General features: G+C 70.3%; 90 protein-coding genes, 4 tRNA genes and 1 pseudogene. 49 read left to right on the plus strand and 46 right to left on the minus strand.

Features of this window, described 5'->3' with window-relative positions:
- Positions 1-148: 148 nt before the first annotated feature.
- Positions 149-949 carry a hypothetical protein gene (locus tag ACFYPM_RS15030; protein ID WP_387196126.1) on the minus strand — a complete coding sequence of 267 codons (801 nt, stop codon included), beginning with the start codon at positions 947-949 and terminating at the stop codon, positions 149-151.
- An 84-nt stretch (positions 950-1,033) separates the two neighbouring features.
- Between ACFYPM_RS15030 and ACFYPM_RS15035 the strand changes: the two genes are divergently transcribed.
- Together ACFYPM_RS15035 and ACFYPM_RS15040 are read left to right on the plus strand one after the other, a co-directional pair.
- A complete protein-coding gene (locus ACFYPM_RS15035) occupies positions 1,034-1,564 on the plus strand; it encodes a peptidylprolyl isomerase (RefSeq protein WP_387196128.1) in 531 nt (176 codons plus the stop codon).
- 100 nt (positions 1,565-1,664) lie between these two features.
- Entirely contained in the window at positions 1,665-2,576 is a 912-nt protein-coding gene (locus tag ACFYPM_RS15040) for a rhomboid family intramembrane serine protease (RefSeq protein ID WP_387196131.1), read from the plus strand.
- Positions 2,577-2,644: 68 nt separating this feature from the next.
- Here ACFYPM_RS15040 and ACFYPM_RS15045 read toward each other — a convergent pair whose 3' ends face one another.
- Positions 2,645-3,070 carry a PH domain-containing protein gene (locus ACFYPM_RS15045; protein ID WP_387196134.1) on the minus strand — a complete coding sequence of 142 codons (426 nt, stop codon included), beginning with the start codon at positions 3,068-3,070 and terminating at the stop codon, positions 2,645-2,647.
- A gap of 198 nt (positions 3,071-3,268) precedes the next feature.
- Here ACFYPM_RS15045 and ACFYPM_RS15050 point away from each other — a divergent pair, with 198 nt between their 5' ends.
- The 6 genes from ACFYPM_RS15050 (at position 3,269) to ACFYPM_RS15075 (ending at position 9,055) form a co-directional block, all read left to right on the plus strand.
- Complete coding sequence (locus tag ACFYPM_RS15050) at positions 3,269-4,441, plus strand: thiolase family protein (protein WP_387196137.1); 1,173 nt, start codon at positions 3,269-3,271, stop codon at positions 4,439-4,441.
- 95 nt (positions 4,442-4,536) lie between these two features.
- Positions 4,537-5,544, plus strand: a complete 1,008-nt coding sequence (locus tag ACFYPM_RS15055) for an aminoglycoside phosphotransferase family protein (protein ID WP_387196141.1) — start codon at positions 4,537-4,539, stop codon at positions 5,542-5,544.
- 111 nt (positions 5,545-5,655) lie between these two features.
- On the plus strand, positions 5,656-6,162 hold the full coding sequence (locus ACFYPM_RS15060) for a hypothetical protein (RefSeq protein WP_387196144.1): 507 nt from the start codon (positions 5,656-5,658) through the stop codon (positions 6,160-6,162).
- A gap of 85 nt (positions 6,163-6,247) precedes the next feature.
- A complete protein-coding gene (locus tag ACFYPM_RS15065; RefSeq protein ID WP_387196147.1) occupies positions 6,248-6,940 on the plus strand; it encodes a response regulator transcription factor in 693 nt (230 codons plus the stop codon).
- Positions 6,933-8,399, plus strand: a complete 1,467-nt coding sequence (locus ACFYPM_RS15070) for a histidine kinase dimerization/phospho-acceptor domain-containing protein (RefSeq protein ID WP_387196150.1) — start codon at positions 6,933-6,935, stop codon at positions 8,397-8,399. Before ACFYPM_RS15065 ends, ACFYPM_RS15070 begins: the two co-directional genes overlap by 8 nt.
- Positions 8,400-8,455: 56 nt before the next feature.
- Positions 8,456-9,055 carry a hypothetical protein gene (locus ACFYPM_RS15075; protein WP_387196152.1) on the plus strand — a complete coding sequence of 200 codons (600 nt, stop codon included), beginning with the start codon at positions 8,456-8,458 and terminating at the stop codon, positions 9,053-9,055.
- A 31-nt stretch (positions 9,056-9,086) separates the two neighbouring features.
- Here the strand turns inward: ACFYPM_RS15075 and ACFYPM_RS15080 are convergent, their stop codons facing one another.
- Together ACFYPM_RS15080 and ACFYPM_RS15085 are read right to left on the minus strand one after the other, a co-directional pair.
- The gene (locus ACFYPM_RS15080; protein ID WP_387196155.1) at positions 9,087-10,688 is read right to left on the minus strand and encodes a ricin-type beta-trefoil lectin domain protein; all 1,602 of its coding nucleotides are present in this window, start codon (positions 10,686-10,688) and stop codon (positions 9,087-9,089) included.
- Between the two features lie 172 nt (positions 10,689-10,860).
- On the minus strand, positions 10,861-13,149 hold the full coding sequence (locus ACFYPM_RS15085; protein ID WP_387196158.1) for a glycosyltransferase family 39 protein: 2,289 nt from the start codon (positions 13,147-13,149) through the stop codon (positions 10,861-10,863).
- Between the two features lie 123 nt (positions 13,150-13,272).
- Here ACFYPM_RS15085 and ACFYPM_RS15090 point away from each other — a divergent pair, with 123 nt between their 5' ends.
- On the plus strand, positions 13,273-13,980 hold the full coding sequence (locus ACFYPM_RS15090; RefSeq protein ID WP_387196162.1) for a glycosyltransferase family 2 protein: 708 nt from the start codon (positions 13,273-13,275) through the stop codon (positions 13,978-13,980).
- Here the strand turns inward: ACFYPM_RS15090 and ACFYPM_RS15095 are convergent.
- Positions 13,966-14,859 (minus strand): transketolase family protein, encoded by an 894-nt coding sequence (locus ACFYPM_RS15095; RefSeq protein ID WP_387196165.1) that lies wholly within the window; start codon positions 14,857-14,859, stop codon positions 13,966-13,968. The genes ACFYPM_RS15090 and ACFYPM_RS15095 overlap by 15 nt on opposite strands.
- 5 nt (positions 14,860-14,864) lie before the next feature.
- Positions 14,865-15,560, minus strand: a complete 696-nt coding sequence (locus ACFYPM_RS15100; protein WP_387196168.1) for a transketolase — start codon at positions 15,558-15,560, stop codon at positions 14,865-14,867.
- Between the two features lie 47 nt (positions 15,561-15,607).
- Between ACFYPM_RS15100 and soxR the strand changes: the two genes are divergently transcribed.
- A complete protein-coding gene (soxR, locus tag ACFYPM_RS15105) occupies positions 15,608-16,066 on the plus strand; it encodes a redox-sensitive transcriptional activator SoxR (protein WP_387196171.1) in 459 nt (152 codons plus the stop codon).
- Positions 16,067-16,072: 6 nt separating this feature from the next.
- Here the strand turns inward: soxR and ACFYPM_RS15110 are convergent, their stop codons facing one another.
- Positions 16,073-17,047, minus strand: coding sequence for an NAD(P)H-quinone oxidoreductase (locus ACFYPM_RS15110; RefSeq protein WP_387196174.1), 975 nt, complete (start codon positions 17,045-17,047; stop codon positions 16,073-16,075).
- 162 nt (positions 17,048-17,209) lie between these two features.
- On the opposite strand from ACFYPM_RS15110, the gene ACFYPM_RS15115 reads away from it, so the two are divergent.
- A tRNA-Ser gene (locus tag ACFYPM_RS15115) sits at positions 17,210-17,296 on the plus strand.
- Positions 17,297-17,404: 108 nt separating this feature from the next.
- Here ACFYPM_RS15115 and ACFYPM_RS15120 read toward each other — a convergent pair.
- The 16 genes and pseudogenes from ACFYPM_RS15120 to ACFYPM_RS15195 all read right to left on the minus strand — a co-directional run bounded on the left by ACFYPM_RS15120 (position 17,405) and on the right by ACFYPM_RS15195 (position 28,228).
- Positions 17,405-18,835: a tyrosine-type recombinase/integrase gene (locus tag ACFYPM_RS15120; RefSeq protein ID WP_387196177.1), complete on the minus strand. Its 1,431-nt coding sequence runs from the start codon at positions 18,833-18,835 to the stop codon at positions 17,405-17,407.
- The gene (locus ACFYPM_RS15125; RefSeq protein ID WP_387196180.1) at positions 18,832-19,038 is read right to left on the minus strand and encodes a helix-turn-helix transcriptional regulator; all 207 of its coding nucleotides are present in this window, start codon (positions 19,036-19,038) and stop codon (positions 18,832-18,834) included. The genes ACFYPM_RS15120 and ACFYPM_RS15125 overlap by 4 nt, the downstream gene beginning before the upstream one ends.
- Positions 19,035-19,202, minus strand: coding sequence for a hypothetical protein (locus ACFYPM_RS15130; protein ID WP_387196183.1), 168 nt, complete (start codon positions 19,200-19,202; stop codon positions 19,035-19,037). The genes ACFYPM_RS15125 and ACFYPM_RS15130 overlap by 4 nt, the downstream gene beginning before the upstream one ends.
- 368 nt (positions 19,203-19,570) lie before the next feature.
- Entirely contained in the window at positions 19,571-21,172 is a 1,602-nt protein-coding gene (locus ACFYPM_RS15135; RefSeq protein ID WP_387196186.1) for a YfjI family protein, read from the minus strand.
- The gene (locus ACFYPM_RS15140) at positions 21,169-21,942 is read right to left on the minus strand and encodes a DUF6884 domain-containing protein (protein WP_387196189.1); all 774 of its coding nucleotides are present in this window, start codon (positions 21,940-21,942) and stop codon (positions 21,169-21,171) included. Before ACFYPM_RS15140 ends, ACFYPM_RS15135 begins: the two co-directional genes overlap by 4 nt.
- Positions 21,939-22,841 (minus strand): bifunctional DNA primase/polymerase, encoded by a 903-nt coding sequence (locus tag ACFYPM_RS15145; RefSeq protein WP_387196192.1) that lies wholly within the window; start codon positions 22,839-22,841, stop codon positions 21,939-21,941. Before ACFYPM_RS15145 ends, ACFYPM_RS15140 begins: the two co-directional genes overlap by 4 nt.
- Positions 22,842-22,854: 13 nt before the next feature.
- The gene (locus tag ACFYPM_RS15150; RefSeq protein WP_387196195.1) at positions 22,855-23,118 is read right to left on the minus strand and encodes a hypothetical protein; all 264 of its coding nucleotides are present in this window, start codon (positions 23,116-23,118) and stop codon (positions 22,855-22,857) included.
- Positions 23,115-23,411: a hypothetical protein gene (locus ACFYPM_RS15155; protein WP_387196199.1), complete on the minus strand. Its 297-nt coding sequence runs from the start codon at positions 23,409-23,411 to the stop codon at positions 23,115-23,117. Before ACFYPM_RS15155 ends, ACFYPM_RS15150 begins: the two co-directional genes overlap by 4 nt.
- Entirely contained in the window at positions 23,408-23,650 is a 243-nt protein-coding gene (locus ACFYPM_RS15160; protein WP_387196202.1) for a hypothetical protein, read from the minus strand. Before ACFYPM_RS15160 ends, ACFYPM_RS15155 begins: the two co-directional genes overlap by 4 nt.
- A 142-nt stretch (positions 23,651-23,792) precedes the next feature.
- Complete coding sequence (locus tag ACFYPM_RS15165; RefSeq protein WP_387196205.1) at positions 23,793-26,027, minus strand: cell division protein FtsK; 2,235 nt, start codon at positions 26,025-26,027, stop codon at positions 23,793-23,795.
- 89 nt (positions 26,028-26,116) lie between these two features.
- On the minus strand, positions 26,117-26,266 hold the full coding sequence (locus ACFYPM_RS15170) for a hypothetical protein (RefSeq protein WP_387196208.1): 150 nt from the start codon (positions 26,264-26,266) through the stop codon (positions 26,117-26,119).
- A gap of 34 nt (positions 26,267-26,300) precedes the next feature.
- Positions 26,301-26,435 (minus strand): hypothetical protein, encoded by a 135-nt coding sequence (locus ACFYPM_RS15175; protein WP_387196211.1) that lies wholly within the window; start codon positions 26,433-26,435, stop codon positions 26,301-26,303.
- Positions 26,436-26,529: 94 nt separating this feature from the next.
- Entirely contained in the window at positions 26,530-27,321 is a 792-nt protein-coding gene (locus tag ACFYPM_RS15180) for an ABC transporter permease (RefSeq protein ID WP_387196214.1), read from the minus strand.
- A 13-nt stretch (positions 27,322-27,334) separates the two neighbouring features.
- Positions 27,335-27,691: pseudogene (locus ACFYPM_RS15185) on the minus strand (RRQRL motif-containing zinc-binding protein); the annotation flags it as partial.
- Entirely contained in the window at positions 27,691-27,969 is a 279-nt protein-coding gene (locus ACFYPM_RS15190; RefSeq protein WP_387196217.1) for a hypothetical protein, read from the minus strand. The gene ACFYPM_RS15190 and the pseudogene ACFYPM_RS15185, both read right to left, overlap by 1 nt.
- Before the next feature lie 13 nt (positions 27,970-27,982).
- The gene (locus ACFYPM_RS15195; protein ID WP_387196220.1) at positions 27,983-28,228 is read right to left on the minus strand and encodes a DUF6284 family protein; all 246 of its coding nucleotides are present in this window, start codon (positions 28,226-28,228) and stop codon (positions 27,983-27,985) included.
- Between the two features lie 498 nt (positions 28,229-28,726).
- On the opposite strand from ACFYPM_RS15195, the gene ACFYPM_RS15200 reads away from it, so the two are divergent.
- From ACFYPM_RS15200 to ACFYPM_RS15215, 4 genes are all read left to right on the plus strand, one after another.
- Positions 28,727-29,521 (plus strand): GntR family transcriptional regulator, encoded by a 795-nt coding sequence (locus ACFYPM_RS15200; RefSeq protein ID WP_387196223.1) that lies wholly within the window; start codon positions 28,727-28,729, stop codon positions 29,519-29,521.
- The gene (locus tag ACFYPM_RS15205) at positions 29,521-30,261 is read left to right on the plus strand and encodes a glycosyltransferase family 2 protein (protein WP_387196225.1); all 741 of its coding nucleotides are present in this window, start codon (positions 29,521-29,523) and stop codon (positions 30,259-30,261) included. The genes ACFYPM_RS15200 and ACFYPM_RS15205 overlap by 1 nt, the downstream gene beginning before the upstream one ends.
- Positions 30,262-30,469: 208 nt before the next feature.
- Positions 30,470-30,546 (plus strand) — tRNA-Ser (locus tag ACFYPM_RS15210).
- A 203-nt stretch (positions 30,547-30,749) separates the two neighbouring features.
- Positions 30,750-31,469: a helix-turn-helix domain-containing protein gene (locus tag ACFYPM_RS15215; RefSeq protein ID WP_387196436.1), complete on the plus strand. Its 720-nt coding sequence runs from the start codon at positions 30,750-30,752 to the stop codon at positions 31,467-31,469.
- A 23-nt stretch (positions 31,470-31,492) separates the two neighbouring features.
- Here ACFYPM_RS15215 and ACFYPM_RS15220 read toward each other — a convergent pair whose 3' ends face one another.
- On the minus strand, positions 31,493-32,677 hold the full coding sequence (locus tag ACFYPM_RS15220) for a low temperature requirement protein A (protein WP_387196228.1): 1,185 nt from the start codon (positions 32,675-32,677) through the stop codon (positions 31,493-31,495).
- A gap of 51 nt (positions 32,678-32,728) precedes the next feature.
- A complete protein-coding gene (locus tag ACFYPM_RS15225) occupies positions 32,729-32,881 on the minus strand; it encodes a hypothetical protein (protein ID WP_387196231.1) in 153 nt (50 codons plus the stop codon).
- 136 nt (positions 32,882-33,017) lie between these two features.
- Between ACFYPM_RS15225 and ACFYPM_RS15230 the strand changes: the two genes are divergently transcribed.
- The gene (locus tag ACFYPM_RS15230; protein ID WP_387196234.1) at positions 33,018-33,560 is read left to right on the plus strand and encodes a YbhB/YbcL family Raf kinase inhibitor-like protein; all 543 of its coding nucleotides are present in this window, start codon (positions 33,018-33,020) and stop codon (positions 33,558-33,560) included.
- 115 nt (positions 33,561-33,675) lie between these two features.
- On the opposite strand, the gene ACFYPM_RS15235 is transcribed toward ACFYPM_RS15230, so the two are convergent.
- Entirely contained in the window at positions 33,676-34,386 is a 711-nt protein-coding gene (locus tag ACFYPM_RS15235) for a class I SAM-dependent methyltransferase (RefSeq protein WP_387196237.1), read from the minus strand.
- A gap of 212 nt (positions 34,387-34,598) precedes the next feature.
- On the opposite strand from ACFYPM_RS15235, the gene ACFYPM_RS15240 reads away from it, so the two are divergent.
- Positions 34,599-36,434, plus strand: a complete 1,836-nt coding sequence (locus ACFYPM_RS15240; protein WP_387196240.1) for a hypothetical protein — start codon at positions 34,599-34,601, stop codon at positions 36,432-36,434.
- A 30-nt stretch (positions 36,435-36,464) separates the two neighbouring features.
- Here the strand turns inward: ACFYPM_RS15240 and ACFYPM_RS15245 are convergent, their stop codons facing one another.
- On the minus strand, positions 36,465-37,241 hold the full coding sequence (locus ACFYPM_RS15245; protein ID WP_387196242.1) for a hypothetical protein: 777 nt from the start codon (positions 37,239-37,241) through the stop codon (positions 36,465-36,467).
- A 326-nt stretch (positions 37,242-37,567) separates the two neighbouring features.
- Here ACFYPM_RS15245 and ACFYPM_RS15250 point away from each other — a divergent pair, with 326 nt between their 5' ends.
- On the plus strand, positions 37,568-39,097 hold the full coding sequence (locus ACFYPM_RS15250) for a peptide deformylase (protein ID WP_387196245.1): 1,530 nt from the start codon (positions 37,568-37,570) through the stop codon (positions 39,095-39,097).
- Positions 39,098-39,166: 69 nt separating this feature from the next.
- On the opposite strand, the gene ACFYPM_RS15255 is transcribed toward ACFYPM_RS15250, so the two are convergent.
- The gene (locus ACFYPM_RS15255; RefSeq protein WP_387196247.1) at positions 39,167-40,282 is read right to left on the minus strand and encodes a globin domain-containing protein; all 1,116 of its coding nucleotides are present in this window, start codon (positions 40,280-40,282) and stop codon (positions 39,167-39,169) included.
- A gap of 144 nt (positions 40,283-40,426) precedes the next feature.
- Between ACFYPM_RS15255 and ACFYPM_RS15260 the strand changes: the two genes are divergently transcribed.
- Complete coding sequence (locus tag ACFYPM_RS15260; protein WP_387196250.1) at positions 40,427-41,197, plus strand: CPBP family intramembrane glutamic endopeptidase; 771 nt, start codon at positions 40,427-40,429, stop codon at positions 41,195-41,197.
- On the opposite strand, the gene ACFYPM_RS15265 is transcribed toward ACFYPM_RS15260, so the two are convergent.
- Complete coding sequence (locus ACFYPM_RS15265; RefSeq protein WP_387196253.1) at positions 41,198-41,842, minus strand: hypothetical protein; 645 nt, start codon at positions 41,840-41,842, stop codon at positions 41,198-41,200.
- A gap of 46 nt (positions 41,843-41,888) precedes the next feature.
- Here ACFYPM_RS15265 and ACFYPM_RS15270 point away from each other — a divergent pair, with 46 nt between their 5' ends.
- The 3 genes from ACFYPM_RS15270 (at position 41,889) to ACFYPM_RS15280 (ending at position 43,039) form a co-directional block, all read left to right on the plus strand.
- A complete protein-coding gene (locus ACFYPM_RS15270) occupies positions 41,889-42,410 on the plus strand; it encodes a hypothetical protein (protein ID WP_387196256.1) in 522 nt (173 codons plus the stop codon).
- Positions 42,411-42,840: 430 nt separating this feature from the next.
- Positions 42,841-42,931 (plus strand) — tRNA-Ser (locus ACFYPM_RS15275).
- Between the two features lie 35 nt (positions 42,932-42,966).
- A tRNA-Arg gene (locus ACFYPM_RS15280) sits at positions 42,967-43,039 on the plus strand.
- Between the two features lie 247 nt (positions 43,040-43,286).
- On the opposite strand, the gene ACFYPM_RS15285 is transcribed toward ACFYPM_RS15280, so the two are convergent.
- Positions 43,287-43,556: a hypothetical protein gene (locus ACFYPM_RS15285; protein ID WP_387196259.1), complete on the minus strand. Its 270-nt coding sequence runs from the start codon at positions 43,554-43,556 to the stop codon at positions 43,287-43,289.
- Between ACFYPM_RS15285 and ACFYPM_RS15290 the strand changes: the two genes are divergently transcribed.
- From ACFYPM_RS15290 to ACFYPM_RS15300, 3 genes are all read left to right on the plus strand, one after another.
- Positions 43,555-43,695: a hypothetical protein gene (locus tag ACFYPM_RS15290; protein ID WP_387196262.1), complete on the plus strand. Its 141-nt coding sequence runs from the start codon at positions 43,555-43,557 to the stop codon at positions 43,693-43,695. The genes ACFYPM_RS15285 and ACFYPM_RS15290 overlap by 2 nt on opposite strands.
- 207 nt (positions 43,696-43,902) lie before the next feature.
- Positions 43,903-45,420, plus strand: a complete 1,518-nt coding sequence (locus tag ACFYPM_RS15295; protein WP_387196265.1) for an MFS transporter — start codon at positions 43,903-43,905, stop codon at positions 45,418-45,420.
- A 37-nt stretch (positions 45,421-45,457) separates the two neighbouring features.
- Positions 45,458-46,480, plus strand: coding sequence for a 3-oxoacyl-ACP synthase III family protein (locus ACFYPM_RS15300; RefSeq protein ID WP_387196268.1), 1,023 nt, complete (start codon positions 45,458-45,460; stop codon positions 46,478-46,480).
- A gap of 10 nt (positions 46,481-46,490) precedes the next feature.
- On the opposite strand, the gene ACFYPM_RS15305 is transcribed toward ACFYPM_RS15300, so the two are convergent.
- The 5 genes from ACFYPM_RS15305 to ACFYPM_RS15325 all read right to left on the minus strand — a co-directional run bounded on the left by ACFYPM_RS15305 (position 46,491) and on the right by ACFYPM_RS15325 (position 51,259).
- Positions 46,491-47,363 (minus strand): hypothetical protein, encoded by an 873-nt coding sequence (locus ACFYPM_RS15305; protein ID WP_387196271.1) that lies wholly within the window; start codon positions 47,361-47,363, stop codon positions 46,491-46,493.
- Positions 47,364-47,564: 201 nt separating this feature from the next.
- Positions 47,565-47,687 (minus strand): hypothetical protein, encoded by a 123-nt coding sequence (locus ACFYPM_RS15310; RefSeq protein WP_387196274.1) that lies wholly within the window; start codon positions 47,685-47,687, stop codon positions 47,565-47,567.
- A gap of 78 nt (positions 47,688-47,765) precedes the next feature.
- Positions 47,766-48,953, minus strand: coding sequence for a methionine adenosyltransferase (gene metK, locus ACFYPM_RS15315; RefSeq protein WP_387196277.1), 1,188 nt, complete (start codon positions 48,951-48,953; stop codon positions 47,766-47,768).
- A gap of 63 nt (positions 48,954-49,016) precedes the next feature.
- Positions 49,017-50,750, minus strand: a complete 1,734-nt coding sequence (locus tag ACFYPM_RS15320; protein WP_387196280.1) for a thiamine pyrophosphate-binding protein — start codon at positions 50,748-50,750, stop codon at positions 49,017-49,019.
- 20 nt (positions 50,751-50,770) lie between these two features.
- Positions 50,771-51,259 carry a nuclear transport factor 2 family protein gene (locus tag ACFYPM_RS15325; RefSeq protein WP_387196283.1) on the minus strand — a complete coding sequence of 163 codons (489 nt, stop codon included), beginning with the start codon at positions 51,257-51,259 and terminating at the stop codon, positions 50,771-50,773.
- A gap of 549 nt (positions 51,260-51,808) precedes the next feature.
- On the opposite strand from ACFYPM_RS15325, the gene ACFYPM_RS15330 reads away from it, so the two are divergent.
- The 15 genes from ACFYPM_RS15330 to ACFYPM_RS15400 all read left to right on the plus strand — a co-directional run bounded on the left by ACFYPM_RS15330 (position 51,809) and on the right by ACFYPM_RS15400 (position 67,964).
- A complete protein-coding gene (locus ACFYPM_RS15330; RefSeq protein ID WP_387196286.1) occupies positions 51,809-52,504 on the plus strand; it encodes a class I SAM-dependent methyltransferase in 696 nt (231 codons plus the stop codon).
- Between the two features lie 13 nt (positions 52,505-52,517).
- Positions 52,518-53,567: a saccharopine dehydrogenase gene (locus ACFYPM_RS15335; protein ID WP_387196288.1), complete on the plus strand. Its 1,050-nt coding sequence runs from the start codon at positions 52,518-52,520 to the stop codon at positions 53,565-53,567.
- The gene (locus tag ACFYPM_RS15340) at positions 53,564-54,715 is read left to right on the plus strand and encodes a saccharopine dehydrogenase family protein (RefSeq protein WP_387196291.1); all 1,152 of its coding nucleotides are present in this window, start codon (positions 53,564-53,566) and stop codon (positions 54,713-54,715) included. Before ACFYPM_RS15335 ends, ACFYPM_RS15340 begins: the two co-directional genes overlap by 4 nt.
- A gap of 160 nt (positions 54,716-54,875) precedes the next feature.
- Positions 54,876-55,814 carry an EamA family transporter gene (locus ACFYPM_RS15345; protein WP_387196294.1) on the plus strand — a complete coding sequence of 313 codons (939 nt, stop codon included), beginning with the start codon at positions 54,876-54,878 and terminating at the stop codon, positions 55,812-55,814.
- An 11-nt stretch (positions 55,815-55,825) separates the two neighbouring features.
- Positions 55,826-57,049 (plus strand): ATP-grasp domain-containing protein, encoded by a 1,224-nt coding sequence (locus tag ACFYPM_RS15350; RefSeq protein ID WP_387196297.1) that lies wholly within the window; start codon positions 55,826-55,828, stop codon positions 57,047-57,049.
- Between the two features lie 107 nt (positions 57,050-57,156).
- Entirely contained in the window at positions 57,157-57,429 is a 273-nt protein-coding gene (locus ACFYPM_RS15355; RefSeq protein ID WP_387196300.1) for an acyl carrier protein, read from the plus strand.
- Positions 57,426-58,532 (plus strand): acyl carrier protein, encoded by a 1,107-nt coding sequence (locus ACFYPM_RS15360; RefSeq protein WP_387196303.1) that lies wholly within the window; start codon positions 57,426-57,428, stop codon positions 58,530-58,532. Before ACFYPM_RS15355 ends, ACFYPM_RS15360 begins: the two co-directional genes overlap by 4 nt.
- The gene (locus ACFYPM_RS15365; RefSeq protein ID WP_387196306.1) at positions 58,529-60,004 is read left to right on the plus strand and encodes a class I adenylate-forming enzyme family protein; all 1,476 of its coding nucleotides are present in this window, start codon (positions 58,529-58,531) and stop codon (positions 60,002-60,004) included. The genes ACFYPM_RS15360 and ACFYPM_RS15365 overlap by 4 nt, the downstream gene beginning before the upstream one ends.
- Entirely contained in the window at positions 59,997-61,271 is a 1,275-nt protein-coding gene (locus tag ACFYPM_RS15370; protein WP_387196309.1) for an alanine racemase, read from the plus strand. The genes ACFYPM_RS15365 and ACFYPM_RS15370 overlap by 8 nt, the downstream gene beginning before the upstream one ends.
- Complete coding sequence (locus tag ACFYPM_RS15375; RefSeq protein ID WP_357242539.1) at positions 61,268-61,510, plus strand: phosphopantetheine-binding protein; 243 nt, start codon at positions 61,268-61,270, stop codon at positions 61,508-61,510. Before ACFYPM_RS15370 ends, ACFYPM_RS15375 begins: the two co-directional genes overlap by 4 nt.
- Positions 61,507-62,682, plus strand: coding sequence for an acyl-CoA dehydrogenase family protein (locus ACFYPM_RS15380; protein WP_387196313.1), 1,176 nt, complete (start codon positions 61,507-61,509; stop codon positions 62,680-62,682). Before ACFYPM_RS15375 ends, ACFYPM_RS15380 begins: the two co-directional genes overlap by 4 nt.
- A complete protein-coding gene (locus ACFYPM_RS15385; RefSeq protein WP_387196316.1) occupies positions 62,669-63,754 on the plus strand; it encodes an acyl-CoA dehydrogenase family protein in 1,086 nt (361 codons plus the stop codon). Before ACFYPM_RS15380 ends, ACFYPM_RS15385 begins: the two co-directional genes overlap by 14 nt.
- Positions 63,755-63,873: 119 nt before the next feature.
- Positions 63,874-64,743: a hypothetical protein gene (locus ACFYPM_RS15390; RefSeq protein WP_387196319.1), complete on the plus strand. Its 870-nt coding sequence runs from the start codon at positions 63,874-63,876 to the stop codon at positions 64,741-64,743.
- On the plus strand, positions 64,740-66,260 hold the full coding sequence (locus ACFYPM_RS15395; protein ID WP_387196322.1) for an amino acid adenylation domain-containing protein: 1,521 nt from the start codon (positions 64,740-64,742) through the stop codon (positions 66,258-66,260). The genes ACFYPM_RS15390 and ACFYPM_RS15395 overlap by 4 nt, the downstream gene beginning before the upstream one ends.
- Before the next feature lie 267 nt (positions 66,261-66,527).
- Positions 66,528-67,964 carry an APC family permease gene (locus tag ACFYPM_RS15400; protein ID WP_387196325.1) on the plus strand — a complete coding sequence of 479 codons (1,437 nt, stop codon included), beginning with the start codon at positions 66,528-66,530 and terminating at the stop codon, positions 67,962-67,964.
- Positions 67,965-68,029: 65 nt separating this feature from the next.
- On the opposite strand, the gene ACFYPM_RS15405 is transcribed toward ACFYPM_RS15400, so the two are convergent.
- Complete coding sequence (locus ACFYPM_RS15405; RefSeq protein ID WP_387196328.1) at positions 68,030-68,653, minus strand: hypothetical protein; 624 nt, start codon at positions 68,651-68,653, stop codon at positions 68,030-68,032.
- 613 nt (positions 68,654-69,266) lie between these two features.
- On the opposite strand from ACFYPM_RS15405, the gene ACFYPM_RS15410 reads away from it, so the two are divergent.
- Positions 69,267-70,478 (plus strand): histidine decarboxylase, encoded by a 1,212-nt coding sequence (locus ACFYPM_RS15410; RefSeq protein WP_387196331.1) that lies wholly within the window; start codon positions 69,267-69,269, stop codon positions 70,476-70,478.
- 5 nt (positions 70,479-70,483) lie between these two features.
- Here ACFYPM_RS15410 and ACFYPM_RS15415 read toward each other — a convergent pair whose 3' ends face one another.
- Positions 70,484-71,638, minus strand: coding sequence for a methyltransferase (locus ACFYPM_RS15415; RefSeq protein ID WP_387196334.1), 1,155 nt, complete (start codon positions 71,636-71,638; stop codon positions 70,484-70,486).
- Between the two features lie 672 nt (positions 71,639-72,310).
- Between ACFYPM_RS15415 and ACFYPM_RS15420 the strand changes: the two genes are divergently transcribed.
- The gene (locus ACFYPM_RS15420) at positions 72,311-73,915 is read left to right on the plus strand and encodes a serine/threonine protein kinase (protein WP_387196337.1); all 1,605 of its coding nucleotides are present in this window, start codon (positions 72,311-72,313) and stop codon (positions 73,913-73,915) included.
- A gap of 536 nt (positions 73,916-74,451) precedes the next feature.
- Positions 74,452-75,996 (plus strand): non-reducing end alpha-L-arabinofuranosidase family hydrolase, encoded by a 1,545-nt coding sequence (locus ACFYPM_RS15425; protein ID WP_387196340.1) that lies wholly within the window; start codon positions 74,452-74,454, stop codon positions 75,994-75,996.
- A gap of 169 nt (positions 75,997-76,165) precedes the next feature.
- Here ACFYPM_RS15425 and ACFYPM_RS15430 read toward each other — a convergent pair whose 3' ends face one another.
- Both ACFYPM_RS15430 and ACFYPM_RS15435 read right to left on the minus strand, forming a co-directional pair.
- On the minus strand, positions 76,166-76,801 hold the full coding sequence (locus tag ACFYPM_RS15430; protein ID WP_387196343.1) for a class I SAM-dependent methyltransferase: 636 nt from the start codon (positions 76,799-76,801) through the stop codon (positions 76,166-76,168).
- Positions 76,802-77,140: 339 nt separating this feature from the next.
- Entirely contained in the window at positions 77,141-77,803 is a 663-nt protein-coding gene (locus tag ACFYPM_RS15435) for a hypothetical protein (protein ID WP_387196346.1), read from the minus strand.
- A 122-nt stretch (positions 77,804-77,925) separates the two neighbouring features.
- On the opposite strand from ACFYPM_RS15435, the gene ACFYPM_RS15440 reads away from it, so the two are divergent.
- The 4 genes from ACFYPM_RS15440 (at position 77,926) to ACFYPM_RS15455 (ending at position 83,637) form a co-directional block, all read left to right on the plus strand.
- Entirely contained in the window at positions 77,926-79,191 is a 1,266-nt protein-coding gene (locus ACFYPM_RS15440) for a HupE/UreJ family protein (RefSeq protein ID WP_387196349.1), read from the plus strand.
- A 143-nt stretch (positions 79,192-79,334) separates the two neighbouring features.
- Positions 79,335-81,308, plus strand: coding sequence for a fibronectin type III domain-containing protein (locus tag ACFYPM_RS15445; RefSeq protein ID WP_387196352.1), 1,974 nt, complete (start codon positions 79,335-79,337; stop codon positions 81,306-81,308).
- A 91-nt stretch (positions 81,309-81,399) separates the two neighbouring features.
- A complete protein-coding gene (locus ACFYPM_RS15450; RefSeq protein WP_387196355.1) occupies positions 81,400-82,467 on the plus strand; it encodes a WxL protein peptidoglycan domain-containing protein in 1,068 nt (355 codons plus the stop codon).
- Between the two features lie 198 nt (positions 82,468-82,665).
- Positions 82,666-83,637 carry an NADP-dependent oxidoreductase gene (locus ACFYPM_RS15455; protein ID WP_387196358.1) on the plus strand — a complete coding sequence of 324 codons (972 nt, stop codon included), beginning with the start codon at positions 82,666-82,668 and terminating at the stop codon, positions 83,635-83,637.
- Between the two features lie 4 nt (positions 83,638-83,641).
- Here ACFYPM_RS15455 and ACFYPM_RS15460 read toward each other — a convergent pair whose 3' ends face one another.
- From ACFYPM_RS15460 to ACFYPM_RS15480, 5 genes are all read right to left on the minus strand, one after another.
- Positions 83,642-84,235 (minus strand): HAD family hydrolase, encoded by a 594-nt coding sequence (locus ACFYPM_RS15460; RefSeq protein ID WP_387196361.1) that lies wholly within the window; start codon positions 84,233-84,235, stop codon positions 83,642-83,644.
- 19 nt (positions 84,236-84,254) lie between these two features.
- Positions 84,255-85,511, minus strand: a complete 1,257-nt coding sequence (locus ACFYPM_RS15465; protein WP_387196364.1) for an RNA polymerase sigma factor — start codon at positions 85,509-85,511, stop codon at positions 84,255-84,257.
- 2 nt (positions 85,512-85,513) lie between these two features.
- Entirely contained in the window at positions 85,514-85,861 is a 348-nt protein-coding gene (locus ACFYPM_RS15470; protein WP_357377155.1) for a YciI family protein, read from the minus strand.
- Between the two features lie 108 nt (positions 85,862-85,969).
- A complete protein-coding gene (locus tag ACFYPM_RS15475) occupies positions 85,970-87,175 on the minus strand; it encodes a low temperature requirement protein A (RefSeq protein WP_387196367.1) in 1,206 nt (401 codons plus the stop codon).
- Between the two features lie 40 nt (positions 87,176-87,215).
- On the minus strand, positions 87,216-87,866 hold the full coding sequence (locus ACFYPM_RS15480) for a winged helix-turn-helix transcriptional regulator (protein WP_387196370.1): 651 nt from the start codon (positions 87,864-87,866) through the stop codon (positions 87,216-87,218).
- A gap of 72 nt (positions 87,867-87,938) precedes the next feature.
- Between ACFYPM_RS15480 and ACFYPM_RS15485 the strand changes: the two genes are divergently transcribed.
- Entirely contained in the window at positions 87,939-88,661 is a 723-nt protein-coding gene (locus ACFYPM_RS15485; RefSeq protein WP_387196373.1) for a hypothetical protein, read from the plus strand.
- Positions 88,662-88,718: 57 nt separating this feature from the next.
- Here ACFYPM_RS15485 and trpS read toward each other — a convergent pair whose 3' ends face one another.
- The gene (gene trpS, locus ACFYPM_RS15490; RefSeq protein ID WP_387196376.1) at positions 88,719-89,777 is read right to left on the minus strand and encodes a tryptophan--tRNA ligase; all 1,059 of its coding nucleotides are present in this window, start codon (positions 89,775-89,777) and stop codon (positions 88,719-88,721) included.
- A 266-nt stretch (positions 89,778-90,043) separates the two neighbouring features.
- Positions 90,044-90,355 carry a hypothetical protein gene (locus tag ACFYPM_RS15495; protein ID WP_387196379.1) on the minus strand — a complete coding sequence of 104 codons (312 nt, stop codon included), beginning with the start codon at positions 90,353-90,355 and terminating at the stop codon, positions 90,044-90,046.
- 125 nt (positions 90,356-90,480) lie between these two features.
- Here ACFYPM_RS15495 and ACFYPM_RS15500 point away from each other — a divergent pair, with 125 nt between their 5' ends.
- A complete protein-coding gene (locus ACFYPM_RS15500; RefSeq protein WP_387196382.1) occupies positions 90,481-90,735 on the plus strand; it encodes an SCO4848 family membrane protein in 255 nt (84 codons plus the stop codon).
- Positions 90,736-91,362 lie beyond the last annotated feature (627 nt).

Raw genomic sequence — 91,362 nt, forward strand, 5'->3', positions numbered from 1 at the left:
CGCGAGCGCCGCGTCCGCGCGAGCCCGCCGTCCGCCGCGAGGTGCGGTCGCTCGACGCGGGGCGAGCCGCACGCCGTACCGCTCGACGCGGAAGCGCCGGCGAGCGGGGGCTGCCCGCTCGTCGGCGCTCGATGCGCTGTCGCTGTTGTCAGCGGCGGCCGTTGGTGCGGGCGGTGTCCTTGTCCTTGCCCAGTGCCTTGGTGAGGTCGTCGGTCGGCCGACCGGTGACGTCCGTGGCGCCCTCGGCGACCGAGGGGACCTTGTCGGTCGGGCGGATCCCGGTCTGCTTGGCCGGGGCGGTGGTGCTGGCGCTGCTGCCGCCGGCCACCGCCGAGCTGCCCGCGCCGGTCATCCCCGCCGCGCCGGTCATGGCCGCCCCGTCGGTCATGGCCGCCCCGTCGGTGCCCTTGGCGGCGGACGGCGTGCGCACCTCGATCGAGTCGACCTCGTCGCGCATCGGTTCGAGGTTGCGAGTCGGGTCGTACTCGGCCCACTCCTGCTGCTCCCGGCGGCGGCGCATCGCCACTGCGCCGGCCAGGCCGGCGACGACACCTGCGGCCAGCAGGCCGGTCATCATCGAGCCGCGACGGCGCGGCTGCTTCTTCTTACCGGTGATCCGCATGGTCTTCGACTTGGCCTTCCTGGTCAGCGGCCCTGCCTGCGCGGCGCCGTCACGGGCCGCCGCCGCCAGCGGTGCCAGCGTGGTGAGTGTCGTCCCCCAGCCGGTCGACGCCTGGTCGCGAACCCTCGCCGCAGCCGGCCCGACGTAACCCCGGGCCACCTGGACCCGCGGACCGACGGTCGCGCCGGCACCCTTCGCGGCGTGGTTGGCTGCCTGCATCAGGTGGCTGATGCTCTGGTTCAGCTCGGCCTTGGCCAACTGCCCCTGGGACTTACGCCGCCCGAATCCAAACACGGTCCTACCTCCTGGGAGTTGTTCCTTCGTCATCCTCCACCAACGGATGCCTCCGCGATGCCAGATCGGGCACATGGGAGGATCCGCATGGAACTGACCAACGAGTGAGGAGTACCCGTGGCCGAGGCTGTCTACGCCACCCTGCACACCAACGCTGGCCCGATCCGGCTGGAGCTCTTCGAAAACCACGCGCCGAAGACCGTCCGCAACTTCGTCGACCTGGCCGAGGGCAACCGTGAGTACACCGACCCGCGCACCGGTCAGCCGGGCAGTGGGCCGTACTACGACGGCACCATCTCGCACCGGGTGATCAGCGGTTTCATGGTCCAGATGGGCGACCCGACCGGCACCGGTCGGGGCGGACCGGGCTACAAGTTCGCCGACGAGTTCCACCCGGAGCTGCGGTTCGACCGTCCCTACCTGGTGGCGATGGCGAACGCCGGACCGGGCACCAACGGTTCGCAGTTCTTCATCACCGTGTCCCCGACGCCGCACCTCAACAACCGGCACACGATCTTCGGCCAGGTTGCCGACGAGCAGTCGGTGAAGGTCGTGGACTCGATCGCCAGCACCCCGACCGGCCCGAGCGACCGTCCGCTCCAGGACGTCGTCATCGAGCGGGTCGAGATCGAGCGGTCTGCTTCCTGACCGATTCGCGAGGTACCTTTGCTCGCATGATTGAGCGCTCCGGAGCACCGCACCGGCCGGCGTCGGTGGATCGCGCGGCGGTGGACGGAAGGTCGGCCCGGTGAGCGAGTCTCCGCCGACCACCCCGGTCTGCTACCGGCACCCCGGCCGGGAGACCTACGTCCGGTGCACCCGCTGCGACCGGCCGATCTGCCCGGACTGCATGCGGGAGGCGTCCGTCGGGCACCAGTGCCCGGAGTGCGTCAACGAGGGACGTCGCAGTGTCCGGCCGGCGCGTACCGCCTTCGGTGGCGGTGCCGCCGGCCGGCACGGCTATGTCACCAAGGCGCTCATCGCGCTGAACGTGCTGCTCATGCTGCTCTCCATCGCCTCCGACCGGGGTGGGGACGCGGCGGTGGGCGGTTCCGGCTTCGGCGGTCTGATGGGCGGCGGCACGCCGCTGACCAACTGGGGGTCGGTGCTCGGGCTGGCGGTCCTGCCCGACGGCACGCTCGGCGGGATCGCCGAGGGCCAGTGGTACCGGCTGGTCACCGCGATGTTCCTGCACTACGGCGTGGTCCATCTGCTGCTCAACATGTGGGCCCTGTGGGTGCTCGGCCGATCCCTGGAGGCCAGCCTCGGCCGGGTGCGGTTCGCCGCGCTCTACCTGATCGCGGGCCTCGGCGGCAACGTGGCCGCCTACCTGTTCAGCGAGCCGAGAGCGGCCACCGTCGGGGCATCGACCTCGATCTTCGGGCTCTTCGCCGCACTGCTCATCATCGAGCGCAAGATGGGTCGGGATATCTCCCAGATCATCCCGATCCTGGTGATCAACCTGGTGTTCACGCTCGCCGTTCCGGGCATCTCGATCCCCGGGCACCTGGGTGGCCTGGTGGTCGGCGCGCTGCTGGCGCTGGTGCTCGCGTACGCGCCGCGTGGTCGACGCACATTGGTGCAGGTCGTCGGCGGGGCGATCATCCTGCTGATCCTGCTCGGCCTGGTGCTCTTCCGCACCGCCGCCCTGCTCGGTTGACAACTCGATCGAGATCTTGGAAGGGCTGTGCCCCGGGAGGGGCCGTTTACTTCCAAGACCTCCGGGTGTCAGGAGCGGCGGGCTGCGCGTAGCGCGGCGGCGACCTCTTCCGGGGCGGCGCCCAGGTCGTATCGGCCGAAGAGGTGCAGTGACTCGCCCGCGTCGATCTCCAGGACCTCGGACGTGAGCCCCAGTCGCGGTCGCCGGTCCACGGTGATCGCCTCGATCGACGGCCAGGGCAACAGTCGGCGACCAGCGAACCCGCGAATGACTGTGACTCCTGCCGGATCCACCGCCAGTCGGACCGGTGCGATCAGGTCGCGTAGCGCCCAAGCGGCCAGCACGGCGGCGGCCAGGACGGCCAGCACCAACCGCACCGGGTCGCCGTCGGCGAAGAGCAGCCCGAGCGCGACCAGCAGGACCGCACCGGCCAGCTTCGCCGCCGGTAGGCTCGCCGGCACTCGCCACTGCCGGACCGGGGAGATCTCATCCACGCGCTCAGCATGCCAGCGGCTGCCGACTCCCGGCAGTGCCCGCCCGGTCCGCGAGCGCCCGCCCGGTCCGCGAGCGCCCCGCACCACCGGGGCGGGCGCGCACCGGCGTGGCCGGTGGAGGGAGAGCAAACCCGGGAGCAGCCAGCCGCTCCAGGGAGGACGTAGGATCGGGGCAGCCCAGGTTACCGGGGAGTAAACATGAGTGACGCGGTCATCGTCGGCGCGGTGCGCACCCCGGTCGGACGGCGGCGGGGCAGCCTCGCCGACGTCCACCCGGTAGATCTTTCGGCGCACGTGCTGCGCGCCCTCGCCGAGCGCACCGGGATCGACCCGGAGCAGGTCGACGACGTCCTCTGGGGCTGCGTGTCCCAGGTCGGCGAGCAATCGTGGAACATCGCCCGCAACGGCGTGCTCGCCGCCGGCTGGCCCGAGACGGTGCCCGGCACGACCCTGGACCGGCAGTGCGGCTCCAGTCAGCAGGCCCTGCACTTCGCCGCCGCGACTGTGCTGTCCGACCAGGCCGACCTGGTGGTGGCCGGCGGTGTCGAGTCGATGACCCGGGTGCCGATGGGCTCCAGCGTGGCCGGCGGGATGCCGTTCAGCGACCAGTTGCGCGCCCGCTATCGCGGCGTCGAGGGCTTCGCCGACGACGCGCCGCTGCCGTTCAACCAGGGGGTCGGGGCCGAGCTGATCGCCCAGCGGTGGCGCCTCTCGCGCACCCAACTGGACGAGTTCGCGTTGGCCAGCCACGAGAAGGCGGCCGCCGCACAGGACGCCGGGGCGTTCGATCCGGAGCTGACCCCGGTGCCGCTGGGCGATGGGGGCAAGTTCACCGCCGACGAGGGCATCCGCCGGGAGACCTCGCTGGAGAAGCTGGGCGAGCTGGCCACCCCGTTCCGCGCCGACGGTGTGGTGACCGCCGGTTCGGCGTCCCAGATCTCCGACGGCGCGGCGGCGCTCGCCGTGACCACCTCCGACTGGGCCAGCCGGCACGGCCTGCGCCCGCTCGCTCGGATCCACACCGCCGTGGTCGCCGCCGACGACCCGGTCACCATGCTCACCGCACCCATCCCGGCCACCGCGAAGGCGCTGCGCCGCGCGGGGCTGGGCATCGAGGAGATCGGGGTGTACGAGGTGAACGAGGCGTTCGCCCCGGTCCCGCTGGCGTGGCTGGCGGAGACCGAGGCCGATCCGGAGCGGCTCAACCCGCGCGGCGGGGCCATCGCCCTCGGTCACCCGCTGGGTGGCTCCGGCGCCCGGATCATGACCACCATGCTCCAGCACATGCGGGACAACGGGATCCGCTACGGCCTGCAGACCATGTGCGAGGGCGGCGGCATGGCCAACGTCACGATCGTCGAGCTGATCTGAGGACACCGCCGCCCACCCGTCCGGGCGGTGCTCACCTTCGCCGGCGCCGGAAAAAGCGGTCCCCAACTCCCGGACGGCGGCCTAGGGTGCCCAGCGTGACGACGATCGAGCGTGCCCAGGACTGGTCCGGAGAGCAGTGGCGGACGCAGGCCCGGTCCTGGGTCGACGAACAGTTGACCCGCGCGGGTCGGCGGGTGACCGGGTCGGTGGAGCCGCGGGTCCGTCCGTGGTCGCTGGTGTGGCGGGTGCCCACCGACGGTGGTCCGGTCTGGTTCAAGGCCAACAATCCGGGCACGGCGCACGAGGCCGCCCTGATCGCGACGCTGACCCGACTCACGCCGGAACGGGTGCTCACCCCGATCGCGGTGGACCCGGAGCGGGGCTGGTCGTTGCTGCCCGACGGCGGCGAGTCACTGCGCGGCCTGCTCAGCCGCGACCCGGACCTGAGGCACTGGGAGCGGGCGCTGCCCGGGTACGCCGCCCTCCAACTGGCCACCGCGGCGCAGGCCGACGAGCTGGTCGCCTCCGGCGTTCCGGACCATCGGCCCGAGGTGCTCGCCGACCTCTTCGTCGAGCTGCTCGACGACCGCGCGTCGCTGTTGCTCGGTGCGCAGGAGGGGCTCGACCCCGAGATGTACGACCGGCTGCGGGCGGAGGTGCCGTCGTACGCCGAGCGGTGCCGTCGGCTCGCCGAGTTCGGCATCCCGGCCACGGTGCAGCACGACGACCTGCACGACGACAATGTCTTCGCCGGCCCGGACGGGTACCGCTACTTCGACTGGGGGGACGCCTCGGTGGCGCACCCGTTCGGCACGCTGCTGGTGACCCTGCGTTCCGTCCGGTACGCCGACGAGCTGGCTGTCGACGACGCCGGGCTGGCCCGGTTGCGGGACGCCTACCTGGAGGCGTGGACCGACCGGTACGACCGGCGGACCCTCCTGGAGGCCGCCGACCTGGCGATCACCCTGGGGCCGGTGAGCCGGTCGCTCTCCTGGCGTCGAGCCCTGGACACCACCGAGGAGTCGCGGTCCGAGTACGCCGCCGCGGTCCCCGGTTGGTTGCCGGAGCTGTTCGCCGCCAGCCCGATTCGGCCCAACTCCTGACCATGATCCGTCCGAGTCGGAAGTCGGACAGGCAGTGCGACGCGCGGCGTGGAACTTCCAAAAAAGCGGCGTGACCCACGTCACCCCGCTGGTGGCGTCGTTGGGCAGGTCATGGACGTCTTCTCCCGAACGTTCCTCCCGGCCGCCGCCGAGGCTGGCCTGGCCGTGCAGACGGTGAGCCGGCACATGCCGGTCTTCCGACGCTGCGTCGGCTCCGGTGACGCCACCATCCTGGTCACCCGTTGCAGCCGCCCCGACCGCCCGGTCACCGGCGACTACCTCCTACTGCTCACGCACCGTCGGCTGGTGGTGACCCAGCAGACCCGTCTCCTGCACCGGCTGCGCCTGCACCTCAACACCGAGCTGCGCGAGCTGAGCAACGTGACCTGGAGCCCGGACCCCCGACTGCACTCGGTCGAGATGGCGGCCACCGCGATCGACGGGATCCGTGAGCGGTTCCTGATCCGCACCAGCCACCCGAAGCAGGTCTGGCAGCTCGACGCGCTGCTCAACCAGGCGTTCCGGACCCGCCTGCGGCCGCCCGGCGCCCGGGTCGTCGCCAGCATCGGTGACGCCCCGGCCGACGCGCGGCCCGGCATGTTCGCTCCGTCCTGGTGAGCTGACACCCGACCTTCGCGACGCCTTTACCGAACTCGAACACGCGCCGATCGCGCCGAGCCTCGCCGTCGGCAATCATGGGCCGGTGACCGTCGAACCGCCGCACCGCGGGCTCGTCCTCGTGGTCGAGGACGAGCCGGCCATCGCCGACCTGGTCCGGCTCTACCTCGCCCGGGACGGATTCGGCGTCCACCTGGAACGCGACGGCGAGGCCGGTCTGTACGCGGCTCGCCGGTTACGCCCGGTGGCCTGCGTCCTGGACATCGCGTTGCCGGGCCTCCCCGGCACCGAGATCTGCCGCCGGCTACGCGAGGCGGGCGACTGGACCCCGGTCATCTTCCTCACCGCCCGGGACGACGAGGTGGACCGGATCGTCGGCCTGGAGTTGGGCGCCGACGACTACGTCACCAAGCCGTTCAGCCCTCGGGAGTTGGTCGCCCGGGTGCGCGCGGTGCTGCGCCGGGCCGCCGGCGGCCCGGCGGGCGCGGACCGGCCGCGCGTCGTCGGCCCGGTGACGCTCGACCCGGGCCGCCGCACGGTCACCGTCGCGGGCGCGCCGGTGCAGCTCACCTCCACCGAGTTCGATCTGCTGGCGCACCTGATGGCCCGGCCCGGTCGGGTCTTCACCCGGGAGGAGCTGCTGGCCGGGGTCTGGGGTTACGCGGCGCACGCCGGCACCCGCACTGTCGACGTGCACGTCGCCCAGGTGCGGGCGAAACTCGGCCCGGCCAGCGTCATCAAGACCCACCGTGGCGTCGGGTACGCGGTCGATGCCTGACCACTCCGGGCGCGTCGGGTCGCCCACCATGACCCTGCCGGTGGTCGGCGCCGGCCCGCCCGCCGCACCTCGGCGAGGCCGACTCGGCCGTACGCTGACCGCCCGCGCGGTGCTCGTCACGTGCGCGGTGGCGCTGGTGTCGGTGCTGGTCACCGCCATCGTCGCGGTGCCGTTGGCGATCCGTGGCGCGGAGCGACGCGATCAGGACGCGCTCGCCGCCCAGGCCCGGCTGGCTGCCGAGGTGCTGCGGACCCGCCTGGACCGGGGTCGCAGCGCCGACGAGGAGCGGCTCATCCAGCAGCTCCGCAACCAGGGCATCGACGCGTACCTGATCCGGCGCGGGGCGGTCGACCGGCCGGGCCTGCCACCCAGGGTGGTGCAGCGGATCGAACAGGGCCGCAACGTGTCGGTGCGGCGCGTCGTCAACGGGGAGCGTGCCCTGGTCGAGGGCCGGGCGCTGCCCAACGGCAACGGGGTGGTGCTCTCCCGTGGCGCGTCCCACGGGTTGTGGGCACAGGTGCTGCTGAGCCTCTGGTTGCCGCTGCTGGCCGGGTTGGCCGCCGGTGTGGTCGCCGGGCTGCTGCTGGCCCGCCGGTTGGCTCGGCCGATCCGCGTGGCGGCCACCGCCGCCGCCCGGCTGCGCGCCGGCGACCGCGCCGTCCGGATACCTGTCGAGTCACCGGACGAGGTCGCCGACCTGGCCGAGGCGTTGAACGGTCTGGCCGGCGCGTTGGCCACCAGCGAGGGCCGGCAGCGGGAGTTCCTGCTGTCCGTCTCGCACGAGCTGCGCACCCCGCTGACCGCGATCCGGGGGTACGCCGAGGCGCTCGCCGACGGGGTGCTCGGCGCGGACGACATGGTGGACACCGGTCGGACGATGCTGACCGAGGCCCAACACCTGGACCGACTGATCGGGGACCTGCTGGCGCTGGCCCGACTGGAGGCCGCCGACTTCCCGCTGGAACCGGTGCCGGTGGACCTGACCGAGCTGGCCGTGCACGCGGAGCCGACCTGGGCCGGCCGGTGCGCGGCGGTGGGCGTGTCGTTCCGGCTGGAGACGCCCGGTCGGCCGGTGCCCGCGTACACCGATCCGGGGCGGATCCGGCAGGTGCTGGACGGGTTGTTGGAGAACGCGCTGCGGGTCGTACCCCCGGGGTCGCCGGTGGTGCTCGCGGTCCGGCCGGCCGGCGCGGACCCGGCCTCCGGCGGTGAGCTGGAGGTTCGGGACGGCGGACCCGGCTTCACCGACGACGACCTGGCGGTGGCGTTCGAACGGGGTGCGCTGCACGAGCGGTACCGGGGGGTGCGCAAGGTGGGCAGCGGGCTGGGGTTGGCGCTGGCCGCCGGCCTGGTCCGTCGGCTGGGCGGGGAGATCGCCGCGGGGCACGCGCCGGAGGGCGGCGCGGCCTTCACGGTCCGGCTGCCCGGTGATCCTTACCTGACTCGAACATCGGCCTGACGCTCCGCTCGTCCTCGGCCGGAATGCTGAGGACTCCACGGACGAGAGGGAACGCCATGCCACGTTGGGGATTCGCCACCGGCACCACGGCACTGCTCGCGGCGGTCGCGCTCGGGGTCACCGGCTGCGGCGCGGCCGAGGTGGCCAGCCAGCCCGCCCGGGACGCCGCCGTCGACGTCGCCGCCGCCCTCGGGGTGGAGGGTCAGGCGCTGACCGCGATGGGCTTCGACCCCGACGAGTTGGACGTGCGGACCATCGCCGCGCCGGCCACCCCGGCGCCGGGTGCCTCCCCCACGGCCAAGGACAAGGCCCGGGACAAGCGCGGCGAGGAGTGGCGCAAGCGCCACCAGGCCCGCGTGCTGTTGCGCAGGAACACTCTGCACGGCGAGGCGGTGGTGAAGGTCAAGGACAGCGGTACGCAGACCGTCGCCGTACAGCGCGGCGAGGTGACCGCGATCGACGGCGACTCGATGACCGTCAAGTCCACCGACGGCTTCACCATGACCTGGACCTTCGGCGACGACCTGCGGGTCGTCGAGCGCCGCGCCACGGTGCAGCCGAGCGAGGTCAAGGTCGGCGCGACGGTCGGCGTCGCTGGTGCCAAGGACGGCGACAAGGCAGTGGCCCGGCTGATCCTCATTCCCGGCGCCAAGTGAGCGGAAGGGGCCTCAGTCGAGGCCCCTTCCCTCAGTAGACGCGGGAGCCGATGAAGTCGTCGTGACCGTAGCCGACCGGGTTGGCGGCGGTACGGGCCTCGAACGACCACTGCTGTCGGGTGCTGCCGGAACAACTCGCCAACCGCAGGCGGGAGCTGCCCAGCAACGGGTTGTCGAACGCCACGCAGAGGTTGCTCGCCGCCGCCGGCCTGAGCTGGTTGCCGACGAAGACGAACTGCTGGGCGCCGGTGCCGTTGCAGTCGTAGATGTTGACAGCCGTGCCCGAGGTCATCGAGCTGTTCGAGACGTCCAGGCAGCGGTCGTGGGACAGCTCCGAGTGCAGTGACCGCCGGGTCGAGTCGTACCAGAAGCCCTGGTTACGCCCACCGTGACAGGCGTGTGGCTGCTGCACGGTGCCGTTGCGGGAGTCGTACCCCCTGCCGTCGACGCAGGTGCCGGTGGCCAGGTTGCGCAGTTGCTTGAACTCCAGCAGCCCGGGGTAGAGCACGCCGCCGCCGGTGCTGGCCGGGTCGACGCAGCTCGCCCGCTCCTGCCCGGAGCTCCAGAACTGGGTGATGCACTGGGCGAACATGCCGTGCCCCCGGGCGTTGGGGTGGAACGACTGCCGGGCGGCGTTCTCGTTCCAGATCCCGACCTCGATGAAGAGGCCGCGGACCGAGGTGTTGTCGGTGCACACCTCGTGGCCGTGGAAGAGTCGGCTGGCGTCCAGGTAGCGGGTGCCGGTGTTCGCGGCGGCCGACCGCAGCGCCGACTCGAACAGCGGCACGGCCTTGTTCCGGGCGAACGCCGCGTCGGCCAGGTAGAGCAGGCAGCCACCGGAGTACCAGCCGGGGAAGTTCGGGTTGTCCTCCACGTCCGGGCTACCCGGGCTCGGGTACGACATGAGCACCAGCTCGTAGTCCGAGCGCAGGTAGCCGGCGTCGGTCATGGTCTGCCGGATGTCGGTGAGCGCGTCGGTCACGGCCTGCCGGCTGCCGTCGGTGCGGATCGTCCACTGATCGGTGTAGGTGGGGTAGCAGGCCCCCTGGAAGAGGACCCGACGGACGGCGCAGTCGGTGGCGACCGGACCGAACTGGATGGTGCCGTCGCCGTTCGCGCCGACCACCACCCAGATCAGCTTCACGTGCGTGTTGCGCGCCTTGATGCCCAGGTGGTCGCCCTGGTTCAGCTCGTTGTGCTGGGTCGGTCCGCCGGCGACGAGGTTCCACGGGGTGGCGCCGGAACAGGCCAGGTTGTACTGCGCGTCCGACGGGATGCCGGTCCGGAAGACCGCCTGGTCGTACGAGCGGTCGCACCAGTTGCCGTCCTGGTGGGTGCCGGGGACGTAGTTGCCGACGCCCTCGCCGGAGATCTCACTGTCGCCCATGGTGATCAGCGCGGTGCGACGTTGTTCGATCGGACGGATCGCGGGGCTGCCGTAGAGTGCGGTGGCCTCGGCGGCCCGGACGGCTTCGAGGTTGGCGGGGAGCGGCTGGACGGCCGGTCGGTCGGCGGCGGTGGCGGGGGTGGCCGGTCCGGCGAGCATTCCTAGGACGAGAGCGGCGACGGCGACGGCGATGGTGCTGGCCCGTCGTCGGGTCGCGCGTTCGGGCCTGGCGGGGATTGCAGGCATCGACGCACTCCTTTCGGCTCAGTCGCGGGACGTCGACTGAGTTACCAGACGGTAACGTGCGGATCAATGGATGTGAATGCGCCTCGGATCCTTGCGCGCGGGCTGCCGAACCGCCCGGATCGGACGATCCGGGCGCTGGCCCGTGCTGGGCGGCCCGAGCATCCGGGCCCGGTCAGCGGCCGGGTGGCAGCGCGTAGCCGACGTAGCCGCGAAACTCCAACCGCCAACCGGCCGGAACCAGCTTGGCGCAGGCCGGCCGACTGCCGGTGCAGACGATCGCGTCCACCGAGGTGGGATCGGCCGCCGGCCGTTCCGGCAGGACCGACTGCAACGACACCAGCTCCGGCGAGCGGCCGTCCGGCTGGCGCAGCGCCAACCACCACGGGTACTCCCAGTTGTCGTTCTGCTCCACCAGCCCGATCCGCCGGGCACCGCTGTCCCGGACCGCCGCCGAGGCCCAGCGGAACTCGTCGGCCCACTGCGGGCGGCGCAGGAACCGGGTGTCCCAGTCCGAGGTCGTGAAGACCGAGCCGGCGCCGACGAGCCGGCGCGGGAAGCCGTACGACAGTGCGAGCACCCCGGCCAGCGCGGACGTGGCCAACACGACGACCACCGCCAGAGTGGCCACCGAACGCCGCCGACCGCCGGCCGTGCCTGTCGTGCGGCCGGCCCGGCGGCGCAGGAGCGCGTCCACCCACAGCCCGGCGAGCGGCACGGCGAGCACGAGCGCGTACAGCAGCAGCCGGTTGCCCCACGGCTGCCACTTGATCATCGCGGTGTGCAGCAGGACGGTGGCCAGCACCACCACCGCGTACGCGCGCAGCGGCCCGACCTGCCCACCGTCGATCCGGCGCGGCCGGGTCAGCGCGACCACCGCGCCGATCAACGCCAACGCCCCGGCGACCGGGAACGCCACCCGGTCCTCGTCCGGGTACCAGGCGGGTTCCGGAAAGTTCTCCCGGCCGAAGGTGGTCGCCCGGTCCTGGGGGTCGACGCCGATCGCCTCCGCACCGCCGATGATCGCCGCCCCGCCGAGCTGACGCAGCGGTGCCAGTGGCGTGTCGAACGCGGTGTGCCCGATCCGCAGCGCGTTGACCAGGATCGACGGCGGATCGTGTCGCTCCATCGGAATCGACTCCCGCAACCGGGGCGGGCCCAGCGGATGCCCGAACTCGGCCGTCACCCGAGCCAGGAACGGTCCGACCACCACGGCCGCCACCAGCATGATCAGCACCGAACCACAGACGACGCGCGCCACGCCAGCGACCGGGCGGGAGGCCGGTACCGCGCGAGCAGCCGGTACCGCGCGAGCAGCCGGTACCGCGCGAGCAGCCGGTACCGCGCGAGCAGCCGGTACCGCGCCAGCAGTCGAGGCCCCGGCGGCCGGTGCCCGGTTGGCCAGGGCCAGTCGGAGCTGCGCCAACCCCCAGAGCACCAGCAACGGACCCACCGCGATCAGGCCGCTGGTCTTCGTCACCGCGGTCAGCCCGGCGGCCGCACCCAACCCGAGCAGGGTGCCCCAGCCGGTCCGCCGGCGCAGTCCGTCCAACACCAGCGTCGCCGCGCACGCCACCCATACCGCACAGACCAGGTCGGTCTGGGTGCTCGTCGCCTGGAGCACCACCATCGGCGTGGTCGCCAGTACGAACACGGTGATCAACTGAGCCCGCCGGCCACCGCCGAGCTGCGCCGTGATCCGTGCGGCCACCAGCAGGCAGAGCACCCCGGCGGCCCACTGCACCAGGTTGTACAGGTGGTCCCCGCCGGTCAGCAGGCGCAGGTGCAGGAGCAGGTACTCGGCTCCGGGCGGGATGGTCACCTGCCGGTGGATGGCTGTCGGCCAGAAGTCCAGATCGCCCTGGGCCACCCAGTGCTCCACCTTCGGCAGGTGGTACGTCTGCGAGTCGAAGTTGTTCGGCTCGGCTAGCAGCGCGACGAGCAACTCCACCAGGACCAGGCCGCTGACCGTGCCGGCGAGCAGGCGTTCGCCCCGACCCGCCGTCCGCCAGGTGTCGACGGCCCTGGCGAGCAGGCCGCCGCGTACCCGATCGACCTGGACCGGCCGGTGGTCGGGCCCGACCCGGCCGCCGTCGGCGATCGGCGCGGGCAGCTCCGGGCCGACACCGGCGGACACCGCCGCCCCGACCGGTACCGGCCGGAGCGCCGCGGCGGGCTGGTGCGCGGGAATGGCCCCCCGGCGACGCCAACGCAGCCCCGCCGCCGTCGCGCAGACGAGCAGAAAAGGTAACCAGGCGGCGGCAATCGCCGGCCGGTTCAGCGCGTGCGCCGCGCCGAACAGCTCGACAACGAGCACCGCGTACGCCCCGCTGACCAGGGCGGCGCGCACCACCGCGAGCCGTAGCGGCGCCACCGCGGCGGCCCTGCGCGGCCTCGTCGCGCCGGTGAGCAGGAGCACGGCGGCGGCGGGCACCACCGCGAGCAGGGAGCCGGCAGCCGACATGGCCGGAAGTAAACACCATCGGCCTGGGATCGCCACGTCGACTGCCCGCCGGTGGGGCCCACGTCGTGCTGACCGGCCAGGCTAGGCTATCCCCGACGTGTCGTCGCCACCGTGGAGATTTCCGTGAAGCTTTCGATCCTCATGCCGGTCTTCAACGAGGAAGAGCGCATCGCGGACGCCCTCAAGCAGGCATTGGCAGTGGACTATCCGTGCGAGATCGAGCTGGTCGTCGTCGACGACGGGAGCCGGGACGGCACCGGTGAGGTCCTCGGTCGCGCCGACGACGCACGCCTGCGGGTCATCACCCACCAGCGCAACGCCGGCAAGGGTGCCGCGATCAAGACGGCCGTCGACAGCGCGGAGGGCGACTACATGGTCATCCTCGACGCCGACCTGGAGTACGACCCGCAGGACATCCCCAAGCTGCTCGCCCCGGTGCTCGACGGGCGGGCCGAGGTGGTCTACGGCAATCGCACCTTCGGCAGTCACAGCGCCTACAGCTTCTGGTACGTGATGGGCAACAAGGGCGTCACGATGGCGGCCAACGTGCTGTTCAACTCGTACATCGGTGACCTGGAGACCTGCTTCAAGCTGATGCCGGTGGCGCTCTACCGGTCGCTGGAGGTGCGCTCGCGTGGCTTCGGCATGGAGGCCGAGGTGACCGGCAAGCTGCTGCGCCAGCGGATTCGCCCGTACGAGGTGCCGATCAGCTACCGGGCACGTGGCCGGGAAGAGGGCAAGAAGATCACCTGGAAGGACGGCGTCGAGGCGATCTGGATCCTCGGTCGCGAGCGCGCACGCCGCCGCCCCGCCACCTCAGCCCCGCGTTGAGCCCAGGAACGCGCTGATCGACCGCCGCAGACCGGTGGCGTCCAGGCCGTGCCACCGGATGTGGTCGGCCGGACTTCCGTAGCGCCGCAGGTCGGTCTGACCCACCCCGAGCGCGAGCAGCCGATGCGGCACGTCCGCCATCGCCCGGCTGACGACCGCGCTCGACGTGCCCGCCAGGTACGGCTCGACAAGCACCACCTCGGTCCCGGCGAGCGCCCGCAACCCCGCGGTGTCGAACGGCCGGGGCGTGTGGGTGTACCCGACTGTCACGTCCATTCCCTGAGTCGCCGCCACCGTGGCGTCGAGCATCGGCCCCACGGCCACCACCAGCGGCGCGCCCGTCCCGCCCTGCCGCAGCACCCGCAGCCGGTCCGCGTTCGGGTGCGCCTCGGCGTTGCGCTGCTCACTGAGCCGCAGGTAGACCGGGTCGTCGCTGGCCGCGGCGTGCCGGAGCAGCGGCGCGACCTCGTCCGGGTGGCCGGGCACCCGCACCGTCCAGCCGTCGCCGAGAGAGTCGAAGAGGGCCACGTCCCCCGGTGACTGGTGGGTCCGGCCCTCGGCCGACCCGTCGTAGGACGCGCCGATGCTGACCAGGACCGCGCCCACCCCCTGGTGGTCCAGATCCAACTTGATCTGCTCGTACGCCCGGTCCACCAGGAACGTCGCGTACGAGTGCACGATCGGGCGGAGCCCGGTCAGGGCGAGCCCGCCGGCCACACCGATCATGAGTTGCTCCCGGATGCCGACGTTGAGCACCCGATCCGGGTGCCGTCGAGCGGCCGGAGCGAACTGGCTGGCCGAGATGTCGGCCACGACGAGCGCGGTACGCGGATCCTCGTCGAGGAGCGTGGCGGTGCTGTCGATGAAGGCCGCACGCATGGCGGTCACCCCTTGCTCTCGATGCGGGCGACCACCAGGTGTGGCCGTTGTGGGCGGTGCCCGGTCAGCGCCCGGTACAGGGCGGTGTGGTCCCGGCCGTCGACGGTGTCGGCGGTCCAGCCGTTGACCGTGAAACGGCTGGCGATGCCACCCGACCAGCCGTGGGTGGACGACGAGTTGTCGACCACGATCGCGGTGAGGCTCTCCAGGCCGGTCGCTCCCGCGTACGCGATCGCCTCGTGGTTGGAACCCTCGTCCAGTTCGGCGTCGCCGAGCAGCACGTACACCCGGGGGGTGTGCAGCCCCTGGGCCCGCAGTCCGAGGGCGGTGCCGACGGCCAGCCCGAGGCCGTGGCCGAGTGAGCCGGAGCCGATCTCGACCCCGGGCACCAGCAGCCGGTCCGGGTGGTGGCCGAGCCGACTGTGTGGCCCGGCGAGGTCGTCGAGCCAGGCCTCCGGGAGAAAGCCGTGCGCGGCGAGCACCGCGTAGTAGGCGGCCGGCCCGTGCCCCTTGGAGAGCAGGAACCGGTCCCGCTCCGGATCGTCGACGGTGTCCGGGCTGACCCGCAGCACCCGGTCGTAGAGCACCTGGAGCACGTCGATGGTGGAGTGCGCACTGGGTGCGTGCTTCTCGTCGCCGGTCAGTCGTCGGATGAGCCCGGGGAGCCGGGACCCGGTGTCGGTTTTCAGTGCGGTGGTCATGCCACTACCCTGTTACTTGAAGTGCACTTCACCTCAAGGACCTGGTGATGCAGGATCTACTGACGATCGGCGACCTGTCCGCCCGCTCCGGGGTGGCTCCGTCGGCGCTGCGCTACTACGAGCGGCTCGGGCTGATCCGCGCCGACCGTACCGGCGGCAACCAGCGCCGGTACGCCCGCGCCGAGCTGCGCCGGGTCGCCTTCATCCGGATCTCCCAGCAGGTCGGCGTCTCGCTCGACGAGATCCGGGCGGCGTTGGAGTCGCTCCCCGAGGCCCGCACGCCCAGCCCGCAGGACTGGGCGCGGCTCTCCGCGAGCTGGCGGGGCCGGTTGGACGAAAAGATCCGCCTGCTCACCAACCTCCGCGACGATCTGGACGGCTGCATCGGCTGTGGCTGTCTGTCCCTGCAACGCTGCACGCTCAACAACCCGGGTGACGCGCTGGCCGGCGAGGGGCCGGGCGCCCGCCTGATGCTGCCCCGACCCACTGACGACACGCTCGTCTGACGCCCCTCACCCGCGCGTGAGCAGCACCTTGCCGAAGTGGTCGTTCGACTCGACGAGCCGGTGCGCCGTCGCCGCCTCGCTCATCGGCACCCGCCGGTCCACGATCGGTCGGACCGTGCCGGCCTCGATCAACGGCCACACCTCGTCCCGTACGCCCTGGACGATCTCCGCCTTCTCGGCCGGCGGTCGGGAGCGCAGCGACGTCGCCGCAATGCTCGCCCGTTTGGTCATCAGCGCGCCGAGATCCAACTCGCCCTTGCGCCCGCCCTGCATCCCGATCACCACGAGCCGGCCGCCGCTGGCCAGCGCGGAGACGTTCCGGCCCAGGTAGGACGCGCCCATGATGTCCAGGATGACGTCCGCGCCCCGACCGTCAGTCGCCTGCCGGACCTCCTCGACGAAGTCCTGCTCCCGGTAGTCGATCGTGTGGGACGCGCCCAGCTCCCGCAGCCGGGAGTGCTTGGTCTCCCGGGCGGTGGTCAGGATCGTCGCGCCGAGGGCCGCCCCGAACTGGACCGCGAAGGTGCCGATCCCGCTGCCCCCGCCGTGCACCAGCAGCGTGTCACCCGCGCCGAGCCGACCCACCTGGATCAGGTTCGACCAGACCGTGCAGGCCACCTCCGGCAGCGCCCCGGCGTCCACCGGGTCGCAGGCCGGCACCGGCAGCAACTGCCCGGCGGGGACCGCGACCCGCTCGGCGTACCCGCCGCCGGCCAGCAGCGCGCACACCTGCTGCCCGACCGCCCACCCGGCGACCTCCGACCCCACCTCCGTGACAACCCCGGAGCATTCCAACCCGGGGTACGCGGACGCGCCCGCCGGCGGTGGGTAGTGCCCCTGCCGTTGCAGCAGGTCAGCACGGTTGACCCCGCTGGCCCGCACATCCACGATCACCTCGTCGGGGCCTGGCTCCGGGTCGGGCACCTCGGCCCAGACCAGCGCGTCGGGTCCACCGGGCTGCGGAATGGTGATGGCTCGCATGAACCCAGTCTTCCCGATCTCCGCGGGTGCCGCAGGCGCAACCACAAGGCCACAGTGGACGGCCCGGACGGGCTGGTCACCGTGTTCGGGGAGGGACGCCGGGCCGTCCGGCGGAAGCCGTGGCAGACTGTGCGTGGCCGTACGCCCGCGGGTGGCGGCCCAGGAGGGTTCGCCTAGTGGCCGATGGCGCTGGTCTTGAAAACCGGTAAGGCAGCGATGTCTTCGTGGGTTCGAATCCCACACCCTCCGCCCCTCTGGACAGCAAAAACGCCCCCTGACCAGCGCGAACGCTGGCCGGGGGGCGCTTCTGTGAATAGCGAGTCAGTCTCACTTAGTCCCGTTCGGGGCCGCCGCGTCTCACTCGTCGCGGCAAATGGGCGGCAAAGTTTCATCGGCCGGTCGGGCGCTCTCGTGCTGGTCAGGAGTGGCTAGCGCAGCCTCGATCCGCTTCCGTGCGGCCTCGTCCTGACCGTCGATGCACGAGGCGTAGACCTTGAGCAGGACGTGCACGCTGTGCCCTGCCCACTCGGCGACCTGGGTAGCCGGCACGCCGGCATTGAGCCAGAGCGACACGGCAGCATGCCGCAGGTGGTAGGGCACCCGTGCCAGGACGGAGCGTTGCTGAGCGGGGGTAAGGGCCTGTTCCCGTGCCTGCCGCCAGGCTCTCAGGTAGGTGCTCTTCGTGACGGGGCCAGGCCGTGAGCCGGGCGCGTTGAACATCCGCCCGCCCGGGTTGCCGTAGTGCTGCCGATGGTGTCGCAGGATGCGGACAAGTTCAGGGCAGGCCGGCACGTCGCGCGTCGCCTTTTTCGCTCGGTGCTTTAGCTCTCGGTCCTCGCGCATTTCGCCGCTGTCGCTCCATTCCTCGCCGACGTGTTGCGTTGACCCGCTGAGGTGAAGCCACCCCCAACCCTCTTCGGGAAGCTCGCATTCGTCGTCTCTCAGGTGCATTACCTCAGACGGTCGGAGCGCTGCGAAGTACATGCACGCGAAGAACCCCGCTAGGGCCGGATCTCGATCGCTCACGGCGGCCAGCAGTAAGCGTGCTTGCTGCGGATTCGCCACAACCTTCCGGTCGATTTTCTCTTCGTTTTTCGGTGCTCGCCACTGGACGAAATCCATCGGGTGTGCGTCGAGGTATCGCAGCTCCACCGCGTATTTGAGCGCGCTATAGAGGACGGCTCGCTTGCGGGCAACGGTGTTAGCGGCGGCCGGCCCGCCGTCGAGCCGGGTCGCCAGGGTGTCAAGCGCCTTCCGAATTGTGGCCGCGTTCGCTAGTTCGGTCAGTGCAAGCGTGTTGGCCTTAAGCCACTTGACGGCTGCTGCCAGGTCGGCCGGCGGATCGGCGTCCCGCTGCGACTTGTTGAAGATCCACGTATACAGCGCTTTCCGGATCTCGGCATCGGGGGGCGCGCCCCGCGTGCTGCTCAAGAATGCTGGCGTCACAGTCGTGAGGGCGTCGGCGATGCTCTTTCGCTGGGTCGCGGCGGCCCGGGACCATTTCATGTCGACGAACGCCACCGCGACTTCGTACCACGTTCGGCTGTTCAGTTCTCGCGCCATCGGTTCCGGCAGGCCGGTCGGCTTGTCGAACGCAATTCCCTCGCGCTGCGCTATGACGAGGCGCGATCGGAAGCTCTCGGCCATTGCTCGCGTTTGAAACGTCTTGCCGAATTCGCGCCCGGCTACCTCCCACCGGACGCGATAGCTCTTGCGATCCTTGCCGGTCTTCCGGTCGCGTCCCTGGTATTCACGGGTTGCCCAGATGCGTACCTCGTAGGTGCTCATGCTGCCTCTTCGTGGTCGTTGAGCCAGTTGTCCAGGTCGCGGCGGCGGACGTACAGGCTGCCGTTCGGGTACTTGATGGTTCGGGGCGCGCGGCCGGTGGCCTTCCAGCGGAAGAAGGTCGAGCGGGGTACGCGCAGTTCGTCCAGGACTTCGGCGAGGGTGAGCAGGTTCCCGGTCGGGGTGGTGCGCTTCGGGGTGGTCATGGGCGGGTGCCCTCCCTCGGGGTGGCGTGGAGGTAGATGCGCTGCAACAGCGGGGATCGGCGGTCGGGGTAGGGCCGGCTGACCTGCTGGATGTGCAGCACTCGGGCGATGGCGTCGAGCGCTGCGGCTGTTTCAGTGGGGGTGCCGTGCAGCCTGATTCGCACGGTGAGGGCCTTCCGGTCGGCGCGGGTCGCGTGTGGAGGGTCGGCTAGGCGATGCGGCAGGAGGGCGTAGGGCGGCCCACTGAGAGCGCCGTAGAGGCAAGATCCAGGGCTTCCGGGTGTAAGGCATAGGGCCTAGTGCTCTCGGGGGCTCTCAGCGGGTCGCTTCCGGGGGTTGTCGGCCGGCGGTCGGTGCCGGCAGGCGGCGGCGGGAGGCCGGGAAGCGCTGACACGCTGACAGCAGGGCCTGCTAGTGACGTTTCCGCAGGTGAGCGGCGGTGTAAAGCTGTCAGCGGGGTGCGCTGACAGGCGCTGACAGCGCTGACACCTCACGGGCGGCGGCGGGGATTGTCAGCACCTGTCAGCGGCTGTCAGCGCGGGCCGCTGACACCTTCTCGGGTGCTGTGAGCTGCGGAAACGTCGCCGGGCGTGGCGATTGTCAGCGTGTCAGCGTTTCCGGGGTCGTCTCCGGCAGCGCGGGGGTGCAGCTCGTAGCGGCCGTCCGGCCCGTTGCGGACCCACCCGAGGGCGATCAGCTCGTTGAGCACGGCGATCACCTCGTCGGACTTCGGCAGGCGGCGGGCGACCCGGCGGTGCGCTTCGCGGCGGGTGAAGGTGGTCATGCCCTTGGTGGTGAGCACCCCGAGCAGGTACCGGGCTTTCTCGATCGCGGTGTCACTGCCGATGGTGGTCAGCGCGGCCCGGTAGTGGGCGGCGAAGAACTCGGCGAGGCGTACCGCGTCGGCCATCCGGTCGGCGTCGATGGGTTGCCGCCACGCGTCGGCGGGGTGGTGGGCGACGTGCAGCAGCCCGGCCAGGCGCAGCGTCGCGCCGGAGAGCTTGTTGCCCCACTCGCGCATGTCGTACAGGCTCCCGCCGGGCCGTAGCTCGGCCTCCACGGCCTCGGCGGCGGCGCGGCGCACCGTGGCGGCGTCGTCGGTGAGCACGACGACGGCGGGGTCTTCCCACTCGGCGAACGTGGCGGCCAGGTCGTGCACCCGGTGCCGGTAGCCGGCGGTGACCTGCTCGGCGATCGGTGGTGTGTCCACCGCCCGATACCCGGCCAGGGAGCGCGGGAGGGCGAACAGGAACCGGGCCGGCAGGCCGCGCCCGGCGAGGTCGGCGTTACCGCCGAACTTGCGCAGCACCGAGGGTTGGGCCATCACGCAGACGGTCAGGGCCGGTTTGTCGACCGAGACACCCTCGCGGGTGATCCGTTCGTTGCTCATCGGCTGCCCCGCGTGACCCTTGAGGTACGGGTCGAGGTTCGGCGCTCCGGAGTACCGCCCCGCGAGGGTGTCGAAGATGCCGCCCTCGTCCGAGATGATCGCCATGCGTCCGCCGTTGGCGGCCATCAGGTTGATGAGGACTTCGGGGGTGGCGTCGTCCACGATCAGCCGGGGCAGGCCGGGAACGGTGATCGCCTCGGCCGCGATGGCGGCGGCCACCGCCTCGGCGGCGGCATCGTCGCGCTTGCTCGGGTCGGCGGCCTTGGCCGCTTGGGCTTTGGCCTGTTCGGCGTGCCGGTCGGCGATGTCCCGCAGCGCGGCGGCCTCCGCGATCCGAGGTCGCATCGCCTCGCCCAACGTCGACTGAGCGGCGAACAGCGGCGCGGTCATCGCCCGGTGGACAGGGCTCTTGCGTTCGCCGGGGCCGGCGATGACGGCGGCGAAGATGTTCACCGGCTCGCGCCACCCGCCGACCGGCTCGACCTCCAGGCGGCCACCCGCGCACGCGGAGAGCACGGCCACGGCGAGGGTGCCGGCCATCGCGGGATCGGTCTGGGTGAACCGGGCGACGCCGGTCACCATGTCGCCCAGCCAGCGGGGGAACACGTCGACCGGGAACGGCGGCGGCACGGTGGACGGCCCGGTCAGGGGCACTGGAACATCCCACAGCGGGCCGGCACTGCCCGGGGGTGCGTCCGTGTCGTCGAGCTGGTCGGTGACGAGGTGAAGGCGGGCGGGCGTCATGCGGCACGTCCTTCCGGTGTGGATGCGGGCAAGCGGGGATTGGTGACAACCGGGGTTGTCGCCGTGCGCGCCAGCTCGGCGAGCACGGCCATCTGCTCGGGCATCCCGCGCGTGCCGTCAAGCGGCCGGCGGGCGTGCGGCCAGACGGCGGACACCGGGTCGGCGTAGTCGCGGCCAGCGAGCACGGTCACAGTGCCGGCCACGTCGATGCCGAGGCGGCGTGCTTGCGCGTACAGGCGCGGCGCGGTGACGGCACCCGGTTGGCCCATCCGCAGCTCGTACGGCTCGATCACGGTGTCCGCAGTGAGCAGCCCGTATCGGGCGGACAGGATGACCAGCCGCCCACCGATCCGGTCAGCCGCCCTGCGGCACGCGCGGTGGTAGCTGCCGGTGTACATCTGCCCGGCCGGCGCGGGCCGGTCGAGCTTTGCGCTACCGCATCCCACGATCACCACCGCGTCATTGCGGCCCATCACGCTGCGGCGCGTCCGGGCGTTTACCGGGTCGGCGTATGCCTTGCTGGCGGCCTGCCGGGTGGTGCCGGTCGCTCGGCCGACCTCGGCGTACGACCATCCGTCGTTGAGCACGAGGTCCACCGCGATCCACTCTCGGGCTTCCCGGCACGCGGCCTCCAACGCGGCCAGCGCGGCGAGGATGCCCGAGGGCGTCCGGGCAGCGGCTAACGCGGCGGCGTGGTCGCCCACATAGCCGGCCGCTGGGTGGAGCTGGGGCGCGCGGTGACAACTGCGGTTGTCGGCGGGCCGGTTCACGCGGCGACCGTCCGGGGTCGCTTGCTGCCGGCGGTGAGGCCGGATCGGACGGTGCGGTACGCCTCGGCGGTGCGCAGCCCGGCCGTCACGCCCGCCTGTTCCAGCACGCTTTGGGCGTCGTCCTCGCCGAGCGCCCCACCGGCCGCGAGTTGGCCGAGGGCCACGGCGGCGATGTAGAGCGCCCGGTTGCGTTCCCCGCTCGCGGCGGTGGTGACGCGCTCGACCTCGCGGGTGACGGCGGCCCGCACGTACCCGCCAGCGCGGCCGGTGCCGAGGTCGACCACCACCGGCCGCTGCGGCGGCAGCGGAGCCGGGGTGAGCAGTCCGGCGAGCCATCCCGCGAGCGGCGCCGGGTCGGTGTCCAGATCGACGGTGTAGGGCCGTCCGGCGACCGTTGAGCCTGCGGCGACCACGTATCCGCCGTGGGCGCGGGTGTCGACCATCGGGCCGAGGGTTCCGGCGGTGTTGCGCAGGTCCGGGCCGGTCGTCGGGTGCTGGTAGTAGAGGTGAGTGCCGCCCCGCCCGGTGCGGACGGTGTACGTCGGGTCGATTCCGGCCAGGTGCCGCGCGGCCAGGTCGGCGAGGGTGTCCAGCCCGGTCCGGTTGGTGGTGTCGTCCTTTGACACGTCCAGATCAACCACCAGCAGGCACGACGGTCCACACGCGATGCCGATGCCGTAGGGGCGGGCGGTCCACGCTCGGCGGATGCGGTCGGGGTCGGTGGTAGCGCGGGGCTCCCATCCGAGGTGGTGACCGGCGGCGCGGCAGCGCGGGTCGCGGCCGGCGCAGTCGTCGGCGGTGTGGTCGGGGAACGCGGGTCGCTTGTCGTCGGGGCGTAGCGGGAAGACGTGCCAGCCGCGTTCGGCGTGCGCGAGCGCGGCGGTGAGTAGATCGGTCACGGGTTGCTCCTGTTCACGCGGGTCGGCGGTGGGCGCGGGCGGTGTCGAGGTCGATCAGCGCCCCACCGCCGGTGTTCGGTTCGCGGGCAGTCCGGGTAGCGGTGGTGGCGATGTTGAGTCGCAGGTAGAGGCGGTAGCGGCCGGCATCGGTGCCGGTCAGCGCGTGGCGGGTGCCGCGTTGCACGAGGTGCCCGGCGGCGGTCAGGACGGCGGTGGCGGCGTCCAGCTCGGCGCGGGTGCCGGTGAGCCACACCTCAAGCCCGTTGAGGCCGGTCACCGCCCAGCCCTGCCGGGTCGCGGTCGGGCGGTGATCGCGGCGCGGGTCACGGCCTGGCGCAGGTCGCCGAGCAGCCCGACCAACTGCCGGCGCGCGGCCAGCTCGGACGGTGCGAGCGCGACCCTGACGCGCACCTCGGCGTGTTCCCGCCCGGCGGCGGTGCGGACCCTGACGAGGACGGCGCGGGAGCGGCCGGCGACGTCGACCACGATTTCGTCGGAGCGGTGCTCGCCGAGGTTGCAGCGGTGGTCCATGCCGCACCACTCGGTGTGGCCGGTGGCGCGGCGGTTCATTGGTTGCCGGCCCGGTACTCGGTGCGGATGCGTTCGATGACGCGTCGGCCGACGCGTACGCGCTTGCCGGTGCCGGCGCAGCGGGGGCACTCGCGCTTGAGTCGGATGATCCGTCCGCGCCGTTCCCCCGCGCCTTTGCAGCGGCGGCAGGGGCCGAACGGGACGGCGTAGCACTTGATCAGGTAGAACGCTGCGTAACCGAGGATGATCAGGCTAGCTAGCGCGGCGACGGTCAGCATCAGATGCCTCCACAGGCCGTTTTGAGGGTGCGAGCAGCCGACGCCGCTAGGTGCTAGGGCGCTGGCCAGGAAATGTTTGGGTCGCTAGCGGTGCCGCTAGGTCTAGCGGTGGGTGCCGCTAGACCTAGCGGCGAATCTCGGCCTACTTGGGGCCGGCGGTACCGCCGTCGCGGTCACGTCGAGTGATCGCGTCGAGGACGTGAGCGCGGGTGATGCCCTTGCGGTTGGCGGCCTCGCCGGTGTCGGGGTCGGTGCCCCACACCTGGCCGGTCTTCACCCCGTGCGGCTTGAGCGTCTCGCGGAGCTGATCGGCGGTGAACCCGTTGTAGACGGCGGGCCGCAGGCCGGCAAGGCGCTCCACGATGACCGTGGACCACAGCTTCGGGTCCTCATCGCTCATGACCGCGATCACGTCCTCAAGGATCGTGTCCCGGCGTACCGCCTCGGTGCTGACGGTGTGCCCAGCGGCGTGGCCGGTGATGTTGCCGGCCCGCTCCCGCAGCACCCGCGCCCGCGCCACCACCGTCTTGGCGGTCGGGCCGTCGATCTCGAACGTGCGGGTGATCGTGGGGTCGTCGCCCTCACCGGCCAGGTAGCCGATGCCCTTGTCCCGCTTGGCGAACATTGTCGCCCGGATGCCGCTCTTGAACATCGACTGACCGAGAACCATGTCGTTCTCCCGGTAGCCCATCACCTTGAGGCAGAACCGCAGCACCGCGTTCGCGCTGATCCCGGTGGGCAGGCTCTTGTCGTCCGGGCGCTGGGTGGCCGGGATCAGGGTGATCCCGGTCGCCGGTCCGCGCTTGATCAGATCGGTGCAGATCTCCTCGAACTCGTCGCCGTACTTCGGGTGCTCGAACCAGATCTGGCACTCATCGATGCCGATCACGATCGGGTGCAGCCCCAGCGACTTCTTCGAGGCCAGCGCGTCAGTGACCTTGTTCTCCGGGCACAGGTCGGCCGGTAGCTCCCGGATCACCTTCGTGCGCCGCCGCATCTCGGTGCGGACCTCCCGCATCGCGGCTATGCCGTACTCGATGTCCTCTTCCTCGTCACCGGCGCGGTAGCGGTGCGCGACCGGCTCCAACGGCGACAGGTCACCGGTGCCCTTGAGGTCAAAGGCGAGGATCCACGCCCGTGCGTCGAGGCACGCCCCGAGCAGGGCCAGGCGCAACGCGAACGTCTTCCCCATGCGGGGAATCGACCCGATGATCATCGAGGCGAACATCAGGGTGAGGGTGACGGACCGGCCGCGCGGGTCGGTGCCGAACGCGAACGGCTTGAACAGGTTGACCGTGCCCGCCTTGAGCAGCGGCCAGGGGTTCTGCTTCGCGCGGGACAGGTCCTTGTCGGCGACGAACAGGACCAGCATGCCGGGGTGCACCTCGGCGTTGACCTCCGGCCATACACAGCCGAGGGGGCGGGTCAGCGCGGCGGCCAACTCTTCGCGCTTGTCGACCACCGCCGAGGCGGTCACCCCGCGCGGTAGCTCCACCTCGGCGCGCCACCCGGTGCCGTTCTCCCGCACAATGGGTGCGGTGAACCACCGCTTGCCGTTGTCGCCCCGGCGGATCGCGTCGTTGATGCCCTTGATGTTCAACGCGGCTAGGGCCGTGAACACCTCCACCGAGGTCAGCGGCGCGGCGGCGGTGCGGACCACGGCGGTGTCGAGTAGCGGCCGGTCGGTCGGCGCGCCGACGAACCCGAACACCGTCACCACCACCGCCAACGCGGCGAGCTGCGCGGCACCCGGGGCGACCAGCAGCACCCCGGCCAGGGTGAACAGCGCCAGGATGGCGGGGATCGCGGTCAGGCCGCGCCACCGCACCCGCCGGTCCCGCTGACGCGACAGGCCCTGGTACGTCTTGGCCTCTTCCGGCTTGTCGATCGCGGCGCGTACGACTGACTGGCGGACCGGCTCGCCTTCCAGGTCGAACAGCCACCGCCCGTACAGCCGCCCGACCCGGCCCACGCCGCGCGGGGCGTGCCACGCGAGTTTGGCGGTGTACTTCGGCAGGCGCAGCGCGTGGTAGCCGGCGGCGTGAGCGGCGAACCCGCCAGCCCATGCCACGTTCCCGCCGAACTCCGTGCGGGAGCGCAGCCACCCGGGCACGATCGGCACCCGCTGCGCGTCTCGGAACCCGGCGAGGGAGAAACGCGGTCGGCGCTGCGCCTCCACGCTGTCCACCAGCACCGGCCCGCCCTCGGGCGGGTCGTCGTCCAGGTTGCTTCCGTTACCGTCGTCCGGGGTGACGGAAGCCCCGCGGCGTGACCGGGCGGCGTCGAGGTCCACCACCTCGGCATCCGGGCCGTCAGGGTCGCTCAGGTCGTTCTCGGCGGCCTGCCAGTCGAAACGGTTCTCATCAGGGGCAGTCATGATGGGGCTTCCTCCAACGGTCGGGAGATCGGTAGGGGGCCGGCGGCGCGGCGCGGGTTGGTAGCCAGGTGGCCGCGCCGCCGGGCGGGTCAGGGGCGCGGCGGGCGGGTCGCGATGGCGGTCACCGCGAACGCGACCGTGCCGACCGTGTGCAGCACACGGCCCGTGGTGTCGTCGGCGGTGAACATGAGTACGAGGTTGGCCAGGGCCAGCGCGTTGAACAGGTGCCAGATGCGCATCGGGCGGGGTGTCCTTCCGGGGGTGAGGTGCGGGCTAGCGGCTGCTGGTGGGCGGGCAGTCGCCGCAGGTCGTGGGCGGGTTGGCGTTGCCCCACAACGTGGCGTAGTGCTTGCCGCAGGGCAGCAGGACGGTTCGGGAGTGCGCGGCAGCCGCGCGGCGGGGGATCATGGGTGTTCTCTCCCTGAGGTCTTCGGGCCGATGGGCAGGGGACCGGCGGCGCGGCGCAGGTTGGGAAGCCGAGTGGCCGCGCCGCCGGGCGGCGCTAGTCGTGGTTGCGGACGAGGTGCGCGAGGGCAGCGCCCATGCCGAGCACTGCGACCGGGAGGCAGGCGACAGCGGTGGTGATCCACCACGGGGCCGAGGTGACTCCGGCGGCCTCCAACAGGTGGTAGGCGACCTGGCCGAGCGCGCCGATGGCGAGGGAGCCGAGGGCGGACCACTTGGCGAACCGGCGTGCCCGCTCGGGCACCCGTCCGGACAGCCACACGTAGAGGGCGTACGCGCCGTACGTCTCCACCCCGATCGGGAGCGTGATCGCCGAGTTGATGGAGAAGCTGTCCCAGATCCCGGGTAGCGGGTGCACGATGCCGAACCCGGTGAGTCCGCCGAGGCCAACCCACCCGGACCAGATCGCCACGAATGCCGGCAGCGCGAGGAGTACCACCGGCCACACCACCGCCGAGCGGGTCGGCGCGGGCGGGGTGGGCGTGTCCGGGCGACTGACCGGCGCGACCTGCTCGACTGGCTCGGGAGGCGTGATCTCCGGCGAGAGGGTCGGGTCCGGTACGACCGGCGGCGCGGGCTCGGGTGCGGCCGGGGCGGGTGCCGGATCCAGCTTGGCCGGCTCGGTGGTGTCGGCCGGCGGCGCGGCGGGCTCGGCCTTGAGCAGCGCGAGCAGTTCACCGGCCCTCGGGGCACCGATGCGGAACTCCCGCATGAGCCGGTTGCGCGACGGGAACACCTCCCCGTCCGGCAGGTCCAGCGCGCGGGCGGCGGGCAACAGGTCTTCGATGGGTTGGGGGTAGCGGGTGCCGTTGATGGTGGGGGCGGTCATGCTGCGTCCTCCTGGGGAAGGCGCACGCAAGGCATTCGCCCAGCGAGCGCGGGATGAAGTAGGGCCGCACCGTCTGACAGGTCCGGCAGGTGCGGCGGGCCGTGAGGGCCTTGCCGATGGCGGCGCGCTGCGCGGGGGTCGCGGTGCGCTTCGGCGCGGCCAGGTCCAGCCGGTAGAGGTAGGCGGTGCGCGTGCCGCCGACGCCGCGCCAGAGCACCTGAGCGGCGATCGGTTGACCACCGGGGCGTAGGCCGGCGGCGGTCAGTTGGCGGCGGGTGGCGTAGCCGGGCGGGGCACCCTTCCACCAGTAGGTGGGGATGCCGTACCGCGATCCGTCCGGGTCGAAGTAGGCGGCGCGGATGCGCGACATCAGGTCGCGTCCCGGCGCACCCGGTGGACGTGCATGGTGTCCGGGTTGACGAATTCCTGTTCGCCCCACGGGTTGCGGTAGCGGACCCGCCAGGTGTCCGTGCCCCAGAACGGCGACCAGCCCGCCCAGTCGACCGCGATCACCCGGTCGGCGGCGTGCCGTGCCGTCCCGGGTGGGCCGGCGCTGGCGAGCAGGTCCCCGACCCGTAGCCGGCTCGGCGGCAGCGATTCCAGGTCGGCGCTCGTGTAGCGGTAACGGGTGAGGTCTACCTCGTTCATCAGCTCACCTCGCCTAAGCGGCGCGGCGCGGGTCGGTGCGGGTGTTCAGGTCGGTCGCGGTACGGGTGACGCGGGCCTCGGCGCGGCGCAGCCGCCGCCAGTCCAGCGGGGTCGGGCCGCCGTGGTCCTCGGCGTAGAGCATCGTGATCTCGGCGTCCAGCACGTCCAGTTCGGCCGCGATCAGCGGCCACTCCGCGTCAATTGCGGCCAGGTCGGCGGCGGTCGGTTCGGCGGTGATGAGAGCAAGTCGGTTCCGCACGGGAAACCTCCGGGAAGTCGTCGCAGCGGGGGAACCCTCGGGGTGCCGGTGGTGACGCAAGCCCGGCGCCGGCGGGGTTGCGTCAGCCGTTCGTGACGCAAGCCGCCAGGCGGGATACGTCTCGTCGATGGGCATCCGTCACCACCGGCACCCCGAGGTCATGCAGTGCGCGCTAGCCGCTTCACTCGCCCCGCTCACCCGGGACCTACCGGGGTCGACCACCTGTGTGGCTCAAGGCAGGGATGCTGCTCAGCGGCCCTACGCGCACTCATTCCTGTCGCTGTGAAGTTGAGAAATAACGACCTGATCCGGCGGCCCATGGGCGTACGGCAACTACGTGCCGCCGTTCCCCGGACCCTCCGGCCGGCTGCCTTGCATCCTGAGCTTAAGTCCTCAAGAGGACTTGAAGAGGACGCTAGAGGTCCATCTCTAGTGGTGTCAAGAGGTCTTGAGGACTTAAGCTGTTGGGCGAGTCCGAAACCTTCAAGGGAGGGCCGCGTGGCCAGCAAGTACGACCGGATCGCGGATGATCTACGGCGGAAGATTCACGCGCGGGAGCTGACGCCTGGTGCCCGGCTTCCCGCCGAGACCGCGCTCATGGAGCAGTACAAGGTGAGCCTGCCAACCATGCGTCAGGCACTTGCTGTCCTGCGGGCAGAAGGGCTGATCGAGTCCCGCCATGGGCACGGAACCTACGTGCGGGAGCCGCGTCAGCGGGTACGGCGCACGAACGAGCGCTACCAATGGGAGAAGGATCGAGCGCAGGCCAGCGAGGATGAGCGCCGTAAGACAGGCGCGACCGAGCACGACACTGGGCTGACGGTGGATGACTTGGAATTCTTCGCGACCTATGACGACTCGGAAACTGCGGATGAGCGAATTGCAGAAATCTTCAAAGTCGCGCCCGGTACTCGACTACTGCGCCGAACTTACCAAACTAGGTTACGTCGGGAGAACGTCCCGCTAAGCACGGTAGATTCCTATCTGCTGTATGACGTGGTTCGTCTGAACCCGGCCCTGCTTGACGAGAACAACGAACCGTGGCCCGGTGGAACGCAAAATCAGCTTTCCACCATCGGTATCGAGTTGGACCGGATAGTAGATGAGATCACAGCGCGCCCACCCCAAGGAGACGAGGCCGAGCAACTGGATGTACCGCCCGGAGTCTCCTTGATTGTTCTGCGTAAGATATCAATCGACACTGAAGACCGGGTTGTAGAGCTTTCAGAAATCCTCATGCCGGGAGATCGCTACGAGCTTCGCTACACGACTCCACTGGCGCGGTGGTCTTGATGAGCAACCTGATATCCGTAATAACGCCCGTCTTCGGTCGCAGCCTCGAATACTTGGCTGAGGCGTACGAATCGCTAGCCGCTCAAGTCATGCCCGAGGGGTGGCATTGGGAGTGGCTCGTCCAAGAGGATGGGCAGACCGGGCAGGTTGAGGCGGCGCTGCCGCCCGATGGCCGGATTAAGGCAGGTAGCGGACGTAGGGGCGGCCCCGGCGTTGCCCGAACGGTTGCGCTCGCACGAGCCAAGGGCAGCCTAGTCAAGGTCCTAGACGCTGATGACCAGTTAACCGAGGGCGCTCTAGAGCGAGACATCCGGGTGTTATCAGAATTCCCCAATGTCGGATGGACGGTATCGCGCGTATTGGACCTCATGCCCGACGGGGCAACTCGCGGCTTCCCGGGTGATCCCTTAGCCGGCCCCCTCGCGCGGGGAGCTGTCTTTGAATATTGGACGGCTCATAGCTACCGAGCGTCAGTACACCCTGCGACTATGTGTATCCGACGAAGCTTGGTTGTTGCGTTGGGTGGGTGGATGGCATTGCCCGCATCAGAGGACACAGGACTCTTAATGGCGGCCGATGTTACTAGCGCTGGCTATTTCATTTCTGAGCCCGGCCTGTTGTATCGGAAGTGGCAGGGCCAAGCAACGAGCCAGGCTGAACACATCGAGCCGGGAGAGTGGATGGCTCGCATGAGCATAATTGAGGGCAGAGCGAGGGCGCTTCAAACCCTATTTCCGTAGCCAACAACGCAAAAACCTTTCACGCGGCGGCGGGGCACCGATGCGGCAGCCCTTCCAGCCGCCATCGCGGTGCCCCGCTCTCGTAGGGCATCTCATCGGTACGGTGCCCGATCAGTCGAGCCCGTCAGCGCTCCTCCCCGAGGAGCATCCGCTAAGGCGGCGGGCGGCATATCGGCGGTAAGCATCCTGACTGGATCACCGTTCACGCAGCTCAGGCGGCTGTCGGCAACGGTCTTGAAAACCGGTAAGGCAGCGATGTCTTCGTGGGTTCGAATCCCACACCCTCCGCCCACCCGGACGCCGAGCTTGATCCACTCGGCTTCCCGGAAATCGGGGTGTCCCATGCTCAGGGATGCCCCGACTGCACTGAACCCGAGTGGATCATCTGCGTCGGAGGCCGCGCGGCGGGCTGCGAGTAGGCAGCGACGGCCGCCTCATCGCGGCCTACGGTCGGGGTACGCGATGTACCCGGCACGGCGAGGTGCCTCCTGGCGGATCAGCAACCCACCCCTGGCCAGCGCGTCGAGCGGCTTCGTCGAGCCGCCGGCCTCTCCCGCGAGCAACTTGCCGGCCTCGCCGGACTGTCGCCGACCACGATCAAGTTCGTGGAGAACGGGCCTCGGAGCCTGACCTTGCGGGCCGCCCAGCAGGTCGCCCCGCAGCGTTTGCGGGAGGCTCGCGATCTCATCGAGCCCCGAGTCGCCGATGGTGGCAACGAGTGGGCCGAGATGCTGGCCGACCTGCATCTCTGTACCGCATTGACGCGGGCTCGTACCGGTGATCAGGGTGCCTGGTCCGACTGGGATGCCGCTCGTCGGGTGGTCGAGCAGGCCCTGCCGACCGGCTTCGTTGGTCTTCGGACCCGGGTGTCGCGGCCGCTGGTCGACGTGTACGCGGTGATGTGCGCGGTCGACCTGGGCGACCCTGACGAGGCACAACGGCGGGCGCACTCGCTCGACCCGGCGTTGATCCCGTCGACCGAACGGCGGGGCCGCCACTACGTCGAGTTGGCGCGCTCGGCCGACCTTGAGAGGACTCAGGAGGCAACGCTGCACCTGGTGGGCCTCGCGGAGTCCACCTCTCCGGAGACGGTCCGTTATTCACCAGCGGCTCAGGAGTTGGCGGGCCGGCTGGCCCGGGAGGCACCAGCTTCCATTCGCGCCGAGGCGATCCAGTTGGAGAGCAGGATCGCGGTGCCGGAGCTGTAGGGGTACCTCCTGTCGCAGCACCGTCAGCCGCTGGTCGATGCCGATCGACTGGTCCACGCCTCGTAGCTGAGCAGCACGGCGAGGAACGCGGTGAGCAGGCCGAGCGCGGCCAGGTCGGGCAGGTACCGACCGACGGGCAGCAACGGCAGCGCCGCGACGGGAGCGACGAGCTGCCCCGGTCGCACAAACCGGACGCTGAGACTCAGGAACGTCGCCCGGCCCGCGAGGAACAGGGCGGTCCCCCCGAACAACGCGACGGCAGGCATCCAGGACGAGCTGCCGTGGGATTCCTCATGTGCCAGGCCGGCGAGCACCTGCTCGACTCCCAGTGCCACGTAGATGGTGCCGGCGAGTACCGGAAAGTGGGCGACGCTGTAGGCGTCGGCACCGACGTGGGCCCGCCGCAGCCCGGACTCCGTCGTCAACGCGTGCCTGGAGGTTGCCGCGCTCGCGGAGTAGAGCCAGTACAGGCACACGGTGACGGCCAGTGTGAGGAGCGCGGCCAGCAGGATCGGTCCACGGATCCGCTCAACCCCGACGCCGGCGGCGACCGAGATCAGGGATTCGCCGAGCGCAATGATCACCACGAGGCTGTGCCGCTCGGCGAAGTGGCTTGGACTTCGCACCGGCCACCCGCTCAGCATCGAGGACACCACCCCGCCGCCCATGTCGATGGTGAGGGCCAGCGCCCAGAGCAGGATCTGTGCGGTGCCGCCAAACACGGCGCCGAGGACGAGTGGAATCCAGGACAGCGCGGTGGAGAGGGCGTAGAGGCGAATTGTCCGGCGCAGCTGCCGGTTGCCTGTCTCCACCCAGCGGAAGAGAACCAGGTCGATAATCCGAAGTGCGATGTAGGCCAGCACCAGGATCAGCCGGGATTGCGTAGTACCCGGTCCGGTCCTCCAGACGTCGGGAATGACGAGAGCGATGAGGAAGACTGCCGCCATCGCGACGGTGACGCCGGCACGGATCAACCCGACATCGATCCGGACGTGGTTGCCCAGCCAGGAGTAGACCAGCCAGGAGATCCAGAGCAGCAGGAGGACGAGGAATCCCTGCACCAGCGACACCGGCGCGGGCCGCTGACTCATGAACGTGGTGACTCGGACGAGTCCGAAGACGAACACCAGATCGAAGAAGATCTCGAAGAGAGTTGTTCGGTGAGACTCCGAGGTCGTCATCGGCCGTGCCCCGAAGATCCGCGCCATGAAATCATCCTGGCGGTTCATGGCGAAGCGGTTCGTTGCCCCGCCTCCCGGTCACTCCGGCGGGTCGGTGGCCTGCCGCTCCCGGCGGATGGTCTCGTCGGCCAGTCGTTCGACCGCGCGTCGGCGCTCCCGGGCGAGCGACTGCTCGTCCGGCTTGCGGAGCGCGGTGACGACGGCGATCAGGAAGTCGCGCCAGATGCTCAAGAAGTTCCCCCGTGGACGTTGCGGCGATGATCGTATCCGCGCGGGTGGTCCCGACAGTGCCCCAACCGGTCGTTGGCGGCCCTGAAACGGGGTAAGAAGGGGCTGATATCTCCGCACACCGGAAGGACGCGTCCTGATGACCCTGGAACGACCGATCGCCCCGGACCCGTACGAGCTGCTGCCGACGCTGCCCTCGTTCACGCTGACAAGTGACGACGTGCAGAACGGTGAGCCCATGGATGCCCGGCACGCGCATGGCAGCACCGGGGGGGACAACGTCTCGCCGCAGCTCGCCTGGTCGGATTTTCCGGCCGGGACGAAGAGCTTCGCGGTGACCTGCTACGACCCGGACGCACCGACCGGCAGTGGCTTCTGGCACTGGGTGCTGGTGAACGTGCCGGTCGGCGTCACCCAACTGCCCAGCGGCGCGGGCGGCGCGGCGGGCACCGACCTCGGCGGGGCGTTCTCGGTCCGCAACGACTACGGCGAGCAGGGCTACGGCGGTGCGGCGCCGCCGCCCGGCGACCGCCCGCACCGGTACGTCTTCGCGGTGCACGCGGTAGACGTCGACCGCTTGGACCTGACCCCGGACGCCAGCCCCGCCTACGTGGGCTTCAACCTCACGTTCCACACCCTGGCCCGAGCGGTGATCCGCCCGACGTACCAGATCAAGGACTAACCCGTACCCCGCGATCTTGCACTTTCTGCCCCTGGCATTCTCCGCATAAAGGGACGTTAGGGCGACAGAAAGTGCAAGATCGCGGGGGCGAGAGCTGTGGCGCGCGGGCGGGGGGTTAGGACGGGACTCGGGCCACGGCGAAGACGGACTGGCCGAACGGGGGGCGGACGAGCTGCTCGGCGGCCTTGGTGGCGGGCAGCACGAGGGTGTCGTACACCTTGACCATCGGGCCCTCCTTCGGCATCAGCCGGAAGACCTTGGTGGCCATGAAGTAGCCGATCAGCCCCAGCGCGTTGGCGTAGTGCATCTTCTCGATGGTCAGGCCGGCCTCGGTCATCGCCGCACCGAGGGTCTTCTTCGTGTAGCGGCGGACGTGCCCGGTGGCGATGTCGGCCGGACCCATCGCGAACTGGAACGCCGGCACGATGATGATCACAGCGCCGCCGGGTCGGACCAGGTCGCGCATGCTGCTCAGTGCGCCCACATGGTCCTCGATGTGCTCCAGGACGTTGTACGAGACCGCGGCACTGTAGTCGCCCCGGTCGTTGTGGGGCAGCAGCATCTGCCGGACGTCGATGTTCGGCCGGTCGGCGAGGCGCTCCTTGAGCTGCACCAGCCGGTCCGGGTCGGCCTCGGTCGCGGTGAACCGGGGCAGCAGTTCGGACCACTCCAGCGCGTAGTCACCGAGGCCGCTGCCGATCTCGATCGGGTCGTCGCCGAGGTACGGCAGGGCCAGCTCGATGAACCAGCGACGGTGGTTGACGGCGGTCGCCAGGCCTTCCAACACCTCGGACTGAACGCGCTGATCCCCAGTGATTTCTGCCATGCGTCGATTCCTCACGATATGAACTCGACCCGTGCCTGGACCGACAGAGTGAATCATCCGCTGGGACGGCAGAAGAATCGGGGCATCGGGGGTGGCCGAATTATGGTCGGGGGTGGGCTCGTGATCGGCGGTCGGCGAACCCGGCACATAGTACGGCAGTACCCCGAAACATGTCACGGCAGCGCCATGCCCTGACTACGCTGGGAATTGTCATGACTACTCCTGAGCCGGACTCGCCCAGCGGCAGCGACGGTCCGGCCGTGGCGCCGTCGGTGCAGGGGGAGTCGGGTCGCGTCCGGCCTCCCCGCAGGGGGAAGTGGACCGATCTGGTCGCCGTGCTGAGCTTCGTGGTGCTCGGCCTGTGGGTGACCGCCCGGCTCTGGTTGGACCCCGGCAGTGGCGTACGGGACAACCAGTCTGATCAGTCGCAGTTCGAATGGATGATGGCGCACGGTGCGCGAGTCGTGACGCACTTTGCGTATCCGTTCCATTCCAATCAGATGAACGTCCCGGACGGCGTGAATTTGATGGCCAATACGTCCGTCTTATCCGTTTCGCTCCCACTGACGCCCGTCACCCTGCTGCTGGGGCCGAGAGTGGCATTCCTGGTCTTTCTCACCGTCGGCATGATTGCCACCGCCACCGCCTGGTATTTCCTGCTCTCCCGGGTCCTGATCGGCAGCCGCGGGCCGGCGTGGCTGGGTGGTGGCTTCAGCGCGTTCGCGCCGGCCATGGTGTCGCACGCCAACGGGCACCCGAACATCGTGTCGCAGTTCGTCGTCCCGTTGATCATTTGGCGGACCCTGCGACTCGGCGAACCGGGCCGCTGGCTCCGCAACGGGATCCTCCTCGCGCTCGTGATCGTCTGGCAGGCCTTCCTCAACCTGGAGATCCTGCTGATGACCGCGATCGGGCTGGGCCTGGTCATCGGCGTACTCGCCCTCGGTCGTGCCGAACTACGCTCCCGTACCCGGTCCTTCCTCGCCGGCCTCGCCGTCGCGGCCGGGCTCGCCGCGCTGCTGCTGGCGTACCCCCTGTACGTGCAGTTCTTCGGACCGGACGCGTACTCCGGGCTGTCCCGGCTGATCCGCGGCTACTCCAGCGACCTGGCGTCTTTCGTCGCGTACTCCCGGGAGGCGCTCGCCGGCAGCCCGCGCACCGCCGCCGGTCTGGCCAAGAACCCGACCGAGGAGAACAGCTTCTTCGGCTGGGCGTTGCTGGTGCTGGTGATCGCCCTGGTCTGGTGGTTGCGGCGCTCGGTCGTGGTGCTCGCGCTCGCCGCGCTCGGGCTGCTCTTCGCGGTGCTCTCGCTGGGCCGGGAGGTCCGCTTCGACAACCGGGGTACGGGGGTGCCGGGACCCTGGGCGGCGCTGGAGAATTTGCCGATCCTGCACTCGGTGGTGCCGACCCGGTGGGCGTTGGCGATCACCCCGATCATCGGGCTGCTCCTCGCCTACGGCGCCGAACGTGCCCGCGAGCTGGCCGGCTCGCACCCGGCCGCCAGGGGGCAGGTCCGCTTCGTCACCGCCACCGTGCTCACGATGGCCCTGTTGCCGATCGTCCCTACTCCGCTGCCCGTGACCCACCTCGACCCGGTTCCCACGTTCGTGACAAGTGGGGCCTGGCGTCCGTACGTGACAGGCGGGCGCAGCGTGGTGACCCTGCCGTTGCCGGACAGCACCTACGCGGAGCCGCTGCGATGGGCTGCGGAGACCCGGCTGGACATGCCACTGGCCCGTGGTTACTTCCTCGGTCCGGACACCCGCCCGAGCGCCGATCCCCCGCGCGTCGCGTTGTTCGGTGCCCCGCCCCGCCCCACCAGCAGCTTCTTCGCCACCATCAGGCGTACCGGGGCGGTGCCGCCGATCACCCCGCAGGCACGGGTCCGAGCGGTCGACGATCTGCGCTTCTGGCGAGCCGGGGTGGTCATCCTCGGGCCGCACGAGCACGAGACCGCGCTGCGTCGGGGGATGACCGAGCTGACCGGGATCCAGCCGGTCCGTACCGGGGATGTGTGGGTGTGGGACGTCCGGTCGCTGACCGACTGAGCGGTGCGGCCCAGCCCAGCCCGGCCCGGCCTAGCGGACGCAGCAGCCCTGGCAGACCTTCGGCCGGGGCAGGGTGAAGGCGAGGCAGCAGGTGCGGCGCTGCACGGTCGGCTCGCCGGTCGGCCCCGGCACCAGCTCGATCAGGTCGGCCAGGTCGAGCGCGCCGAGCAGCGTGTCGATGCTCTGCACCGTCGAGCCGGGCAGGCCGTCGGCGGCCCGCAGGATGCCGTGCGCGATGCCGGAGGCGACCGAGCCGAGTAGCGTCCGGGTGCCCACCCGGACCTCCGACTGGATCGCCGTGATGAGCGGTGCGAGGTGCGCGTCGAGCAGTGACGCGCGCAGCGCTGCCAGCAGCTCCGTCTCGTCGGCGACGACCCGCACCTCCGGCAGGCCGGCGAGAGCCAACGGGTCGTTCGGCAGCACCGCGACGGTGGTCCCCCGACGCAGACCCATGGTGAGCAGCTGCCGGTGGTCCTCGAAGTGGATCAGCACGTCGGCCGGATCGACGAGCGGCACTCGGCGGGCGGAGGCCCAACCGAGCACGACCGGCAGCGCCGTCCAGTAGCTGTACGACTTCCAGGCCAGCGCCGCGCACGCGTGCGGGGTGCCACCCCAGCGGACGGCGGCGCCGCGCAGCAACTCCGGCAGCCGACTGCCGTCGATCAGGGTGGTGGCGGGCGCCCAGTCGAACTCGTCGTCGACGACAAGGCCCCGGGCGAGCCCGGGAACGTCGTCGGTGCCGAACATGGCCCGCAGCGCTGCGGTGACGGGGGCGAGCGGCGTGGTGGAGACCTCGCGCCGTGGCATCACCGCTGTCACCTGAGTCGTCCCCTGTCTGCGTGACCGAGGAGTGCGCCCCGGCGGACGAACCAGTGCCGTCCTGAGCTAAGGCTAGCCTAACCAAGCCCCTGACCGTAAGGGAAGCCTCACCTTGGTCACATCCCAGACGCCCAGGTCACTCCCTATCCGACGGGAGTAGCGCTTCGCGTACTACCCGGAGTCAGTGCTGGGAAACGCGACCGCACGATCGATAGCCATCGGTGGATTGTCAAGCGGTGTGTCGAAAAGATGCCAGTTGCGTGTGTGCTCGGGCACGGAACGTGAAACTTATAGCCCCGGCCATGAGGAAGCCGATGACGACCTCACCCCTCGAACGGGCTGCCGACTCCTTCGCGGCCGAACTCGCCAGGCAACGGACCGGCCGTGGGTTGTCCAAGAAGCAACTGGCGGTCCTGATGGGGTTCGACCCGTCCTACGTGAGCCACGTCGAGGGGCGCCGACACCGCCCGACCGAGGACTTCGCCCGCCGCGCGGAGGCCGTCCTGGAGGCCAGCGGCGCGATCTGGCAGCGCTTCCGGGAGTACGACGACCTGCGGCACGCCCGGGCGGGTCAGCCGCACCGCGAGTCGCACCTGCCCGGCCAGTGGCTGCCACCCGGCACCGGCCTGGTCGTGGAACGGGAGCTGGCCACCCTCACCCACACCGACGACGGCTACCGGTGCGTCATCCATCGTGAGTTGTACAACGCCGGCACCGAGCCGGTCACCCGCTACCTGGTCCGGGTCGCTGTCGACCGCTTCCCGAACGACCCCGGCCGCTCCAATCGGCACCACCGGGAACACCCGCTCACCTTCGCCGAACTGCAGCTACAGGCCCGCCGAGACGACGGCGGCGGCGACCCGGAGCCGATGCACTGGCGAGCCAAGCACGATCGGGACGCGTTCAAGGAGATCTGGCTGCTCTTCGAGAACGGGGAGCGACGCTTCCCCCTCTACCCGGGCGACCGGGCCACCATCGAGTACGCCTACAGCGTCGGGCACGAGAAGTGGGGTCCCTGGTTCCAACGAGCCGTCCGACTGCCCACCCGGCGGCTCGCCGTACGCCTGGACCTGCCCGCGACGCTCGACCCGCAGGTCTGGGGCGTGGAGACCTCGCTCAGCGCGGAGGAGGGCCCGCTGCGGACGGCGCCGCAACGCCACGACGAGGGCGACCGGGTGATCTACGACTGGCAGACCGACGACCCTCCGCTGAACGCGCGCTACCGGATGCAGTGGCGGTTCCGCGCCCGCCCGGACACCGAACCGGACATCGGCCCCGGGGGCACCCGGATCCGACCCAGCGACCGGATGCGCGGCCTCGGCATCGTGCAGCGCGGGGACGACCTGCTCCGGCAACGCGCCCGCCCGTTCGACCTGCCCGGCGAGGAACACGTCGCCCGGGATGTGGTCGACCGGCTCACCATGGCCCTGGCCCGGCTCGACGAGCTGCACCCGTTCAGCAAGGGAGTGGGCGTTGCCGCGCCGCAGTTCGGCATCGGCCGCGCGGCCGCCGTGGTGCGGCCCCCCGACCGGTCGGCGGAGCCGGTCGTGCTGCTCAACCCCCGGGTGGTCGACGCCGACCCGGAGACCGACGAGCAGTACGAGGGCTGCCTGTCCTTCTTCGATCACCGAGGTCTGGTGCCCCGGCCGCTGCGCCTGGACGTGGAACACGCCCAGTGGGACGGCAGCCGCATCATCACCTCGTTCGAGTTCGGCATGGCCCGGCTGGTGGCCCACGAGATCGACCACCTGGAGGGCCGGCTCTACGTCGACCGAATGGCACCCGGCGTGCCGCTGGTGCCGGTCGAGGAATACCGCGAGACCGGGCACCCCTGGCGTTACTGACGAACGAGGGGACCGGGGCGCGTGCCCCAGGGGGCAGGGGCACGCGCCCCGGTGTGGGGGGAGGAACGTCTAGAGGTCACCGAAGGTGTCGTAGCGGATGCGCGGCGGCGGCACCTCGTCCGCGGCGAGCACCCGCAGCGTGGACCGGACCATCCGGGCCGAGCCGGAGACGTAGCAGTCGTGTGCCGTCCACGGGCCGTACCGGGCCACCACCTCCGGGATGTCACCCAGCTCACCGTCGAAGTCCGGGTCGTCGCTGCACGCCGCGGTCACCGACAACCACGGGTGTACGGCGACCAACTCCTGCAACCCGGCCAGGCCGTACAGGTCCGCTGCCTGCTGGGCGCCGTAGAAGACGTGCACCCACCGGGTGCGGTTGAAGGTGGCGAGATCCTCCACGAGCGCCTTGATCGGCGCCAGGCCGACACCGCCGGCCACACAGAGGATGTCCCGTTCCGAGGTGCGGTCCAGGGTCATCGACCCCATCGGCGCCGCCAGGCGGAGCAGGTCGCCCGGCCGCACCCGACGCACCAACGCACCGGACACCCAACCGGCTCCCGGCGACCGCACGTGGAATTCCAGCACGCTGTCGTCGTTGGGCGCGTTCGCCACCGAGTAGTTCCGCCACTCCCGGGGATGGTGGCGCGGCACCTCCAGGCTGACGTACTGCCCAGCCTGCCAACGCAGTGGGTGCTGCAACGCCTGGCAGGTCAACACCGCGGTGTCCGGACCGTGGCGCTTGTGGGTCAGCACCTCGGCGTGCCAGAACGGCGGACCGTCGTCATCCGCCGCCCCGGCGACCATCAGGGCGGCGACCGCCTCGTACGCCTCCCGCCACGCCTGGTCGTACTCCAGGTTCCAGCCGTCGCCGGCGATCCGGCGCAGCGCGTCCAGCAGTGCGGTGCCCATCGTCGCGTAGTGCCTCTCGTCGACGTGGTACTTCCGATGGTCGCGACCCAACCCCCGGAGGAACGCGGCGAAACTCTCCGGATCGTCGACCGTGTGGATCGCCCTGATGATCGCTTCCAGCAGCCGGTCGCCCTGGCCGGTCATCTGCACCGGGAAGAGGTGCCGCAGGGCGGGGTCGAGCAGGAACACCTGGGCGTAGAAGTGCTCGGTCAGTCGGGCCCGATCGTCCTCGACCAAGGTCCAGCTCTCCTTCAGCAACCGTGCGAGGTTGTCCACGGGCGCTCCTCCTCCAGTCGACAGCGGATCGGGCACCCATAGAATCTCCACGGAGAGTGTCTACTGGTCGCACAGAATGTGCGATCGGCTCATGCTGACGGGTCGGCCGTGCCACCGGTGCCGCCCGTCGGGCAGAGTGGTGCGGTGACCGTTGAGCTGACCCGCCCGGTGTCCCGCCGCCTGCTGGGCACCGAAACGTTGCTGGTCCTCGGCCTGTCCCTCGGCCAGTCGGCGGTCTACGCGGTGGTCTCGATCATCGCCAAGCTGACCGCCGAGGGTCCGCTCTCGAAACAGACCGCCTCGCTGAACACCTCGGCATCGGCCCGGCCGTGGCTGGACCTCACCTACCAGTTGCTCGGCATCGTCTTCGCGCTGCTGCCGGTGCTGCTCGCCGTACACCTGCTCAGCCGCAACCCCGGCGATCCGGCGGGGACCCTCGGCGTGGACGCCCGGCGGCCCGGCCAGGACCTGGCCCGCGGCGCCGGTCTGGCCGCGCTGATCGGCCTGCCCGGACTGGCCCTGTTCTTCGTCGCGGCCCAACTCGGCCTCAACGCCACGCTGGTGCCGGCCGCGCTGCCGCCGGTCTGGTGGGCGATCCCCGTGCTGATCCTCGCCGCCGTGCAGAACGCCGTGCTGGAAGAGGTGATCGTGGTCGGCTACCTGGTCACCCGGCTGCGGCAGCTCCAGTGGCGGCTCGCCGCGATCATCGCGGCCAGTGCGCTGCTCCGCGGCTCGTACCACCTCTACCAGGGCTTCGGCGCGTTCGTCGGCAACGCGGTGATGGGCGTGATCTTCAGCCTCTTCTACCTGCGGACCCGGCGGGTACTGCCGCTGATCATCGCCCACACCCTGCTCGACGTGGTCGCCTTCGTCGGCTACGCGTCGCTGCCCCGCGAGTGGTTCGACTGGCTCTGATCAGCGCCGGTAGACGGCCACCGTTCGAGCGGCGAGCCGGTCGGCCGCCGCCGCGTCCCCCAGCGCCGCCGCCAGCACCGCCGCCCCGGGCAGCAGCCGGGCCACCAGCCGCAACGCCACCCAACCGCCGGCCTGCGCGGTGAGCGGCGCGGCGAGCCGCCAGGCCGCCTCCGCCACCCGTGGCCAGGCCCCCTCGACCGGGTCGCCCGCCGTCTGCGCGGCAGTCAGGGCCGCCCGCGCGCTCGCCTCGTCCGGGTGTACCTGAGTCAGCACCAGCAGCTCGACGGCCCGGTCGGGATGCGCCGGATCCCTGCCGTACACCGCCGCCAGGTGCAACACCAGGTTCGCCTGCGTCCACAGCACCGAGGCAAGCTCGGCGAGCGGCGCGAAGAAGCCAGCCAGCGCCGCGGTCGCCCCACCCGCGCCCGCCGCCCGCACGTACCGCCGGGTCACCAGCCGGGCCAGGCCGTCCGCCGGAGCGTCCGGATACCTGTCCCGCAGCCGCGCGGCCCACTCGCCCGCGCCGGGTCCGAGCGACCGCACCGCGGCCAGCGCCAACAGCTCCGGCGCGAAGCCCGGGTGACCGAGCACGCGCGCGGCGACCGCCCGCAACTCCGATTCCGGGGTACGCCTCAGGGCCGGCACCAGGTCACCGACCAGCGCCGGGGTCGCGGTGGGCTGCGGTGCCGGGGTGGCCGCGGTGGGTGGGGCGCTCTGTGGTGGGGTCGCCGCTCGCTTGGCCGGCGAGGCGGCTCGTCTGGCGGGGGTGGTCGGGGTGGCGGGTTGGGTGGTCGGGCTGGCCGCCTTACTGGGCGTGGCTTTCCTGGGTGACGCGGCCGTCTTGCTGGCCGGGGCTTTCCTGGTTGGCGCGGTCGTCGTGCTGGCCGGGGTGGCTTTCTCGGGCGGCGCGGTCGTCGTGGCCGGGGTTGGCGCCTGGCTGGTCGGGCTGTCCGTCGTGCTGACCGCAGCAGGTACGGCCGGGGCCGTGGCGGTCGGCTTCGTGGCCTTGCGGGCGGTGGCCTTGCGGGGGGTGGCGCGAGCCGTCGGCGTGCGCGCCGACGCCGCAGCGGATGATTGCCGGCCGTCTGCGGGTGGGTTGGCCTGGTCCGCAGCCGCTGCGGGCTCGGGTTGGCCGGCCTGGCTGGCGGTGGGCGCGGGCTCGGGTTGGCCGGTCCGGTGGGCGGCAGGCTTCTCCGGTGGGCCGGCCGCCTGATCGGCGGCGGGCGTGGCTTCCTCGCGCGGGGCGCTCGGTGCCGGGGACGAGCGGAGCGGCTGCCGAGGCAGGGGGTGGTCCGGCTCCGGAGGTTGGAAGAGCACCGCCGGAGCGGCCTTGGCCCGTCGAGGACGCGGGCTCACTGGCGCGGCTGCCGGCAGTGGCACCGCCTCCCCGGGCTGGTCGGCGGCGGCCGGAGGGGTGAAGGTGGGCCGCGGGGAGCGCCGGCGCGCTCTTTCAGCAGGCTCTCGACGGGTCGACTCGCTGGGCGGCTGCTCCTGCATATCGATGGAGCGTAGTCCCGATCACGCCGCCGCACACCGCCGAAACACGGAGGCGGGGCAGCCCTGGTCGGCGTACCCCGGAAGTCGTTTTGCTCCCGGCGGGTGGCGACCTGTATCCTCGGGCGCGGTGGTCTGCGGATCACCAGGGAGACTTCGCCTAGTCTGGTCTATGGCGCCGCACTGCTAATGCGGTTGGGGTCTTAAAGCCCCTCCCGGGTTCGAATCCCGGAGTCTCCGCGCGAAAGCTGGTTGTGTAGACTGGCCGAGCACGAGCGCCCGTAGCTCAATGGATAGAGCATCTGACTACGGATCAGAAGGTTAGGGGTTCGAGTCCCTTCGGGCGCACAAGATCAAAGGACGTCTGACCTGCGGGAATGCGGTCAGGCGTTTTTTGTTGATCGTCCCAAGGCGACGGTGGGACCAGCTGGGTGCCGTCACTCTCTGTAATCACCGATGCATGCGGGCTGACCTGCTGGCTCGTCGTCGGCCAGCAGCACCCGGATCACCGGCCCGGCGCCGTCGCCGCCCATGATCATCCGCACCGTCACCTCGTCTGGACCTCTCCCGTGGTGCACCATGGGTCGGCGTCGGATCAGACGTGCCGGGGCTCCCACCGGAAGAACCGGCGGGTCAGCCAGGCGCCGATGACCAGCCACACCAACAGCACACCGGCCGAGGGCAGCGCGAGCAAATGACTGTCCCAGAAGCCGAGCGTCCGGCCCCCGTCGGTCTGTGCCAGCCACCCGACGCGCAGCATTTCGGTGAACGGGCCGGTCGGCAGGAACCACAGCACCCGCTCAATCGGCGCCGGCAGCGCGCCCAGCGGCAGCAGGGCACCCGGGGTGGCCAGGAAGATCACCATGGACGGCAGGGTGGTCAGCATCGCGGCCTCGGAGCTGCGGGGTGCAGACCTGCGCGACCCGCGCCAGGTGCTGGACCTTCCGGGGCTTACGGAGGTCACGGTAATAACCTCGGCCGGCGAGATCTTCCCGTTGCTGTAGGGAGCCAGATGTCCATCGACTACCGACTGCCCCTCGCCGGTGAGATCCCCTTGCCCGACCTCGCCGCCCGGGCCTTTCGGGGTTGATGGGAGCCCCGGGTGGGAGCGACCGGGGCGAACGGGTGCGGACAAGACCGGACCGTCCCGGTTGTCGCACGGTGAGAGTTGGTTCACAGCGGCACGATGGGACATCCATTGTGGCCGCTGCGTGGCCGACCTAGGATCCGAACACGGATCGCGGCGGGTCAACCAGTCGTTGCCTCGGAACTGTATCCCGCGAGCGTTGAGGTGCCGGACATCGGGGGAAGGCTCGGCGAATGATGCGATATTCGCACTTGACTGTTCGAATGGGCCTACGCAGGGACCGTCTTGCGGGCCTCATTCCGGGGAGCGCCGAGATGGCGGCCCGAGGCAGTCTGCCCGGCACGAATGTTCGCGGTCAACGGCATTGAACCGGTTGCTCGGACTTGATCTGCATCTGATCCGCCGGCTGTCCCACAGCAGAGCAGCCCGGGCCTTCCTGCTGGCGGTCTTCATCGACGCGGCGGGCCGGGGGATCTTCCTCACCGGGTCGGTCCTCTTCTACACGCAGGTGATTGGACTGACCAGCACGCAGGTGGGCACCGGGCTGTCGATCGCGGCGCTCTGCGGGCTGGTCTGCGTCGTACCCATCAGCCGGCTCGCTGATCGGGTCGGAGCGCCCCGGATGCTCATCGCGCTCCAGTTGTGGCGCGCGGCCGGCTTCTTGGCCTATCCACTGGTCGACGATTTCAGCGGATTCCTGATAGCGGCGTGTTTTATCGGCATGGCCGAGAACGCGGCCACCCCCCTGCTGCAATCCATTGCTGGCTCGATCGCCGAAGACGATACGCCGGTCGGGACTATGGCGGCGGTTTCGGTGGTGCGCAACACGGCGTACTCCCTGGCTACGCTGGCAGCCACACTCTTCATCACCCTGGCCGACGCGTCGGCGTACATCGGGTTTGTATTGGTCAATGCGGTGGCTTTTCTGATCACCGCGGTTTTGCTGCTGCGGGTGCGCGGAGAGCTACCACGGGGTGTCGCGGTACGGCAGCGCGGCGCCAGTGTCGGGGCGCTGCCCTGGCGGGACCTGCGTTTCGTGTCGCTGGCCCTGCTCAACGGCATCCTGTTCCTGCACGTTGCGATCCTGGGTGTGGCACTGCCGCTGTGGATCGTGACGCAGACGTCGGCACCCAAGCCGGTCGTCGGAGTCGTGTTGCTCATCAACACCGTCCTCGCCGTGGCGCTGCAGGTCCGATTCAGCCGTGGTGGTGACGATCTCGCTCATGCCGGTCGGCTGCAGCGCCGCGCGGGTGTGGCTCTCGCGGTGTTCTGCGTCCTGGCCGCGGTGTCGGCCGGGTTGGGTCCGATGGCCACGACGGCTGTGCTCCTCCTTGCCGCGGTGGCGTTGACATTCGGGGAACTGTGGCAGTCGGCCGGGGGATGGGGGGTGTCCTTCGGGCTGTCCCCGGTGGATCGACGCAATTTCTATCTCGGTCTCTACAACCTCGGTGCGGGTGGCTTCGCGGTCGTCGGCCCAGGGCTGCTCACCGTGGCAGTCGTCGGTCCCGGGCCGGTCGGCTGGCTGGTCCTGGGAGCCGTTCTCCTCGTCACCGGGGTGGTCACCTCGTTGCTCACACAGCGTTCGGCGCGTTCCCGGGAAGCCGGTGACGCCGCGGTGCCCAGCCGGGCCGCAGAGGCCTGACCCGATCGTGGCGTAGCCCGAAAAGGAAGGATGTGCCATGCCGCCTGTGCAGTTCGGCGTCGTCTCGTTGGGTGCCGCGTTGGGGGAACCTCAGGATGTCGCTGAGGTGGCACCGAGCTACGTAGCGGATCCCGAGCGGGTGATGGCGTGGGGCTATCGCACGTTCCATCGGGTCGTCGACGGAACCACGTCGGCGCATCTCGGCGCCCGAGCGGCCACCCGGGCGTTGGAGCGGGCGCGGATCGGGGTCGGCGAGATCGACCTGCTCGTGGTGGCCGCCAGCGATGTCCCGGACTACCTGCAGTGGGACGTCTCCTCGGCGGTGGCCCGCGAGTTGGGGATGATCGGGCCGCCGACCCTGCTGCTCACCCAGGCCTGCGCCGCCACGGTGACGGCGTTCCAGCAGATCGCCGGGACCTTCGCCGTCCGGGACGACGTGCGGACCGTCCTCCTCGTCGCGATCAACCAGGTCAGCGAGGGACACGCCAACCGGATGAACACCAACACGTGTGTCTCCAGCGACGGGGCCGCCGCCGCGGTGTTGAGGCGGGACCACGCAACGTTGCGGTGGCTGGCGACCGACCAGTTCACCGATCCCGAGTGCGTCGACTTCTTCCGGGTGGAGTACGGCGGAGCCGCGGCACCGGTCGCCCCCGATGGCCTCGGCAACCTCGAATTCGACCGGCTCGCCGCCGTCTACCGACAGTTCCGCCGTGACCCCGACCACTTCACCCGGTTCACCCGCGAGCTGAACCAACGGGTCGCCCTGGTCGTGGACAACGCCTTCGCGCGCTCCGGTACCGACCGGGCCCGGCTGACCCGGCTGATCTATCTCAACGACAACCACAGGGCGATGGTCGACGTGGCAGAGGCGGTCGGGTTGCCGCTCGATCGGACCAACTTCGAGCTGGGGGCGTCGATCGGCCACTGCGGTGCCGCGGACCAGCTGATCTGCCTGGACACCTATGTCGAGCGCGGCGATCTGCGGAAGGACGACGTGGTGGCACTGGCCGGTATCGGGTACGGCATGCACTGGTTCTGCACACTCCTGGAGGTCTGACCGCCTCCGCTCATCGCGGCTGAGAGGCCGCGACCAGGTGCATCTCCTTCTCCGACTCCAGGTACTCGGCCCGAATCTCGATGGAACGCAGCTGCCCGAGGCTGCTGACATGTGTGCCGCCACACGGCATCGTCGCCACGGGCGAGATCTCACAGCGCCAGACCCGCTCCGCGGTGAAGCTGTCCGACGATCCGGTGAGATGAACCGGGGCGTCGGCGGCGACCCAGGAGGCCAGCAGGTCATTGGCGCGAGCGAGGTACGTGTCGAGGCCGGCGAGCATCCGGGCGTGGTCGAAACCCTTGCGTCGCAACGACTTGCCCAGGCGATACCGGTCCACGCTGCTGCCCAGGTCGTGCCGGCTGTCGATCAGCGCGGCGGCGTCGAAGTTGCGGCTTCCCCGTGAGTCCCGGGACGTCTCCTTGCTCCACAGTTCGTCCGTGGCCTCGTTGAATGCGTACGCCACCAGGTGGCACCCGGTGTGGGCGGCGCTCAACCACCGCCGCCGGTGATCGTCCACCGTCAGTTGGGCGGTCCGACCCACCCAGGACTCATCCGGGTGCTTGACGATGAGGTGAGCGACCGCGAACACGTGCTCGGTGTCGCCACGGCGTGCGGTCACCTCGGGCCCGATGGACACCGCACCGTCGGCCGGCCGAAAGGTGACGATCTGGGTGTCGACGACCGGGATGACCTGATCGCCCACGGTCAGGTTGCCGTGATCTCCCGGTTGGTCCGGCCAGGCGGCGTCGACCGGGTGGAACGGGGTCGCGTCGGTGACGACGGCCCAGCGCCCGGAGCCGGCCGCCAGGACGGCCTCGATCCGCGCCTCCGCGGCAGTCTCACCGCGGTGATAGGAGATACGGGTCTCGGTGATCTCGTGCAAGGCGTCTCCATCGAGCAACAGGTGTGCGCAGTGCCTTCGACAGTAGGGCGTTCAGCCGGCGTCGGTGCGGCCGGCGGCCGCACGCACGGCATCGGCCAGGTCGACACGGTAATGCTTGGCGAGCTCGGCGCAGAGCTGTTCGACGGTCAAGTCGTATTCTTGGCCACCTTCGTGTTGCAGGGCGCACCAGGCGAGCTGACATCAGAGCGCGGCGGCGTCGGTGTGCGACAAACCCCAGTCGACCCCGGCGAAGAACCCGGCCCGGAAAGCGTCGCCACCGCCGGTGGGGTCGACCACGACCGGGACCGACGCGGCCGGCACCATGTGCGTCGCGGATCCGTACGCCTCGCGGACCGAGTGTGGTCACCACGGTGCCGACCAGCCGGAACAGGGCACTCTCGGTCAGCTCGCACTCTTCAGATCGGCAGCACGGTCGGTGCTCTCCCACGTCAGGTCCGGCAGCTCACGGCCGAAATGGCCGTACGCGGCGGTCTGCTGGTAGATCGGACGCAGCAGGTCCAGATCACGGATGATCGCGGCCGGCCGCAGGTCGAACACCTCCTTGATCGCCTTCTCGATCCGCTCGACCGGCACGTTCTCGGTCCCGAACGTCTCGACGAACAAGCTCACCGGGTGGGCCTTGCCGATCGCGTAGGCCACCTGCACCTCACACCGCTCGGCCAGGCCGGCCGCCACCACGTTCTTGGCGACCCAGCGCGTCGCGTACGCCGCCGAGCGATCCACCTTCGACGGGTCCTTACCGGAGAACGCGCCACCACCGTGACGGGCGTAACCACCGTACGTGTCGACGATAATCTTTCGGCCGGTCAGGCCCGCGTCACCCATCGGACCACCGATCTCGAACCGGCCCGTCGGGTTGACCAGCAGCCGGTAACCCTCGAAGTCCAGGCCGAGCGTCTCCAGCTCGGGAGCGATGACGTGGTCGCGGACGTCCGGCGTCAGCAGCGACTCCAACGAGATGTCGGCGGCGTGCTGCGAGGACACCACGACTGTGTCCAGCCGAACCGGACGCAGACCGTCGTACTCGACGGTGACCTGCGTCTTGCCGTCCGGACGCAGGTAGGGGATCGTGCCGTCCTTACGGGCGGCCGACAGCCGGCGGGCCAGGCGGTGTGCCAGCGCGATCGGCACCGGCATCAGCTCGGGCGTCTCCGAGCAGGCGAACCCGAACATCATGCCCTGGTCCCCGGCGCCCTGGCTGTCCAGCGAGTCGCCGGCCCCACCCTCGCGCGCCTCGATGGCGGCGTCGACACCCTGCGCGATGTCGGGCGACTGTGAGCCGATGGAGACGCTCACGCCGCAGGAGGCGCCGTCGAAGCCCTTCTTCGACGAGTCGTAACCGATCCGCAGGATCGTGTCTCGAACGATGCTGGGAATGTCGGCGTAGGCCTGCGTGGTGACCTCGCCCGCCACGTGCACCTGGCCCGTGGTGATCAGGGTCTCCACCGCGACGCGGCTCCGCGGGTCCTGTGCGAGCAGGGCGTCGAGAATCCCGTCGCTGATCTGGTCAGCGATCTTGTCCGGGTGGCCTTCCGTGACCGACTCGGAGGTGAAAAGGCGGCGTGCCACGACGTTTCCTTTCGATATCGGCGCGTTCCCGTCTCAGGCGCGCCGGCGGGCGGACGGAGGTTGTCAGTGGATCGGGCGCTGCGTGGCGGTGCCGGCGAGTGCTGCCTGCCACGCCTCCACCGGCGGCGGATTGTCCATGTGCTCGGGGACCCGGACGTGGATGACCGACGGACCACCTCCGGTGGCCGCCTCCTTGATCATCACGCTGAGCTGTTCCATGTCGAACGCGCGTGCCGCGGGCAGTCCCATGCCGTTGGCGAGCAGGACGGGGTCGATACGCCCGGGGTCGACCGCGAAGTAGCGCCCGCCGGCGTAGAGATGCTGGATCATCTTGATCCAGCCGAGCGAGGTGTTGTCCAGGACCACGTAGGTGATCGGCAGGCCGAGCCGACCGGCCGTCTCCCAGTCGCCCAGACCCATCGCCACGCTGCCCTCGGTGGTGAGGCAGAGGATCCGCTCGCCGGGGTGCGCCACGGCCACGCCGATCGCGGCCGAGATCGCGAAGCCCAGTGGCCCGTGACCGCGCGGGATGACGACTCGCCACCCGTCACCGGACGACTCCCAGAAGGAGGCGAGGAACGGCGTGGGGGTGCCGGCGTCCGCCACGACCCAGGTGGACCCGCCGAATTCGGCGTGCAGCGCACGAACCACGTCCCGCGGCTGAAGCCGCTGGTCACCGGGGTCCGGCAGTGGTGACGAGTTCGCCGTGACCCACAGTTGCCGGGCGGTGGCGAGAGCCTGGATCCGACGGTCGCGCGTCTGCTCGTCGGCGGCGGGTAGTGCCTGGCGGAGCTGGTCGAGAGCCGCCCCGGCGTCCGCGACCAGGGGCGTGCTTCCGGGATAGTTGCGTCCGGCCCGCTCCGGAGAGAGGTCGATGTGCGCGATCCGGGTGCCCGAGCGTGGCGGTGCGGTGAAACTGGCCGTGTCGGTGGCGTTCGCGCGGGTTCCCACGAAGAGGACGAAGTCGGAGTTGCGCAGGTAGTCGTTGGCGTACTCCCGGGCGCCGTTGGCACCGACGACGCCGAGGGCGAGCGGATGGTCCTCGGGGAGGGCGCCCTTGCCGTGGATGGAGGTGCCGACCGGAATGGCCGCGTGCTCCGCGAGGTCGGTGAGGGCGCGCCAGGCACCGGACAGGTGTACGCCGCCGCCGACGACGATCGCGGGGTGTGCGGCCTGCGCGATCTGTTCGGCAACCGTGTTCACGGCCTCGGTCGGGGCAAGCGGGCGTGCGCCGGGAACGGTGCTGCTGCCGGTGCCGACGGGCAGGTCGGCGGTCTCCTCCAACACGTTCTCCGGGATGATCAGCACGACCGGGCCGGGACGGCCGCTCGTCGCGGCGGTGATCGCCTCCGCGACCGCGCCGGGCAGGTCGGCCGTCCGGTCCACCGTTCGCCGCCACTTCGTCACGCCGCTGAACAGAGCCATCTGGTCGATCTCGCTGATGGCGCTGGTGCCCCGGCTGCGATGCGGGTTGTCGGTGGCGATCGCCAGGATCGGGATGCCGGATGCGAATGCCTCGCCCAGACCGCTGGCCAGATAGACGGCACCCGCGCCGCTCGGCGCTTCGCAGACGCCGAGGCGGCGGAGGGTACGTGCATAACCGTCGGCCATGTACGCCGCGTGGCGTTCGTCGCGGGCAAGCACGTGCCGGACGTCCTGCGGGCGCCTCGCGATGACGTCGTAGAAGTGGATGCTGGTGTCTCCGGGGAACCCGAAGATCGTGTCGACACCGTGCCGCACCAGCGCTTCGACCAGAAGTTCCGCGCCGGCGCGCGCCGCGTCCTCAGCTGCGCTCATTGGTTTCTCCCTGGGAGTCGCTAGGCGAATGGGACGAAGAAGAAGGTCCGGCGGTACGAGAACAGGCCGGATCGGGAGACGGTGAAGAAGTCGGCAAAGCCGATTGTCGAGTGCTGTCCGGCCAGGGTGATCCGGTCGGCAGAGCCGTGGACTGCCACCTCCGGCCCTTCGACGATCAAGGATGAAAGGTGGTGTCGGCGGCTGCGAATAGGTGGCTGAGAACGGTAGAACGCTTCGATGGCCGATCGCCCGACAATGGATTCTTGACCTGGCCGGTCGTATATGGAGTCCGCTTCGAAGAGAAGCATCATTCCCTCGAGGTCATCGGCGTCGACCCGGTGGTAGTAGGTGCGCACCACGTCGTCGAGGTGAGTCCGATCCATCATGTGCGACACGTGTATCTCCGGCAATGATTCGCGGCTCACCACCGAGCGGCTCCGGTCGTGGTGATCGCCGGTCAGGAGGGTGCAGTGCAGACTCGCTACTGGACGAAAGGCATGATCCGACATCAACCCCACATTCGTTACCCCGCTCGGTGTGGCACTCGTCACACAGCGTGCCCGGCCAGGCGGCGACGGTGGCGCGGGCGACGTTCGGCGGTGTCCCCACTGGCATCGATGCCAGTGATCACCAAAGGTGGTGCTTCCTGTGCTGGGACAACATGTCTATACGGCGGGTCAGGGGGCTGCAAGTTTGCGGGAAGGTCGCGTACCGGACCTTCGGCACGGTAGCTCATCGCGAGTCCGGCGTGGGGGTACGCACCGCATTATCGAAAGCCGGTGATCGACATTTCGCCTGGGTTTCGGGCCGCGTTCCCACATTTTAGGAAGGCACGCTTGCACAGCCAGGGGTACATGTGCTTGCATCGATATCTGTCGGACCGTGGTCCGAATTGGCGAGAGTGGCCCGGTGCTTCTGGTCGTCTCGTTACCTGGGGGAATTCCGACTGATCACTTGAATCACCAAGGCGATGCAGCGCGCCGATGGGTGCCATTGGCTCAGGCGATCGTCTCCGCCACGTGATTCCGTGAATAACCGGCAAACAGCGGGGGGCAAAAGTGAGCACGGAAAGTCGACAGAAAACGGAACTTCTGGATTTCTATCGTCCGCAGGGCGACGGCGAGCCGAACCTCTTCGAGATCTGGGAGAAGGGCGGGGCCCGTGGCGACTCGGTGACGCCGTCGACCTACTCCACCGAGTACCGCGGCTGGATGACGGACATCCTGGTGAGCCGGTTGGAGAGCAACAAGGCCACCGGCCTGCTCAGCCTCGGCTGCGGCAACGCCGTGGTGGAGGCGGACACGGCCAAGGCCGGCTACCGCGTGCTTGCGGTGGACGCGCTGGAGGAGGCGGTCGATCTCGCCCGGGCCAAGGGTCTGGAGGCGGTGCAGGCGGACCTGAACACCTGGACGCCCGAAGAGAAGTGGTCGGTCGTCTACATGGACGGCGTGCTCGGGCATCTGTACGACCCCGAGCACGGACTCCAGTCGATCCTGAAGCGCATCCTCACCTGGCTCGAACCGGGACCTGCCGGCGTGGCGTCGTTCGTGGCGTCCAACGACGACACCCAGAACGGCTCCTGGGCGCAGGCGGCCTCGAACGTCACGGGCTTCTACTGGCTGTCCGCCGGCTACCTCGGCGAGCAGGCGCTCGCTGCGGGCTTCGACCGGGTCGAGATCCAGCACTTCCACTACCGGCGCCCACAGTCGGGTCCCCGCCGGCGGTCCGTGGTCGTAGCACAGCTGCACGCGTGACCGGGAGACGGCGATGAGCGTTCCTGAGCTGTGGTTACGCGAAGAAATCAACCCGGACGAGCACCGTACCGTCCTGACTCCCGATGACGCCCGGGTGCTGATCGCCGATGGCGTGCGGCTGACCGTCGAGGAGTCGGCGCACCGAATCTTCGACACCGGGGAGTACGCGGCGGCCGGTGCCCGGATCGTCACGGCCGGCACCTGGCCGGAGGCGTCGGCCGAAACCGTCGTCGTGGGGCTCAAGGCCCCCGCCGACGAGCCGGAACCGCTGCACCATCGACACATCTTCTTCGGACACGCCTACAAGGGTCAGCGCGACGGGGCGGCACTGCTGCGCCGCTTCCGGGCCGGTGGCACTCTGCTGGACCTGGAATACCTGACCGACGACACGGGCCGCCGGGTCGCCGCGTTCGGCTACTGGGCCGGTTACGTCGGCGCGGCGTTGGCGCTCCTGCATTTCCGGGGCCGGCTCGTTCCGCCCCTGCGCGCGATGACCCGCCCGGAACTGGACGAGGCTCTCGCCGCGTCCGGCGACAGCCGGCTACGGGCGTTGGTGATCGGCGCGCTGGGCCGCTGCGGTCGGGGCGCGCGAGACGCGCTGTCCGTAGGCGGAGTCGAGCCCACGGCGTGGGACCTTGCCGAGACCCGTGATCTCGACCGTCGAGCGATCCTCGATCACGACGTGCTGGTCAACACCGTGCTGTCGAACGAACTCGCGCCTGCGTTCGTCCGCCCGGAGGATCTCGATGACCCGGCTCGCACGTTGTCCGTGATCAGCGATGTGACCTGTGACGTGACGTCCGAGTTCAACCTGCTGCCGATCTACCGGACCCCGACCGACTGGGCCCGGCCGGTGCACCACCTGCGTGCCGAGCCCGCGCTCGACCTGCTCGCCATCGACAACCTGCCCTCGTTGCTGCCGCGGGAGGCGAGTGTGGCCTTCTCTGCCGACCTGCTGCCGCACCTGCGCACCCTGCGCGACGACACGCCGGTCTGGCGACGGGCGTACGACCGGTTCACCACCGCGACATCTGAACTCGACCTGATGGGAAGCCCGTCGTGACATCCACCCTCATCCAGCCGACCGGACGGGTTCACTGGCTCGGCACCGGCCTGTCGACCGGGAGCGGGCTCGCCCTGGTCTGCGCCACCGCGACCGGGACCACGGTCTGGGGACGCACCCGTGAGAGGGCGCAGGCCTGTCTCGAGCGGCTCGGGCTCAGCGGCCAGGCCGACGCGCGGGGACTTGGCTGGGAAGCCCTCGCCGAGGCGGTCCGCCCAGGTGACCTCGTGGTCTCCATGCTGCCGGCCGCCGAGCACCCGGCCGTGCTCCGGCTCTGCCTGCGCCAGTCGGCGCACTTCGCCAGTTCCAGCTACGTCTCCGCGGAGGTTGCCGAACTGGCCGCCGATGCGCGACGGGCCGGGCTCGTGGTGCTGACCGACGCGGGGCTCGACCCCGGCATCGATCACCTGCTGGCCCACCGGCTCGTTCAGGCCGCGGAGAAGGCCCTCGGCGACACTCCGGCAACGGTGTCGTTCACGTCGTACTGCGGGAGCTTCCCGGCGGTGCCGAACGACTTCCGCTACCGGTTCAGCTGGGCGCCGCGGGGTGTCCTGACCGCACTCGGCACTCCCGCCCGCTTCGTGGAGGGTGGCCGCGAGCGGACCGTCGACCGGCCGTACCGCGCCGCGGAGAAGATCACCCTCGGTGGCGAACCGTTCGAGGTCTACGCCAACCGGGACAGCATCCCGTACATCACCACGTATCAGTTCCCGAAGTTCTGGGAGGTGGATACCTTCGTTCGCGGCACCGTCCGGCTCGACGGATGGACCGACGCCTGGCAGCCGGTCTTTACTCAGCTGGAGAACGGCACCGCCGACGAGATCACCGCCCTGGCCGCGCGGCTGGCCGAGCAGTATCCGGCCACCAGCGAGGACCACGACCGGGTGGTCATGTTCGTGCGGCTGGAGGCGGTGACCGGCGACGGAGCGCGCTGGGCCGGTGAGTACACCATGGACGTCCAGGGGGATGCCACCGAGAACGCGACACCTCGCCTGGTCTCGGTGGCCCTTGCCGGCGGGCTCGCCGAGTTGCTGGCCGGCCGGCTGTCCGCCGGTCTGCACCAGGCGACCTCCGACCCCGATTCGATCGACAGTTGGTTGGACTTCCTGTCCGCCAACGGAGTCGTCTGTCAAGAATATGTGCCATAGGCCGATGATCTAGTACATGGTTGGAATTCGGTCGCCTCATTACGTACCGGGGTAAGTACACTTCGGTCGGTCTGGCGCGGTTCACAGCCGGTTACGGGGAGGCCAGGAGATGGCGCAACAGTCGGGGACCAGGCAATCGGCGACGATTCGGCGCGGCATTGTGCCGCTACTGATCTTCGCCGCATTGACCGCCGCGATGGACGTGTACGGCAGCAACCGGCTCCAGGTGGTCAGTCCGGAGAGCCTCACCGCGGTCTCCTTCACACTGACGGCGGTCTTCTTCCTCGTCCTGGAGTTGGCGCGTAACGGCACCGCGTTCCTGACCATGCTGCGTGAGTCACGCCACGACGTCATCGCCATCAACATCACCACCGCCGTGACGTGGCTCGCCACCTTCTACGCCCTGCGCAACCTGGAGCCCGCGGTCGTGAACGTGGTCGGGCTGGCGCTCGGTCCGGTGTTCATCCTTGTGACCGGGGCGATCCTGCGCCGGGGAGCGTCCGTCATCGCCGCGGAGGTCGTGGTCGCGTTGGGGATCTTCGTGTTCCTCAGCGTCCTGGTGTGGGGCTCCTTCACCGGTGAGACCGCCGTCGGGGACATCGGCGAGAGCACCGCCGCCTGGGGACTCTTCTTCTCGGTGGTGTGTGCGATCGGATCGGCGGCCAACATCACCTACATGAAGCGGCTCAGTGATCGCGGTCGTAGCCCGCAGGAAGTGCTGGCGGTGCGGTTCTTCCTGATGATCGCGATCGGGTGGGCGATGACCGCGACGAGTTCGCTGGAAGAGGTGAGCGCCGCGCTCGTGCCCGGCGCAGTGGTGGCCGTCATCGGCATCGGGCTCCCGATCTACGTACTACAGATCGGAATCAGGCACACCGAGCCCATCACCACGGCACTGATCGTCTCGCTGTCACCGATCTTCGCCTACTTCATGCAATTCCTGGACGGGCGCTTGCAGCCCTCCTCGCTGACCATCGTGGGAATCGTGGGCATCGTGGCACTTGCGACCGCCGGGACCCTGGCCCGGGCACGCCACGACAGCCGACTGGAAGCCGCGACCATGCCGTCGGCCTACGACACCGTCGGAGACCGCCGATGAAGGAGTCCTCCATGAAATGCGCCATCGTCGACGCGTACGGCGCGGGCCGGCACCTGCCGGCCGCGTTGCTGCGGCACGGCATGGAATTCATCCACATCCGCTCGGACGCGCCCGACTGGCGGCTCAGCTACCGGCCGGAGGAGTTCACTGTCGACCTGAAGCACGAGGGCGACCTCGACGCCACCGTCGCCCGGATGCGGGAGCACGGCGTCGGCATCGTCGTGGCCGGCGCCGAGTCCGGGGTGCTGCTGGCCGACCAGTTGTCGGCCGCCCTGGGCACACCGGGCAACGGTATGCGGAACCCCCTGGCGCGGCGCGACAAGTTCGCCATGCACCAGGCGATCCGGGACGCCGGCCTGGCCGCCGCCGACGGCTTCCGGTCCGAGTCGGTCGACGCGATTCTCGGCTGGGCGGGTGAGCGTGGGCAATGGCCGGTGGTCCTCAAGCCGCCGTCCAGCGCGGGCGGGGACAACGTCTACGTCTGCCACTCCGCCGAGGAGATCAGGGACGCGTACGCGCGGATCACCGGCAACATCGACCGGTACGGCCGGCAGAACCGCATCGTTCTGGTGCAACAGTTCCTGGCCGGCACCGAGTACTACGTCAACTCGGTCAGCCGGGCCGGCGTGCACCGGATCGTGGAGGTCTGGCGCTATCACAAGCGCTCCACGGGCGGCCGGACGATCTACGACTACGAGGACCTGCTGGCCTGGGACGACCCTGCCACCCGCCAGATCGCCGACTACACCCTGGCGGTTCTGGACGCGCTCGAGATCCGTACCGGCGCAGGACACACCGAGGTCATGCTGACCGCGTCCGGACCGGTGCTGGTCGAGTGCGGAGCCCGCCTCGGTGGCGGGCAGATGCCGGAACTGCTGACCCGTTGCACAGGCACCAACCAGGTCGACAGCCTGGCCCTGGCGATCGCCGACCCCGAGGTGTTCACGCGTCAGGGGACCAGCGGTTATCAGCTCGACGCCTACCTTCGCTGCGTCAACCTGATCACCGAGCGCGACGGCGTCATGCCGGGTGCCGACGCCTGGGCGGCTGTCCGGGCGCTTCCGTCCTTCGACAGCCTGGTGCTCAACATTGCGGAGGGCACCCTCCTGTCGCCCACCACCGACATGGCCACCTGCCCGGGCACGCTGTACCTGTGTGCCCCGGACCGGCAGCAGGTCATCGCCGACTCCGACCGGCTGCGCTCGCTGGAAGTCGCCGGCCTCTACGGCGACTGATCCACCCGTCCCCGCCTCGCCTGGGCACAGCACGACGCCGGGGTGAGGTACGGACGTGCCCGTCGGCCCGATCCGGCACCACCATCCACTCGGGAAGGAGCGACAGAGTGCCCACCGGAACCGCCGACCGCGACACCGTTGCGGACACCGTGAAACGGCTCGTCATCGCACAGTCCCAGCTGACGATCAGCACCGGTCGGATCACCGAGGCAGAGCCGCTCGCCGGGCCGTTGCTGGACGTCACCTCGCTGGGCCTGCTCGCCGTACTGATCAAGATCGAAGAAGAGCTCGGTGTCACGCTGCCCGACGACCTGTTCTCCGCCTCCCTGCCGCGCACCGTCGGCGACCTGGTCGACCTCGTGCAGCGGACCGCCCGATGAGTGGCCCGGCCGCCGATCTCGGCGCGGCCCTCGATGCGCTGCCCGCCGACCTGTTCGACTGCGTACAGGTCAACCTCGCACTGTTGGCCGACGTGCGACACGGTCTCGGCACCCATCTGCGGCTCGGCGCCCGGCTCGCCTTCCGACCCCGACTCGACGACGGTTGGTGGACCGTCGAACCCGTCGTGGCCGACCAGGTGGAGCACTCGGCCGGGCTCCTCGGACTCGGACTGGACGAGCGCTGGGACGCCTGCCCGGCGGGCCGGGTGCCCGGGTTGATCGCCCGGCGCGAGCCCCTCTACGTCGTCGCCGACGCCTACCACCTGCCGTGGCTTCCCTACGCCGGGCAGGAGCACCTGCGGCACAGCTTCCTCGTGCACTCCCACGACGACGGCGTACGTGTCTGGGACGCCTACCGCAACGACACCCGGTGGGGGCCGGCGGTGCCGGGACACTGGGACCTGAGCGAGAAGGACCTGATCGCGGCACTCGGCGACACCGCCGACGTGATCAGCTTCGGCACGGCGGCGCTGCCCGAACCGCGGCCGGCAGTCGAGTTCGACGACCCGACCGAATACCTGGCCGCGTACGCCGACGCCCCGGACCCGGCTGCCGCGTTCGCCCGCCTGCCCCTGCAGACCTGGCTGCTTGCCCGGTCCCGGCTGCTGCACGCCGCCTACCGCGACCTGGAGCTCCAGGAACATCTCGGGGCCTGGCAGGGGCTGGTTCAGCAGACCTACGTCGCGTGGCGGATGGTGCAGCGCGGCCGGCCCGCGCCGGAAGCCCCGCTGCGGCGACTCGGTGACCTGCTGCACCGGGACCAGGTGCTCTTCGCCGTACCGACGGCCGGCGGGCAGCCGTGGCGGCAGCACGTCGCCGAGGCTGCCGCGTCCGTCCTCGGCCTGCCCGTGCCCGCGGTGCTGGGTGGTGCCCGGTTCGACGCCTCTCCCGAGTACGGCTCGTTGCGGATCGTCGAGATCGTCGAGCTGGTGGAACGGGTGGTCGGTGTGGAACTGTCCGCCGACGATCTCGTACCGGAGAACCTGCAGGACCTCGACGGCCTGTGCCGGATCGTCGCCCGCGCCGGGACCGGCGCCCCATGACCCTGCTGCACGAACTCTTCGACACGGCGGCCCGGCGTGCCCCCGACGACGTGGCCGTCACCGTAGGCGCGGACCGGGCCACCTTCGCCCAGGTGGTGACATCGGGTCGCCGGATCGCGGCCGGGCTGCTCCAGGCCGGCCTGCGCCGCGGTGACCGGCTGGTGATCGTGTCACCGCCGTCGGTGGTCCTGCCCGCCGTCCTGTACGCCGCGGCCCGCGTCGGTGTCGTCTTCGTCGTCCTGCACGAACAACTCCGCGGTGATCCGCTGCGGCATGTGCTCGAGGACTGCGAACCGGCCCTGGTCCTCAGCGACGACGCTGAGGTCAGAGCCTCGGCGGTCGAGGCCGGGTCTGCGGCGGGCGACCTGAGCGGACTGGCTGCGGGGGCACCGCTGGACGGCTTGCCGCCGGGTGGTGCGCCGCTGACCGTGGACCCGGTGTGTCTGGTCTACACCTCCGGTTCCACGGCTCGGCCCAACGCGGTGGTCACCACCCACCAGCAGATGCTGTTCGCCGTCGCGGCCATCCAGGAGGCCGTCGGCTACCGCCGCGGCGACGTGGTGTTCTGCCCATCACCGGTCTCCTTCGACTACGGGCTGTACCAGCTCTTCCTCGGTGCGCTCAGCGGCGCCCGGATACACCTGGCCGGTCTGACGGCGACCGGCCCCGGCCTGTCGGCGGCGCTCGCCGCGACCGGCGCGACCGTGTTCGCGGCAGTCCCGTCGGCGGCCGAGATGCTGGCCCGGCTGCTGGGCCGTGGCGGTGAGCCGCCCACGTTGCGGCTGCTCACCACCACCGGCGCGGCGATGCCCGCGGACCTGCTGCAGACGCTGCGGTCCCGGATGCCGCAGCTGCGGACCCAGGTGATGTACGGCCTGACCGAGTGCAAGCGGGTCGCCATCATGCCCCCGGACGGTGATCGGGAGCGGCCCGGGTCGAGCGGCCGGCCGCTGGCCGGGACGGAGGTGTTCGCCATCGACGGCCAGGGACGTCGTCTGCCCGACGGCGCTGTCGGTGAGCTGGTGGTCCGTGGTCCGCATGTGATGTCCGGCTACTGGCGGCGTCCGGAGCTGACCGCCGACCGGTTCCGGGTGGAGGAGTGCCTCACCACCCGGCTGCGCACCGGCGACCAGGGTCGGGTGGACCCCGGGGGATGGGTCTACGTCGACGGTCGTACCGACGACATCTACAAGGAACGCGGATACCGGGTGAGCGCCACCGAGGTGGAGGCCGCGGCTCGCCGGATACCGCGGGTCACGTCCGTCGCGGTCCTGCCACCCCGCGACGGCGTGTGGTCGGTGCTGGTCGCCGTCACGGAGTTGGCCCCGGAGACGGTGCTGGACCGGCTGCGTGACCATCTCGAGGTGTTCAAGATCCCGCAACGGTGTGTGGTCGTCGACGGTCTGCCGCTGACCAGCAATGGCAAGATCGACCGCAAGGCTCTGACCACCCTGGTGGCCGGCCATGCTTGATCCCGCGCTGGCCCGGCACGTCGCGGCCTCGGCCGGAACCCCGGCTTACGTGTACGACCTGGCAGCCGCGCGGGACAACCTCGCCGCCCTGCGCACCGCCCTGCCCGAGCGGACTGAAACGTACTACTCGGTGAAGGCCAACCGTCACCCGGAACTGCTGCGGGCGCTGCACCACGCCGGCAGCCGCGCCGAGGTCTGCTCCCCGGGCGAACTCACCGCCGCTCTGGCGGCCGGCTGGGACCCCGACACCATCCTGTACGCCGGACCCGGCAAACGCGACCTCGATCTGCGCACCGCACTTGCCGCCGGAGTGCGGCACTTCTCGGTGGACTCGCCGCACGCCCTCAACCAGCTGAACCGTTGCGCGGAAGCGGCCGGTGTGCCGGTGTGGTGCCTGCTGCGGATCAACGCCGACGCGCCCGCGTCCCGGCCCGGCCTGACCATGACCGGGGTGTCGTCGCCGTTCGGTGCCGATGCCCGCTGGGTCGCGACCGCCCCGCAACGGTTCGGGCACCGGCCGCACGTGACCGTGACCGGACTGCACCTCTACATGGGCACCAACCTGACCACCGTGGACGATCTGCTCGCCCAGTTCACCAGCAGCCTGCGGACCGCCGCCGACCTGCGCGAGGTGCTGCGCGCCCAGGGCGTACGCCTGGACGTGCTCGATCTCGGCGGCGGATTCGGTGCGCCGTTCGCCCGGGCCGGCGGTCGCCTCGACCTGTCCGGGCTACGTGAACCGCTCACCGCCCTGCTGGACACGGAGGTACCGCACTGGCGGGACGGCCGGCCCCGGATCACCTTCGAATCGGGCCGCTACCTCGTCGGTACCGCCGGTACCCTGCTCACCCGGGTCCTCGACGCGAAACCGTCGCACGGCAGCAATCTGGTCGTCCTCGAGTCCGGCATCAACCACCTCGGCGGTCTGTCGGGGCTGCGCCGCCTTCCACCGCTGGTGCCGAGCCTGATCCCGGCCGACGCGGCGGCGCCTGCGGCGGACACGGTGCCGACCACGGTGTGCGGTCCGCTGTGCACCCCGCTGGACGTCTGGGCGCGGGGCGTCGAACTGCCCCGACTCGAACCCGGCGACCTGCTGGCCGTACCCAACGTCGGCGCCTACGGCCTGGACGCGAGCCTGCTCGCCTTCCTGGGCCATCCGCTGCCGGCCGAGGTGGTTCTCGACTCCACCGCCCCGGACCCGGCCACCTGGCACGTGTCCCGGATGAGCCTGGTCCGTACCCCGATCTCCCTGGGAGAGCCGCTGTGAATCCGGAGTTCGTCGCGCTGCTGTCGCGTTTCCTCAAGTACGCCACCCCCGACCAGATCACCGACGACGCCGTACTTCACGATCTGGGCCTGGACTCGATGCAGTCGATCGAGCTGCTCTTCGCCATCGAGGACGACTTCGGTGTCAGCCTTCCCGACGAGGCGTTGACCGAGAGCACGTTCGCCACTGCCGGAAGCCTCTGGGCGGCCGTGCGTACCGCTCGCGGTGACGCCCCATGACGGCGGTCGCCACGGCCGTCGACCTGGCCGGCCGGGTGGAACGGGTCACGGCGGTGGCCCGGGAACATGCGCGGCGTACCGACGACGAGGCGCTCTTCCCCACCGAGGCGCTGGCCGAACTGCGCGCGTCCGGGCTGCTGGCGTTGGTCGTGCCGGCCGCGTACGGCGGGCTGGGCGGCGGCCCGGCAGAACTGATCGACTGTGCCGAGTCGCTGGCCCGCGCCGACCTGTCGGTGGCGCTGATCTTCGCGATGCACTGCCAGCAGGTCGCCACCGTCGTCAGGTATGGCGGCGACGAGCTGCGGGCCACTCTTCTGCCGCGCGTCGCCGCGGGCGAACGCTATCTGGCGTCGGTCACCACCGCCGCGGGCACCGGTGGTCACCTGCTCTCCGCGAGCGCGCCGCTGCGGGACACCGGGGAGGGGCTGCTGATCGAGCGGTTCGCGCCGATCGTCACCGGCGGCGCCCACGCCGACGGCTTCCTCATCACCATGGGCAGCCCCGGCACGGACGCACCCGGACAGGTCTGCCTCGTCTACGCCGAGCGCGAGCAACTGCGGATCACCGAGTCGGGCCAGTGGCAACCGATGGGCATGCGGGCCAGCCACAGTGTGGCGCTACGGCTCACCGGCACGGTCCCCCGCCACCAGTTGATCGGCGCGGAGCACGGGTTCCGGGAGATCTCGCTGGCCCTGTTCTCGCCGCTGGCCCACCTCGGCTGGGCCGCCTGCTGGCTGGGTGCCGCCGCCGGGGCGCTGTCCCGGGTGGCGACGCTGCTGCGCAGCCCCGACGGCCGGCAACGATTCGACCACCGGTCCGAGCTGCTCCTGACCCGGCTGGCACGGGCCCGCCATCGGATCGACGCCGTCCACGCGCTGCTGCGGCACACCCAGCACATCGTCGAGGACGGCGGTGACCTGTCGGCCGCGCCGGTGCAGATGCTGCTCAACGGCCTGAAGGTGACCGCGGCGGAGTCGTGCCGGCAGGCCGTCGAGGAACTCGTCGACGCGGTCGGGTTGCGCCACGGCTACTTCAAGGACTCGGACACCTACCTCGAACGGGTCCTGCGGGATCTGCGGTCGGCGGCGCTCAACTACCACAACGACCGTCTCGACCTTGCCGACGGACGGCACGTGCTGCTCGATCGGAAAGTCACCCATGTCGGTGGGTGACCGGACGCCAGGGGCCGGGGACGCGGTGGCCCGGGCGCTCACCGGAGAGCGCCCGGTGTGGTCGGCTCTGGGGGCGTCCGGCCTGATCGCGGCACTGTACGAGCCGGGCGGACGCGTCAATTCGGAACGGCTCGGCCGGCTGCTGGCCGCGGTGGACGCGTCCCAGCCGATCGGGGTCACGCTGGGCGTCTGCGTGCAGGTCGCGGCGGCACTGCCGCTGCTGCGTACGGCCCTGCCGGACCATCCGCTGACGGCCGAGGTGACCGCCGGGCGGGCGGTGCTGGCGCTCGCCGCCACCGACAGCGGCCGAGGTTCGCAGCTCAGCTCGCTGGGCAGCGGCTACCGGATCGACGGCGACCGGCTCACCCTGACCGGCGCGAAACGATGGATCACCAACGCGCGTACCGCCGACGCGTTCCTCGTGCTGGCCCGCCACGACGAGGGCCGACACTTCACCAGCTTCAGCTTCGTGCTGGTTCCGGCCGACGCACCCGGTGTGACCGTGACCCCGACCCGTACCGAGTTGTTCGACGGGGCCGGGCTCGGCGACGTGACGTTCACCGGCGTACAGCTCCCCGCCACCGCCGTCATCGGCGGCCGTGGCCGGGGGATGGCCCTGTTCGCCCGGCACATCGCCACCGAGCGGCTGGCCGGTGGTCTGTGGGCGGTCGCCCTGTGCCGGCGGGTGCTGGCCGACACCGTGGAACGCCTGCGCCGGCCCGACGACGGCGGCACCTCGCTCTGGCAGGACCCGGGCGTACGGCGGAACGTGGCCGGATGCCTGGCCCGCGTCCACGAACTCCGCGCGGTGTGCGTGACCGCCGGCCCGTGGGTTGCCGAGCGCCACGATTCCGCAGCCGCGGCCCGCGTCAAGATCGCCAGCGCCGACACCGTCGACCACGTGCTCGGTGAATGCGCTCGCCTGCACGGCGCGGCCGGGTTCCTCGACGGCGGCGTCCAGCGGCTGCGCACGGAGGCGGCGGTGTTCGGCATCGGTGGCGGTGTCGGCGAGGTGGCTCGTGAGCTGCTCGCCGACCGCGTCGATGACCTCCTGCACGGTCTCGCCTGGTGACGGTGGTCGAGGTGGACACGGACGTGTGGGCGGCGTGTGGGTCGTACCCTTCCGCACCGGACCTGCCTGCGCGAGCTGTCGGAGGTTCCGCTGGCCGTGGCCCACGGGACGGGGTAACGATGACGAACTGGGCGGATCTGAGCTGCTACACCAGCAACCTGGCCGCCTACCTGTCACCCGGGCGGCCGCACCTGCGGTCCGAGTTGGCCGACGCGGTACGTCTCGCGGTCCTCCCCGCGACGACGGCCCTGTCGCATCACGGCCGTATCGACGGTGGCAGCCTGGGATATCTCGGGACCGGCCGATGGGCGCAGGCCACGGCCGGGATCGCCGCCGAGCTGGAGACCCATGGCGCGGTCCTGGCGGTCGCGAACACCGAACAGCTGCCCTGGTCTCCCGACTACCAGCGCCGCGCGACCCCGCACTGGGTGCTGCTGACCGGCCGCCCCGAAGGCCGCTGGCAGGTGGAGGACCACTTCGCCGCGACGACGCCGCATGGTGAGCATCGGCCGTACCACGGGCCGGTCACCGAGGACGAGCTGCGGGTGCTGCTCACGCCGGTCACCAGAGAGTCCGGTGAGGTCGCCAACCGCGATCGGCACGCCCTCGGCGAGCCCGTCGAGGTGCCACCGCCGTCGCAGTACCGCTGGCTGGCCCGTACCGCTGCGGTGCGTCCTCCCGTGGAGCCGGGATGGCTCACCGGCTCGGCCGCCGTGACGCACCTCGCCGCGGCGGTCGAGGGCCCGGCAAGGCTCGCCGCACTGGCCGACGACCTGTGGGCGGCGAGCCGGCACCAGGTGTTCCGCCACCGGGTCCGGTCGGCCGCCGGGCTGACCGACCCGGCGGTGGCCGCAGCCGCCGTGTCCGCCTGGGAGGACCTGCCGCGGGCTCTGCGGTTCGCCGTGGAGTCGGCCGGCCGTGGGCGGCCCCGGCCGGGTGTGGTCCGGGCTGCGTTCGACCGGGTCAGCACCGAGGGGGCAACCGCGTGAACACCCTGTACGACTGGTTCGCCGAGTCCGCCGCCCGGCATCGGGACCGGATCGCGCTGGATCTCGGAGCCAGTCAGCTCCGGTACGGGGATCTCGACGCTCTCGCGGGCCGGGTCGCCGCCGCGGTGATCCACCGGCTCGGACAGCCCCCGCGCCGGCTGGGGCTGCTCGCGGCACGCAGCGCCGGTGCGTACGCCGGATATCTCGCCGCGTATCGGCTGGGCGCCACGGTCGTACCGCTCAATCCGGCGTATCCGCCCGCGCGGACCGCAGCCGTCGCCGCGGCGGCCGACCTGGACCTGGTCCTCACCGACGCCGACGGCAGCGTCGGTGCGGTGCCGGTGCTTCCGGTCGACGATCGCGCCCTCGCCGCGCTCCCACCGGGCGACGGTAGGCCCGCAGACCGCGGGGACGCGGCCGGTCCGGCGTACATCATGTTCACCTCCGGGTCGACCGGGACGCCGAAGGGTGTGCCGGTCACCCATGCCAACGCGCTCGCCTTTCTGCGGGCCGTGACCGGACGCGCGGCGCTGACCAGCGACGCCCGGGTGTCGCAGACGTTCGATCTCACCTTCGACCCGTCGATCTTCGACCTCTTCGCCAGCTGGGGCGCCGGAGCGACAGTGGTGGTGCCGCAACCGGCCGACCTGATGGCGGCGGTCCGGTTCGTCCGGCAACGCGAGATCACCCATTGGAGCTCGGTGCCGTCGGTGATCGCCATCGCGCGGCGGCTACGGCAGTTGGGTCCGGCCCGGATGCCGACGTTGCGATGGAGCATGTTCTGCGGCGAGCCGCTGACCGTCGACGCCGCGTCCGACTGGCAGGCGGCCGCCCCGAACAGCGTTATCGAGAACATGTACGGACCCACCGAACTCACCGTCACCTGCACCGGCTACCGCCTGCCGGTATCGCCCGCCGACTGGCCTGCCACCACGAACGGCACCGTGCCCATCGGGGAGCCCTACCCGGCGGTCGACTGGCTGCTGCTCGACGAAAACCTGCGCCCCACGGCCGAGGGAGAGCTGTGCGTCCGGGGTCCGCAGCGGTTCCCGGGCTATCTCGATCCGGCGGACGACAGCGACCGGTTCGTCACCGGCGCCCCCGGCCGTTACCGGCTCCGCCACGGCCCACCGTCCGGCTCCGACTGGTACCGGACCGGGGACCGGGTCCGCCACGAGAACGGCCGGCTGATCCACCTCGGCCGGCTGGACCACCAGGTGAAGGTGTCCGGATACCGCGTCGAACTCGGCGAGATCGAGGCGGTCGCCCGGCGGCACCCGGAGGTCGCCGAGGCGGTCGCCCTGGCCCTCGCGGTGCCGGCGGGTGGTGTGGATCTGCACCTCGCCTACGAGGGAACGGTGAACGACGAGGAGAAGCTGCTGGCCTTGCTGCGGTCCACGCTTGCCCCGTTCATGGTGCCCCGCCGGGTCACGCGGTTCGAGGCCCTGCCGCTCACGACCCACGGCAAGATCGACCGGATTCTGCTCGGCGAAGTCCTGCGATCAGGTGACCGGTAGGTAGCCGGCACCGCCCCGCGCGGTGGTCAGCGACGCGCTGCGACCGAGGGCTGCACCGTGGACACACACGGCGCGACGCCGGCCTCCGTTGAGTGATCACATCTACGCTTCGCTGCTCGCTGTGACGGTGAAATCACCTGTAAGGTCATCGAGTCCCGTCGCCTGACCGATTTGCCTTAGACCTGGGGAGGTTGAGTTATGGTCACGTCCCCTGTGACCCCCCTGACGGTGTCCGCCGAGCGAGGGCTGGCACGCAAGACACTGCGGATGAGTTCGCTCGTCACATTCGGCGCGACCGCATCGTCCCCGATGGCCGTGCTCGTCGGCGGCATCGTGGCCACCTATGCGGCCACCGGCAACACCGGCGTGGCCAGCAGTTTCCTGCTCCTGACCGTCGTGATGCTCCTCTGGGCGCCGGGATATATCGCCATCGCCAGGTATGTGCCGCCCAGCGGGATCTTCTACACCGCCCTCGCCGCCGGGCTGTCCCGGCCGGTCGGCGTCGCCGGTGCGCCAGTCGTGCTGCTGGCCTACAACACCATCCAGATCTCGCTGTACGGCCTGCTCGGTTCGGTAGCAAGTGGACTGATCGGCGGCCCGTGGTGGGCCTGGGCTCTTCTCGCCTGGGCGATCGTCGCGACATTCGGTATGCAACGCACCGGCATCAGCACCGCCATGTTCGGAACCATCCTGGTCGTCGAGGTCGTGCTGCTGCTCGTCTTCGTGCTGATGGGGCTGGCTCACCCGGCGGGTGGTCAGCTGACGTTCGAGGCGTTGAACCCGACGCAGCTGTTCGGCGGCGGGGTGGTGGCCGGCCTCGCGGTCCTGCCGCTGGGTATCGCCGCGTTCTTCGGCACCGAAACCCCTGCCGCTTACGGCGCCGAGGCCCGCTCACCGCGGGCGGTGTCCCGCAGCATCTTCTGCGGGATCCTCGGCCTGGGCCTGCTCTACGCCCTGTGCGCGTGGGCGATGGTGGCCACGGTGGGCGCGGACCAGGTCGCTGATCTGGCCCGCGACCCGTCGGTGCCGCTGCCGTTCGAGGTCTTCTCCACCTCCCGCGCTGGCACGGCCGGCGTGCTGCTCGTGGCGCTGGGCAACCTGCTGCTGATCAGCAGCGTCCTCGCGGCGATGATCAGTTTCCACAACAGTGTGGCGAGGTACGTGTTCACGCTGGGCAAGGACCGTCTGCTACCAGCGCGTCTGGCGACGATCCGTGAGGGCGGCTCCGGTGCGCCGCAGGGCGGATCGGTCGCTCAGTCGATCACCGCGCTGATCGTCCTTCTGCTGTTCGTGATGAGTGGCGCCGAGGCGCTGACCATGTTCACCTGGCTTTCCAACATCGCTGCGGTGAGTCTGATGTTGTTGATGGCGGTGAGCTCACTCGCCACCGTTCGCTTCTTCGCCGGGGGCGGTGGGCGCAACGAGTCGCTGTGGGCGCGGAAGATCGCACCGACGCTCGGCGGCATCGCCATCGCGGTGATCCTGCTGGTCACGCTGATCAATATCAGTGCCGCGCTGGGCACGCCACCGGGGTCATATCGGGCGTGGCTGGTGCCCGGGACGGTCGGCGCCTTCGTCCTTGTCGGCGTGCTGTGGGCGGTCAGCCTGCGGCTTCGCCGGCCTGAGCTGCTCGCCGCCGTCGGTGTGCGTGAGACGAACCCGACGCGCCAGGTCGACGAGGATCTGGGCCACCTCACCCTCTGAGTGTCCTTGAGGGACAAGGCAGGCGGGGCCGCGTGTGCGGCCCCGCCTTTGCTCTGTCGAGCTGGCTACGCTGCCCCGCCTCTGCCCTTTCCGATCCGCTGAGCGCCGTGGTGGACCAGGGTCGCCAACTGGGCTATACCACTCCAGATCGGCGCGTCTCCCGGGTGACTCTGCAACGGCCGCCACGCCTCGTACGTCGGCGTCGTCGACTGAATCAACGGCTTTCTCCACGGGTCGGTGGGCCGATCGACGAGAATCCGCGTCTCCTCGGGGTCCATCAGCTGGATGTAGAACCGTCCCGGGATCCTATCCTCGCCTTCCACCTGCCGCATCGTCTGCTCCCAGGTGCCCAGCGGACCATCGAGCGAACTCACCGCGATGCCGATGAACGTCGAGTCGGCGTTGACCCGCTCATCCACCCGGTTGCACATCTGCGGTGGCTGACGCGGGTCCAGCCCGCCGTGATCGAGGTAGTGCTGTGCTGTCTCGGTCAGGTCGTACAGCAACCTGGGCAGGTTTGACACGTCCTCGCCAGCCTTGTCCAGCCGCGTCGCCGCTCCAACCTCGAAGACCGGCCGGTCCGGCGTGGAGCCCGGGAACGGCACCGCGTAGAGGAACGCGAAGCCGTACGGACACAACGGGCTACGCCGACGCTGGGCCCAGGCGTGGCGGCCGTGCATGGTGTTCATCAACCCGACTCGGCTCAGCGCGGAAGACCGCAGCGAGGCCCAGAGCCGTCGAGTCTCGGGATCGCTGACCGGCGCGGCGGGGGGCGACTCTCGCGCGGCCGGCGGTGGATCGGGTGGCGGCTGCTGCGCGGGAGACGCCGCATGCCACGAGGCCGGCGGGTACCGCTCAGCTGCCGGCGACGGCACGGCACTCGTCGGCGCCACCCAGGCATGCCTGCTGTCCGACACCGGCGCCTGCTGGTAGGGCGACGTCTGGTTGTCCGGCTGCTGGTCCCAAGGCGCTGCCGTCGTCCAACCGCCACTGGCGGACGCCCTCCAGTTCTCCGAAGTCCACTCAGGAGGCCCTGGCTGGGTCGCTCGCCTGTCATACACCACGATGTAGTCCTCCCCGGAAACCGTCGCCATAGCCTCTCATCGCACACGCACCGCGATCAACCGCACACCACCAGTCCGTCCGAATGCTCGACATAGGACCGGTTGCCCACCGGGCGCAATCATGGTCCACTTTGTGTTTTTGGTTGCCTAACAACGGAGTGCTCGTGACCACCCCCTGCCATCAGCGATGCGGTCTGCTGGTCCGTGATGCCGTGAGTGCCGCGACGGCGGGTCCGCGATGAGCGTTCCCACCAGCGTCCCCGACAATCTTTCCCTCGCCGCTCAGATCGAGAACCTTCTCGCCAGCTTGGCGAAGGATCGCTCGATCGGCTTCCCGGCCGCACGGGACATCGACTACGGGCCAACGCTTCCGCTCTTCCGGATGTTGATCAACAACGTCGGCGACCCCGAGACCGCACCGGACACCGCCCACACGAAGGCGTACGAACGGGAAGTCCTCAACTGGCACGCCGACCTGTTCCGCGCTCCAACCGGTGACCGGTGGGGCTACCTGACCGGCGACGGCACCGAGGCCAACCAGGCGGCGATCCTGCTGGCTCGCGACAGGTTCGCGGGCGCGGATCCCGTGCTCTACTACAGCCAGGCCACTCATTACTGGATCAACAAGACGGCAGGCATGTTCGGCCTGCCCGAGGTGGTCATCCGCACCGACAACACCGGCGAGATCGACTATGACGATCTGCGCGGCGAACTCGCCCGACGCCGGGACCGCCCAGCCATTGTCGTGGCCAATGCTGGCACGACCGTCACGGAGGCGGTCGACGACCCCGTTCGGATCCGCTCCATCCTGTCCGACCTGGCCATCCGCAAGAACCACCTGCACGTCGATGGCGCGCTTGCCGGCGTCCCGCTGGTCCTGCTGCCGGAGCGGCCGGTGGCTCTCGACCTGGACGCCGTGATCGACTCGGTGGCCATCTCGTGCCACAAGTTCTACGGCACCACGATCACCGGTGGACTGGTCCTGACCCGCCGCTCACTACAACGAGCAGCCCGGCGAATCGCCTACACCGCCACGACCGACACCACCATCGGCGGATCCCGCACCGGGCAGCTCGCCGTGCAGATGTGGTACGTGATGCGGCTGTTCGGCGAGGACGGGCACCGTGAGCGCGCCGAACAGGCCCGTGAGACAGCCCGCTACGCCCACTCGCTCCTGGCCAGTATCGGCTGGCCCGCCTGGCGCAACGTCCACGCCTTCACCGTGTACTTCACCACCCCGCCGCTGACAATCGCCCGTCGCCACGGGCTCTCCAATGCCGACGGGGGCATCAGCCACCTGATCTGCATGCCAGGTGTCACCCGCCAACAGATCGAGGCCCTCGTCGCCGACATCGCCACCGTCAAGGGCACCGACCAGCCCGGTCCCAGCCGCGGTGTCCGGCGGCTCGTGCCGGTCGCGCAGCTTCCCCTCAGCGCCGAGCGGCCCTGATCGCCCTACCAGCCGGCTTCGGTGACGATGCCGGCACGCCGGGCGTGCGCACGCCACCGTGCCAGGTTGGCGGGCAGGTGGAACGGCTCCGCAGCGGCAGGGTGAGCCAGGACAACCTCGGAGATCCGCCCGGCGAGACGGATCTGCGTGCTCATGGTGACGACCTGGCCGAGGCTTGCGATCCTGGCCGGAATCTGGAGTTCGGCGTCGCCCAGAGCGCAGATCCTGCCCTGCGTGGTGAAGGCGTCGGACAGCCGCGCCCAGAAGGGGTCAAGAGACCGGCGCAGCTCACCGCTGCCGGAAACCGCAACGTTCCAGGGCGGATTGGTCACCATCGCGTCGATGGATCCCGGGGCCCAGGCAGATCTCCCCGCGTCGGCGACCGAGAACCGGACCCGCACTCCTGCGCGTTCCGCGTTCCGCCGCGCGTTACCGACCCGAGTGGCGTCGATGTCGCTGGCGGACACGTCGGCACCCGTTTCGAACAGGGCAGCCTCGATGGCGATCGTGCCGTCTCCGCAGAACGGGTCGATCATTGTCTGGCCAGCAGCGAGGTCCGCCAGCATCGCCAGCATCGCGGCCACTGGAGGGTGCAGAGTCCCAGGTCCCGCCTCCTCCTTGTAGCCTCGCCGGTGCAGGGGGCGCTGCCCGAGCCGGATCGCCGCGACAGCCGTCGACCCGCGGAGGAACAGCCGGACGGTCAGGTCGGGATCCTTGGGTCGCACGCTGTCCGTGCGCGGCAGGTGGGTGCCTCCGAGCTGCTCCTGGAGCAGACGTCCGGTGCCGTTCTCCACGTCGAACCGGTTGTAGGTCCGTCGCCCTTCGAGGCTCGCGACGACATCGAACCTGAGCGCCTCGGGAAGTTCACGTAGCGCGGTAACGGCCGGGATCGAGGACCTCCACTCCAGCCGCGCCAGTTGGGTCGCGAGTGGCGAGAGAGCCGCCTTGGTGTGTCCGATACCGCCGACCTCACCCACCTGGACGAAGAGGTCGTCGACGGTCTTGAGGCGTGCGGCGGCCGGCTCGGGGCGCTCGGTCTCGAAGCTCACCTCTCTGGCCGCAATGGTGATCATGGTGGCGCCGGCGATGTCGCGCTCGATCTCCGCGGCCGAGATCCATTCCAGCCCGCGAACCGTCCGAGCGATGTAGCGGAAGGTCACGAGCCTGATTTGTGGTCTGCGCGGGAAGGTGCACCGCTTCGGCCGACGACGGCCGGCGTGACCTCCGCGGGGTCCTCGCGGTGAGTCATGGTGGGTGTCACCGACGCGGTCACCCTTCCTGGTCACATCAGTCGAGAGCCGCGCAACGCGGACCCGCTCGGGCCCCTCATCATAGAACTCCCGCCGGGGTGGCCTCCCGCTGCCGAGGGGACGACGCCGAGGAAGGCCCGTCGCTGTTGGGCCGAGACCGGGTCCCAGGCGGTGCTGGTCAGCTCGTTCGCCGCACGGGGGGCGCTCACCTCACGGGTCGGTGATCTGGTCGACCAGCACGCTCTCCTTCCGTGGACTGTTCGGGTGCCGCCCACAGCGGCATGGGTCGGCCCGACACCCGCATCCTGGCGACCAACGCGGATCGGAAGCCGTCCACCGGGCGCGGTGGCCGGGGATCACGGGGAACGCTTCCGGGCCACCGCCGGACCTGTCGCCTGACCACGCCCGCACCCGCTGCGGCGTCCGCGCCCAGGGCACCGACGGGGGCACCCCGAGGCGTGGACGGCATCGACAGGGTTTGGTGGGCGGACGATAGGCTGCGGGCGGCAGTCGAGTGACCTAAGGGGAACGGGTGACAGGCGGAACGGTTCGCGCGGTGATCGCGGTCTGCGGGCATCCGGCGTGAGTGACGGGATGCGTCCCGGGGACCCGGCCCGCCTCGGTGGGTACGACGTGCTCGACCGGCTCGGCGACGGGGGCATGGGCACTGTCTTCCTGGCCCGGTCTCCGCAGGGTCGGCAGGTGGCGGTCAAGGTCGTCCGGCCGGAGTTCTCGCATGACGAGGAGTTCCGTGGTCGGTTCCGAAGTGAGGTGAACCGCGCCCGCCAGGTTCCACCGTTCTGCACCGCCGAGGTCCTGGACGCCGACCCGGACCACAACCCGCCGTACCTGGTGGTGGAGTACGTCGAGGGTCCCAGCCTGGCCCAGGTGATCAGGGATCGAGGGCCGCTGGGGGCCGCGCAACTGCACAGCATCGCGGTCGGGGTGGCAACCGCGCTCACCGCCATCCATGGCGCCGGGGTGATCCACCGAGACCTGAAGCCGGCCAACGTCCTGGTCGCACCGGGTGGGATCAAGGTCATCGACTTCGGCATCGCCCGAGCTTTCGAGGCGACGAGCCAGCACACCCGGACCAACCAGATGGTCGGGACCGTCTCGTACATGGCCCCGGAGCGGTTCGACGCGTCGTCCGGCCACACGGTGGGTCCGGCTGCGGACATCTTCGCCTGGGGCGCCCTGGTCGCTCACGCCGCGACCGGCCGCAACCCGTTCGGTGGTGACTCCCCGACCGCCGTCGCGATGCGGATCCTCACCCAACCGCCGGATTTGACCGGCCTCGGTGGTGCGCTGCGGGAGTTGGTCGCCCGGGCGCTGGAGAAGGATCCCGCTGCCCGGCCCACCGCCCGGGAGTTGCTCGACGAACTGTTGACCGCGGCGAATCAGCGGGGTGCTGCCGAGACGGCCCAACGCCTGGCGGAGATGCCCACGGTGCGTACGGCACAGGCGCACGGTGGTGCCGACCAGGGGCGGCGTTCGAAGCCGTCGGCCGGGCGCGTGGGCTCGGGCCGGCGTCGTTGGCTCATCGCTCTGGGGTCGGTCGTCGCGGTGATCGCGGTGCTGGTGCCCGCCTTCCTGTTCGGCCCGCGACTGCTGGACGACCAGGCCGGATCCGCCCCGACCGGCTCGGCGGCGGCGGGGAGTCAGGCGGCGGGCGGGGCATCGGCCGCCGCGTCCACGCCAGCGGCTACGCCGACCGCTTCGCCGTCGGCCGCCGCGGACCCTACCCAGGCCATCCTGACCGGACAGCGGCGGATCCTGGTGCACGTGGTGGAGATCGACCGCGATCTGTCGCTGCCGTCCTACGGTGAGGTGGAGGTCGGTGGCGGGACCGGCAAGGACGCGCTCTTCGTGCTCGAACCGGATGGCGTCGACTACATGATCAAGTCATTGAACCCGGAGATCGCCCACCGACCGTGCCTCGGGGTCAAGCGAGATGGGGACGACAACAAGTTGTTGGTGGGAGCCGAGTGCCGGCCGACCAAGGCAACCCGGTTCTCGATAACTCCTGAGGGCAAGGACGACAAGGGGCGCACCGCCTACGTCATCGTCAACGAGGAGTACGGCGTGGTGCAGTGGAGCCCGACCAAGAGCGAGATCTACGTCGAGTTCATGGGTGACGCCCCGGTCGACACCCACTTCAGCCTGGTCGACCGAGGCGCGGTCTGAGGCGGGCGTAACCCTTTTGCGTCGCTGAGCCCCGGCCCAGGAGCCGTCGGCGCGCGGCGTGTGCCGTTGCCTGACCCACGTCTTCTGAACCTGGGCCTGGTGCGCCGCCGCGGCGGTCCGGCCGACCGCGGCGGGCCGGGTTGGCGTTGCCCAAATAATGGGTAACCGTCGATGTTAGCGCCAACGCGCCGACCCCTCAAGGGCTCCGGCCGCGGTCGGTGTCGACGAGCTGGGGTGGATGCCTGCACAGGTCTGGTGGGAGGCGATCTCGCCCTGGGTCACGACCCGTCACCGCCTGATGTTCCCAGCACGTTACGTCTTGACGAACGGCATGTTATCGCTCACAGTCGATGGCTAAGGGCGACGACATCCATGGCTTACCGGGGAAGCCTGCTTCGTCAACCCTCGAATCGGTCGTGCGCCAGGGCATGCATGCGTGTTGTTAGCGCTAACTTCCCCGACGCATCGCCCGGGCACGTGTCGCGGTGCGCCCACCCTCGGGCAGGCCGTTCGGCTTTGGTCATTGAAGGAGGATCATGTCTGCCCTCGATAGGTCTCCATCGATCGCACCGCCCTCGCGGCGGCGTTGGTGGCTTCCCCGCGTTCTCGCCGCTGGCGCGGCTGCGGTACTGGTCGGCGGTGCTGCCGTAGCGGTGGTGTCGTCACCCGCCGCCGCGGCGACTGTCGACACGAGCGCGTGGTACGTGTTGATCAACCGCAACAGCAACAAGGCCCTGGACGTGTACAACCTGGCCACGACCGACGGTGCCCGGATCACCCAGTGGACGCGCAACAACGGCAACCAGCAGCAGTGGCAGTTCGTCGACTCCGGCGGTGGGTACTACCGGGTGAAGTCGCGGCTGTCCGGCAAGGTGCTGGACGTCTCCGGCCGCTCGACCGCCAACGGCGGGCCGATCGTGCAGTGGTCTGACAACAACGGCACCAACCAGCAGTTCCGGCTGGCCGACTCGGACAGCGGTTACGTCCGGCTGATCAACCGCAACAGCAACAAGGTGATGGAGGTGCAGGGCGCCTCGACCGCCGACGGTGGCAACATCGTGCAGTACGACGACTGGAACGGCACCAACCAGCAGTGGCAGTTCGTCCGCGTCGACGGTGGGAGCAACCCCACCACGCCACCGCCGTCGTCCCCGCCGCCGGGCGGCGTCTGCGACCTTCCCTCGACGTACCGCTGGTCGTCGAGTGGCGTGTTGGCGACTCCGAAGTCGGGTTGGGTGTCGCTCAAGGACTTCACCGTGGCCCCCTTCAACGGCCAGCAATTGGTCTACGCCACCACGCACGACTTCGGCGACAGCTGGGGTTCGATGAACTTCAGCCTCTTCTCGAACTGGTCGCAGATGGCTTCGGCCACCCAGACCGGGATGAACTCGGGGACCGTCGCGCCGTCGTTGTTCTACTTCGCGCCGAAGAACATCTGGGTGCTCACCTACCAGTGGGGGGCCGGGGCGGCGTTCCACTACCGGACCTCGACCAACCCGACCAACCCGAACGGCTGGTCCGCGGCGCAGCCGATGTTCACCGGGAGCATCACCGGTTCGGGCACGGGGCCGATCGACCAGACGGTCATCGCCGACGACACGACCATGTACCTGTTCTTCGCCGGCGACAACGGCAAGATCTACCGGACCAGCATGCCGATCGGGAACTTCCCCGGTAACTTCGGCAGCAGCTACACGACCATCATGAGCGACACGCAGAACAACCTGTTCGAGGCCCCGCAGGTCTACAAGCTCCAGGGTCTGAACAAGTACCTCATGATCGTCGAGGCGATCGGTTCGACCGGCCGCTACTTCCGCTCGTTCACGGCCACCAGCCTCAACGGTACGTGGACGCCGCAGGCCGCGACCCAGAGCAACCCGTTCGCCGCCAAGGTCAACAGTGGTGCCACCTGGACCAACGACATCAGCCACGGTGAGCTGCTGCGCACCAACGCCGACCAGACCATGACCGTCGACGCGTGCAACCTGCAGTTGCTCTACCAGGGTCGTTCGCCCAGCTCCGACGGTGCCCCCTACGGCCTCCTGCCGTACCGGCCGGGTCTGCTGACCCTCCAGCGCTGAGTCGTGACGCAGGTCTGACTCGTTGCTGACGAAGGACCCGTGGCGGACACCGCCACGGGTCCTTCCGCGAGATGGCGACGGGCAGGCGCGGGGTCTGGCTCGATCGGGGTGCCGCTGCTCCCCGCGCTGGGATGAACAACGTGCGCGGTAGATGTCTGTGTCACCCGCGCTACTCGGTGGAACGGCGTGTGCCGCTCACGCAGGTGAGCACCTGCCCCTTACCGCGAGTGGTGCTCGCCGTGGTTGTCGCGAAGCCGTGGGCTTCCAGCAGCAACGTGGTCGAGGTGAGGTTCGCTGTGGCGTGTGCGGCCGTGGGTCGCTCGCCGAAGACGTAGAGCCGCCCACCGGGCTTCAGCAGGCTCCGCACCCGCTCGATCTGCTGTGTCGCGTCGCCCAGCCAGAACATGCTGACGTTCACTGCGAAGATCTTGTCGAAACGGAGTGGGTCAAGGTCGGCCGACTCGAACCCGACACAGCGAATGTCAGCTCGGCCGGCGTTGACATGGGCAACGTTCCGGTTGGTGGCAAGTCGCACCATCGTCGCAGCCCGATCGATGGCGACGATCCGACCGGTCGTGAGGCGGCTGGCGACCAGGGAGACGGCGGCTCCCCGACCGCATCCGATCTCCAGCACCGTGTCGTCGGGTGCGACAGTCATCGTCTCCACTGCCCAGCGCTGCCGGTGGGGCGTCGTCGTCCGCCCCGGCTCGTCCGGCAGGGGAATGTCGTTCCCGCTGGTGGAAGCCGGATGGCGGATGGGCAGAGTGCACTCCACGGCGTCACCTGAGGTGCCTGCTCTGCTCACACATCTGATTTCACCCTGCCGGACGAGCCAGTGCACCGTGTCCTCGATCACCGACGGCGGTGCCGTTGCCGCCCTGGCGCGCCGCGGCCCGGCCCGGGGCGCACCGCGGCCCGGCCCGGGGCGCAGCTCAAGCGCCGCCACCCCGGGCCGGACGGTGTGTCAGGCGGTCCGGTAGGCCCGCTGGATCGTCTCCGTGACCGTGTTGCCGGCGCTGTCGGTGGCTGTCAGCCGCAGCAGTTGTCACCCTCGATGCGCGGGGCCGCGTTGGTGATCGACGAGGGTGGCGTGGGCCGGTTCCGCGCTGAGCCCCGAACCATCAAGGCCCGGGGCGGACCGCTGTCAGAGCCAGACCACGATCCCGGTCAGGTCGTTGAGGACCGCCGCCACACCCGCCCGGATGGCTGCCGCGCAGCGCTCGCCGGTGAACGACTTCGGGTCGTACGTCGAGGACATGCCGAGCCCCTCCCCGCGGAACGAGGCGCCCTCCCAGTCGACGGACGTGACGTTGTGGGTGGGCTCGGCGAGTTCGGCGCCCACCACGAGGAACTTCTCGTCCAGGTGGTTCGGGGTGACCAGGGCGAGGGGGTCGATGAGGTCACCGCCGGCGCTGACGATGAGATCCGGCTTCATCTCCATGGCCCTGGCGATGCTGGAAACGGCATCGTGGGCGTTGCCGACGGTGATGGTCCGGAGATTCGCGTCCTCGTCGTCGGCCCACTCCCGCACGGCCGTCACGAGAGCCTTGGTCGGGTCGTCGGTGCCGGCGGTGAGTAGGACGACCCGATAGTCCTTCGGCGGGTGGACCCCGGCCCACGAGCCGGGTCGCGGCGTGATCGTCGCCTCCGGAGCGGGGGTGGTGGCGGGGTCGACGAATCCGGGGCCGAGAGTCCCCACGGCGCTGGGTGCGGGGTGCGGCTGGGACCAGTCGTCGCCGGAGTCGCAGGCGGCGACCAGCGCGGCGGTCGCGGCCAGCATGGCGACGGCCCGAAGCGGGGGGCGCAAGGTGGTCGTCCTTTCGAGCGGTGGCGGCAGTCTCGTATTCCTATCTCAATTCCCTGCACCGTTTATCCGCGGGCGGTCCTTCGCGGTAGTTGTTTTCCGGCGGTTCGTTGACGCGCGGGCTGGTGTTCACCCACGCCATGCAACGTGCACTGGCCAACCGAGGGAGTCATATGTTGGGGCGCGTCCGTCGTACCGTTATCTGCACCGCTGTCGGGATTGCCGCGGTGGTGCTTCCATTCTTGGGCGCCGAAACCGCTTCCGCGCACGGCTTCTCGTCGACTGTGTACGCGAAAATAACCCCCGGAGACGAGGGTCACATCCGGACGGCGCTGGATCTCGAATACGACCTTCTCGTCGTGTCCGCCGCGGATTCGGGCGACGATGACCCACTCTTCACGGCGGGCACCGCCGCATTCGACGCGGGCGACGGCGACGCCCAGGCCGCAGCACTGAAGAGCCACTCGTCAACGGTCCTCAGGTATGTCTCCGACCGGTTCTCGGTGACCGCTCGGGCCACCGCCTGTCAGCCGACGCAGGTGGGCGACGCGACGATCGGCGAGCGTGAGGGCGTGCCGTACGCGAATCTGCTGCTTGACTGGACCTGCCCCGAGCGGGTCGACCAGCACGAGGTGCGCAGCGCGTTGTTCCCGGACGACGAGGGCTACGTCAAGGGCACCAAGACGATCGTCACCTACGAGATCGACAGCCGTTCGGGCAGTGCGGCGCTGGACAGCGCCAACCCCAGCTTCTCGACGGCTCAGGCGTGGTACGAGCGGTTCGGGGAGTTCTTCCTGTTGGGCGCCGAACATCTGCTGTCCGGGATCGACCACATCCTGTTCCTGCTGGCGCTCATCGCCGGATCGCGGCGCCTGCGGGAGATCGTGCTCGCGGCCACCAGCTTCACCCTGGCGCACTCGGTGACGTTCATGCTCGCGGCCCTCGGCCTGGTCAAGGTGCCGGGGGCGGTCGTGGAACCGGTCATCGCGTTGTCGATCGCCGTCGTCGCCGGCTGGCACCTGTGGGGGATCTGGCGACGCGGCAAGCACGCGGCCGACCTGGAGACGGCGGGGCACGGTCACTTCAGCCTGGATCGGGCCGGCTGGATCCGTCTCGGGGTGGTCTTCTGCTTCGGCCTCGTGCACGGCCTGGGCTTCGCGGGCGCGTTGGGCATCGACGAGGCGTGGTCGTGGACCCTGCTGTGGTCGCTGTTGGTGTTCAACATCGGCATCGAGGTCGTTCAGTTGACGATTATCGCGGTGGTCTTCCCGCTCCTGCTCGTCCTGCGCCGCCGTGCGCCGAAAGCCGGCATCTGGGCGACCGGTGTTGTTTCCGCAGCCGTGTCCGTCATGGGGCTGATCTGGTTTGTCCAGCGCGTTTCCGGGTCCTGAGTAAGGCTAAGTAGTTCGCGAAGTGCAGGCTTTCGCAAGATCACGTTCATGGCCGGTTCACCAGGCGGCGAAAGCGTGGATTTGCTTCCCCGCGTCGGGTGAAGTCACCATCCATTTCTCTATTTGAAAAGGGAACAATGTCGATGACATTGAGCACCTCGACACGGGCCCCCGGGCTCGTGCGGCGGCGCGTGGTCGCCGGGGTCGCAGCCGGCCTCCTGGGAATGGGCGCGGCCCTCGGTAGCGGCCTCACGGCCACCGCCAGCGCGGCCGAGTCCACCACGATCACCGGCGTGATCCTCGGCGTCGGCGCCAACGAGACCCAGCGGATCGTGAGCTGGTACTCCTCCGCGGACACCGCCCAGAAGATCCAGCTCGCCCCGACCGCCGAAATCGTCAACGGCGAGTTTCCGGCAGGCGCCGTCAGCTTCGACGCCGTCGGCGCGGCGAACACCTCCACCACCGGTTTCAACCGGCACGCCACGATCAGCAACCTGCGCGAGAACACGGCGTACTCGTACCGGGTCGGCGCCGAGGGCAGCTGGTCCCCGGCGTACGCCTTCAAGACCCAGGACTTCGAGGGCGACTACGACTTCCTGTTCTTCGGTGACCCGCAGATCGGCTCCTCCGGTGACCGGCTGAAGGACCAGGCCGGCTGGGAGGAGACCCTGAAGGTCGCCACCGGGGCCAACCCGAACGCCGAGCTGCTGGTCTCCGCCGGTGACCACGTGGAGAGCGCCAACGACGAGGGCCAGTGGACCTCCTTCCTGGCCCCCGAGCAGCTGCGTCAGTACCCGCTCGTGGCCACCATCGGTAACCACGACGTCGGCGGCAAGTCCTACGAGCAGCACCACTTCACCCCGAACACCGACCGCTCGGCGCAGTACTACAACGGCGACCAGGCGACCCGGTCCGGCGGCGACTACTGGTTCATCCACAAGGATGTGCTGTTCATCGACCTGAACAGCAACAGCTACGCCAACCCGGCGGACGGCTCCGCCGGCGGCGACGCGGCGCACGTCGCGTACGTCACCGACGTGATCAACAAGCACGGCTCCGAGGCCAAGTGGAAGGTGCTGGTCTACCACCACTCCATCTACTCGCCGGCCAGCCACGCGACCGACAGCGACAACAAGCAGCGGCGGGAAGACTTCACCACGGCCTTCTCCAACCTCGGCGTGGACATGGTGCTCCAGGGCCACGACCACAGCTACACCCGCAGCTACTCGATCAAGAACGGCCAGAAGGAGAACCCGGCCGAGCAGCCCGGCGCTGCCGACGTGTTCCCCGGTCCGGGCGGCGTCATCTACGTGACGGCGAACTCGGCCTCCGGCTCGAAGTACTACGACATCAAGAAGCCGGACGACAGCGGCACCGGCATCCGGGGCAACGGCCCGGACCCGCTCGACCCGGGCAAGTACTGGTACAACTCGGTGCAGAACCAGGAGCACGTCCGCAGCTACGTCAAGGTGCAGGTGCGCGGCGACAAGCTGGTGCTGGCCAACGTCCGCAGCGGCACCTGCGCGGCGCCGAACGCGGCCGTCGAGAAGGGCCTCTCCTGCGTCAACACCCCGGACGGTCAGCCGGTCGGCTCGATCGTCGACAAGGTCACGGTGCACCCGTACCACGGTGACGGTCAGGCCATCCAGGTCAACGTGCCGAACGCGGCTCCGGGCGAGTTCGGCTGGACGATCGACGGCTACAACGGCCTGGTCGACCTGGGCACCGCCCAGGAGCGCGACGGCACCTACTTCGAGGCGGCCGGCAAGATCAACCCGATCCTCGTGTCGGACAGCCGCCGTTCGCTCGCCCCGTGGTCGATCTCGGCCAACGTCGGCGACTTCTCCGACGCCGACAAGAAGTTCTCCGGCTCCTACCTGGGCTGGAACCCGTACGTGCTCGACGGTGGCGCGGGCGCCGAGGCCGGTGCTCCGGTCCTGTCGTCCTTCGACGACCAGGGCAAGGGTCTCTCGGTCTCCAGCGCCCTCGCCGCGGCCGCGCAGGGTCACCCGCGGGGCGGCGCCCGCCTCGGTGCCGACCTGGATCTGAAGATCCCGGACAGCATCGCGAAGGGCAGCTACCGCACCACGCTCACGATCACCGCGCTGAGCAGCTGACCGAACTGTTCCACCGGGCGGGGTAGGCACCTTCGGGGGCCTACCCCGCCACCCATGTGCAGGCCCCTCAAGATCACCTCAAGGATCCTACATGTACCCGTCCGTAACGCGCTGGAAGAAGCTTGCTCGTACCACCGCGCTGTCCCTGCTCGCCGCCGTCGCGACCGTCGGCGTCGGTGCCGGCCCCGCCCTGGCGGCGGACGGCAACGTCGCCTGGACGGTCCGCACGGCCTCCAACGGCTACGGCGAGGCTCGGTCCAGTTACAGCTACAACGTCAACCCCGGCGGCGCCGTCGAGGACGCCATGGTGGTGGCGAACCGCGGCAAGGCGCCACTGACCCTGTCCGTGTACGCCGCCGACGGCTTCACGACCGACGCGGGCCAGCTCGACCTGCTCACCAGGGACGCCAGGTCCGTCGCGATCGGCGCCTGGGCGAAGCCGAAGGCCGGCAGTGTCGTGATCCAGCCCGGCAAGACCACGCAGGTCCCCTTCACGGTCAGCGTCCCGGACAACGCCACGCCCGGGGACTACGTGGGCGGGATCCTCACCACGCTCACCCAGGCCGACCAGGCCGAAGGCATCAACGTCGACAGGCGCCTCGGCATCCGGATCAAGCTGCGGGTCGGCGGCGAGCTGAAGCCGAACCTCGCGATCGAGGACCCGCACGTCACGTACGGCGGCTCGGCCAACCCGTTCCGTAAGGGCGACGTCACCGTCACCTACAAGATCCACAACATCGGCAACGCGGCACTCTCCGGGCAGCAGGCGGTATCGGTCTCGGGGCCGTTCGGTGTACTGCGGGTACGGGCGAAGGACATCGCCGCGCCGCCGGAGCTGCTCCCGGGCGAGAGTTGGGACGTGACCGTACCCATCGCCGGGGTCGCCCCCGCCGTCTCGCTGGCCGCGACCGTGACCCTCACGCCGCTGCTCAGCGACGCCTCGGGCTCCACCACCTCGCTCAAGCCGGTGACGGTCACCGCGCACGGCTGGGCGCTGCCGTGGATGTTGGTGCTGGCGCTCGTCGTGCTGATCGCCGTGCTCGTCGGGGCGTACCTGTACCGGCGTCGCAACCGGACGCGGCGCACGGTTCGCGAGGACGCCCGCGTACGTGACGCCGTCGAACAGGCCCTACGTGGCCCAAACCCGCAGACCTCCTGAGGCTCAACCCCCCGATCCCGCTCCCGCGATCTTGCACTTGCTGCCCCGTCATAGCAGGGCATTCCACGCGTATCGGCGACCGAAACTGCAAGATCGCGCGACGGTCGCCCTTGTGGGTGAACGCCACTCGGCTCCGGCCCACGCCGGTCCCCGAGCCGGCATGCTGCGACGGTGACGCCGGCGCGGAGGGGGAAGCACATGGTTGACGGGGATGTGCCAGAGCGGATGCAGGCCGCTGCCCTGGACGAGTTCGGCGGGCCGGAGGTGATCACGCTGCGAAAGCTGCCGATCCCGCAGATCGCCGACGACGAGATCCTGATCAAGGTCCGGAGCGCCGGCGTGGGCGTGTGGGACGTGTACGAGCGGCAGGGCGTGCTGGTGCCGGAGGGCTCGGCGCTCCCGATCGTGCCCGGCTCCGACGGCGCCGGCACCGTCCTCGCCGCCGGCAGTAAGGTGTCCAACGTCGGGGTCGGTGACCTGGTCTACGTCTCCGCCACCACCCGCCCGAAGGGCGGCTTCTACGCCGAGTACGCGGCGGTCAAGGCAGAGTACGCGGCGAAGGTGCCCGACGGCGTACCGGCCGAGCACGCCGGGGCCATGCCCACCGACGCGCTGACCGCGCTGGCCGGGCTCGACACCGTCAGCCTGTCGGCCGGCGCCTGGTTGTTGATCTTCGGTGCGAGCGGCGGTCAGGGTCACCTGGGCGTGCAGTTGGCCAAGCGGCAGGGCCTGAACGTGATCGCCGTGGCGTCCGGGGCGGACGGCGTCGCGCTGGTGACCCGACTCGGCGCCGACGTGTCCCTCGACGGCCACGCCGACCTGACCGAGGTGCTCGCCCGGATCCGGGACGCGGCACCGGCCGGGGTGGACGCCATCCTGGCGATGGCCGGCGGCAAGACGCTGGACCGGCTCACCGAGGCACTCACCGACGGCGGTGTGGTCGCCTTCGCCCACGGGGTGCAGCCGGAGCCGCAGGAACGGTCGGGCGTGGTGGTCCGGGCGTACGACGGCGAATCGAGCCCCCGACAGTTGCAGCGCCTCAACGAACTCGTCGAGGCCGGCCCGTTCGTGGTGCACGTCGCGGAGAAGTTCCCGCTGGGCAAGGTGCGCGACGCGCACCAGCGCCTGGAAACCTCCTACGCCGGCAAGCTGCTGCTGACGGTGGCCTGAGACCTCAGCGCGCCGTGCGCTGTTGCGGCACGCGTACCGATGCCATGCCGGCCGCCGTCGCGGCCTGGATGCCCAGGTCGGTGTCCTCGAAGACCAGGCACGACCCCGGGGGTACGCCGAGGTGTTCCGCCGCGAGCAGGAACGCCTCCGGGTCCGGCTTGGCCCGGGTGTAGTCCTCGGCGCAGACCAGCACGTCGAACCGGTCCAGCAGGCCGAGCGCGTCGAGCGAGGCGGTGACCGAGGCGCGGGTGCTGCCGGAGACCACGGCGAACGGGACCCGCCGGTGGGCGTCGTGGATGTGCGCCACCACCTCCGGCACGGCGGCGAGCTGCGGCAACAGCTCCTCGTAGTAGCTTTCCCGGCGCTCGACCACTGTCGCCACCGGCATGGCCAGCCCCTGCTGCTCGTTCAGGGCGACGATGATGTCGGCGGTCGGCCGTCCACCCCAGGCGTAGAAGAGGTCCTCCGGGAACTCGCAACCCCAGTCGTGCAGGGCCCGCTGCCAGGCCAGGTAGTGCAGCGGCATCGAGTCGACGATCGTGCCGTCGCAGTCGAACAGGTACGCGGCGAACTCACCGGCTGGCAGCGGCAGACTCATCCGGGGAAGGGTACACAGCTCACCCGGTCGTGACGGCTTCCAGTTCGCTGAGCAGGTACGCGCGCTCCGGTTCGGTGCCGACAAGCGTCAACGCGCTGCGGTACGCGGCGGCGGCCTCGTCGTACCGACCGAGCCGGCGCAGCAGGGCGGCCCGCGCCGCCGGATAGGGGTGGTGGCCGCGCAGGCGCGGATCGTCGGCCAACTCGTCGAGCAGCGCGAGCCCCGCCTCCGGCCCGTCCCGCATGGCCACCGCGGCGGCCCGGTTCAGCGCGACGACAGGCGAGGGCATCAGGCCGAGCAGCACGTCGTACAGCGCCACCACCTGCGGCCAGTCGGTACTGGCCACGTCGGCGGCCTCGTCGTGCAGCGCGGCGATGGCGGCCTGCACCCCGTACGGGCCGGGCGCCCGGCCGGTCAGCGCGACCACCACCAGGCCGCACCCCTCCTCGATCATCGGACGGTCCCACCGTCCCCGATCCTGGTCGTCGAGGAGGATCAGGGCGCCGTCCGGTCCGGTACGCGCGTCCCGTCGGGCGTGGACCAGCAGCATCAGGCCGAGCAGCCCGGCAACCTCCCGCTCGGCCGGCAGCAGCCGACGCAGGATCCGGCCCAGCCGGATGGCCTCCTCGGCCAGGTCGATCCGTTGCAGATCCGGGCCGGAGCTGGCCGCGTACCCCTCGGTGAAGACCGAGTAGACGGCCTGGAGCACCGTGGGCAGACGACCGGGCAGCTCGTCGGGGCCGGGCACCCGGAACGGGATGCGGGCGTCGCGGATCTTTCGTTTGGCCCGGACGAGTCGCTGGGCCATGGTGGCGGGCGGCACCAGGAAGGCCCGCGCGACCTCGGTGGTGGTGAGGCCGGCCAGGAACCGCAGGGTGAGCGCTCCGCGATCCGGCGCGGCCAGGGCCGGGTGCGCGCAGGTGAAGAACAGCGCCAGCCGGTCGTCGGGCAGGTCCCGGTCCGCGTCGGCGGGCGGCGCGTGGTCGGCCCGCTCGGCCTCCGCCCGGAGTACGGCGAGCCGGGTCGCCAGCACCCGGTCGCGACGCAGCCGGTCCACCGCTCGACGCCGGGCCGTGGTGAGCAGCCAGGCGCCCGGCCGGCTCGGGACGCCGTCGATCGACCAGTGCGTCAGCGCCGCCTCGATGGCCTCCGAGGTGACCTCCTCGGCCAGGTCGAGGTCGCCGAAGCGGCGCACCAGCGAGGCGAGCAGTCGGCCGCGTTCCTCCCGGAACACCGCCTCCACAAACGACCCGACTGCTGCCGCCTCACCCGGCACGGTCAGACCTGCACGTCGATCTCGGCGATCGGACGTACCTGGACCGATCCGGTGCCGACGGCTCCGGGGCTGCGGGCCGCCCAGTCCAGCGCGGCGTCGAGGTCCGGCACGTCGATGATGTCGTACCCGCCGAGCAGCTCGCGGGTCTCAGCGAACGGCCCGTCGGTGATCGTGCGGTCGCCGTCCGGGCCGACCTGCACAGTGGTGCAGGTGGTCAGGTCCTGCAGGGGATGCCCGGAGACCCAGACCCCGGCGTCCTTCATCTCCCGGTCGTAGCGGATCCAGTCCTCGAAGCTGCACCCGTTGTCGACGACCTCTCCATCGACCATGGGGCTCATGAACAGCAGCATGTACTTCACGTTCGGCTCCTCTCGGTGCGGCGCGTCGCCGTACAGCATGACGACGGTCGAGGCCCGCGGATATCGACACGGCGGATCAGGTCTTTTCCGGCCGGGAGTTCACGACGCCGGTCGGTCCACCCGTCGCAGGTCCCGTCGGTCCATTCGTCGTTCGAACCGGGTGACCCCGATCAGGAAGGCGGTCAGCAGGGCGAGCGCCGCAAGTGGCGGCAGGGAACGACCCATCGGCAGCAGAGCCAGTGGCAGCAGTGCGGCGACGACCTGCCCCGGGTAGAGCGCGCCAACGGTCAGCCGACGGAAGACCAACCTGCTGAGCAGGTAGAGGGCGGTGCCGCCGTAGAGCGCGGTCGCGGCCTCCCAACCCAGCCGGCCGGGATGCGCGGACCCCTCGGTGAGCTGGGCGATCACCTCCTCGATGCCGAGCGCGACGTAGATGGCGCCGATGATCAGCGGGGAGTGCCCGATGCCGTACGCGTCGCCAGCCACGCTGGCCCGCCGCCCACCGGGCACGTTGCTGACCGCCTCCCGGGCGGCGGCTGCCAGCCGGTCGAAGTAGAGCCACCACAGGCACACCGTGCTGGTGAGGCCGAGCAGCGCGGCCAGCACGGCCGCACCGACCGGTGCCATCGTCCGTGGCCCTTCGCCGGCGGAGATCAACGACTCGCCCAGCGCGATGATGAGCACCAGACCGAACCGCTCGGTGAAGTGGTCCACGCTGCCCAGTTGCCAGGGCCGGAAGGCGGACGCGATCCGCGCGCCGCCGATGTCCACCAGCAACGCGGCCGTCCAGAGCGCCGTCTGGGCCGCGCCGCCGAGCAGCGCGCCGACTATCAGCGGGAGCCACGCCAGGATCACCGGCACGCTGAAGAAGCGCAGTGTCGAGCGCAATGCGGGGTTCGTCGCGCTCACCCAGAACAGAATCACGAGCTGCACCGCCCGGCCAATCACGTAGGCCAGGGCCAGGGTGAGCGGCGCGTCGAGCAACCCGGGGCTCTGTTTCCAGGCGTCGGGCAGCACCAGCGCGGCCAAAAATATGGCCGCCATCGCGACCAGGGTGGCCGCGCGGACCAGGCCGACATCCGGGCGGACCAGGTTCCCCACCCAGGTGTACGGACCCCAGGAGTAGAGCAGCAGGAGCAGGAGGAGTAGCCCCTGGGCCAGGGTGAGCGCGCTCGGCGACACCGCCATGAACGTGATGACCCGGGTGAGCGCGAAGACGAAGACCAGGTCGAAGAAGATCTCGAACATCGTGGTCCGGTGCGTCACCCCCGCCGGCACCGGACGAATGTCGACTATCCTCCTCATACGCGCATTCTGCGCCATCTGGGTCGCTGGCCCATCCGGTCTACCCGCCCGGCCTCGCTCCGAAGAGCAGGAAGAACCGCTCGGCCGCTCCGATATCGCCGTGCACCTCGACGTCGCCCGCCGAGACCGCCGATCGCAGCGGCGTGCCGCCGAACATCAGATCCCGCAGCGCGTGCACGGTGCCGGTGACCGTGACGTCGACCTGGCCCGACCGGCCACGAGCCACGCTGATCCCACTCGGTGCCACCCCCACCTCGAAGGCGTCGGCGCCCACCTGCAACCGGAGTCGAGTGGTCATGGGCGCGTCGGCCGGTGGCCGATAGAGGGCCTTCAGCAACAGCATGAACGCATCGGTGCTCATCTCGACGCCCGGCTCCGCGGGCAGGCCGGCCCCCCACCGCGACAACTCGATCAACGTCGGCTCCAGTTGCTGACCGCGTTCCGTCAGCTCGTACGCGTGCACGCTGGCCGGCGGCCCGAGCTGCACCCGCCGGACGATGTCGGACTGCTCCAGCTCCCGGAGTCGCTGGCTGAGCACGTTCTGGCTGGCCCTCGGCAGGCCGGCCCGCAGATCGCCGAAACGTTTCGGACCGAAGACCAGCTCTCGGACAATCAGCAGAGCCCAGCGCTCGCCGACGATGTCCATGGTTCGCGCCGCCCCGCAGGCGTCCTGGTAGGTCCGCTGAGTCACGTCGTCATCGTAGTCGGCCTCCACCGAACAGTGCTAACGTCGTACTATCTAGTCCTAACTTAGGAGTACCTGATGGATCCACTGCTCGCCAAGGTGATCGAGCGTCACGGCGGCCCTGACCGCTGGAACACCGCGTCGACCCTCACCACCCGGCTCACCTACGGCGGCCCGTTCTGGGCATTCAAGGGCAGACCCGACTTCGACGGCACCGAACTGGTCGAGGCCGACCTGCACCGGGAGCAGATTCGCCACGTCCAGGAGGGCACCGGCCGGGTCACCGAGTACGACCGCGACACCGACCGGGTCACCGTCACCGCAGTCGACGGCAGCCTCATCGACGAACTGACGAACCCCCGGGCCAGCTTCGCCGGCTATACCCGGGAGAGCCAGTGGACGCTCGCCCAGGCCGCCTACTTCCGTGGCTACGCCACCTGGCACTACCTCGTCGAGCCGTTCCTGTTCAGCTGGCCAGGCGTCGAGGCGCACGAGGTCGAGCCGTGGGTCGAGGGCGGCGAGTCGTGGCGCGGGCTGCGCGTCACGTACCCCGAGAGCCTGGACACCCACAACGACACCCAGTTGTACTACTTCGACGACAGCGGGCTGCTGCGGCGCATGGACTATCAGCCGGTGGTCAACGGCTCCTCGCCGACCGCGCACTACGTGAGCGGGGCGATCGAGGTCGACGGGCTGGTCGTGCCGACGCGACGCCGGATCCACAACCGCCAGGAGGACCGCACGCCGGACCTGTCCTGGACGCCGATCACCCTGGACCTGGCTGACGTCCGGATCCGCTGACACCCCGACGGTGTCGCAGTGGCCCCGGCGTCACGTCGCCGACCGGACGCCCCGGCCTCAGGTCGAGGCGTCCGTCCGGCGCCGGCTCCGCTCAGCCCGCCGCCGCACCTGCTGGTACGCGCCGGTCAGCCCCATCGCCCGGCGTACCTCGACCATGGTCTGGCGGACCTCCTCGCGGGTCCGCTCCGTGCCCTCGACGATCAGCCGGTCCACCAACCCCCGGTCCGCCTCGATCTCGGCCCGACGCTCCCGGATCGGCGCCAGGAACCCCTCCAGCGCGGCAATCAGCCGCTGCTTGACCTCCACGTCGCCGACCCGCCCGGCCCGGTAACGCCGGGCCAGGTCGGCCACCTCGTCGCGGTCCGGATTGAAAACCTCGTGGTACGCGAACACCGGGTTGCCCTCCACCGTGCCCGGCACGTCGGCGCGTACCCGGTTGGGATCGGTGTACATGCCGAGCACCTTGCGACGCACCGTCGCCGCGTCGTCGGAGAGAGCGATGGTGTTCCCTCGGCTCTTGCTCATCTTGGCCGCCCCGTCGGTGCCCACCAGACTCGGCGTGTCCGCCGCGATCAGCTCGGGCACCGGGAAGACCGGGCCGTACAGGTGGTTGAACCGCCGGGCGATCTCCCGGGTGACCTCGACGTGCGCGGCGTTGTCCCGACCGACCGGGACCACCTCGCCCTTCACGCAGAGGATGTCCGCGGCCTGAAGCACCGGATAACCCAGCAGCCCGTACGGCATCTCCTCCTTGCCGGCGTCGCGGGCCATGTCCTTGAGGGACGGAACCCGTTCCAGCCGGGGAACCGTCACCAGGTTCTGGAGCAGGGTGTTGAGGTCGCCGACCTCGGGGATCGCCGACTGGAGGTAGAAGGTGGCCCGTTCCGGGTCGACGCCGGCGGCGAGGATGTCCGTGACCATCTCCCGGGCGTTGCCGGAGACCTGGTCGATGTCCTCGCGGCGGTTGCGAGTGGTGAGCATGTGCAGGTCGGCGATGATGAAGAAGCTCTCGTAGCGCCGGTGCAGCCGTACCCGGTTGGCGATGCTGCCGACGTAGTGGCCAAGGTGCAGGCGGCCGGTCGGCCGATCGCCGGTGAGCATTCGTGCGACGGACATGGTGGTGCCTCTCGTTCCGTTGGTGGGTGACGCGTGGGCGCGCGCCGAGCGGGGCGGGTCAGCCCTCTCGGTCGGCGGGATCGGCTCAGCGAGCCGTCCGCCATCGCGCGCCGGCGCGGAACCGCAGACCACCGGCACGGAGGACACCCAGGAGTTGCTCACGGCCATCGCCGGAGCGGGTCGGAACACCGGGCGCCGCGCCGAGGCGGAGGCCGTCGACCGTGTCGACCGGCTTCGCTGCGCAACTGCCCGTCCGAACCACGGCCTCACACTACCCGCGGGGCGGCACCGGGCAGGGGTAGCTGGTTGGCGGCGTAATAGGCGCCAACGCGTTCCCGGTACTCCGGGTCGGCCGGATCCGCATCGAACGGCGGTGCGTCGTTGACCTGCTGCCTGGTGCGGTCGACATGCACGACACGTTCCTGGTGATCCACCCGCTCCACCGTGCCGGCGGGGAGCAGCACCCGCTGACCGAAGATCCACGGGCCGGTGTCCACCACCAGGTACCCGGCATCCGCCTCGTTGCTCGCCTGGTCGATGGTGCCGATGCGTCCGTCACTCGCCTGCCGCGCGGGCATCGAAACGGACCGACGAGCCTGGACCCGTCACGTCGCCGGGTCGCGGCCGGGTGCCGGGCGGCCTGCTGACGGGCGGGTGTCCGCGAACGGCCAGGTGAACAGGTGCGCTGGCATACTCGGCAGCCATGGTGCTGTCGCGAGGGTGGGCTGTGTTCCTGGTCGGGGTCGGGGTCTGGACCTGGGTTATCTGGCCGAGGTTCGCGGTCGCCATCTGGCAGGACCCGCGGTCCTGGACATCCGGCACCGTCGGCGACGGCTCCGCCACCAGCTTCCTGTGGGTCCACGTACTGCTGATCGCGGCGTCCCTGGCCATCGGGACGACAGTCGGTGTCCTCGGCATCCGGGCCTGGCTCGCCGCCCGCCGGCGGCCGGCGTCCTGACCAACTCTCGTCCCGGTGGCACACCCGCGACCAGGACCGAGCACCCCTCGGTCGGAACGGGCAGTCGGCCGGCGACGCGAGTGTGACGGGCGACGCTACCTGCGGATTTGACGATCAAACCCGCAGACGCGTAACTTTCTCTCTGCCAGCGCGGAACGGGGCAAACGGGACGGAAGTCCTGAGGCCCCGAAACGAGCTGGCAACCGGGTCACGGAGGGGTTCACTCCTGCGAGACACGGTCCGGGCGGTGCTCGCCGGATCGGCCGCGAGGCGGATTTGGTGCAGCGAAGCCGACCGGGTAAGGTTCACGACCGGCAGGGAACCGGGCGAGACTGCGGGAAACCGCAGCGGCCGGCCTGCCAAATCCGACGACCTGACGCAGCGGCCTGCTGCTGCGTGAGTGCGCCGGCGCTAAGCCGTACGAAGCATGACAGACCGGGACACACGGTTTGACACGGCGAAGACGGTGAGGTAACGTAGTAAAAGTGCCCGGCGCGAGAGCGACGGGGACACGGTACGGAAAGCCCCGGTTGGGGTTCCACTGAGGTGGGGCTTCTGGTCGGTGTGTGGTTGTTCTTTGAGAACTCAACAGGGTGCTTGTAAAGCCAGTGCCAATTATGATTTATA

This window comes from Micromonospora sp. NPDC005203, assembly GCF_042872705.1.
Classification (GTDB): Bacteria; Actinomycetota; Actinomycetes; order Mycobacteriales; family Micromonosporaceae; genus Micromonospora.

Bases quoted from the DNA above. Each gene is read 5' to 3' on its own strand.
- ACFYPM_RS15180 (WP_387196214.1), bottom strand. From the start codon at position 27,321: ATGACCGCCCCCACCATCAACGGCACCCGCTACCCCCAACCCATCGAA.
- ACFYPM_RS15235 (WP_387196237.1), bottom strand. From the start codon at position 34,386: ATGGCAGAAATCACTGGGGATCAGCGCGTTCAGTCCGAGGTGTTGGAA.
- ACFYPM_RS15240 (WP_387196240.1), top strand. From the start codon at position 34,599: ATGACTACTCCTGAGCCGGACTCGCCCAGCGGCAGCGACGGTCCGGCC.
- ACFYPM_RS15325 (WP_387196283.1), bottom strand. From the start codon at position 51,259: ATGTCGGATCATGCCTTTCGTCCAGTAGCGAGTCTGCACTGCACCCTC.
- ACFYPM_RS15030 (WP_387196126.1), bottom strand. From the start codon at position 949: ATGACGAAGGAACAACTCCCAGGAGGTAGGACCGTGTTTGGATTCGGG.
- ACFYPM_RS15475 (WP_387196367.1), bottom strand. From the start codon at position 87,175: ATGAGGAGGATAGTCGACATTCGTCCGGTGCCGGCGGGGGTGACGCAC.
- ACFYPM_RS15070 (WP_387196150.1), top strand. From the start codon at position 6,933: ATGCCTGACCACTCCGGGCGCGTCGGGTCGCCCACCATGACCCTGCCG.
- soxR (WP_387196171.1), top strand. From the start codon at position 15,608: ATGCAGGATCTACTGACGATCGGCGACCTGTCCGCCCGCTCCGGGGTG.
- ACFYPM_RS15390 (WP_387196319.1), top strand. From the start codon at position 63,874: ATGACGAACTGGGCGGATCTGAGCTGCTACACCAGCAACCTGGCCGCC.
- ACFYPM_RS15455 (WP_387196358.1), top strand. From the start codon at position 82,666: ATGGTTGACGGGGATGTGCCAGAGCGGATGCAGGCCGCTGCCCTGGAC.
- ACFYPM_RS15380 (WP_387196313.1), top strand. From the start codon at position 61,507: ATGACGGCGGTCGCCACGGCCGTCGACCTGGCCGGCCGGGTGGAACGG.
- ACFYPM_RS15095 (WP_387196165.1), bottom strand. From the start codon at position 14,859: ATGCGTGCGGCCTTCATCGACAGCACCGCCACGCTCCTCGACGAGGAT.
- ACFYPM_RS15385 (WP_387196316.1), top strand. From the start codon at position 62,669: ATGTCGGTGGGTGACCGGACGCCAGGGGCCGGGGACGCGGTGGCCCGG.
- ACFYPM_RS15230 (WP_387196234.1), top strand. From the start codon at position 33,018: ATGACCCTGGAACGACCGATCGCCCCGGACCCGTACGAGCTGCTGCCG.
- ACFYPM_RS15245 (WP_387196242.1), bottom strand. From the start codon at position 37,241: ATGCCACGGCGCGAGGTCTCCACCACGCCGCTCGCCCCCGTCACCGCA.
- ACFYPM_RS15360 (WP_387196303.1), top strand. From the start codon at position 57,426: ATGAGTGGCCCGGCCGCCGATCTCGGCGCGGCCCTCGATGCGCTGCCC.
- ACFYPM_RS15170 (WP_387196208.1), bottom strand. From the start codon at position 26,266: ATGCGCATCTGGCACCTGTTCAACGCGCTGGCCCTGGCCAACCTCGTA.
- ACFYPM_RS15085 (WP_387196158.1), bottom strand. From the start codon at position 13,149: ATGTCGGCTGCCGGCTCCCTGCTCGCGGTGGTGCCCGCCGCCGCCGTG.
- ACFYPM_RS15335 (WP_387196288.1), top strand. From the start codon at position 52,518: ATGAGCGTTCCTGAGCTGTGGTTACGCGAAGAAATCAACCCGGACGAG.
- ACFYPM_RS15365 (WP_387196306.1), top strand. From the start codon at position 58,529: ATGACCCTGCTGCACGAACTCTTCGACACGGCGGCCCGGCGTGCCCCC.
- ACFYPM_RS15125 (WP_387196180.1), bottom strand. From the start codon at position 19,038: ATGACCACCCCGAAGCGCACCACCCCGACCGGGAACCTGCTCACCCTC.
- ACFYPM_RS15135 (WP_387196186.1), bottom strand. From the start codon at position 21,172: ATGACGCCCGCCCGCCTTCACCTCGTCACCGACCAGCTCGACGACACG.
- ACFYPM_RS15370 (WP_387196309.1), top strand. From the start codon at position 59,997: ATGCTTGATCCCGCGCTGGCCCGGCACGTCGCGGCCTCGGCCGGAACC.
- ACFYPM_RS15155 (WP_387196199.1), bottom strand. From the start codon at position 23,411: ATGAACCGCCGCGCCACCGGCCACACCGAGTGGTGCGGCATGGACCAC.
- ACFYPM_RS15445 (WP_387196352.1), top strand. From the start codon at position 79,335: ATGACATTGAGCACCTCGACACGGGCCCCCGGGCTCGTGCGGCGGCGC.
- ACFYPM_RS15405 (WP_387196328.1), bottom strand. From the start codon at position 68,653: ATGAACACCATGCACGGCCGCCACGCCTGGGCCCAGCGTCGGCGTAGC.
- ACFYPM_RS15080 (WP_387196155.1), bottom strand. From the start codon at position 10,688: ATGCCTGCAATCCCCGCCAGGCCCGAACGCGCGACCCGACGACGGGCC.
- ACFYPM_RS15300 (WP_387196268.1), top strand. From the start codon at position 45,458: ATGCCGCCTGTGCAGTTCGGCGTCGTCTCGTTGGGTGCCGCGTTGGGG.
- ACFYPM_RS15110 (WP_387196174.1), bottom strand. From the start codon at position 17,047: ATGCGAGCCATCACCATTCCGCAGCCCGGTGGACCCGACGCGCTGGTC.
- ACFYPM_RS15250 (WP_387196245.1), top strand. From the start codon at position 37,568: ATGACGACCTCACCCCTCGAACGGGCTGCCGACTCCTTCGCGGCCGAA.
- ACFYPM_RS15485 (WP_387196373.1), top strand. From the start codon at position 87,939: ATGGATCCACTGCTCGCCAAGGTGATCGAGCGTCACGGCGGCCCTGAC.
- ACFYPM_RS15175 (WP_387196211.1), bottom strand. From the start codon at position 26,435: ATGATCCCCCGCCGCGCGGCTGCCGCGCACTCCCGAACCGTCCTGCTG.
- ACFYPM_RS15310 (WP_387196274.1), bottom strand. From the start codon at position 47,687: ATGGTGCCGGCCGCGTCGGTCCCGGTCGTGGTCGACCCCACCGGCGGT.
- ACFYPM_RS15500 (WP_387196382.1), top strand. From the start codon at position 90,481: ATGGTGCTGTCGCGAGGGTGGGCTGTGTTCCTGGTCGGGGTCGGGGTC.
- ACFYPM_RS15100 (WP_387196168.1), bottom strand. From the start codon at position 15,560: ATGACCACCGCACTGAAAACCGACACCGGGTCCCGGCTCCCCGGGCTC.
- ACFYPM_RS15160 (WP_387196202.1), bottom strand. From the start codon at position 23,650: ATGCTGACCGTCGCCGCGCTAGCTAGCCTGATCATCCTCGGTTACGCA.
- ACFYPM_RS15050 (WP_387196137.1), top strand. From the start codon at position 3,269: ATGAGTGACGCGGTCATCGTCGGCGCGGTGCGCACCCCGGTCGGACGG.
- ACFYPM_RS15400 (WP_387196325.1), top strand. From the start codon at position 66,528: ATGAGTTCGCTCGTCACATTCGGCGCGACCGCATCGTCCCCGATGGCC.
- ACFYPM_RS15285 (WP_387196259.1), bottom strand. From the start codon at position 43,556: ATGGTGATCTTCCTGGCCACCCCGGGTGCCCTGCTGCCGCTGGGCGCG.
- ACFYPM_RS15165 (WP_387196205.1), bottom strand. From the start codon at position 26,027: ATGACTGCCCCTGATGAGAACCGTTTCGACTGGCAGGCCGCCGAGAAC.
- ACFYPM_RS15060 (WP_387196144.1), top strand. From the start codon at position 5,656: ATGGACGTCTTCTCCCGAACGTTCCTCCCGGCCGCCGCCGAGGCTGGC.
- ACFYPM_RS15190 (WP_387196217.1), bottom strand. From the start codon at position 27,969: ATGAACGAGGTAGACCTCACCCGTTACCGCTACACGAGCGCCGACCTG.
- ACFYPM_RS15495 (WP_387196379.1), bottom strand. From the start codon at position 90,355: ATGCCCGCGCGGCAGGCGAGTGACGGACGCATCGGCACCATCGACCAG.
- ACFYPM_RS15075 (WP_387196152.1), top strand. From the start codon at position 8,456: ATGCCACGTTGGGGATTCGCCACCGGCACCACGGCACTGCTCGCGGCG.
- ACFYPM_RS15470 (WP_357377155.1), bottom strand. From the start codon at position 85,861: ATGCTGCTGTTCATGAGCCCCATGGTCGATGGAGAGGTCGTCGACAAC.
- ACFYPM_RS15450 (WP_387196355.1), top strand. From the start codon at position 81,400: ATGTACCCGTCCGTAACGCGCTGGAAGAAGCTTGCTCGTACCACCGCG.
- ACFYPM_RS15410 (WP_387196331.1), top strand. From the start codon at position 69,267: ATGAGCGTTCCCACCAGCGTCCCCGACAATCTTTCCCTCGCCGCTCAG.
- trpS (WP_387196376.1), bottom strand. From the start codon at position 89,777: ATGTCCGTCGCACGAATGCTCACCGGCGATCGGCCGACCGGCCGCCTG.
- ACFYPM_RS15425 (WP_387196340.1), top strand. From the start codon at position 74,452: ATGTCTGCCCTCGATAGGTCTCCATCGATCGCACCGCCCTCGCGGCGG.
- ACFYPM_RS15220 (WP_387196228.1), bottom strand. From the start codon at position 32,677: ATGGCGCGGATCTTCGGGGCACGGCCGATGACGACCTCGGAGTCTCAC.
- ACFYPM_RS15350 (WP_387196297.1), top strand. From the start codon at position 55,826: ATGAAATGCGCCATCGTCGACGCGTACGGCGCGGGCCGGCACCTGCCG.
- ACFYPM_RS15460 (WP_387196361.1), bottom strand. From the start codon at position 84,235: ATGAGTCTGCCGCTGCCAGCCGGTGAGTTCGCCGCGTACCTGTTCGAC.
- ACFYPM_RS15120 (WP_387196177.1), bottom strand. From the start codon at position 18,835: ATGAGCACCTACGAGGTACGCATCTGGGCAACCCGTGAATACCAGGGA.
- ACFYPM_RS15290 (WP_387196262.1), top strand. From the start codon at position 43,555: ATGGACGGCAGGGTGGTCAGCATCGCGGCCTCGGAGCTGCGGGGTGCA.
- ACFYPM_RS15205 (WP_387196225.1), top strand. From the start codon at position 29,521: ATGAGCAACCTGATATCCGTAATAACGCCCGTCTTCGGTCGCAGCCTC.
- ACFYPM_RS15320 (WP_387196280.1), bottom strand. From the start codon at position 50,750: ATGAGCGCAGCTGAGGACGCGGCGCGCGCCGGCGCGGAACTTCTGGTC.